We start from the raw sequence: 112,225 nt of genomic DNA, 5'->3' as shown, positions 1-112,225 counted from the left end.
ACCTCCGGCCGCGCGACCGTCGAGGCGGTCAGGATGGCGGTCGCCGACTACCGGGCGAAGTACGGCGGCAAGGCGGTGGCCGAGAAGATCGAGGTCGAGGCCGCCGACCACCAGAACAAGCCGGAGATCGCCAACTCCAAGGCGCAGGAGCTCTACGACCGCAAGAAGGCCGACCTCATCGTGGACGTCCCGACCTCGTCCGCGGCCTTCGCCGTCGCCACCATCGCGAAGAACAAGAAGAAGGTGTTCATCGACGTCGGCGCCGCCAGCACCGAGCTGGAGGGCAAGCAGTGCAACAAGTACACCTTCCACTACGGCTACAACAGCTACATGCTCGCCAACGGGACGGGCTCCGAGGTCACCAAGGACGGCCTGAAGAACTGGTACATGGTCTACCCCGACTACGCGTTCGGGCAGGACATGCAGAAGACGTTCGGCACGGCCATCAAGGGCGCCGGCGGGACGGTGGTCAAGAGCGATCCGACGCCGTTCCCGAACGACAACTTCTCCACGTTCCTGCTGAAGGCGCCCAACCTCGACCCCAAGCCGCAGGTCATCGGCACCATGCACGCGGGCGGTGACCTGGTCAACCTGGTGAAGCAGTACAACGAGTACAAGCTGCGCGACAAGGGCGTCCGCCTCGCGGTCGGGCTGCTGTCCCTCAGCGACATCCACTCGCTCGGACCGGACGCGCTGGCCGGGGTCCAGCACACCGACATGTGGTACTGGAACCTCGACGAGAGGTCCCGCGCGTGGGCCGACAAGTTCCAGGCCAAGACCGGTAAGCGCCCCACGTCCAACATGGGCGCCAACTACTCGGCCGCCCTGCAGTACCTGGAGGCCGTGCAGCGCGCCGGCACCGACAAGCCGGACGAGGTGGTCGCGCAGCTGGAGGGCGCCAAGATCGACGACATGTTCGCGCGCAACGCCACCATCCGCGCCGCGGACCACCTGCTGCTGCACGACGCATACCTGTCGCAGGTCAAGCCGGCGAGCGAGGTCAAGGAGCCCTGGGACTACGAGAAGGTCCTCAAGACCGTCCCGGCGGCGGAGGCGTTCCAGCCGCAGCCGGACCCGGCCTGCAAGCTGTGAGGCGGGTCTGACGTGCTGCAACAGGCGTTCAACGGCCTGGTGGGCGGGGCGTTCTACGCCCTGCTCGCCCTCGGCCTGGCCGTCATCTTCGGAATGCTCGGCGTCGTCAACCTCGCCCATGGCGCGTTCTACATGCTCGGCGCGTTCGGGGCGTTCATCGCGCTGGACTCGCTCGGCCTGAACTTCTGGCTGGCGCTCGTGGTGGTGCCGCTGGCGCTGGGCGCGGCGGGAATCGTCCTGGAGCGGGCGTTCATCCGGCGGCTGACCCCGCTGGATCCGCTCTACAACTTCCTGTTCACGTTCGGGCTGGCGCTCATCTTGCAGGACCTGGTGAAACGGCAGTACGGGGTCAACTCCCAGCCGTACCCCAGGCCGTCCCAACTCGGCGGCACGGTGAACCTGGGGTTGTTCACCTATCCGGCGTATCAGGTGTTCGTTCTAGGTGCGTCCGTGCTGGTGTGCGGTGGAGTGTGGGTGGTGCTGACCCGTACCCGGGTGGGGATGATCGTGCGTGCGGCGACCGAGAAGCCGGAGTTGTCGCGGGCGCTGGGCATCGATGTGGGCCGGTGGGTGACGCCGGTGTTCGGGTTCGGGATCGCGCTGGCCGGGTTCGCCGGGGTGCTGGCCGCGCCGATGCGGGCGGTGAACCCGCTGATGGGGTCCGATCTGATCATCACCGTGTTCGCGGTGGTGGTGATCGGCGGGCTGGGGTCGGTGTTCGGGTCGGTCGCGGCCGGGTTCGCGGTCGGGCTGGTGTCGGCGCTGGGCAACTACTACGTGCCGTCGCTGTCGCAGACGCTGGTGTTCATCCTGATGGCCGCCGTGCTGCTGTGGCGCCCGGCCGGCCTGTTCGGACGCGAGGAGGCGCTGTGATCCTCTCCAAGCTCGCCGGACGGCCCGTCCTGCTCGCGGCCGGGCTGCTGGCGGCGCTCGCGCTGCCCTGGTTCATCTACCCGCCGGTCGCGCTCGACATCGCCTGCTGGGCGCTGTTCGCCGCCGCCGTCGACCTCCTGCTCGGCTTCACCGGCCTGCTCTCGTTCGGCCACGCCGCCTTCTGGGGCGGCTCCGCCTACGCGACCGGCCTGATCGCCCTGCACTCCGGACTGCCGTTCCCCGTCGCGATCATCGGCGGCGCGGTGTTCGCGGCGCTGCTGGCCGTCCCGATCGGTTTCCTGTCGGTGCGCCTGACCGGCATCTACTTCGCGATGGTCACGCTCGCCTTCGCGCAGATGGTCTACTTCATCGCCAACCAGTGGCGGGACGCGACGGGCGGCGAGAACGGCCTGCAAGGCATCCCCAGGGAGCTGTTCGGTCTCGACCTGTCCGAGCCGTTCTACTTCTACTACGCGGGCCTGCCGTTCGTCCTGGCGGGGATGTTCGCCGCCTGGCGGATCGTCAGGTCGCCGTTCGGGCGCGTGCTGGTGTCCATCCGCGACAACCCGAACCGGGCACGCGCCCTCGGTTATCCCGTGGACCGCTACCGGCTGCTGGCCTTCGTCCTGTCAGCCGGGCTCTCCGGCCTGGCCGGGGGCGTGTTCGCCATCGGCCACGGGTTCGCGTCCCTCGAAGGGGTGTACTGGACGACGTCCGGGCAGGCCGTGATGATGGTCGTCCTCGGCGGCATCGGCACGCTGTGGGGCGGCGCGATCGGCGCGGCGCTGGTCGTCCAGCTCCAGGACTACCTGGCCACCGCCGGGTTCCAGGAGACGGGGATCGTCACCGGACTGATCTTCATCGTGATCGTGCTGCTGTTCCGCCGCGGCATCTGGGGGACGGCCCGGCACCTGCGGGCGGTCCGGCGGGGCCGGCGTCAGCGGGCGACCATCCGCAGGGCCAGGCCGGCGTAGAACTCGCCGAGCCGCTCCGGGGTGTCGGGGCCGTCGAGCCGGTACCAGCGGACGAGGTCGATGCTGAGCGACAGCATCGCGCGCGTGACCCGCTTGACGTCGACCGGCGCGAACGACCCGTCGGCGACACCGCGCGCGACGGCGTCGCGGAAGAACGCGTTGGTCCGGTGGCGCAGCTCCAGCACCTCGTCGTAGTGCTCGGCGGTGAGGCCGGTGAGTTCGAACTGGCACACGCGGGCGGCCACGTGGTGGCGCGCGTGCCAGGCCGTGTACGCGGAGACGACGGCGCCGAGCCGGTCCGCCGCGTCGTCGGCTCCGCTGACCGACGGGTCCTGGACGCGGGCCAGCACCCGCTCGTGGCCGGCCCTGATGATCTCGTAGAGGACCAGTTCCTTCGACGGGAAGTGGACGTACAGCGCGGCCGGGCTGAGCCCGACGCCCTCGGCGATGTCGCGGGTGGTCGTGGCGTGGTAGCCGTTGGCGGCGAAGCACCGCACCGCCGCGGTCAGCAGGCCGCGCGGCACCGCGCCGAGGCCGGCCCGCCACAGCTCGGGCGAGTGGTCGCGCAGGCGGGGATCGTCCGCCAGGTCCCGGGCGGTGAAGCGGGCCTGCCGTCTGGCCATCGCGTCCCCCGCCTCCTCCCGGCGCGGCCGGGCGCTCTTGACAGCGGCATCCTACTCGGTGACTATGCGCTTACTCATTTCCCGAGCATCAGCAAGCGGAAGCGAGGGGTCGTGGCAGGGCGCAGTTTTCTCCGGCTTCTCGTGGACGGCGCACCGCTGCCCCGGTACGACGACGTCCTGCGCGGCGCGGTGGCCGCCGCCGCCTCGCCCGAGGAGATCGAGCATCTGCAGGCCGAGCACACGCTCGCGCTCCGGCTGCGCGACACGCTGGAGAAGCAGCGCGCCCGCCAGGAGCAGCAGCGGGCGCTGGTGGAGTGCGCGACGGAGCTGGCGCAGGACCGCGGCGACCCCGACGCGATCCTCACCCTGATCGTGAGCCGGGCGCAGCGGCTGCTCGGCTGCGACATGGCCTACCTCAGCCTGAACGACGACGCGGACCGGTCGACCCGGATGCGGGTGATGGTCGGTGCGACGTCCTCGGCGTGGAAGGACGTCCGGATCCCGTTCGGGGTCGGGGTCGGCGGCCGGGTCGCCGCCACCGGCACGCCGTTCTCGACGTCCGACTACTTCAGCGACGAGCGGCTGGCGCACGACGCCGCCGTGGACGCCTCGGTCCGCGCGGAGCGGCAGGTGTCGATCGTGGGGGTGCCGCTGCGCGCCGGCGCCGTCCTCGGCGTGCTCTTCGCCTCCAACCGCAGCCCGGGGCCGTTCCCGCACGACGCGATCGCGCTGCTCGGCTCGTACGCCGTCCTCGCCGCGACCGCGATCGAGCAGGCCCGGTCGCGGCACGGCAAGGACCAGGAGCTGGCGGCGCTGCGGCTGGCGAACGCGGCGCTGCGCCGGCGGACGGTCGCCGAGGAGCGGGCGTTCGCGGCGCACGACCGGACCATGGACATCGTGCTGCGCGGCGGCGGCGTGCAGGAGGTCGTGACCGCGGCGGGCGACCAGCTCGGCGGCGTGCTCGCCGTGTTCGACGAGTTCGAGCAGCCCGTCGCCTGGACGCCGGGCGCGTCCGACGAGGCGCTGAAGGAGATGTCGGGCGCGGCGGGCGGCGGCTTCGGCGGGCCTGCCGGCGGCGTCCACGACGGGACGTACTGGGCGACGGGCCTGGAGGCGGGCACCGAGCGGCTCGGCGCGCTGGTCTGGGCGCCGCCGGACGCCGCCGCCGGGATCGGCGACCTGGACGGGCGGCTGCTCGGCCGCGCGGCCGTCGTCGCGTCCCTGCTCCTGCTGTTCGGCCGCAACCTCGCCGCCGCCGAGGCCAGGGTGCGCGGCGAGCTGCTCGACGACCTGCTCACGCCGAACCCCCGCACCTACTCCTCGCTCGCCGAGCGCGCGCTGCGGATCGGCTTCCAGCCGCAGAAGCGGCACGCGGTCGTCGTCGCGCACATCCGGGCGGAGAACCGGCGCGGCCTGGCCTCCGCGGCGTCCGACCTCGCCGCCGCCCGCGACGGCCTGAGCACCGTGCGGGACGGGCGGGCCGTGCTGGTCGTCCCGTCCGACGACCCGTCGCTGACGGGCCGCCGGATCGCGCGCTCGATGGCGGCGCGCCTCGGGTCGCCGGTCACCGTCGGCGCCGCCGGACCGGTGGACGACCCGGCCGACCTGCCCGCCGCCTACGCCGAGGCGCTGGCCTGCGCGCACGCCCTGCTCCGGCTCGACCGGGCGGGCACCGCCGCCACGGCCGGCGACCTCGGCTACGCCGGCCTGCTGCTCGGCGACGGCGCGTCCGCGACCGGGTTCGTGGAGCGGACGCTCGGCCCGGTCATCCGGCACGACGCGCAGCGCGGGGCGATGCTGGTGGAGACCCTCGGCACCTACTTCGCCACCGGGCAGAGCCTCGTCGCCAGCGCGAAGCGGCTGCACATCCACCCGAACACCGTCACCCAGCGCCTCGACCGGGTCAAACGCCTGCTGGGCGTCGACTGGAACAGCCCGGACCACACCCTCGAAGTGCAGCTCGCGCTGCGGCTGCACCGGCTCGGCCGCGCCCTCGACGCCTGACCCGGCCCGGGGCTCCGCTCAGTAGCGGTTGGTCTCGGCGTCGACGGCGAGGTCCGCGTCGATCTGCTCGGCGGAGACGCCCTTGAGGTCGATCTGGTCCTTCATGATGCGGCCGAGCGTCGGCAGCTCCGCGCGGTCGGGCCAGGTCTCGGGCCGCCACAGGGACGAGCGCAGGAACGCCTTCGCGCAGTGCATGTAGAGCTCGTCGACCTCGACGAGGAGGGCGAGGCGCGGGCGCCGGCCCTTGACGGCCAGGTCGTCGAAGAACGGGGCGTCCGAGACGAGCGTCGCGCGGCCGTTCACGCGCAGCGTCTCGTTCATCCCCGGCACGAGGAACAGCAGCCCGACGTGCGGGTTGCGCAGCACGTTGCGGAAGCCGTCGACGCGGTGGTTGCCGGGGCGGTCGGCGATCGCGAGGCGGTGGTCGTCCAGCACCAGGACCGACCCGGCCGGGTCGCCCTTGGGGGAGACGTCGCAGGTGCCCTCCGCGTCCGACGTCGCCAGCAGGACGAGCGGCGAATGGGCGATCAGCGTGCGCGCGTGCTCGTCGATGCGGCCGATGTCCTTGTCCCAGATGACCTGCGACGGCTCCCGCACGATCTCCCGGAGCTCGGCCTCGCTCCGCACCGCGCGAATCTCAGAGGGCTGCATCCGACGAACTATAAGGTAAGGCTAACCAAAAGGGAGGGGCGAGGCCGTGGAGGAGACCCGCACGCTGCCCGCCCTCGCCGCCGGGCCGGTCGAGATGCCGTTCGCCATCATGTGCTGGAGCGAGGACTTCGACCGCGACGTCACCTGGAACGAGCACTCCCACCCCTTCCACGAGCTGCTGTGGAACGAGCGGGGCGCGTCCACGGCCGAGGTCGCCTCCCGGGTCTGGACGGTCACCCCGGCGCTCGGCCTGTGGATGCCCGCCGGCACGCTGCACTCGGGCGCCGCGGCGGCCGGCACCCGCTGCCGGGCGACGTTCTTCGGCTTCGACGCCGTGTCCCCGATCGCCGCGACGCCCGTCTCGGTGGAGATCACCCCGCTGCTGCGGCTGCTGCTGGAGCGGCTCGCCGAGCCGGGCCTGCCGGCCGGGTCGCGGGCGGTGACCGAGGCGATGGTGCTCGACGTGCTCACCCCGTCCGAGCACGAGCTGCTGCTGCGGATGCCGGTGTCGGAGCTGCTGCGCCCGATCGCCGACGCGGTCCGCGCCGACCCGGGCGACCGGCGGACGCTGGCGGACTGGGCGTCCCGCCTCGGCGTGAGCCGCCGCACGATCACCCGCGCGTTCAACGCCGAGACCGGCACCAGCTTCGGGCGGTGGGTGGCGATCGCGCGGGCCCGGCACGCGGTCGCGCTGCTCAGCCGGGGCTGGGAGATCGAGGCCGTGGCGGAGGAGGTCGGCTACCGCTCGGTCAGCGCGTTCGGCGTGGCGTTCCGGCGGGCGACCGGGCTGACCCCGGGGACGTTCCGGGGGCGGTGAGCCGCGGCTCCGTCCGCGCTCCCGTGTCCCGATCGCGATAACGGGTGTCCCAAACGGGTGATTGCGACATTCCGCCCATCCACTCTAAGGTTCGGGCCAAGGCAAGGCTTACCTAACTAATTCCCGGCCTGCCGCTTTCCCGACATGGAGCACGGAGTGAAACGTCTGCACAGCCTTCGCATCGCCGCCGCGGTGGCCGTCCTGGTGGGCGGCCTTGTGGCCTGCGGTGACTCGTCCGAGACGGCCAAGGAGGCGGGCGCGGACGGCGGGTCGGGCAGCGCCTTCCCGATGACGATCAAGCACGCGCTCGGCACGGCCACCATCAAGGAGAAGCCGAAGCGGGTCGCCACGGTCAACTGGGCCAACCACGAGGTGCCGCTGGCCCTCGGCGTCGTCCCGGTCGGCATGGCCGCCGCGAACTTCGGCGACGACAACGGCGACGGCGTCCTGCCGTGGGTGGAGAAGCGCCTCAAGGAGCTGAACGCCAAGACGCCCGTCCTGTTCGACGAGACCGACGGCGTCGACTTCGAGGCCGTCGCCGACACCAAGCCGGACGTCATCCTCGCCGGCTACTCGGGCCTGACCAAGCAGGACTACGACACCCTCAGCCAGATCGCCCCCGTCGTCGCCTACCCGGACGCGCCGTGGGCGACGCCGTGGCGCGAGGTCGTCCGCATGAACGCCAAGCCGCTCGGGCTCGCCGCCGAGGGCGAGAAGCTCATCACCGGCATCGAGGGCGACATCACGACGGCCGTCGCGAAGTACCCGCAGCTCAAGGGCAAGTCGGCGATGTTCATGACGCACCTCGACCCGAACGACGTCAGCCAGATCGGCTTCTACACGACGCACGACACCCGCACGCTGTTCTTCGAGGACCTCGGGATGACGTTCCCGAAGAGCATCGTGGACGCGTCCAAGGGCACCGACAAGTTCGCGCTGACGCGCAGCTCCGAGCAGATCGACATCTTCGACGACGTGGACATCATCGTCGGGTACGGCGATGCCAAGCTGGCCGCGAAGGTGACCAAGGACCCGCTCCTGTCGAAGATCCCCGCGGTGAAGCGCGGCTCGATGTACCTGATGTCGGGCACGACGCCGGCGGGCACCGCCGCCAACCCGACCCCGCTCGCGATCTCGTGGGTCCTGGAGGACTACGTGAAGGCCCTGGCCGCGGCAGCGGACAAGGTCAAGTGACGACGGTCGCAACCGAACGTCCGCCGGACGCCGCGCTCGTGCGGCGTCCGGCGCGCGTGCGCGTGCTGTGGCTGGTCGCCGCGGGCGCGGTCCTGGCCGCCGTGATGGCGGCCTCCGTCGTGCTCGGCTCGCGCGACGTCTCGCTCTCGGACGTCTGGGCCGCGCTCGGCGGCGCGGACGACACCATCGAACGGGCCGCCGTCGCGAAGCGGATCCCGCGCACGCTCCTCGCGGTGCTGCTCGGCGCCGCGCTCGCCCTGTCCGGCGCCGTCATGCAGGGCGTGACCCGCAATCCGCTGGCCGACCCCGGCATCCTCGGCGTCAACATGGGCGCGTCGCTCGCCGTCGTCATCGGCGCCGCCTATTTCGGGCTCACCTCGCCAGTCGGGTACATCTGGGTCGCGATGGCGGGCGCCGCGGTCACGGCGGGGTTCGTCTACGGGGTCGGGTCGCTCGGGCGCGGCGGCGCCACGCCCCTGAAGGTCGCGCTCGCCGGCGCCGCGACGTCGGCGGCGTTCGCGTCGCTGGTCAGCGCCGTCGTGCTGCCCCGCAACGACATCGCCGGGGGCTTCCGGCTGTGGCAGGTCGGCGGGGTCGGCGGCGCCTCCTACGAGCGGATCGGGCAGGTGCTGCCGTTCCTGCTCGCCGGTCTCGCGGTGTGCCTGCTGTCGGCGCGGTCGCTGAACTCGCTCGCGCTCGGCGACGAGGTCGCGGCCGGGCTCGGCGAGCGCGTCACCCTGATCCGCGCCACGGCCTCGCTCGGCGCCGTCGTGCTGTGCGGTGCGGCGACCGCCGTCGCCGGGCCGATCGCCTTCGTCGGCCTCATCGTCCCGCACGCCTGCCGGCTGCTCGTCGGCGTCGACCACCGCTGGCTGCTGCCGGCGTCCGTGCTCGCCGGCGCGGCGCTGCTCACCGCCTCCGACGTGGTCGGGCGCGTGGTGGCGCGGCCCCAGGACATCGAGGTCGGCATCGTCACGGCGGTCATCGGCGCGCCGTTCTTCATCCACATCGTCCGCAGCCGGAAGGTGCGTGAGCTGTGACCGCCCTCGCTCCCGCCCCCGCCGCCGTCCGGGCCGTCGCGAGCGGCCGCCGCAGGCGCGCGGCCCGGCGCCGCGCCCTCGTCGGGACGCTGGCGGCGCTGGTCGTCGCGGGGTTCGCCGTCACGCTGATGGTCGGGCAGACGTTCTACCCGCCCGGCGACGTGCTCCGCGTGGTCTTCGGCGAGCAGGTGCCCGGGGCGTCGTTCACGGTCGGGCGGCTCCGGCTGCCGCGCGTCGTCCTCGCCGTCGCCGCCGGGTTCGCGTTCGGGCTCGGCGGCGTCACGTTCCAGACGCTGCTCCGCAACCCGCTGGCGAGCCCCGACATCATCGGGATCAGCGCCGGGGCGAGCGCCGCCGCGTCCATCGCGATCGTCGTGTTCTCCCTGGGCGGGACGCAGGTGTCGGTGTTCGCGATCGTCTCCGCGCTGGGCGTCGCGCTGCTGATGTACGTGCTGGCGTTCCGGGACGGCGTGGTCGGCACGCGGCTCATCCTGATCGGCATCGGGGTCGCCGCGATGGGCGAGGCCGTCACCTCCTACGTGCTGTCGCGGGCGGGGGAGTGGGACCTCCAGGAGGCCACGCGCTGGCTGACCGGCAGCCTCAACGGCACGACGTGGGAGCAGGTCGTGCCGACCGTCGCGGCGCTGGCCGTCCTCACGCCGGCCCTGCTGTTCCTGGCGCGGGACCTGTCGGCGCTGCGGCTCGGCGACGACACCGCGTCCGCGCTCGGGGTCCGCGTCGAGCGCACCCGCATCGCGGTGATCGTCGCCGCCACCGGTCTGATCGCGTTCGCCACGGCGGCCGCCGGGCCGATCGCGTTCGTGGCGTTCCTGTCCGGCCCCATCGCGGCCCGCCTGATCGGGACGGGCGGCTCCCCGCTGCTGCCCGCCGGGCTCGTCGGCGCCCTGCTGGTGCTGACCGGCGACTTCATCGGCCAGTTCGCGTTCGACACCCGCTACCCGGTCGGCGTCGTCACCGGCGTCCTCGGCGCGCCGTACCTCGTCTACCTGATCGTCCGCACCCACCGTGCCGGAGGCTCGCTGTGACCACGTCCCACTCCCTGGCGGCCGAGGGCCTCAGCCTCGGCTACGGCGACCGCGCCGTCATCGACTCCCTCGACCTGGCCGTGCCGCCCGGCGAGATGACGGTCATCGTCGGCGCGAACGCCTGCGGGAAGTCGACGCTGCTGCGCTCCCTGTCCCGGCTGCTCGCGCCCCGCACGGGCCGGGTCGTGCTGGACGGCCGGGAGGTGCACCGCATGCCCGCCAAGGAACTCGCCCGCACGCTCGGGCTGCTGCCGCAGTCGCCGGTCGCCCCCGAGGGCATCACGGTGCTCGACCTCGTCAGCCGGGGCCGCCACCCCCACCAGGGCGTCTTCTCCCGGTGGAAGACCGAGGACGACGCCGCCGTCGCCGCCGCCCTGGCGGCCACGCGGACCGCCGACCTCGCCGACCGCGCCGTCGACGAGCTGTCCGGCGGGCAGCGGCAGCGGGTGTGGATCGCGATGGCGCTGGCCCAGCAGACCGACCTGCTGCTGCTGGACGAGCCCACCACCTTCCTCGACGCCAGCCACCAGATCGAGGTCCTGGACCTGCTCACCGACCTGAACCGCGACCGCGGCACCACGATCGTGATGGTCCTGCACGACCTCAACCTCGCCGCCCGCTACGGCGACCACCTCATCGCCCTCGCCGGCGGCCGGCTGCACGCCTGCGGCGCCCCGGCCGACGTCCTCACCGAGGAGGTCGTGCGCACCGTCTTCGACCTGGACAGCCGCATCATCGAGGATCCGGTCTCCGGGCGCCCCCTGATGCTCCCCATCGGCCGCCACCACACCCACCCCACCGCAGCACGGGCGGAGCGCTAGCCGGCGAAGGCCGCCGGGGGCCCGGCTACTCCACGAGCTTGCCGTCGGACGAGACGTCCCGCATCAGCGCGGCGATCTCCGCCGGGATCGGCGCGATCTCCTCGCGCTCCAGCTTGCCGGGCCCCGACCAGACCAGGTTGACCTGGAGCGACTCGTCCAGCGCCGGGTAGTCGGAGCGGTTGTGGCAGCCCCGGGTCTCGCGCCGCTCCAGCGCCGCCTCCATCGTCGCCCGCGCCGCGAGGACGGTGGACTTCAGGCCGAAGGCGTGCGCGAGGTCCTGGTAGCCCGCGTTGTCGGGGTGGACGCCGATGCCGCCGCTGCGCGCTTCGAGGGCGTCCAGCTCCGCCAGCCCGGTGCGCAGGCCCATCTCGTCGCGGACGACGCCGCAGTGCTCGGTCATGATGTCGCGGGCCGCGCGCTGCAGGGACCGGACGTTCTCCGGGCCGTCGCAGGCCGGCAACTCGTCGACCTCGTGCCGCGCGGCGGCGAGCGCGTCCGCGGACCGGCGCTGCGCCCGGAGCCCGGCCGAGTGCGCGGCCGCCGCCGTCAGCCGCCGCTCAGAACCGTCCATGCCCGTTCATCCCCTCGTCAGCCGCCGGCCCCGGGTGGCGCGGATGCGGCGCCGCTCGCTCGGCGTCGTCCCCGCCCAGATGCCGTGCGGCTCTCCCGTGGCCAGCGCCCATTCCAGGCAGGGGCCCGCGACGGGGCAGGCGGCGCAGAGCCGGCGGATCGGTGCGATCTGCGTCGTGTACACCGCCTCGCGGGACACCGGGAAGAACAGTTCGGGGTCGAGCGACCGGCACGACGCCGACTCGGACCAGTGGTTCGTCATCGTTGCTCCAGGGCCGTTCACGTCTCTGCGCCATCCACGGTCGCCGGGACGGGGGCGCGCGGTACCCGGGTGCGTGCCTGGGAGGGACCCTGGGCGGCGCCCGGCCCGGGGGCCGGTGATCGACGCGGATGTGTCACGGGTGCCCGGCCTATCCGGTCGTTGTGTCGTGATGCCCCGTCCAGACGGGGTGGCCGGAGTGGGGATGGCGGAGGTGCAGCCTTGTGGACAGCATGAGCCTGATGACGGTGGACGAACGGCCTGACGCCGAGTCGCCACTGGAGCCGCGGACGGGACGGCGGGGGCTCGTCCGCGTGCGGGCGGACCTCCCCGCGGTCGCCTCGGACGTGCAGGTCAGCTGGGGTGACGGCGGTTCCCGCCAGGTGCTGCAGGGGCGCCGGGAGGAGCGCGCGAGGCTCGCCGAGGTGCTCGATGCCGCCCGCGGCGGCGAGAGCCGGGCCCTGGTGCTGACCGGCGAGCCGGGCGTCGGCAAGACGGCGCTGCTGAACCACCTGGCCGCCGGGGCCCGCGGGTTCGAGGTCTCGCGCGTCGCCGGCGTCCAGGCGGAGATGAAGCTGGCGTTCGCCGGGCTGCACCGGCTGTGCGCGCCGATGGCCGACCGGCTCGCCGGCCTGCCCGCGCCGCAGCGCGACGCGCTCCGGACCGCGTTCGGCATGAGCGCGGGCCCCGAGCCCGACCACTTCCTCGTCGGGCTGGCCGTGCTCGGGCTGCTGGCGGAGACATCGCGGGAACGGCCGCTGCTGTGCCTCGTGGACGACGCCCAATGGCTCGACTCCGCGTCGCTGGAGGTCCTGGCGTTCGCCGCCCGCAGGCTGCGCAACGACGCGGTGGCGATCGTCCTGGCGAACCGCGTGCCCGGCTCGGCGCCCGCGCTGACGGGGCTGCCGGAGCTGGTCGTCGCGGGGCTGGCCGTCCAGGACGCGCGGGCGCTGCTGACGGCGGCCGTGCCGGGCCCCTGGGACGCGCAGGTGCTGGAGCGGATCGCCGACGAGACGGGCGGCAACCCGCTGGCGCTGCTGGAGATGGCCGGTGAGGCGTCGGCGGCGGAGTTCGCGGGCGGGTTCGGCCCGCCCGGCCCCGGCGCCACCGACGGCCGGATCCAGGACATCTACCGGCGGCGGGTGGCGCGGCTCGCGCCCGGCACGCGGATGCTGCTGCTGGTGGCGGCGGCGGAGCCGGGCGGCGACCCGGTGCCGCTGTGGCGCGCCGCGGACCGGCTCGGCATCGCCATCGAGGCGGTGACCCCGGCGGTGTCGGCCGGGCTGTGCCGCATCGGCGACCGGGTCCGGTTCCGGCATCCGCTGGTGCGCTCGGCCGCCTACTGGACGGCGTCGCCGCAGGAGCGCGGCCGCGCGCACGGCGTGCTGGCCGAGGTCACCGACCCCGGTGCCGACCCGGACCGGCGCGCCTGGCACGCCGCGCAGGCCGCCGCCACCCCCGCCGAGGACCTCGCGGCCGGGCTGGAGGACGCGGTCGGCCGGGCCCGCGCGCGCGGCGGCGCGGCCGCGGCGGCGGCGTTCCTGGCCCGCGCCGTCGAGCTGACCCCGGACCCGGCCCGGCGCCGGGACCGCGCCCTGGCCGCGGCGCAGGCGGCGCACCAGGCCGGGGCGGCGCGCGCCGCGTCGCGGATGCTGTCCATCGCCGAGGCGGGCACGCTCGACCGGGGCCGGCGCGGCCGGGCCGAGCTGCTGCGCGCCCGGATCGCGGTCACCGCCGACCCCGGCGCCGCGGCCCCGCTGCTGCTCGGCGCCGCCCTGCGGCTCCGGCCGCAGGACGCGCCGCTCGCCCGCGACGCCCACCTGGAGGCGATCGGCGCGGCGATCCTCGCCGGCGGGCCGGCGGGCGAGGCTCCGGCGGCGGCGGCAGCGGCGGCGCGGTCGGCGCCGCCCCCGCCGGCCCCGCCGCGCCCCGGCGACCTGCTCCTGGACGGGATGGCGCGCTGCCTCACCGACGGCCTCGCCGCGGGGGCGGCCGCGCTGCGGACGGCGGCCGACGCCTTCCGCGCCCCGAACCTGCCGGACGAGGACGGCCTCCAGTGGGGCTGGCTCGCCGGCGTGGCCGCCGCGACGCTGTGGGACTACGGCACGTGGGACGCGCTCACCGACCGGTACGTCCGGCTCGTCCGGGGAGCGGGCCGGGCCGGGGAGCTGCCGCTGGCGCTGACCGCGCGGATCGCCGCGAAGGTCCTCGGCGGCGACCTGGCCGCCGCGGCGGCGCTGGTCGCCGAGGCGGAGACGGTGTCCGAGGCGACCGGGAACGCGCGGTCGCCCTACGGCGCGCTGATGCTGGCCGCCTGGCAGGGCCGGGAGGCGGGGACGGCGGCGCTGGCCAAGGCCGTCGCCGCCGAGGCCGCCTCCCGCGGCGACGGGCACGGGCCCGTCCTCGGCGCCTGGGCCACCGCCGTGCTCTGCAACGGGCTCGGCCGGTACCAGGACGCGCTGGCCGCCGCGGCCGGGTGCGCGGGGGACGGCCCGGCGGACGTGGCCACCGAGACGTGGGTGCTGCCCGAGTGCGTCGAGGCCGCCGTGCGGGGCGGCGCGCCGCAGCGGGCCGCCGCCCCGCTGCGCCGGCTGGAGGTCCTCGCGCGGACCGCCGGCACCGACTGGGCGCTCGGGCTCCACGCGCGCTCGCGGGCGCTCACCGGCACCGGCGCCACCGCCGAGGAGGACTACCGGGAGGCGATCGACCGGCTCGGCCGGACCCGGCTGCGCGGCGAGCTGGCCCGCGCCCACCTGCTCTACGGCGAATGGCTGCGCCGCGGGCGGCACCGGCGGCCGGCCCGCGAGCAGCTGCGGACCGCGCACGAGGCGTTCACCGAGATGGGCATGGGCGCCTTCGCCGAGCGGGCCGCCCGGGAGCTGTCGGCCACCGGGGAGCACGTCCGCAGGCGCGCCGCCGACACCGGCCGCGAGCTCACCGCGCAGGAGGCGCAGATCGTCCGGCTGGTCCGGGAGGGGCTGACCAACCCCGAGATCGGCGCGCGGATGTTCATCAGCCCCCGCACCGTCGAGTGGCACCTGCGCAAGATCTTCGCCAAGCTCGACGTGACCTCGCGCAAGCAGCTGCAGCCGCACGCGTCCGGAGCGTAGCGGACGTTTCCGGGCACTCTGGGCGCGTCTCGGCGGGTCCCGGCGAGTCTCCCCGAGTCCCACTGACCGAGACGATCCGGCGGACCCCGGCGCAAAGATCGTTTGGGTGTCATAGTGTCACCGCGTGCGTACTCTGGCGGATCACGCGAACGCGGCCGGCGCCCGGCGGACCCGGCGGCGGATCGCCGTGCGGCACGCCCGCGCCGTGCTGGACGCGCTCGAGCAGCTCGTCTGGGGGCTGGCCACGGCCCTGCTGTCGTTCGCGGCCCTGCTGGCGTTCCTGCTGGCCGCGCCGCTGTACGCGGTGGGCGCCGGTCGGCCGCTGGCGCCGGTCTGGCCGCGGATCGTCCGGGCCGTCGCCGAGCGGGAGCGGGCGCGGCTGTCGCGGTCGGGCCCCGAGCTGATCCCGATGGGGCCCGCGCCGAGCCGGCCGGGGGCGGTCCGCACCGATCCGGTGCTGCGGCGCGACCTGGGCTGGCTCGCGGTGCACGGCACGGCGGGCCTGTTCCTCGGCATGGTCGGGACGACCCTGGCGGTCAACGCCCTGCAGAACGTGACGTACCCGCTGTGGTGGCGGCTGCTGCCGGCGGACAACGCGGCCCCGACGCTGGTCTTCTGGACGGTGCACCGCGAGCGCGACGCCCTCGCGGTCGCCGCGTTCGGCGTCCTGCTGGCCGTCGCGTTCGTGATCGTCGGGCCGGGCACGGCCCGGCTGCAGGCGTGGCCGGGCCGGCGCCTGCTGGCGCCGCCGCCCGACGCCGACCTGTCGCTGCGCGTCGCCGAGCTGTCGGTCACCCGCGCCGCCGCGCTCGACGCCCACGCGACCGAGCTGCGCCGCATCGAGCGCTCGCTGCACGACGGGGCGCAGAGCCGGCTGGTCGCCGTGTCCATGCTGATCGGCGCGACCCGCCGCGCGGTGGCCCGCGACCCGGCCGAGGCGGACGTCCTGCTGGAACGCGCGCAGGACGCCGCCGAGCAGGCGCTGGCCGAGCTCCGCGCGGTCGTGCGCGGCATCCTGCCGCCCGTCCTCGCCGACCGCGGGCTCGCGCGCGCCCTGGACGGCCTCGCCGCCGACTGCGGCGTCCCCTGCCGGGTGGACGTGGACATCCCCGGCCGCTGCGCCGTGTCCGTCGAGGCGACCGCCTACTTCGTGACGGCCGAGGCGCTCACCAACATCTCCCGGCACAGCGGCGCCCGGCAGGCCGCCGTGGTCGTCCGCCGCAGCGGCGGCCGGCTGCTGCTGCGCGTCGAGGACGACGGCGCCGGCGGCGCGGACGAGCGCGCCGGCTCCGGCCTCGCCGGCATCCGCAGCCGGATCGAGGCGCACGACGGCACCCTCGCCCTGACCAGCCCGCCCGGCGGGCCGACCGTTCTCCGGATGGAGCTGCCGTGCGGATCGTGATCGCCGAGGACGACCCGCTGCTGCGCGAGGGCATGGCGGCGCTGCTGCGCGCCGAGTCCCTGGACGTGGTGGCCGCCGCCGACGGCCCGGACGCCTTCCTCGACGCGGTCGAGCGGGGCCGCCCGGACGTCGCCATCGTCGACGTCCGGATGCCGCCGACCCACACCGACGAGGGGATCCGGGCGGCGGTCGAGGCGCGGCGCCGGCGGCCCGGGCTCGCCGTCCTCGTCCTGTCCGCCCATGTCGAGCAGGCGTTCGCGAGCGAGCTGCTCGCCGGGGGCGCCGACCGGCTCGGGTACCTGCTCAAGGAGCGGATCGGCCGGGTCGAGCAGTTCCTGGTCGCGCTGCGCCGGGTCGCCGAGGGCGGCACGGCCATCGACCCCGAGGTCGTCACGCAGCTCATCACGCGCGGCCGCGCCGACACCGGGCTGGAGCGGCTGACCGGCCGGGAGCGCGACGTGCTCGCGCTGATGGCGGAGGGGCTCGGCAACACCGCCATCGCCGAGCGGCTCGTCGTCACCGACGGCGCCGTCCACAAGCACATCCGCAACATCTTCGCCAAGCTCGACCTCGCCCCGACCGACCGCGTCTCCCGCCGCGTCGCCGCCGTCCTGCGCTACCTGGAGGACACCAGGCGGCGCGGCTAGGAGGCCGAGCGGGCGGAACCCGCGTCCCGGCGGCGCGCGGCCGGGACGCGGGGGCTCTGCCTACTCGCGGATGCCGATGCCCTCGACGGGCGGTGTCCGCATCAGCCGCACGATCGGCAGGACGGTCGCGACCAGCGCGAGCAGGACGGTCCCGCCGACGATGGTGATCCACCCGGCGGCCGGGACGTACGGGACGCGCTGCCCGGCGAGCGCGTTGACGACCGAGGACAGCGTGACCGCCGCGATCCCCACGCCGATCGCGAGCGCCACCCCGAGCAGGACGGACTGCTCGGCGTAGGCCATCCGCCGCACCTGGCCGCGGGTCAGCCCGACCAGCCGCAGCAGCGACAGCTCCCGGGCCCGCGACAGCCCCGCCATGATCAGCGTGTTGGCGGCGGCGAGCACCGCGTAGCCGACCAGGACGGCGATCAGCATCTTGTTCAGCCACGCGCTGATCGCGAGGTCCTTGGCCAGCTCGCCGTTGAGCTCGCTCGTGCCGGTCACGGCGCTCGCCGGGTACTTCGCCGCGAGCCCCTTCAGCGCGGCCCCCGAGTCGACGCCCCGCGCGGTGCGGATCAGCACGTGGTCGTTCAGCCCGGTCGCGGTGTGCCCGGCGAGCGTCTCGTTGGCCAGCGTGACGTCCCCGAACCCGAAGTTGCGGTCGTAGGTCGCCACGACCCGCAGCGTGACCGGCGTGCCGTCGCCGAGCCACAGCTTCACGTCCTTGCCGACCCGCAGGTCGTTCTGGCCGGCGAGGGAGGTCGACACGGCGACGGCGCCGGCGCGCAGGTCGCCCAGGCGTCCCGACTTGACGCCGAGGTCCAGGGTCTTCTCCACGCCCTGCGGGTCGACGCCCTGCGCGACGAACGTCATGGGCTCGATGTCCGTCGGCGCGATGACCGACGTGCGGCGCACGCCGGTCGCGGCGAGCACGCCCGGGACGCGGCGCGCGTCCTCGGCGGCCGACGCGGGCAGCCCGGCGGCGCCGGCCAGCACGTGCTGCGCGATCGTGCCGTCCCGGCTCTGCGCGACCGTCTGCCGGTCGAGGTTGTCCTGCAGGAACCAGACGGTGCCGCCCAGCCCCACCGACAGGACGAGCCCGGTCAGCACCGCCACCATGCTGCGCGCGTTGCCGTGCAGGTTCGCGGCGGCCAGGTACCCGCTGTCGCCCCAGACGGTCCGCAGGACCGGGCCGAGGACCTGCGCGGCGGCCCGGTTGATCCACGGCGCGAGCAGCGCGACCGCCACCACGAACGCGATCAGCATGCCGAACGCGACGCCCATGGCGGTCTGCCCGGTCGCGGTGCCGGTGAGCCCGATCATCGCCACCGCGCCGACGAGGCACACCGCGCCGGACACGATCCGGAACCTGCCGCCGAGGGACGTCTCGACGGCGGCCTCGCCGAGCGCCTCGGTGGGCCGGATGGCGGTGGTGCGGCGCGCCGCGACCAGTGCCGAGAGCAGCGCCACGACGGCCACGGCCGCGATCGACGCGAGCGCGGCGAGCGCGCCGCCGCGCACCTCGAACGACTCCGGCACGAAGCCCCGGTCGACGAGCTGGTCGCGGATCCAGAGGGTGGCGGCGAAGCCGGCCGGGACGCCCACGACCGCGGCGAGCGCGGCCAGCATCCCCACCTCGCCGAGGATGAGCCTGCGCACCTGCGCCGGGGTCGCCGCGATCGCCCGCAGCAGCGCGATGTCGCGGCGGCGGTGCCGCACCGACAGGCCGACCGTGGCCGCGACGACGAACACGATGATCATCACGGCGTAGCCGGCGAACGCGGCGCCGGCCTGCATGGTCATCTCCTTGGCGGCGGCGGCCTCGGGCTCCTCGGCGAGCCCCCGCTCGTCGCCGGTGTAGGCCTTGGCCTGGGCGGCGCCCGCGATGCGCTCGACCTTCGCGGTCACCGCCTCCCGGTCGGCGCCCGGCGCGGCGAGCACCCCGACCGCGTCGACGCGGCCCGGGTGCGGGTCGAGCGCGGCGGCCCGCGCGTCGGTGAAGAACAGCGCCGCGCTCGTCCCCTTCGCGTCGCCGGTGTCGACGACGCCGCTCACCCGGACCGGGTGGGCGGCCCCGCCGGCGAGGAGTTGCACGGCGGCGCCGGGCTTCAGCTTCCCGGCCGCGGCGAGACGGGCGTCTACCGCGATCTCGTCGTCGGCGCGCGGCGGTGCGCCCGACACCATGCGGTGCGGGCCCAGCGCGGCGCTGGCCCAGCCGTGGCCCAGCGTGGGGACGGACGCCGCCGCCGGCAGCGCGACCGTGACCGACCGGTCGGCCACGGCCTGCTTCACGCCGGGGACCGCGGCGATCCGCGCGACCAGCGACTCGGGCACTCCGCCGCGTTCGGGCAGCACGAGCTTCGTGGTCTCGCGCTCCCCGAACTTCTCGGGACCGGCCACCGTGAGGTCGCGCTTGGCGACGACGGCGAGCGCGTCCGAATACCGCTGCGGCAGCCCGTTGTAGCGCAGCCCCGACTCGGTGAGGACGCCGCACACGGTGAGGACCAGCACGCCGGCGCACAGCGCGATGAACGTCGCGACGAAGGTGCCCTTCCGGTACCGCAGCATCTGCAGGGCGAGGAGCAGCACCGCTCAGCCCTCCTGGACCGCGACGGGCTTGCGGCGGCCGAGCATCGCCAGCTCCTCGGCGATGCGCGGGGCGCCGGGCTGCGGCATGTCCCGCACGATCTTGCCGTCCGCCAGCACGATGACCCGGTTGGCGTAGGACGCGGCGACCGGGTCGTGCGTCACCATGATGATCGTCTGCCCGGACTGCTCGACGGCCGCGCTCAGCAGCGCGAGCACCTCCGCCGCGGTCGTCGTGTCGAGCGCGCCGGTCGGCTCGTCGCAGAAGATCACCTCAGGCCGGGTGACGAGCGCGCGGGCGATCGCGACCCGCTGCTGCTGGCCGCCGGACAGCTCCGCCGGACGGTGCCCGAGCCGGTGCGCCAGCCCCACCCGCTCGATCACCTCGGTGACCCACGCCGGATCCGGGCGGACGCCCGCCAGCCGCGACGGCAGCAGGACGTTCTGCTCCACGGTCAGCGCGCCGATCAGGTTGAACGCCTGGAAGACGAAGCCGATCCTGCTGCGCCGCAGCATGGTCAGCTCCTTCTCCGACATCGTCGACAGGTCGGTGTCGCCGATCACGACCCGTCCCGATGACGGCCGGTCCAGCCCCGCCGCGCAGTGCAGCAGCGTGCTCTTCCCGGAGCCGGACGGCCCCATCACCGCGGTCATCGTCCCCCGGCGGAACCGGGCGTCGACGCCGGCGAGCGCGGCGACGGGATTCTCGTCGCCGTACGTCTTGCTGACGCGTTCGATGTGGACTACGTCGTCCACGGGGGGCATTGACATCGGGAGCAGTCCTCCGGGGGGAATCGGTCTCGTTCGAGTGCCCCACGACGCTAGGAACGCCGCCTCACCCGCGGCAATGCAGCCAGTTGCCCATGCGGCGGTAGTGCAGGCGCTACCGGCCCCAGGGGAGCCGCCTGCCCGGTCGTGCCCGCTGTACCGGGATGGTGGTGCTGGCTACACCCTGTTTCTTCCTGTGCGCGTTATGGAATCGGGCACCTGCGGATCGCCATTCTTGAGGCTTCCCTGAGAAACGTCCCCCGCTCCCACCGACCAGGTGGTTTTGAGGAGAACAGGTGTCCGAGTACTTCCCGCCCGCCCGTCCCGGCGTCCCGTCCGCACGCCGCCGCAGGCCGGTGCGGTTCGCCGCCGTGGCGGCGGCCGCCGCGCTCGCCCTCGCGGGCTGCGCCACCGGCGACAAGGCCGACGCCGAGGCGGAGATCGGCACGGCCAAGAACGAAGTCGCGGTGCTGGCGGCGATGCAGAAGGTGGTGAAGGCCGGCTTCCCCGGCGTGCTGGTCTCCGTCAAGGGCGCGGACGGCGAGGTCCGCGACTACTCGGCCGGCGTCGGCGACCGCGAGTCCGGCGACGCGCCCCCGAAGAACGGCTACGTGCGCGTCGGCAGCAACACCAAGAGCTTCGTCGCCGCGACCGTCCTGCAACTGGTCGGCGAGGGGAAGGCGAAGCTGGACGAGCCGATCGACACCTACCTGCCGGGAATCGCGAAGGGCCCGGACTGGGACGGCAAGAAGATCACCATCCGGCACCTGCTCGGGCACACCAGCGGGATCCCCGACTACACGCAGGCCCTCGTCCCGACGACCGACACGCTCCCGAACAAGACCTACACGGCGCAGGACCTGCTCCGGCCCGCGCTGAAGATGAAGGCGTTGTTCCCCGTCGGGAAGAAGCGCGAGTACAGCAACACCAACTACGTCCTCGCCGGGATGCTCGTCGAGAAGCTCACCGGCAAGCCGGTCGGCGAGGCGGTCACCGAGCGGGTCATCGACCGGATCGGCCTCAAGCAGACCTACTGGCCGAAGCCCGGCGACACCGACGTCCGCAAGCCCCGGATGGAGGGGTACATCGCGCCGCCCGGCGGCAAGCTGACGAAGGCGACCGAGATGGACCCGTCGATCTCCGGCGCCGCCGGCATGGTGATCTCCACCCCGCGCGACCTCAACCGCTTCTTCGGCGCCCTGGTCGGCGGCAAGCTGATGCCCGCCGCGCAGCTCGCGGAGATGCAGAAGACGATGGAGTCGCCGGGCGACATGCCGGACACCGTGTTCGGGCTCGGCCTCGACCAGACCACGCTGTCCTGCACCAAGATCTGGGGCCACGGCGGCGACATCCACGGCTACGAGTCCCGCGGCGGCGTGACGACCGACGGCCGCGAGGTCACGGTCATCGTCAACGCGCTGCCGAGCGCGATCATCGCCAAGCAGGACTCGATGGAGGCCATGCAGAAGGACGCGCTGGCCAAGATGACGCAGATCTCGAAGCTGGTCGACACGGCCATCTGCAAGTAGCGGCCATCCGCAAGTGACCGCACCGCCCGCGCCGGTGGCGTCCCTCGGGGGGACGCCACCGGCGCGTCCGTGTGCGCGGGGCGGCATGGGTCACGCCGCCGTCGCGGCCTGCGCGGTGACGCGCTGGATCGCCTTGACGGCGAGGTCGGGCCGGTCGACGTAGATGTAGTGCTCGCTGCCGGTGGCGGTGCTCAGCTTGGCGCGCTTGGAGACGCCGAGCCACTTGCGCTGGCCGGCCGTCCACCCGCGCTCCAGGGCCGGCCCGTACTGGGGGACGGCCGCGAGGTACTGCTTCCCGTGCCGGATCACCTCGGCCGGGATGTTCCCGGCGGAGCGGACCTTCCCGTCGGTGATGACGAGCTTCTCGGCATTCTTGCCCCCGTTCACCGCGAGGGTCTCCGCGCGCACCTGCGCCCCCGGGCCGGTGGCGGACTCGGGGATCACGTTCTCGATGTCGGCGACCGGTGTCGGCGAGGTGGCGTCCATCAGGACGAGGCCCTTGACCCGGTCCTTGTGGTCGGGGGCGTACCTGGCGGCGATCATCCCGCCCAGCGAGTGCCCGGCCAGGACCACCCGGCCGTCGCCGGCGACCCGGTCGAGGACGCCGCTCAGCACCTTCCCCGTGTCGGCGAAGCTCTGCGGGCCCTTCGGCGCCTCGCTCGCGCCCTCGCCGAGCCGGTCGTAGGAGCAGACCCGGTTCTCCTCGCTCAGGGTCTTCTGGAGGGCGGCCATCTTGCCGAGCCCGTCGCCGAGCCCCGCCATCAGGACGATCACCGGCTCGTCCTTGGCCGGGCCGCCCGCGCAGGACACGTTCACCGACCGGCCGGCGACCTTGATCTTCTTGGTGCCGGTGAACGCGTCGGCGGTCTTGCGCGGTTCGGGGGAGTCGAACGGGAACGCGCCCGAGTCGTCGTCGCAGCCGGTGAGCCCGGCGGCGGCCACGGCGCAGCAGGCCGCGATCGCGGCGGTCTTCGTGAGCGTGCGGATCATGACGTCCTCCAAGGGGAAAATCGAATGCCGAGGAATGGTTCGCCGACTGAACTCCTCCGCGAAGGGAATTTCGCGGCGCCGGTGTCGCTTCCGACATTGAGAACGCTATGGATTCGGCCCCTGCTAGATCATCACCGCGTGGTTGACAATCGCCTGTAGCTCGCATGGGGGACAGCCCCGCCGCCGTGACCGCCACCGCAGGGAGCGGGCCCGGACCGGCTTCGACCGCGCTCTTCGTCGAACTGCCGCACCGGTTCGGCGCGGCCGAGCAGCGGGAGCAGTTCGTGGAGCCGTCCGCCCGGGGCGAGTTCAACACGCTCGGCGCGGCGACGACCCGCGACGGCGTCTTCGCCCGCACGTCCGGCCGCCGGGTGGCGGGCCGCCCATTCGGTTACCTGTAACATCGCCCGGCCGGGCGGCGCGCGCCTTTCCCCGCCGGATCATCGAGGGCCCGAATCGGCTACGGTCAGGGGGCACCAGGAAAACGACAAGACGGGGAACGCACGTGGCGCAGAAGGTTCGCATCATCATGACGGACGACCTCGACGGCGGCGAGGCCGCCGAGACGGTGTCGTTCGCCATCGACGGCAGGACGTACGAGATCGACCTCAGCGAGGACAACGCCCGCAAGCTCCGCAGCACGCTGCACAGCTACATGGAGAGCGGCCGCCGGCTCAAGGGCACCCGCGGCGCGGTTCCGGCCCGCGCCGCCCACGGCCGCGAGCGCGGTGCCGAGATCCGCCAGTGGGCGAAGGACCAGGGCATCGAGATCAACGAGCGCGGCCGCATCCCCGCCACGGTCATCGCCCAGTACGAGGCCGCGCACTGACGACCGCCCGCGAATGGTCGGCGCTCCGGCGGGCGCCGGCTTGTGCGGCGATGTTCCACAGGGGCCGAGTCCTCCCTGCGGGAGCTGGGCGGCGTCGACCCGGCTGAGCGGCTCGGACGGCCGGTGCGGGCCGTTCGGCCGCGGGGCGGTCCAGTTGAATAGCCAGGCTCACTTTTTTGGACGATGTGATCATCTGCTCGTCCGGGGAATGGTGATCTGGTGATCAGCTGCGCGGTACATGATCACGATCAGGTTGCGGGTTATCGTGCCATTCTTGTTGTGGGTGAGGCTTTTTCATAGGTTCGCCCGAACGGGGGTGGAAGTCCGTGTCGTGCCGCGTCTGTCCGGTTTCGCGATCCGAACCGGGCGGGGACGGCGCCCCGAGCTCCCTGAGGAGACGCCATGTCCGAGGTCAAACGCCGTGATCTGCTGGCCGGAGCCGCGGCCTTCACCGGGTTCGCGACGGCCGGCCTGCTGCCCGGCACCGCCGCCGCCGCGACCCGGCAGCGGCCCGGTGCCGTCCGGCCGCCCTCCCTCACCGCCGGCGACCGGGCCGTGGTCGCCCGCGTCGACGCGCGCCGGGCGCTGCGGCACCTGCGGGTGCTCAGCGATGAGATCGGCTGGCGCGTCGCCGGCACCGGCGCCGAGCACCGCGCCGCCCACTACATCGCCGGGCAGCTGCGCGACCTGGGGTACAAGGTCGAGCTGCAGCCCTTCCCGGTCGCCGACAGGTACCTGGCGGAGATCCGCGCCAAGGGCGAGCGGCGCTGGCAGTGCAGCGCGTCCCCGCAGGGCGCCGTCGCCTCCGCTCGCGGGGCGGTCGTGGACGTCGGCCCGGTCACCGAGGTCACCGGCGACGTGCGCGGCAAGCTCGTGCTGTTCGACCGCGTCACCGGCCAGGAGACCGAGCAGGCCGAGGCGGCGGCCGGCGCGGGCGCCGCGGCGGCCCTCATCGTCAACGCGCGCTCGACCACCTACCCGGAGCGCAAGCCCGGCTCTTTCGTCCCGAACCTGAAGGAGCCGGTCGCGATCCCCGTGCTGGGCCTGGCCGAGTACCACGGCGAGCGGATCCGGGCCGGTGCCCGGCGCCTGTCGTTCGAGGTCACCCATCACACCGGGCTGACCTCGTACAACGTCCTGGCCGAGCGGAGGGCCACGCTGCCCGACCCCGGGGGCAAGGCCGTGATCGTCAGCGCGCACTACGACAGCGTCCCCGGCTCGCCCGGCGCCAACGACGACGGCAGCGGCACCGTGCTGTGCCTGGAGCTGGCGCGCGTCCTGAGGCGGCTGCCCACCCAGCAGGCCGTGCGCGTCTGCCTGTGGGGCGCGGAGGAGAGCGGCCTGGTCGGCGCTCGGCACTACGTGAAGGGGCTCGACGAGGCGGAGGTCGCGCGGATCACCGGCTGCTTCCAGAACGACATGGTCGCCACCAGCCATCCGCCCGCGGGGACGTACTGGCTCCTGTCGGTGGACGGCGCCGACAACACCACCACGGCCGCGGTGAACGCCGCCGCGCGCCGCCTCGGGTACGTCGACCAGACCGAGGGGCCGACCGCTCGCGGCTCCAGCGACCACGAGGCGTTCCACGAGCGCGGTATCCCGGCGGGCAACTTCAGCTGGCGCGGCGGCGAGGCGCCCAGCCGGTTGGAGCCGATCTACCACACCCCGCAGGACACGATCGCCGAGAACATCAGCCTGGAGCGGCTCCAGGTCTCCCTCGAACTGATCGGCTGCGCCGCCTACGACGTGGCGCGCCGCAAGTAGGCGCGGTAAGGAGCACGACCGCACGTGCCCGCCGCCCGCGTCCGGGCGGCGGGCACCTTTGGCAGGACGCCCGGTCGTGTGCGACCATCGGTTCTTCGATTTTCGAAGATTTCGCGTCGCGAGGGGATGTGACGGCCATGACCAGCGCGTCCGACCGGGCGGTGGAGCTCCGCCCCCTGGACTTCCTGGACATCGACGGCCTGCTGTCGGACGAGGAGCGCGACATCCGCGACACCGTCCGCGGCTTCGTCGAGGACCGGGTCGTCCCGCACGCCGGCGACTGGTTCGAGGAGGCGGCCGTCCCGCGCGACCTGCCGCGCGAGCTGGGCGCGCTGGGCGTCCTCGGCATGCACCTGGAGGGGTACGGCTGCGCGGGCACCAGCGCGACCGCGTACGGCCTGGCCTGCATGGAGCTGGAGGCGGGCGACAGTGGGGTGCGCAGCATGGTGTCCGTCCAGGGGTCGCTCGCGATGTTCGCGATCTGGCGGTGGGGCTCGCAGGAGCAGAAGCGGCGCTGGCTGCCCGGGATGGCGACCGGGGAGACCGTCGGCTGCTTCGGGCTGACCGAGCCCGACGCGGGCTCCGACCCGGGCGCGATGCGCACCCGCGCGCGCCGCGACGGCGGCGACTGGATCCTCGACGGCCGCAAGATGTGGATCACCAACGGCTCGATCGCGGACGTGGCCGTGGTGTGGGCCCGCACGGACGAGGGCGTCCGCGGCTTCCTCGTCCCGGCCGGCACGCCGGGGTTCACCGCGCCGGAGATCCGCAGGAAGCTGTCGCTGCGGGCCTCGATCACCTCCGAGCTGGTGCTGGACGGCGTCCGGCTGCCGGCGGACGCCGTCCTGCCCGAGGTGTCGTCCCTGCGGGGCCCGCTGTCGTGCCTGAACGAGGCCCGCTACGGCATCGTGTGGGGCGCGGCCGGGGCGGCGCGGGCCTGCTTCGAGGCCGCGCTGAAGTACGCGGGGGAGCGCACCGCGTTCGGCAAGCCGATCGCGGGCACCCAGATCCAGCAGCAGAAGCTCGCCCACATGGCGCTGGAGGTCAACCGCGCGACGCTGCTCGCCCTGCACCTCGGCCGGCTCAAGGACGCCGGGCGGCTGCGTCCCGAACAGGTCAGCATGGGCAAGCTCGGCAACGTCAACGCCGCGCTGGACGTCGCCCGCAGCGCCCGGCAGGTGCTCGGCGCCAACGGGATCTCGCTGGAGTATCCGGTGATCCGGCACATGAACAACCTGGAGTCGGTCGTCACCTACGAGGGGACGGCGGACGTCCACGCCCTGGTGATCGGCGGCGCCCTCACCGGCGTCCAGGCGTTCCGGTGACCGGCGCGCCCGCGGCCAGGCCAGGCTCGGCCCGGTGAAAGATCCCCGCGCCACGGTGCCCACGGCCCAGCAGCACGCCGTCGACGCGCTGCGCCGCCGCATCGCGTCCGGGGACGTCCGGCCCGGTCAGCGGGTCAATCAGGAGGACATCGCCGCGCAGGTCGGGCTGAGCGTCGCGCCGGTGCGGGAGGCGCTGCGCGTCCTGGCGGAGGAGGGGCAGCTCACCTACCGGCCCCGGCGCGGGTACGTCGTCACCGAACTCCAGTACGCGGACCTCAGCGAGATCTACGCGCTGCGCAAGATCCTGGAGGAGCGCGCGGCCCGGCACGCGCTCCCGCTGCTGGACGGCGCCGCGCTGCGGCGCATCGGCGAGGCCGCCCGCGCCTGCGCCGAGGCCGCCGCGGCCGGGGACGTCGCCGCCGAACTGGCCGCCAACCGCGCGTTCCACTTCGCCGTCCTGGAGACGCCCGGCCAGCCGCACGTCCTGCGGCTGATCCGGCTGCTCTGGGACTCCACCGAGGTGTACCGGGCCATGTACTACAACGACCCCGAGGAGCGCGCGGCCTCGGTGGACGCGCATGACCGGATCATCGAGGCGGTCCGCGCCGGGGACGCCGACCGGCTCGTCCGCGAACTCGACGCGCACCGGGAGCGCGCCCTGGACGTCCTGCGCGCCGTCCTGGCCCCGCCGGACGGCTGACCGGCGCGCGAGTCCTGGACTATTGGACGGCGACTCATTACGTTCCTCACTGCTACCCCGGCCCCCGACGGTCTCCAGTCGTCGGGCAGGTTCCCAGCAGGAGGATCCGGCGATGGCGGATTCGTTCGAAAGCGCGCTGCGGACGGCGATCCAGACGCGCGGACTCGGGCTGGAACGGCTCCATGCCAGGCTCGCCGAACGCGGGATCCAGGTCAGCGTCGCGAGCCTCAGCAACTGGCAGCGGGGCAGGTGCCGCCCGGAGCGGGTGTCGGCCGTCCGGGCGCTGGAGGAGATCCTCGAAGTGCCGCCGGAGTCCCTGACCGCGCTGCTCGGGCCGCGCCGCCCGCGCGGCCGGTGGGCCCACAACGTGCCGGGCGCGCTGGCGTACCGCGACGTCAGCGAGGTGCACGCCAGCGTCGACCTGCTGCTCGGCCAGATCCGCAACCCGGTGGACGGCCAGCTGCGCTGGCTGAGCTGCGACGAGACGGTCCGCGTCGGCGCCGGCCGGGACGAGCGGTCGGTGCGCACGCGGGCGGTGTTCCAGGCGCGCACCGACGGCGTCGACCGGCACGTGGCCGTGTACCACTGCGAGAAGGAGATGCTGCCCGACATCCGCCGGGCGTCCCACTGCCGGCTCGGCCAGGTCCGCACCGACGCGGCGGCCGGGGTCACCGCCGTGGAGCTGCTGTTCGAGCGCCCGCTGCGGCGCGACGAGACCTGCATGGTCGACTACGAGTTCGGGTACAGCGGCGGCGGGCCCGAGGCCACGTTCTACCACCGGTGGTTCCGCCACCCCATGCACATGTACCTGCTGCACGTCCATTTCGAGCCGGACGCCCTCCCGGCCCGCTGCCACCGCGTCTGGCAGCCGAACACCGTGACGCCCCCGACCGACGTGCGGGAGCTGCCGCTGTCGGACTGGCGGGCCGTCCACATGGCCGAGGCCGATGTGCGGCCCGGCGTGCACGGCATCCGCTGGGAATGGGACTGAGGCGCCCTCTCGGCCGCCGTTTCCAATTTATAGCCGCGTATACGTTGAAATGCCTCCGGGATGGTAAGGGTTGTTTCCCATCCGCTGCAGGACGACCATTCATTTGACGTTCTCCGGACGTCCGAAGAACCCCCACCCCGTCCCCGGAGGAGTGCGTTTCCATGCATCTTCGCTCCGGCCTGCGCGCCGCCGTGTGCGCGCTGGCCCTCACCGCCGCGGCCGTGCCCGGCACCGCCGACGCGGCCGCCCTGCGCCTGGACATCTCGATGCAGGCGCAGCAGATGTCCAACTGGTGCTGGGCCGCGTCCGGCAACACCGTGGCCGCCTTCATGGGCCGGAACTACACCCAGAACCAGTTCTGCAACCTCGCCTTCAACCGGTCGATGAACTCGTCCTGCCCCAACAGCCAGGCAACGCTCGCCGACGACCAGACGGCGTTCCGCAAGATCGGGATCAGCCCCGGCAACTACGTGTACGCCCATCTCTACTACTGGGCGATCGTCCGCGAGATCGACGCGCGGCGGCCCGTGATAGCCCGCATCCAATGGACGAGCGGCGGCGGGCACATGGAGGTCCTGTACGGCTACGACGACAGTTCGAACATGGTCTATTGGGGCAATCCCTGGCCGTCGGACTACCGCTACAACTGGTCGTCCTACGACTACTACGTCAGCAACGGCACCTTCTTCTGGACCCATTCCCTCGACTACATCGGCGCATGAGGAGGCGTGAGATGAAACTGTTCACCGGTCTCGCGCTCGGCGGCGCGATCGCGGTCTGCACGGCGGCGCCGGCGATGGCCGCGTCCCCCGTCCCCGCCCCGCCGCCGGCGGCCGACCTGGCCGCCGCCCGGCAGGTCGCCGCCGAGGCGTCCCCGACCGTCGCGCGCTTCTTCGCCGGACGGGGCAGGACGGACAAGGCCGGCGCCGCCGCGGCGAAGCGGATGGCGCCCGAACTGACCGGCCCCACCGTGCCCGTGTACGACCTGAACCCGGGCTTCGTCACCGGCGCCTCCGGCACCGTCGCGCGGCTGTCGTTCCTCGCCACCGAGGCGGTCTCGACGGACGGTCAGCACGCGTCGGTGTGGGCCGTCCGCAAGAACGGCACGTGGCGGCTGGCCAACATCGCCTCCGGCGCGGACGAGGAGACCTACGCCCGCAACAGCGGCACGGTCTTCCGCGAACCGCAGGTCAACGCCTGGTACGCGCTGCGGAACGGCCGGATCCACCCCCTCAACACCGAGGCGCGGCAGATGACGGGCGCGGCGTCCGTCTCGCTGGCGGACTACCAGCGGGCGGTCGGCGAGCGCTATGGCGACCGCATGCCGGGCTCGTCCTACGACCGGCAGGGCATGGCGGGCGGCTACGGCCCCGCGGAGGACGGCGGCTCCGGTGGGAGCCAGGTGCCCGCCGTCCTCGGCGGACTGCTGCTCGCCACCGCCGCCGGCGGCCTGGCCGTCCGCCGGTACGCGGTCGGGGTCAGGCCGACGAGTTCGCGGAAGCGCCGCGCGAAGTAGGTCGGATCGTCCCAGCCCACGGCCGCGCCGACGCGCGCGGCCGGGAGGTCGGAGTGGGCGAGCAGGTCGGCGGCCCGCTCCGCCCTGATCCGGGCCAGGTGGCCGAGCGGCGACGCCCCCACGTGCCGGACGAACAGCCGCCCCAGGTAGTCGGGGTCGAGGTTGACGGCGCGTGCGAGGCCGTCCAGCCGCCACGCCTCGGCGGGCGCCGCCTCCATCCGCGCGATGGCGGCGGCGACCGCCGGGTGCATGCCGGGCCCGGCGGCGCCGGGGGCGCCCGCGTCGGCGAGGACGCCGAGGACGGTGACGAGCCGGCCGAGCGCGCGGCCGGTGCGGGGCCGGGCCCCCGACAGGTCGGCTTCGAGCAGCCGGATCTGGTCGATGGCCTCGTCGGCGGCGTCCGGCCCGAGGGCGGTGACCGCCACGCCCCGGGAGCCGGAGGCGACGGGCTCGGTCCACAGCAGCCGCCGCAGCGCCGGGACGCGCATCATCCCCTCCAGGTCGGAGCGCAGCGCCTTGGCCGACACGCAGCAGTTGGCGACGACGAGACCGGCGCAGCCCTCGAAGCCGTGCCACGCGCCCGGCCGGAGCACGACGGCCTGGCCGTGCCGCAGCCGGTGCCCGCCCCGGGCGGTCACGTGCGTGCCCCGGCCGGGCCCGATGACGGCGATCTCGACGAAGTCGTGCGCGTGGGCCTCGACGTCCGAGGAGAGCCGCTGCACGCCTCCCCAGATCGGCCCGTCCGCGAACAGCGCCCGCTCGTGCAGCACCGTGGTCATGTCGGAATCGTACGACTGCAGGACGACATCGGCCTAGCCGGTCCCGCCCGCCGTTGCGAGGCTTTCCACATGAGCGAACAGACGGACATCGGCCCGGACGGGCGCCTCTCCGACGACCTCGTCAGCAGCTACCGCGAGAACGGATTCGTCCGAGTCCGGGGCATGCTCGGCCGCGAGCGGGTCGAGCGCTTCAGAGCCGGCGCGGAGGCGTTCCTCGACACCCATCGCGGGGAGAGCCTGGAGAAGGGCGGCGCCTTCAGCCAGCTCGTCAACGTGTGGCGGCGCGACGAGACCATGCGGGACCTCACGTTCGACCGGCGGCTCGGCCGGGTCGCCGAGCAGCTCGCCGGGTTCCCGCTGCGGCTGTGGCATGACCAGATGCTGGTGAAGGAGCCGCACAGCAACACCGCCACCGAGTTCCACCAGGACCGGCCGTACTGGCCGCACACCGATGACCGGCTCCCGCTCTCGGCGTGGATCGCGCTGGTGGACGTCCCGCCCGAGCGCGGCTGCATGACGTTCCTGCCCGGCACCCAGACCCGCAGCGGCCTGCGCGCCCAGGACCTCCACGAGGAGGGAGACCTGTTCGAGGCGGACCCGGAACTGCGATGGATCCCGCGCGTGACCATCCCTCTCCGGGCCGGGGACTGCACCTTCCACAGCGGCTACACCGGCCATATGGCCCTGCCCAACACGACCGATCTGGCGAGGCTCGCGCACGTCGTCATCTACATGGACGACAAGACCGTCTTCAGCGGCGCCCCGCACCCCGTGACCGACCACCTGGGGCTGACTGAGGGCGCCCGGCTGGACGGTGACGACTTCCCGAGGCCGTGGGGGTGACGCAGATCGCCGCCGCCCGGACCGGAGTCCATGATCCCGTTTAGGTTAGGCTCTCCTTAATCGGTTCTGATTTCGGAGGAAAGTGGTGCTAGCCGGACTCGGCCTGCGCGGATGAGCGCGGTCATGGAGCGGCGGCCCGCGTCCGGCCGCGCGTCCGGGGCCGCCATCGCGCGCCGGCGGCGGATCGCGGGGCTGGCCGCGCTCGCCGTGCTGCTCGCGGCCGCCGCGGTGGGGTCGCTGGCCGTCGGCGCGCGGGCGCTGAGCCCCGGCGAGGTCTGGGACGGCCTGCTCGCCTCCCCCGGCTCCTCCGACCAGCGGCTCACCGAGATCAGGCTCATCGTGCAGACCGTGCGGGTGCCCCGGACGGTGCTCGCGATCGTGGCGGGCGCGGCGCTCGGGGTCGCGGGGGCGCTGATCCAGGGCGCCACCCGCAACCCGATCGCCGACACCGGACTGCTGGGCGTGAACTCCGGTGCCTCCTTCGCCGTGGTGTCGGCGATCTCGCTGTTCGGGCTCGCCAGCCCGTTCCAGTACGTGTGGTTCGGCTTCCTGGGCGCGGCGGCCGCCGGGGCCGTGGTGTTCGGGCTGGCGAGCATCGGGCGCGGGGCCGGCAACCCGCTGACGCTCGCCCTGGCCGGGCAGGGCGTCACGGTCTTCCTGGCCGCGATGACCACGGCGATCGCCCTGTCGGACCAGCAGTCGCTCAACGCGCTGCGGTTCTGGAACGCGGGCACCGTCGCGGGTGTCGGGTTCCGCGTGATCTGGCCGGTGACGGCGTTCATCGCGGTCGGCCTGGTGCTGGCGCTGGCCACGCTCCCCGCCGTCAACCTGCTCAACCTGGGCGACGACGTGGCGCGGGCGATGGGAGTGAACACGGCGGTGAGCCGGACGGTCGGCATCGTCGCCATCACCCTGCTGGCGGGCGCGGCGACGGCCGCGTGCGGCCCCATCGCGTTCATCGGGCTGATGGTGGCCCACGTGGCGCGCCATCTGACCGGGCCGGACTACCGATGGCTGGTGCCCTGCGCGGGGCTGCTTGGCGCCGTCGTCCTGCTGGTCTGCGACATCGTCGGACGCGTGGTCGTCCGGCCCGGCGAGCTGGACGCGGGCATCGTCGTCTCCCTGGTCGGCGCCCCGTTCTTCGCGGCGCTGGTGTGGCGCGGAAAGCTGAAGAGCGCATGACCGGGACGGACGTCAAGCGGCCGGTGGCGCCCGGCGTGCGGCTCGGCCGGATGTCGTTCGTGTGGCGCCCCTGGCCCCTCCTCGTGACGGCGCTGCTGGCGGCGGGAACGTTCCTTGTCCTCTGCCTGTCGGTCGGCGCGGGCGACTTCCCGATCGCGCTGCCCCGGGTGATCGGCACGATCTTCGGCGGCGGCGAGCGGTACGACCGCTTCGTGATCATGGATCTGCGGCTGCCCCGCGCGCTGGCCGGCCTCGTCGTGGGGATCGCGCTCGGCGTCTCCGGGGCGATCACGCAGTCCATCGCGCGCAACCCGCTGGCCAGCCCCGACGTCCTCGGCATCACCCAGGGCGCCGGCGCGGTCGCCGTGCTGCTGCTGACGGTGTCGGGCGGCACCACCGCGGCGATCGCCGGCTCGGTGGGTCTGCCCGCGGCGGCGCTCGCGGGCGGCCTCGGCACCGGCCTGCTGGTGTACCTGCTGGCGTGGCGGCGCGGGATCGACGGCTTCCGGCTCGTCCTCATCGGCATCTCGGTGAGCGCCCTCATGCAGGCGGTCACGACATGGCTCCTGGTCACCGCCGACATCACCGACGTGGCACGCGCGCAGGCGTGGCTGATCGGCTCGCTGGACGGCCGCGGGTGGGACGAGGTCAGGGTGGCGCTCGTCGGCACGCTCGTCCTCGCGGTCGTCGTGGCCGCCGTGGCGTTCCAGTTCCGGCCGATGCACTTCGGCGACGACGTCGCGGCGGGCCTCGGCGTCCGGTACTCGCTGGTGCGGGCGGTCATGCTGCTGTGCGCGGTGCTGCTGGCGGGGGTGGCGGTGAGCGCGGCGGGCCCGGTCCCGTTCGTCGCGCTGGTGGCGCCGCAGGCGGCGATGCGGCTGGCGCGGTGCGCGACGCCGCCGCTGGCCGCCTCCGGCCTGGTGGGCGCGCTGCTGCTGATCGGCTCGGACCTGGTGGCGCGGACGGCGCTGCCGGTGTCCCTCCCGGTCGGCGTGGTCACCGCCGCGATCGGCGGGCCCTTCCTCGTCTATCTGCTGGTGCGAGCGAACCTGAGGCGGGTGGCATGACAGTGCGGAGCGGGAATCGTGAACCGGCCGCGAGACTCGCGGCCCGGGGGGTGGCGGTCGGGTACGGCGGCCGGACGGTCATCGACGGGCTCGACGTGGAGATCCCCACCGGCGTGATCACCACGATCATCGGCCCCAACGGCTGCGGGAAGTCGACGCTGCTGCGCACCCTGTCGCGGCTGCTCCGGCCGGCCGCGGGCTCGGTCGTGCTGGACGGCGCCGACATCGGCAAGCTGAGGACGAAGGACGTGGCGAAGAAGCTCGGCCTGCTGCCGCAGGGGCCGGTCGCACCGGAGGGGCTGACGGTGTCCGACCTGGTCGCGCGGGGAAGGCACCCGCACCAGGGCTGGCTGCGGCAGTGGTCGTCCGACGACGCCGACGTGGTGGAGCGCGCGCTGGCCATGACCGGGGTGTCCGACCTGGCGGACCGTCCGGTGGACGCGCTGTCCGGCGGGCAGCGGCAGCGCGTCTGGATCTCGATGATCCTCGCCCAGGGCACCGACCTGCTGCTGCTGGACGAGCCGACCACCTACCTCGACCTGGCGTACGCGATCGAGGTCCTCGACCTGGTGGACGACCTGCACGAGGCGGGGCGCACCGTCGTCATGGTGCTGCACGACCTCAACCTGGCCGTGCGCTACAGCGACAACCTCGTGGTGATGCGGGACGGGTCGATCCTCGCGCAGGGGCACCCGCGCGACGTGATCACCGCCGAGCTGCTGCACGAGGCGTTCGGGCTGCGCGCCGAGGTGATCGACGACCCGGTGGGGGACCGGCCGCTCATCGTGCCGATCGGCCGCAACCACGTCGTCCTGGACGCCCTGCCGGACGCCCTGCCGGACGCCCGGCCCGGACTCTCTGATTAGGTTAGCCTAACCTTATTTGATCGTGCTAGGGTAAGGCCGCCCTTATCGGGCCATAGCGGACAGCACAAAAAGCGAGGATGTCGCATGCCCCTCCCCACCACGACACTGACGAGATCCTTGCGGCGGTGGGCGGCGGTACTGTCCGCCGCGATCCTGAGCGCCGGACTCCTCGCGGGCTGCGGCTCCAGCTCCGACGACGCGTCGGACGGCGGCGCCAAGGGCGGTGCCGGCGGCGTGTTCCCGGTCACCGTGGAGCACGCGTTCGGCTCGACGGAGATCACCAAGGCGCCGGAGCGGGTCGTCACCGTCGGCTACACCGACGACCAGGCCGTGCTGGCGCTCGGCATCAAGCCGGTCGGCATGGTCGACCAGTACCCGAACCCGCCCGGCACCACCCCGGACATCAACACCCAGTGGCCCTGGGTGAAGGACAAGTGGGGCGACGCCCGTCCCGAGGTCGTGATGAGCAACGGCGACTCCGGCCCGAACTTCGAGAAGATCGCCGCGCTCCGGCCGGACCTGATCATCGCGGTCTACTCCGAGATCGACAAGGCCGCCTACGACAAGCTCTCCAAGCTCGCCCCGACCGTCGCCCGGACCAAGGCCGAGAAGGAGCCCTTCAGCGCGCCGTGGCAGGACAACGCGGTGCACATCGCCAAGGCCCTGGGCAAGGAGGCCGAGGGCAAGAAGATGGTCGCCGACATCCAGGGCAAGCTCGACGCCGCCCGCAAGGCGCACCCCGAGTTCGCCGGCCAGACCGCCGTCGTCCTGTCCTGGTACAAGAACTCCGTGGCGCCGTTCACCACCACCGACGTGCGCGGCCGGATCGTGTCCGGCATCGGCTTCAAGGGCGCCACGGAGATCGACAAGATCGCCGGCGGCAAGTTCTTCACCGTGCTGTCGCCTGAGCGCATCGACCTCATCGACGTCGACCGCATCTTCGTCATCAACGACAAGGCCGACCAGGAGGCGCTGAAGAAGTTCGAGCTGTTCACCAACCTGCCCGCGGTCAAGGAGGGCAAGGTCTCCTACCTGCTGGACAGCGAGGGCCCGGCGGTCGGCGCGGCCGTGTCGCAGGGCACCCTGCTGTCGCTGCCGTACGCGATCGACGAGATCGTCAAGTCGGTCGGCCAGCAGGAGTGACCACCGCCGCCCCGCGCCTCGCCCCGGCCGCCCTGCGCACGGCGTCCGGGCGCGAGGCGTCCCGCTGGGTCGCGGCGCACTGCCGCGAGACGCCGTGGCTGACGGGCACCGCGGTGCTCGCCACGGTGGCGGGCGCGGCGCTCCAGGTACTGCCGGTGCTCCTGCTCGGCCGGGTGGTCGACGGGGTGACCGGGGGCGGCTCGCCCGCCATCCTGATCACGATCGGGGCCCTGCTGCTGGCCGCCGCGCCGCTCGGCGCCGCGGCCACCGCCGCGTCGACGTACCTGATCGGGCGGCTCGGCGCGCAACTGCTCGCGCGGCTGCGGGAGGGCGCCGTCCGGTCGGTGCTCGGCATGCCGAGCGCGCGGATCGAGCAGGTCGGCCGGGGGGACGTGCTCTCCCGCGTCGGCGACGACGTCGCCGTCCTGTCCAAGGGCATCCGGACGGCCGTCCCCACGGTCTTCTCCGCCGGCGTGCTGGTCGCGATCGCCACCGCCGGCATGTTCGGCCTCGACTGGCGGCTCGGCCTGGCGGGCGCGGGCGCGCTGCCCGCCTACGCGCTCGCCCTGCGCTGGTACCTGCCGAGGTCGGCGCCGCTCTACCAGCGGCAGCGCGCGGCGCAGGCCGACCGGGCGCAGGAGCTGATCAGCGGGCTGGACGGGATCGGCACCGTCCGCGCGTACCGGCTGGAGGACGCGTTCCGCGCCAAGGTGACCCGCGAATCGTGGCGGGTGCGCGACCTCGGCATCGAGGTGTTCCACCTCTTCGGCCGCTTCGTCGGCCGGGAGAACCGCGCCGAGTTCATCGGCCTCACTCTCATCATCACGGTCGGGTACGCCCTGCTGGAGGCGGACGCCGCCAGCCTGGGCGAGGTCGCGGCGGCCCCGCTGCTGTTCCACCGCCTGTTCAACCCGCTGGGCTCCATCATGTTCACCTTCGACGAGGCCCAGAAGTCGGGCGCGAGCCTGACCCGGCTCGTCGGCGTGCTGGGAGAGCCGGCCGAGGAGCGCCTGGTGGGCGGCACGCCCGCCGCGCCGGACGCCGCGTCCCACCCGGTCACGGTCGAAGGGCTGACGTTCACCTATCCCGGTTCCGAGGAGCCCGTCCTGCGGGACGTCGACCTGGCGATCCCGGCGGGCGGCTCGCTCGCGCTGGTCGGCGCGACGGGCGCGGGCAAGTCCACCCTGGCCGCGCTGATCGCGGGCATCGGGACCCCGCAGGCCGGGTCGGTGCGCATCGGCCCGTTCGACCTCGCCGACCTGGACGAGGCGGGCGCGCGGGCCCTGGTGAGCATCCTGACGCAGGAGACGCACGTCTTCTCCGGCCCGCTCGCCGACGACCTGCGGCTGGCCGCGCCGGACGCGTCCGGCGACGAACTGCGGGACGCCCTGCGCACGGTCGGCGCGGACGGCTGGGTCGACGCCCTGCCGGACGGCCTGGACACCCCGGTCGGTGAGGGCGGCGAGCGCCTCGACGCCACCCGCGCCTCCCAGCTCGCGCTGGCCCGGCTGGTGCTGAACCGGTCGCCGGTCGTGGTGCTGGACGAGTCGACCGCGGAGGCGGGCAGCCAGGGCGCCGCCGCGCTGGAGCGGGCCGTCCTCGACGCGTGCCGGGGACGCACGACGCTGTTCGTCGCGCACCGGCTCACCCAGGCCATGGCGGCCGACCGGATCGCCGTGCTCGACGCCGGGCGCGTCGTGGAGCAGGGCACCCACGACGAACTGGTGGCGCTCGGCGGCCGGTACGCGCGGCTGTGGCGCGCCTGGCGGGCGGGGGGCTGAGCCGGCGATGACGACCGCCGAGGAGATGGCGACTTCCGAGGAGACGGCGGCCCCCGACGAGCCGGGCCCGCGCACGGGTTCGGCGATCCTGCGGACCGCGCTGCGCCGCAACGCCGGCGCGATGGCCTCCGGCACCGTCCTCATGGGCATGTACCAGGCGGGCGAGACCGCCTTCCCCATCGCGCTCGGCCTGATCGTCGAGCACACCATGCGGGACCGCGGCCTCGGCGCGCTCGGCCTGTCCATCGCCGCGCTCGCCGTGATCATCACGACCGTGTCGTTCTCGTGGCGGTTCGGGATGCGCATCCTGCAGAAGGCCAACACGACCGAGGCGCACCGCTGGCGGGTGCGGGTCGCGGCCTGCGGGCTCCAGCCGGTGGCGCGGGACGCCGACCTGAAGTCCGGCGAGGTGCTGACCATCGCCACCGAGGACGCCGACCAGACCGCCGACATCATCGAGGTGGTGCCGCTGCTGGTCAGCTCGCTGGTCGCGGTGCTGATCGCGGCGGTCGCGCTGGGGCTGGCCAATGCCGGGCTCGGCCTGCTGGTGATCGCGGGGACCGTCGCGGTGCTGTCGGTGCTGAGCGTGCTGTCCAAGCGGATCGGCACCGGCACCCGCGAGCAGCAGGCCCGGGTGGCGCGGGCGGGCGCGAAGGTCGCCGACCTGATCACCGGCCTGCGCCCGCTGCACGGGTTCGGCGGCAACCACGCCGCGTTCGCGTCCTACCGCCGGGTCAGCGGGGAGGCGCGGGACCAGGCCGTCACCGTCGCCAAGGCCAACGGCGCCTACGCGGGCGCCGCGCTGGCCCTCAACGCGCTCCTCGCCACCGCCGTGACGCTGCTGGCGGGCTGGCTCGCGTTCGAGGACCGGATCACCACCGGGGAGCTCGTCATGGCCGTCGGGCTGGCGCAGTTCATCATGGAACCGCTCAAGCTGTTCTCGGAGATGCCGAAGTACATCATGGTCGCGCGGGCGTCCGCCGAGCGGATGGCGCTGGTGCTGGCCGCGCCGCCGGTGGCGGTGCCGGGCACCGAGCGCCCGGACGCGGACGGCGGCCTGGCGGTCGACCGCGTCCGGTACGGGTCGCTGCGCGAGCTGAAGTTCGACGTGCCCGCCGGGGAGTTCACGGCGATCGCCGCCTACGAGCAGCGCGCCGCCGCCGACCTCATGGCGCTGCTGTCCGGCGACGTCCCGCCCGGCGCGTACGAGGGCGCGGTGCGGGTCGGCGGCCGCGACACCGCCGACCTGTCGACCGCCGGGCTCCGCGCGCACATGCTGGTGAACCCGTCCCACGGGGAGATCTTCGCGGGCACGCTCCGCACGAACATCGACCCGTCGGGCACCGCGCGGGAGGTCGCGGCGGCCGTCGAGGCGTCCATGCTGACCGACGTCGTCGCCCTGCACCGCGACGGGCTCGACCACGCCGTCCGCGACCGCGGCGCGAACCTGTCCGGCGGGCAGCGCCAGCGCCTGTCGCTGGCCCGCGCGCTCGCCGCCGACGCGCCCGTCCTCGTCCTGCACGACCCGACGACCGCCGTCGACGCGGTCACCGAGCAGCTCATCGCGCGGGGCATCGCCGAGATGCGGCGCGGCCGGACGACCGTCGTGATCACCAGCAGCCCGGCCTTGCTGGACGCCGCCGACCGCGTCCTCGTCCTGGACGGCGGCGCCATCACCGCCGAGGACGCGCACCGCGCCCTCCTGCGCACCGACGAGCGCTACCGCCAGACCGTGGCCCGCTGACCCCGGGGTCGCCGAGGAGGTGGGCGGCGGGCCGGTGCTCGACGAGGCGGCCGTCGTCGACGACGGCGACGGTGTCGGCGATCCGGGCGACCACGCCGAGGTCGTGGCTGATGAAGACCAGCGCGAGGTCCAGGCCGGCGAGCAGGTCCAGGATGGCGGCCTGCGTGAGGGTGTCGAGCCCGGAGGTGATCTCGTCGCAGATGAGCACGCGGGGCCGGGCGAGGAGCGCGCGGGCGAGGGCGGCCCGCTGGAGTTCGCCGCCGGACAGCCGGTCGGGGCGGTGCCGGACGACCGGCGCGTCCAGGCCCATGCGCTCCAGGGTGTCGAGCGCCTCCGCGCGGGCCCGGGCGGCGGGCACGTCCCGCAGCCGGACGGCGGTGCACGCCACCTGCTCGTCGACGGGACGCCACGGGTCGAACGAGGCGCGCGCGTCCTGGAACACGTACTGCACCAGCCGCCGATCGGCGCGGGTGCGCCGCCGGGGCCGCGCGGGCAGCGGGACGCCGCCGACGGTGACGCCGCCGGCCGTCCACGGGTGGAGGCCGGCGACGCAGCGGGCCAGCGTCGTCTTGCCGCCGCCGGACCGTCCGACGATCCCCAGCCGCTCCCCGTCGGCCACGTCGAGGCTGACCCGGTCCACGGCGGGACGGCCCCGGCGGCCCGCGTGGACGGCGGTCAGGTCGCGGACGCGCAGCAGCGGGACGTCCGGCAGCGGACGGGCGGCGGCGGGTGCCGCGGGGTCGGGCTGCGCGGCGACCAGGGCCTTGGCGTAGCCGCCGCGCGGCGCGTCCAGGACGTCCGGTCCCGCCTCGGCGACCTTGCCGTCGCGCAGCACGACGACGTCGTCGGCGAGCGCCCGGACGACGTCCAGGTCATGGCTGAGCAGGACGAGCGTCACCCCGAGGCCGCGCAGCACGGCGACCAGCTCGGCGCGGGTGGCGGCGTCCTGGCCCGTGGTCGGCTCATCGGCGACGATCACCTTGGGCGCGGTGAGCAGGGCCTGGGCGATGACGAGCCGCTGCTGCTGCCCGCCCGACAGCTGGTGCGGGAACCGGCGCAGGAACGCCGCGCCGGAGGGCAGCCGCGCGGCGCCGAGCGCGCCGGCCACGTCGGTGCCGTGCAGCCGGGCGATGCCCCGGAGCACCGGCCCGATCCGCCGGGCGGGGTTCAGCACGGACGACGGATGCTGCGGGATGTAGCCGACGTCGCCGGCCGGGGCGGGCCACCGCCCGTCGATCCGCACCGTGCCGGTCGCCTCGGTGCCCGGCGGGTGCTCGCCGAGCAGCGCCAGCCCGGTCGTCGTCTTGCCGCTGCCGGACGCCCCGACCAGCGCGAGGGCACGCCCCTCGGGGACGGTGAAGCTCACCCCGTCCACCAGCGTCCGGGCGGCGGAACGGACCCGCAGGCCCACCACTTCGATCACCGTTCCTCCAAGGCCCGGTCGAAGGCGAGGTTGAGCCCGACCGTGAGCATGACGATCAGCAGCGCGGGCGCGAGGACGGACCAGGGGTTGAGGAACAGGCCCGCCCGGTTGCGGTCGATCATCACGGCCCAGTCGGCGGTGTCGGGGGACACCCCGATGCCGAGGAACGCGGCGGCGGCGACCAGGTAGAGCGTGCCGGTCAGGCGGGTGCCCGCGTCGGTGACCAGCGTCCGCAGCGCGGAGCGTCCGACGAACAGGACGCCGGTGCGCCACCGGTGCTCGCCCTGCAGCCGCATGGCCTCGATCGCCGTCCCGTGCGCGGCCTCCAGTGCCGCCGCGCGGGTGACCCGGGCGATGTCGGGCAGGTGGACGAGGGCGAGCGCCCACACCAGCGCGCCGCCGGACCCGATGGCGGCGAGCAGGATCAGCAGGAGCAGCGACGGCACGGCCAGCAGCAGGTCCAGCGGGCGCATCAGCGCCTCGTCCACGGCGCGCCGCGGCGCGGTCGCGGCGGCCAGCCCCCACGGGACGCCCAGCAGGTACGCGCCGGTGGTGGCGGCCAGCGCCACCAGGACCAGGGTCCGGCCGCCGAGCAGGACCTGGCCCCACACGTCCCGTCCGGCGAAGTCGGTGCCGAGCGGGCCGTCCGCGGCGAACGCCGCCGCGCGTCCGGACGTCCCGGACGACCCCGGCGCCAGCCACGGCCCCGCCAGCGCGATCAGCACGGGCACCGCCACCAGCAGCAGCGGGACGATCGGCGGCCGCCTCATGCGCGCGGCACCAGGCGGAACGCCGCCAGGTCGGCGGCCAGGTTGACCAGGACGGTCGTCGTCGCGAACAGCACCGCCAGGCCCTGGACGACGGGCAGGTCCCGGTCGGCGACCGCGTCCACCAGCACCGTGCCGAGCCCCGGGACCACGAAGACCGCCTCGACGACGATGACCCCGCCGAGCAGCCAGTCCACGGTCCGGGCGAGCTGCTGCGCGGCGGGCGCCAGCGCGTTCGGCAGCGCGTGCGCGTACCGGACGCGCCGCACCGGGACGCCCAGCCGCAGCGCGTGCCGGGTGTAGCCGGCGTGCAGCGCGTCGATCATCCCGGCGCGGACGAGCCGCCCGGTCGACGACAGCGGCCGGGCCAGCAGCACCAGCAGCGGCAGCACCAGCACGGCGGGGCCGAGCCCGTCGATCGCGGTTGCGGGCAGCCAGCCGAGCCATCCGCAGAACACCGCGATGAGCAGCATGGCCAGGGCGAACTCGGGGACCGAGTACAGCGCGACGCCGGTCGAGGTCAGCGCCCGGTCCAGCGGGCCGCCCTCCCGGACCGCCGCGCCCACCCCGGCCGCGACGGCCAGCGGCACCAGCAGCGCCAGCGTCAGCCCGGCCAGCAGGGCGGTCGGCGCGAGCGCGGCCAGGACGATCTCCGCCACCGGCCGTCCGGACACGATCGAGCTGCCGAGGTCCAGGCGCGCGAGGCCGGCCGCCCACTCGGCGAACCGCTCGGGCAGCGGACGGTCCAGGCCGAGGCCCGCGCGGATCTGCGCGACCCGGGCCGGGTCGGGGGAGTCGCCGGCCAGCACCACCGCGGCGTCGCCCGGCAGCAGCTCCGTCAGCAGGAAGATCACGGTGGTGACGGCGGCGACCTGCGCGAACGCCGGCGGCAGCCGCCGCGCGGCGTAGCGGGGGAGGCTCATCCCAGGCGGACCTTGTCGAAGCGCGCCCAGTCCAGGGTGTTCATCGGGGCGCCGCGCACGCCGGTCACGTCGCGGGCCGTCGCGACGATGCCGTCGGCGAATCCCCAGACCAGCAGGCCGCCCTCGGCGTGCAGCATCCGCTGCATCCGGTCGAAGGCGTCCTTGCGGTCCTGCTCGCGCGGTGCGGAGACGGCCCGGTCGTAGAGCGCGTCGAAGCCGGGCCTGGCCCACCGGGTGGCGTTGGTGGTCGAGTGCGAGAGCAGCCGCTGGGAGATGTGCGTCTCGATCGGCATCGCCCCGGAGCGGAAGCTGACCAGCGTGCCCCGCTTGAGGATGTCGGACCAGTAGGTGTCCTTGTCGCCGGTCACGACCTTGGCCTTGAGCCCGGCGGCGCGGATCTGGTCGGCGAACACCGTGGCCGCCTCCACGAAGCCGGACGCGGCCTGGGACGTGGTCAGCTCGATCGTCGTCCCGTCCGCCCCGGCCCTCCTGATGAGCGCCTTGGCGCGGTCCAGGTCGGGTTCGCGCTGCGGGATGCCGGCGGCGTAGTGCAGGTAGCCCTTGCCGAACAGGTCGTTGCCGATCTGCCCGGCGCCCGGCATCGTCGTGTCCACCAGCCGCCGCCGGTCGGCGAGCAGGAACAGCGCCTCGCGCAGGTCGCGGTCGTCGAACGGCGGCCGGTCGACCTTCATCGCGAACGCCTGCATGTTGCTGTTGGGGGAGTGCACGAACCGGGCGCGGGAGCCGTGCCGGCGCGCGGTCGCCGGCGAGATGTCGTGCGCGTACTCGACCTGGCCGCCGAGCAGCGCGTTCATCCGGGCCGACTCCTCGTTGGCGATCAGGAACTCCAGTTCGCCGATGTGCGGAGCGCCGTCCCAGTAGTCCGGGTTGCGGGTGAGCAGCACCGACCGGCCCGGCTGCCACGAGCCGAACCGGAACGGCCCCGACCCGACCGGCTTGGAGAAGTCGCGCAGGCCCGCCGGGACGATGTACGCGCCGAAGGCCGCGAGCGCGTTGGGGAACTCAGCGAACGGCCGCTGGAGCGCGAACTCGACGGTGCGCTCGTCCACCGCCCTGCTGTCGCGCAGGTCGATCAGCGCCAGGCTGGACCTGGCCCGGTAGGCGCCCTTCGGGTCGAGGATGCGCGCGTAGCTGGCCAGGACGTCCTGCGCCCGCACGGGCTTGCCGTCGTGGAAGACCGCTTGGCGCAGGGTGACGCGCCACGTCCGCAGGTCGGCGCTCGCCTCCCACCGCTCGGCCAGCCGCGGCCGCGGGGCGACGTCGTCGCCGAGGTCGGCGAGCTTGTCGAACATGGCCTTCGCCCGCGCCGCCTCGACGAACAGGTTCGCCAGGTGCGGGTCGAGCACCTCGGTCGCGCCGCCGCCCGCGAACGCCGCGCGCAGCCGCCCGCCGCCGCCGGAGGAGGAGGGGCCCGTCCCGCACCCGGCGAGGACGGCGGCTCCGGCGGCGGCGCCCAGGAACGCGCGGCGGGTCAACTGGTCGTGCATGGCTCTCCCTCGGAACGGCGACGCGGGATGCCGTACACTAACGAAAATGAAAACGGTTATCAAAGTCGTCAGTCGAGCGAGCGGCGGTCCTCCCGCAGGCCGCGCCACAGGAACGCGGCGGCCGCGACGGCGGCCCCGGCGGCGAGGACCACCAGGAGCCGGCCGTTGGGCACGGCCTCACCGATGCGGGCGACCGTCTCCTCCAGGGCGAACTCGGTGTCGGGGTCCACGAGGCCGGGCAGCGCCGACGTGCCGTCGAAGAGCAGGAACACCGCCCCCAGGACGATGAAGAACAGCCCGCCCACCAGGGACGTCGAATGCACCCGCAGCGGCCCGAGCCTGACCGGCCGGCCGCGCAGCACGCGGCGGCGGCCGAGGTCGTAGCGGTCCCACAGCAGGGCCAGGACGAACAGCGGGACGGCCATGCCCAGCGCGTACACCGCCAGCAGCGACGCCCCGTACAGCGGGCTGCCGCCGACCGCCGAGACGGTGAGGATGCCGCCGAGCAGGGGCCCGGCGCAGAAGCCCGACAGCCCGTAGACGGCGCCGAGCAGGCCGACCGACAGCGCGGACCCGGCCTTGCCGCGCCGGGCGGCGAGCCCCTGCAGGCGGCTGGAGCCGAACCCGAGCCCGGCGATCTGGACGACGCCGAGCGCGATGATCGTCCAGCCGCCGATGGCGATCAGCAGCTCGCGGTGCCCGTAGAACAGCCGCCCGGCCAGCGCCCCGGCGGCGCCGAGCGGGACCAGCGTCGTGCAGAGCCCGAGATAGAACACCGCCGTCCGGGCGACGAGCCGCGTCCGCTCGGTGAAGGAGTAGGCGAAGAACGCCGGGAGCAGCAGCGCGCTGCACGGGCTGAACAGGGTCAGGACGCCGCCCAGGAGGGCGGCCGCGTAGCCGACGCTCACTGCCCCCGCGCCTCCTCGATGGCCTTGACGAACACATCGAACGGCTGCGCGCCGAGGAGCGGCCGGCCGTTGATCAGGAAGGTCGGGGTGCTGGCGGCGCCGATCCGGTAGCCCTCGACCTGGTCGGCGATCATGGCGTCCTCGGCCTCGCCGCTCTTCATGTCGGCGCGGAAGCGGCCGAGGTCGGGCACGCCCGCCTCCCGCGCCCAGGCGATCAGGTGCTTGTCGGCGAAGTCGCCGGAGTTGCGGCGCCGGGGCTCGGCGTACAGCCGGTCGTGGAACGCCCAGAAGCGGTTCTGCCGCGCGGCGGCGTAGCCCGCCTGCGCCGCGGCCTTCGACTCCTCCCCGAAGATCGGGAAGTTGCGCCACTCGATCCGCAGCACGCCGGCGTCCACGTACTTCTTGATCAGCCGGGGCTTGGTCTCGCGGGCGAACCGGCCGCAGAACGGGCACTGGAAGTCGCTGTACTCGACCATGACGACCGGGGCGTCGGTGCGGCCGAGCGCGAAGGGGTCACCGTCCTTGCGCCGGGCCAGATCGGGCGGACCGGAAGCGGAGCGCGACGGCGACGCGGACGGCGAAGGCGACGTGGCGGCGCCCGGTTTCTCGCCGCCCCCGGTGCTGAAGGCGGCGGCCAGGCCGAGGGCCAGGGCGGCGGCGAGCAGCACGGCCGCGATGGTCAGGGAACGGGTCTTGCGAGGTGAAGCCGACATGGCGGAAAAGCCTTTCCAGGAGAGCGCGCGGCGCGGACGGGGCGTGTGTGAACACGGCCCGTGGTCAGCGCGGACGGGCCGACCACGCGGCGCGGCGCGCGCGGTGCGAAGGAAGCGTCAGGAAGAGCCGGGCGCGCCGACCGGGCAGTCGATCTCACCGGCCAGGCGCCGCACGGCGGCCACGGCCAGCAGCGCGATCGACAGCACGGCCACGGCCGGCTGCAGCGGCGCCCAGATCGTCAGCGCGCCGGAGGTGCCCAGCAGCAGGAGCACCGCCTTGTTGCACACCGGGCACCCGATCGCGAAGAACGACAGCAGGCCGCCGAGCGGGCCGAGGCGCCGGCCCGTACCGGACGGCCGTCCGGCATAGGTGGCCAGGACCAGCCCGGACAGGGCGGCGGTGACGGCGAGCACGGGGTAGTTCCACCACTGCACCGGCACGGAACGGCCGAACAGCGGATTCGGGATCACGTCGGTGGGCGTTCCCACCAGGAGCGCGGCCCCGGCGGCCCCGGCGGCGGCGAGCGCCCAGCGGCGGCGCGGCCAGAGGGCAAGCGCGCGGCCCGCCTTGGCGAGCATGCCGGTGGACGCCCGCGCGGACGGGCGAGAAGAGATCATCGGTCGGACTCCGTTCGGTCGGATCTGGCGGCCCGGGTGAACGGGGCCTCTAGATCCGCAGAACGCAGAGTCCGGCGAGGTCGGGCGGGGGCGGGGCGGGGCCCTGGCGGGCCGCCGGGGCGACCGCGCCCGGCGGCGGCGCCGCGCCCTCGGCGAGCGCGGCCGGGAGCGCGACCGCCGGGACCGGCAGCGGCTGGGCGGCGGGCGCGACCGAGGGCGCCTCGGCCACCGTCTTCTTGCCGCACTGCCCGGTGCCCGGTTCCGTCCCGGACTCCGGCGGCAGATCGTCCGCCGCAGCGGCGGACACGGCGGCGACGGGGCTCGCGCCGGCCGACTGGAAGACGGCGGCGCCCTTGCCGAGCTGCATGAGGCAGCCGACCGTCAGCAGGACGATCAGCAGCGCCAGCACCAGGCACGGCCGGGACCACGCGGGTCTCGTGCGCACCGGGGACGGCATGCCGGTCGTCCTTCCTGCCAGCGATACGGATGTTCGGCTCACTATAGGAGACGGGGCGAATGGTGGCGTCCACCCCGTTCGCGCGGGTCGGCGGAGGTCAGGCCAGCCTGGTGTGCGCCGCGGAGAACAGGGTCGAGCAGACGCCGACGAGGGTCTCCGGGGGAGTCGCCCGTTCGCTCAGCAGCCAATCGACGAGCAGGTGGTTGACGGCGCCGACCAGGCCGACCGCCGTGAGCCGCCGCGCCTCCCCGGGCGGGCCCGTGCCCGACCAGACGGTCGTGATGAGCTCCGCGAACTCGCGCAGGACGCCGTGCCGGCGCGCCTCCAGCTCCGCGGACACGCCGACCACCTCGATCAGCACCACCCGGGCGCGGCGCGGGTCGCGGGTGAGGAAGCCGACGAACGCGGCGAGCCCGGCGTCGGCGGCGGCGTCGAGGTCGCCGGGGGGCGCCTGCTCGATCGCGGCGAGGGTCACCGCCCGCAGGCCGGCCGTGAGGTCGGTGTAGAGCTGCACCAGGCAGTCGTGGCGGTCCTTGAACGAGGCGTAGAAGTACCGCTCGGTGAGCCCGGCCTCCTTGCAGATCCTCTTGACCGTCGTCGGCGGGTAGCCGTCGGTGCCGAACAGCTCCAGCGCGGCGGCGAGGAAGGACTCGTGCCGCCTCCTCGCGCGCTCGGCCGGGGCGAGGCCCGAGTAGTGCCGTCCCTGGTCTCGCGTCCGCACCATTGCGCCGCCCCCTCCCGACCTGGCAGTCTAGGGAACAATCTGACATATGAGCGTGTCAGAATTGGGGAGGGCAGCGATGACGGGGCCGGGACGGCTCGCGGGGCGCGTGGTCGCCGTGACCGGGGGCGGGCACGGCATCGGGCTCGAGACCGCCCGCCGGCTGGCCCGGGCGGGCGCGCGCGTGGCCATCGGCGATCTGGACGGCGCGGCGGCGCGAACGGCCGCCGCCGAGCTCCCGGGCGACGTGGCGGGGCTCGCGCTCGACGTCACCGACACCGCGTCGTTCGCCGCGTTCATCGACGCGGTGGAGGAGCGCTGGGGGCCCGTCGACGTGCTCGTCAACAACGCGGGCGTGATGTGGGCCGGCGGGTTCGCCGACGAGCCCGAGTCCGCCGCCGCGCGCCAGCTCGACGTCAACCTGCACGGCGTGATCAGGGGCGTGAAGCTCGCCGCGCCCCGGATGTGGGCGCGGGGGCGGGGCCACATCGTCACGATCGCGTCCGCCGCCTCGAAGCTCTCCCCGCCCGGCGAGGCGACCTACGCCGCGACCAAGCACGGCGTCTACGGCTACCTCAAGGGCGTCCGGGCGGAGCTGCGCGGCACCGGGGTCCGGCTCTCGGTCATCATGCCGGGCGTCGTGGACACCGAGCTGGCCGCGGGCACCGCGACCGGCGCCGTCCGGCTGCTCGCACCCGCCGACGTGGCGCGCGCCGTCCACGCGGTGATCGTCCGGCCGCGGTTCGAGGTGTCGCTGCCCGGCCGCATCGGACCGCTGGCCGACTGGGCGAACGTCCTGCCGCAGCGCGTCCGCGACCTGCTGTTCCGCGCGCTCGTACCGGACCAGGTCCGTGCGGTGGCGGGCACGTCCGCCCGCACGGCCTACCAGGCGCGCCGTCTGACCGGAGGAGACGATGACTGAAACCCTGCCGTCCCGGCAGGCCGTCCGGCCCATCCCGGAGTTCGCCGGCGTGCACGACGTCTGGCCGCGGGGCGAGCGGCTCAAGGCGATCCGCGCGGCCGCCGAGCGCTACCGCGAGCGGTTCGCCGGGCAGGGCCGGGTCCGGGCGGTGAAGAGCGTCGACATCGCCGCCGCCCCCTACCCCGCGCGGTTCGCCTTCCAGGGGTACTCGATCAACGCGAACCCGCTGATCACCATCATCAACCGGATGTTCGTCATCCAGTTCGACGGGTTCGACGGCCGCCTGAAGACCCTGGTGTGGGAGCCGACCGTGGCCGCCGGGTCGGCGGAGGCGCCGTTCTACCGCAAGCTGCAGGCGCTCTCCCGGCGGATGCGCGCCGAGCGCCTGTTCGTCAGGTACTACAACGACCCCGACCGGGTCCTGCCGTCCCTCGGGCTGCGCAACGACGGCATCGACTACGTCAGCTTCGACCACCTGCACGTCCAGGACGTGCGCATGATCATGGGCAGCGAGAAGCCCATCGAGGGCGAGCGGGCGCCGCGCGAGCCGCTCTTCCCCAACGCGAAGCTCCTGGTGCACCGCAGGGAGCTCGGGACGTTCGAGTCCATGCACCCCATGCAGTGGGCCTGGTACGTCGACGGCGGCATGGACGGCGTCCCCGCCGAGCGGCTGGAGGTCTTCGACGGCGACGTGGAGCTCGGCGTCGGCGTCAGCCTGCTGTGGACGCCCGGCCACACCGACGGCAACCACTCCCTCGTCCTCAACACCCCGGACGGGATCTGGGTGTCGTCGGAGAACGGCATGGCCGCCGACAACTGGCAGCCCGAGCTGTCGAAGATCCCGGGGGTGCGGCGGCAGGCGGCCTTCTACGGCCGCGAGGTCGTGCTGAACGCCAACACGCTGGAGGACTCCCTGGACCAGTACGACTCGATGGTCAAGGAGAAGACCCTGGCCTCGCCGTCGCCCCGCGACCCCCGCTGGCTGCAGATCATCCCGTCCTCGGAGTGCGCGGACTGGAAGCGGCAGTGGCCGCTCGTCCCGACCCACAGCCACGGCGGCCTCGACTACGGCACCATCACCGGGCCCGGTCGCGGGGTCATTTGACGGCGATGCCGCCGTGGACCCAGGCGCCGCCGGACGTCGCGACAACTGTAGAAGGTGAGATATCGGAAAAGTAGTGATGTGCGGAGTTCGCTGTGCCACGATGTCGCTGATCAGCCCCCTGCGCATGGAGCGCGAATGGAATTCAGCCTCAACGGCGAGTCCGTCGGCGTCGGTGCCGGGGCGGGGGCCGCGGAGACCGTGGCGGACGTGCTGCGGGAGCGGATGGGGCTGACCGGGACCAAGGTCGCCTGCGGCACGGGCGTGTGCGGCACCTGCACCGTCCTGGTGGACGGGCGCACGGCGGCGAGCTGCCTGCTGCCCGCCGAGGCGGTGGCGGACCGCGAGGTCACGACCGTCGAGGGCCTCGGCGGCGACCATCCGGTGCAGCGGGCCTTCGCCGAGCACGACGCGCTCCAGTGCGGCTACTGCACGCCGGGCTTCGTGGTGGAGGCGGCGGCCTTCATGGACCGGTGGCGCGCCGAGCACGGCACGTCCGAGCCGTCCCGCGCGCAGATCGCCGAGGCCCTGGCCGGGCACCTGTGCCGCTGCGGCGCCTACGTCGGCATCTACGAGGCGGTCGCGGCGGCGTGCGCGGGCGAGCACGACGACGGCGCGGTGACGCCGGCCCGCGTGGAGGCGCTCAGCAAGATCACGGGTGCCGCGCGGTACACGGCGGACGTCGTCCTGGACGGGCAGCTCGAAGGCGTGATCGTGCGGTCGCCGCACCCGCACGCGAGGGTGGGGGAGATCCGGTTCGACGGCCCGCTGACCGAGCTGCTGCCCGCCGACCGCGTCGTCCGCTACGTGGGCCAGCCGGTGGCCGCGGTCGCCGCGCCCACCAAGGCCGAGGCACTGGAGGCCGCCGCGCGGGTCGAGGTCGCGTACACGGCGCTGCCCGCCGTGCTCTCGCCGGAGGACGAGACCGCCGTCTATCCGACCGCGGAGTCGCGCAAGGAGGCCCCGCGCGCCAGCGAGGGCCCGCTCGCGTCCGCCAAGTGGAACGGCAACGTGCGCGGACCCGCCGGCATGAGCTGGCGCGGCGGCACGGCGGTGAAGCGCATCGAGAAGGCCAGGAGCGACGGCGGCCAGACCCTGGTGGAGGCCACCTTCACCACCGGCGTCCAGGCCCACACCTGCATGGAGCCGCACGGCTGCGTGGCGCGCTGGGAGGACGGTGAGCTGCATCTCCACCTGTCCACCCAGGCCATCACCCGCGTCGCCGACCAGGCGGCCAAGCGGTGGAAGCTCCGCCGGGAGCAGGTCCACATCGTCGCCGAGCACGTGGGCGGCGGTTTCGGCTCCAAGGTCAACGTCACGCCCGACGTGGTCGCCGCCGTGGAGCTGTCCCGCCTGCACGGCGCGCCGGTCCGGGTCGTGCTCAGCAGGCCGGAGGAGCTCGTCGACGGCGGCACCCGTCCCGGAGTGCGCGTCGAGCTGGCCCTCCTCGCGGACGCCGACGGCGGCCTGTCCGCCTTCACCATGGACGCCCACGGCGACTCCGGCGTGTCCATCGGGTCGAACGCGGCCTGGCACTCGCGGTTCTTCTACGGCAACGCGCCCCGCCGGATCCGCGACTACGACCACGTCACCAACCGCGCCCCCGGCATCCCCTTCCGCGGCCCCGGCCTGCCGCCGATGCTGTGGGCGCTGGAGCAGGGCGTGGACGAGATGGCGCTGCGCCGCGGCGAGGACCCGATCGACCTGCGCCGCCGCTGGGACGGCAACGCCAAGCGCCACGCGCTGTACGACCGGGCCGCGGAGCTGCCCATGTGGCGCGACCGTGCCGACCCCGGCGACGGCCGCCTCCGCCGAGGCGTCGGCGTCGCCGCCGCCAACTACATGTACTTCCTCGACCCGGGCACCAAGGTGGCGCTGGCCGTCGAGCAGGGCGCCGTGGTCGCCCGTATCGCCGTCCAGGACATCGGGACCGGCACCCGCTCAGTGATCGCCGAGGTCGTGCGGTCCGCGCTCGGGCTGCGGCCCGGGCAGGTGCGCGTCGAGCTCGGCGACAGCGGCCACGCCTACGGGCCGACGTCCGCCAGCAGCTGCGCCACCGCGTCCGTCGCCCCGGCGGCCGAGGACGCGGCCCGGCGGCTCCGCAAGGCCCTCGGCGGGCGCTCCCTCGACGAGGCCGAAGGGCTCAAGGCCGTCGGCAGGCGCCCCCGGGACCGGCGCGGGTACGTGACGCCCTTCCCTCTCGACCACTTCGCCATCGGACGCGGCTTCTCCGGAGCCGTCGTCGTGACCGAGGTCGAGGTGGACACCCTGCTCGGACGCGTCCGCCCGGCCCGCGTCTGGTGCGGGGTGACCTCCGGCCGCGTCTACGCGCCCCGGCTCGCCCGCAACCAGTGCGAGGGCGGCGTCATCCAGGGCATCGGCTACGCGCTGTTCGAGCAGCGCCACGAGGACCCGGCCACCGGCACCGTCCTCACCGCGAACCTGGAGGACTACCGCATCCCCGGCATCGCCGACACCCCGGAGATCGACGTGCACTTCCACACGGAGGGCTGGGACCACGTCCCCGGCCGCGGCATCGGCCTGGGCGAGGTCTGCACCGTGGCCGTCGCCGCCTCGGTCGGCAACGCCGTCCGGCACGCCACCGGGTGGCGCCCGCACGACCTGCCCGTCCGGCCCGACCTGCTCCTTGAGGGGATCGGCACGTGACCACCATCGAGGCCGCCGCCGCGGCCGTCCGCGACACCGGCGGCGAGCCCCGCGCCGGCGGTACCGACGTCATGACCCGGGCGGCCCGCCCCGCGGTCGACCTGCGCGGCGTCCCCGGCCTGCGCGGCATCGACTGGCGGCCGGACGGCTCCGCCCGCGTCGGCGCCCTCACGACCATCGCCGACCTGCTCGACGACGACCGCCTGACCGCCGCCTACCCGGCGCTCGCCGCCACGGCCGCCGCCGTCGCCACCCCGCAGATCCGCAACGTCGCGACCGTCGGCGGCAACCTCCTCCAGCGCAACCGCTGCTGGTACCTGCGCAACCCGGCCTTCACCTGCCACCAGACGGGCGGCGACACCTGCCACGCCCGCGAGGGCGCCCACCTCTACTCGGCCGTCATCGACCAGGGCCCCTGCGTCGCGCCGCACCCGTCCTCGCTCGCCGTGGCCCTCCTCACCTACGGCGCCACCGCCGACGTCCACGGCCGCTCCACGCCGGGCATCGCCGACCTGTACGGGGACGGCGCCGATCCGACGCGCGACCACCTCCTGGAGCCCGGAGAGATCCTCCAGGCCGTCCTCATGCCCTCTCCGACGCCGGACGAGCGAGCCGCCTACCGCCGCGCCACCGCCCGCGAGCTGGCCGAATGGCCCATGGTCGAAGCCGCCGCCCGCCTCACCTGCGACGGCGACACCATCGCCACCGCGTCCGTGGCCGTGGGCGGAGTGGCCCGCACACCGCTCCTGCTCCCCGAAGTGGCCGAAGCCCTCCTCGGTAAACCGGCCACCGACGAGACGCTGGCGGCGGCCGCGGACCTGGCGACCGCCCGTTGCGCACCCCTGCCTCAGAACGCCTACAAGGTGGCCCTCCTCCGCGCCACCCTGACCGACACCCTCAAAGCCGCCGTTCGTCGCGGACCATGACGGGCGCGACGCGGGTCATCGCACGTCGGAGAGCTCGAAGAGCAGCGTGGTCACGCTGACGTGCACGCTGCCCTCCGACCGGGGCGGCAGCGCGCCCCGGTGCACCAGGTCGACCGCCTCCGCCACCAGGGCGCGGGCCCGCTCCCAGTCCTCGGGGGAGATCCAGACCTCGGCGTCCGCGCTCAGCCGCTGCACGGTCATCGCCTCCAGCCGGCGGCGCAGGTCGGTGAACATCGCGCTCTGCAGCAGCCGTCCGGACGAGCGGTCCAGCCGGTCGGCGCTGGTGGGGTCGTAGCGGTAGCGCTTGGGAGCGCGGCCCCGGCCGGGGGTCGCGGCGGACGGCTCGTCCCCGACCTGCTCCAGGAACCCGGCGGCGGCGAGCTGCCGCAGGTGGTAGCTCGCCGAACCGTGGGCCAGCCCGAGCTCCTCGGCCACCTCCGTCGCCGACATGGCGGTCCCCGTCAGCAGCGACACGATGCGGACGCGCAGGGGGTTGGCCAGCGCGCGGAGCGGAACGAGCGGCTCTTTTTCCCAAGACATCTGGGGATGATAGGCGGAAGGGCCCCCGTCCATCGCGCTCAGCTCCGCCGGCGCAGCCGGTACCACTGGGGGGACGACCTGTTCATCGGCCAGCCCAGCCCCGCGGTCTCGGCGGGCCGGACGTCGAGCATCTCCCAGTCCGGGAACGCGGCCTCGACCTCCGCCTGGGACACCCCGCCGATGCGGGAGCGGAGCCGCGTGACGCCGAAGGCGAGCATCAGCAGCGTCGCGCCGGGATCGGCCAGCGCGGTGACGCCGCGCCCCTCGGCGCGCTGCCGCTCGGGCGGGAAGCCCTGGAAGCAGCCGATGTCCATGAAGAAGCCGAACGTCCCGAGACCGGCCGCCTCCAGGTCCGTCACGTCGCCCACCACGTAGGTGACCCCGTCGGGCGCCGTGCGCCGGGCCGCCTCGATCGCGGCCGGGACGTAGTCGACCCCGACGGCCTCCCAGCCGCGCCGCGCCAGCTCGGGGGTGAACTGGCCGCGCCCGCACCCGAGGTCGAGGGCGCGGCCGAGCGGCCGGGACCGGTCGGCCTCCTCCCGGTCGAGGAGCGCCGCGATGCCGGCCCCCGAGACCTTGCCGTAGCGCTCCCAGGGCGTGACGCCGAACCGGTACATGCGGGCGTAGTTCGTCATATGGTCCGATCCACTCGGGGGATGAGGAAGCTCAGGCCGCCGCCGCAGTGCTCACCTTCCGCATGCTATCGGCGATCTTGATCATGGCCCTCCGGGGTGGGGTGCGGGGCGCTCCGGCCGGACGACCTCGCCGGCCGCCGGTCACCGCTCGGCCTCCGCCGAGGAGGCGGTCAGCCGGGTCAGCTCGGCGAGCACCTCGGAGGCGGTCACCGGGTCGAGGCCGTCCGGGACGCCTGCGGCAGGCTGGTCGTTGCGGAAGCGGTCGGTGTACACGGCGAACCGGACGTCCGCCAGGGTCTGGTCGCCCATCTCGTCGGGCGCCCCCACGGGGAAGCCGTAGTCGTAGGTGAGGACCACATGCCGGTCGGCGGCGACGCGGCGGGAGATGTACCACTCGATGCCGGCCTCCATCGCCGGCCCGCGCACCCAGCCGCGCCGGACGAGGCCGAGCAGGTCGCCGATCGGGGCCACCAGCCCCTCGAACCGGGCCAGCCGGCCGGTCTCGCGCTCCTCGCCGGTGAGCGCGTGGACGGGCCGCGCCAGCTGCTCGAACGGCTGCAGGATCTCGTAGTCGAGGAACACCTCCGACCACGCCTTCACCTCCCCGCCCAGGTGGACGGGGTGCGCGATGCCGACCCGCGCCGTCTCCGGCAGGGCGACGGTGTCGTCGGCGGAGTCGGCGAACGTCCCGTCCTCGGCGACGCGGAACGCCGGGCCGTCCTCGGCCAGCCAGACCAGGCGCCGGACCAGATGCCCGGCGAGGGGATGCGCGACGAGGAAGTCGCGGAACTCCGCCACCGGCCAGCGGCGGCTCGTCACCATGGCCTTCTCGTACCGGGCGAGCAGGTCGGTCGCGACCGTCCGGACGTCCTTCTTCAGGCCCCCGAACCGCTTGTAGGCGTCCGGAGCGAGCCCCGGATCGTCGGACGCCCCCGGCCTGGGCAGGGACTTGCGCCGCGCGCCGGCCTCGTCGGCGACCGTCGGCCGGAGCGCCTCGTCGAAGCCGATGACGAACCGGCGCGGGCCGTAGTCGAGGGTGAGCGTCCCGGACGCGTCGAGCCCGAAGTCCGGGACGAGCCGGTCCGCGAGCTGCTCGGCGGACAGTTCGAGCTCGGCCGCGAGCTCCTGGATCTTCTCCTGCGCCCGGGCCTTGAGGCCCTTGAACTTCACCCGCTGCGAGATCGAGTGCAGGTGCATCAGGGCGGTGTCGGTGCCGACGGCCGCGAGGACGTCCAGGCCCGCCACGGCCTTGGCGTGCCCGCCCTCCCCAGGCCACGCCCGGATGACCGGGGTGAGGCGGCGGACCGTCTCGTCGTCACCGGTCAGCGCCAGCTGGGTGAACGCCCAGTTGTCGGCGGACGGCGCGCCGCACACCTCCCACCAGCGGAACAGCGCCCAGCCGAACGCGGCGACGGACGCCGGGTCGCACAGCTCGCGGACGACCTGGACGCCCGCGTACGCGTCCCCGGGCTTCGACATCGCCAGCATCGTGAGCACATGCCCGGCCGCCTCGTCCGGGAGGGCGCGCTCGCGGTCGCGCAGCAGCAACTGCGGGAGCATGCGCGGCTCGGCCCAGTCGACGACCGGGATCTTCTTGGGCAGATCGTCCAGCGGGTCACTGGCCAGCAGCGCCTCGATCGCGGCGGCGGCCTTGCCGCCATGGACCCGGGCGGCCTCCACGATCGGCTCCGGGCCGTGCCTGCCGGCGATGAAGCGCAGCGCGGCCTCGGCGCCACGCCGCGCGGGGCCCGCCTTGCCCAGCGCGTCCGGGATCAGGGAGGGCGCGGCGGCGGTCCCGTGGCGCCGCAGCCAGGCGCGGGCCGTCCTGCCCCCGGCCTTGAGCCGGACGAGCCAGTCGGCCATCGTCACCGCGACCTCGTCGGTCAGCAGCGGCAGCAGGTACTGCCCGAACGCGCCCGGATCGCGCCCGGCGACCGCGAGCGCCGGGCCGCACGCATGCGTCCCGTGGCGCGCGACGAGCGGCGGCAGCCACTCGTGCACCTCCCACATCTCGTTGTTGCTCGGCTCCCACCGGGGCAGCAGCGGCCGTACCAGATCCAAGGGCCCCCGAAGGAACAGGGTCGGGCGATCGGTCATGTAGAAGCCGCGCCCCTCCTCGACGTCCACGGCCCGCTGGGCGAAGTCGGTGCCCTCGGCCCGCCGGTCCCATAGATCGGACTCCCGCGCCGCCCAGACATCGCGCTCACCGGGACCCCAGACGACGGCATCAGAGCCGGGCGCGGGCAGATCCTTGATCACAACGGACTTGGCCGCCTTCCGCGGACGGGTCCACGGCGGCTCGCTCAGCAGCGGCGGCACGTCCGGCGTCTGCGGGACGCGCGTGTTCGCGTCGAGGATCTCCCGGATCCGCTCCCGCCGCCTGGCCGAGAGGCCGGTAGCGACCTCGGCCGCGATCCCGGGGTTGGCGCGGACATGCGCGGACAGCAGCTCAGCGGCCCGCGGCTTCCGCGACTCCGGCAGCAGCCGCATCGCCCGGACGGGGTAGCGCCGTGCGGTGGTCAGCAGGACGGGCACGACCTCGGGCCGCTCGACCCGGTTGATGAGGGCCCGCAGCGCCTCGTCCCGGGGAAGCGGCGGAAAGAACCCCAGCAGTGTCCGGGTCCGGTCGGTGCCGGTCATGTAAGGGCCGTCCAGGGCCTCGATCAGCAGCTCCACCACGGCATCGACGCCGACCCCGTCGAGCAGCGTCGCGACGACGTCGCGCCTGCACTCGAAACCGAGCGGCAGCCCCAGCCGAGCGGGCTGGTACGGCCGGCCGAGGGCGCACAGCGGCAGCCAGCCCGGCAGGTAATCGAGCCGGATCTCCCCGGGGCGCGCCCACAGGTCCTCGACCCACTCCTCCTCGGTCGGCACCAGATAGGCGGCGACCGCCTTCTGCAGCGGGTGATCGCGCACGCCCCCGATGAGTTCGACGGCCTCGGCGTAGACGTCCTCGGGCGCCGCGGCCAGCCGGCCGCGCAGCGACCTGCCGCTCTCCCGGGTCAGCCACCAGTCGCCGTGGATCTCATCGTCGCGGTGCCGCCGCAGCGTCATCGCCCGCAGTTCCGCGCGCCGCTCCTCGGTCCCCATCCGCACCGGCAGCCCGGTGGCGTTGATGTTCGCGGGGTTGTCGGCATAGATCCCGGCCCACTCCGTCCAGGCCCGCGCGGCGAACGCGACACCGTGCTCGGCGACCAGCGCGTCGATGAACAGCCGGTCGGGCGGCGGCTCGGACCACTCCGACATCTGGTTCAGCGGAGCGGTGACATACGCGATCGCGGCCGCACCGAGCGGATTCGCCTCCCCACCCAGATGAGCACGCGCGGCCTCGGCGATCCCGGCCTCAGTACCCGGAAGCCCGAGCACCACGTCAAGGTCGTCGCGCACGGCCTCAACGAGCGCCCGCGCCCCCTCAACGGCGTCCGCGACAAGCGCCGGCGCACCCGGCACGTCCCCCCGGTCCCGCCGCGCATGCCGCGCCCGCCGCCAACTCTCCGGCATGACGAACGCGTCCTCACCGACCCCCGCATCGATCATGACCAAAACCGTAGAGCAGCCCAACGACAAACCCATCCAAAATCCACCACCTGCTGCCCGCGGAACGGACGTCGGCCGCTGCGCACCGGGAGCGCGGGGGTTGTCAGTGGGTGGTGCGTGGGTGGTCAGTGGGCGCGGACAGGGTGTTGTTCATCGAGGCAGACACCTGATGGAGGTTCGAGCATGAGCGGCACTGGGACGCGCGGGGAGTTGTCCGTCGGCGGGCGGCGGTTGTCCTACCTGGACTTCGGTGGGGCTGGGCGGCCGCTGCTGGCGCTGCACGGCCATCTCTACGAGGGGCGGACGTGGGAGGGGTTGGCCGAGGCGCTGGCCCCGCAGTGGCGGGTCATCGCGCCTGATCAGCGGGGACACGGTGACTCCGACCGGGCCGCCTCCTACACGCGCGGCGACTACGTCGAGGATGCGATCGCCCTGCTGGATCACCTGGGGATCGAGCAGGCCGTGACGCTCGGTCACTCCGGCGGCGGCATCACCGCCTACCAGGTCGCCGCCCGTCATCCCCGGCGCGTGGCCGGGATCGTCAACGTCGAGGGTCCGGTCTGCGACCTCGACGACGGGCCCAGCGCACTGTCGTTCGTGCTGTCGATGCCCTACAACGCGTCCAACCGGGAGGCGCTTCTGGACGCCATCGGCCCGCTGGCCCCGATGCTCGGTGACAAGCTCCGGCCCACCGGGGACGGCGGCTGGCGCCTGCCGTTCCATCCGCAGGACACCATCGACTCGGAGCAGGCAAGCCGCGGAGACCACTGGGCCGACTGGATTGCCACCGAATGCCCCGCCTTGTTCGTGATGGCCCGCAGCAGCCAGGTCATCACGGCCGAGGAAGGCCGCGAGATCGTTGAGCGGCGGGCCAACACGCGTCTCGCCGAACTCGACGGCGACCACTTCGTCCACACCACCGACCCCCAGGGATTCGCCGCCGCCGTCAGGAGTTTTCTGGACACTCTCGGCTGAAAGCGGCCAAAGGGGATCGGCAGGCGCCTGCCGATCCCCGTGAGGCGTGATTCTGCGGTCGGCGGAACGGCTAGGGGGCGGCAGTGCCGCCGACCTACGATGTGCGCATGGCCGAGACCGTCCGACCGCTCATGCCCGCCGACGAGACGCCGACCGAGAGCCGCCCGCCGGCGGAGCCGCTGTGGCGCGACGCGCTCGGCGGCCGCCTGAGGGAGTTGCGCCGGGAGCGCGGCGAGACGCTGGTCGAGACCGCCCGCCGCGCCGGGGTCTCGCCGCAGTACCTCTCCGAGATGGAGCGCGGTGTCAAGGAGCCGTCGAGCGAGATGATCGCCGCGGTCGCCGGCGCCCTGGACATGACGCTCGGCGACCTGACGCTCGCGGTCGCGACGAGCCTGCTGGCCGCGCCGGCCGGACGGGCTCCGGCCGGCCCGACGTGCCGGGCCGCCTACGCGCTGGCCGCGTAAGGCGTCACATGGGGAGCGGCTGCCGCTCCTCGATCACCAGGTCGATGAGGCCGTAGTCCAGCGCGCCCTTCGCGGTGAAGACGCGGTCGCGGTCGGTGTCGGTGCGCAGCGTCGCGGTGTCCTGACCGGTGTGCCGGGCGAGGATCTGCTCGATGTCCGAGCGCACGCGGACGACCTCGTCCGCCTGGAGGATGAGGTCGGGGATGGCCCCGCGGCTCTGCCCCATCGGCTGGTGCAGGACGACGCGGGTGTGCGGCAGCGCGGCACGCTTGCCCGGGGCGCCCGCGGCCAGGAGCACGGCGCCGACCGCCACGGCCTGCCCCACGCAGGTCGTCGCCACTTGCGCACGGATGTAGCGCAGCGTGTCGTACACCGCCAGCATCGCGCTCGGGTCCCCGCCCTCGCAGTTGATGTACAGCTGGATGTCGCGCTCGGGGCTGTCGGCCTCCAGGTGCAGCAGCTGCGCGACGAGGGCGTTCGCGACCCCCGCGTCGATGGCGGTGCCGAGGTAGATGATCCGCTCCGTCAGCAGGTGCGAGTAGACGTCCATGATCCGCTCACCGCGCGGGTGCTGCGCGATGACGTTCGGGATCGTGTAGGTGCTCATCGGGCGGCTCCTTCGGAGTGGACGCGGAGTCCGACGGGACGGGGAGTGGGCGGCGCGATCTCGTCGAAGGTGCTGACGATCGAGTCGATGAACCCGTACTCGAGCGCTTCCCGAGCCGTGTACCAGCGGTCGTGGAGGGAGTCCTCGAAGACCCGGTCGAGGGGCTGGCCGGTGTCCTCGGCGATGAGCCCGAGCACCGTGTCGCGGGTGTGGCGCAGGTCGCCCGCCTGCAGTTCGATGTCGACGGCGGCGCCGGCGATCCCGGCGGAGCCCTGGTGCATCAGCACGCGCGCGTGCGGCATGGCGCGGCGCTTGCCGCGGGTGCCGGACGACAGCAGGAACTGGCCGGCGCTGTAGGCGATGCCGAGCACCGTCGTGGACACGTCGCACGGGACGAGCCGCATGACGTCGCGGATCGCCAGCATCGACGGCACCGACCCGCCGGGGGAGTGGATCCACAGCGCGATGTCGGCGGACGCGTCCTCCCGCGCCAGGGTGATCATCTGGGTCGCCAGCAGCGTGCCGTTGTCGTCGTCGAGCGCGCCGTCCAGCACCAGGACGCGCTGGTGGTAGAGCTCGCTCCGCACTCGTTCGTTGAACAACGGGATTCTCTGTTCCTCGCTCATGCCTTCACTCTGCGCCGCCCCCGGCACCGCCGACAGCCACATCTGCCCACGGCAGATCCGCTCAGAGCAGCGTGAGCGCTACAGGCGTCCGCCGGGCGGGGTCCAGTTGACGACGGGGTCTGCCTGGCGGAGGACGAGATTCCGCCCCAGGCGGCCGGCGGCCCACATGCCCGTGTCGCGGAGGGCCACCGCCAGCGGGTTCCGCATCCGGGTGAGGCGGGAGATCTGCTGGGACCTCGCCATGATCGCCGCCGTGCGGTCCCGCCGGGCGGCGGTGTACCCGGCGAGCCCGGCGCCTTCCGCGACCTCGTGCGCGAGCGTGACGCCGTCCTCGATCGCCTGGCAGGCGCCCTGGCCGAGGTTGGGCGTCATCGGATGGGCGGCGTCCCCCAGCAGGACGATCCGGTCGCGGTGGAGGACGGGGAGCGGGCGCGGCATGAAGAAGATGTCGTTGCGCAGGATGCGCGCGGGGTCGGCCCAGCGCAGCAGTTCGGGGATCGGGTCGTGCCATGCGCCGAAGAGGCGCAGCAGTTCGCGCCTCTCGTCCGGAGACGTCGTCCCCGCGGCGGCGGGCGCCGTGGCGTAGCAGTAGACCCGGCCGCCGGCGATCGGGTTGACCCCGAAGACCAGGCCGCGGCCCCACGTCTCGGAGAAGGCGCCGCTTCCCCGCGGGTCGGGGGCGAGCAGCCGCCAGGCCGTCAGGCCCGTGTACCGCGGCCCGGGGTGGGCGGGGAACAGGGCGGACCGCACGCCGGAGCCGATGCCGTCGGCGGCGACGACCAGGTCAGCGCTCTCCGCGCCCTCCGAGGTGGCCACCGTTCCGTCGGGGGCGGCCGACTCGACGGTGACGCCGAGGCGGATCTCCGCCGGGTCGAGCAGCCCCCGCAGCAGGTCGACCAGGGTGGCGCGCAGCAGGACGACGGTCGGGTCGCCGAACCGTTCGGCGGCGGCCTCGGCGCTGGTGCGGCTCAGCCAGCCGCCGCCCGGCCGCCGTATCCCGCCGTCGCCGGCGAACGTCGCGAGCTCCCGGACCCGGTCCCCGATGCCGAGGGTGTCGAGGGCGCGCAGCGCGTTGGGCGTCATGGCCAGGCCGGACCCGACCGGCTCCAGCGCCGGGGCCCGCTCCAGGACGCCGACCGTCCAACCGCGGCCCTTGAGCGCCGCGGCGGCCGTCAGCCCGCCGATGCCGCCACCGATCACGATCGCCTTCACCGCACACCTCCACACTACGTCTGTAGTGAGACTACGGATGTAGTGAGCGGGCGGCAAGTTAGGGTGTCCCACCATGGGATCGACGCGCGCCGAGCTGGTCGCAGAGACCGCCATCGCGCTGCTGGCCGAGCGCGGGATGCGCGGGCTGACCCACCGGGCCGTGGACGCCGCCGCCGGACTGCCCCCGGGCGCCGCCTCCAACGTCGCGCGCACCCGCGCGGCCCTGCTGGAACTGGCCCTGGCGCGCCTCAACGAACTCGAAGAGCAGCAGTTCGCCGCGCTGGGGCTCGCGTCCCTCCCGGACCGGCCGGAGCCCGCGATCGAGCTGCTCGCGCGGCTGCTGCACGGGCAGCTCACCCAGGGCGGGCGGCGCACCCTCGCCCGCTACGAGCTGGCGCTGGAGGCCACCCGCCGCCCGGAACTGCGGTCGCTGTACGACGCGAGCGGCCGCCGGTTCCTGGAACCGGCCGTCGCGCTGATGGCGGCACTGGGCTCCGCCGACCCGCAGGCCGACGGGCGCCGCCTCGTGGCCTACGCCGAGGGCGTGATGTTCTACGCGCTCGCCGGTGCCGGAAACGCCCCGACGCTGGACGAACTGCGCCGCGACGTGGCCGGTTTCCTCACCGGCCTCCTGCGCTGATCCGCGCCGGGCGAAACGGTCCCGGCCGTGGCCGGTCCGATCGATGCCGCGGCAACAATAAATGATTTGTCATCGGCGCCGCGGCCGGCTGATTTCCACGCCGCGAAGACCCGGAATTCGGGTTTCCGGTCGAACAGAACTCTGCCGACGACCTACGGTCCCTTGGTGGTTCTGCCCCTGCTCGGGCTGTTTCACTGAAGGAAAGACGCGAGGAGAGGAGATGCCATGTCGGCCCCACCGTTCCAGCCTCCGCTGATGAAATATCCACCGATCACGAGCGGCGCGACCGTCCAGATGTGGCAGCAGCAGATGAAGAACCGCGGCTGGAACATCGTCCCGGACGGGAAGTACGGCCAGGGCAGCCAGCGGATCTGCCGGAACTTCCAGCAGGAGCACCGGCTGAACGCCGACGGGATCGTCGGGCCGATCACCTGGCGGGCGGCCTGGGAGGCCCCGAGCACGCAGCCGCCGCCCCCGCCGGCCGACATCCTGCGGGTCGGCTCCTACGGGGACGCCGTCGTCGCCTGGGAGCGGCAGGCGGACAGCCGCGGGTGGCGGATCAAGAACGTCGACGGCTCCTTCGACGAGGAGACCGCCGCCGCGTGCCGGGCGTTGCAGACCGCCCTCGGCCTCCCCGTGACGGGGCAGGTCGACTACGAGACCTGGAACGCCGCCTGGCGGGAGCGGGTCGCGATCGCCGTCTGACGGCGGCCCGGATCCGGGGGTGCGGATGAGCCGAGTGACCGGCCGGGCGCCCGGCGCCTCGCGGTTCCGGGAGTGGCGCCACGAGCGCGGCTCCTGGGTGCTCTGCGAGGAGGTGCGCGCGGGCGTCCACGAACTGGGCGCGCTTCTGGCCGCCCGCCGGGACCACGGCGAGATGTCCGCCCGGGACGCCCAGCTGCTGCACGGTGCTCAGGAGGCCCTGGAGCGGGCGGAGAACGCCGTGGACGCCGTCGCGCACAGCAGGTGCTTGTCCGGGTCCCATGTGACGACCGCCCAACTCCATTTGAATTCGGGGCGGTCCCTATGGATGCGGACGCTCTCGCCGTTGGAGTTGCAGTCCTACCTGCCCGCCATGTACGCCACGGTCAAGCAGCATCTGCCGCCGACCGACGAGAACCGGGTGTTCGTGGAGCGAATCGCCCGGGAGACCTGCGACGCGCAGGAGGCCGGACGGTCCGCGTCACTCACCGACGAGCAGCTGATCAGCCTCGTCGCGGCCGTGGACGCGGCCCGGCAGGCCGCGCTGCGCGAGAAGCTGCGCGCCGAGAGCTTCGTGCGGATCGTCCAGTGGATCACCGTGTTCCTGTGCGCGATCGTCGTCCTCATCGGGGTGCTGTCGGCGCTCTGGACGACGGCCGTCCCGCTGTGCTTCACCCCGTCGCCGAGTCCCGGCGCGCAGGGCGAGTTCGGCGTCGTCTGCCCGACGAACGCGGCGGCGTCCGTGCCCGCCGGGGAGCTGGCGGCGCGGACCCGCGCGACGGCCGGCTGGGGCGACTACATCGTGGTCGAGTTCGTCGGCCTCGTCGCGGCCGGGATCGCGGCGGCGTCGGCGCTGCGGAAGATCCGCGGCACGTCCACCGCGTTCGGCATCCCGGTCGCGCTGGCGACGCTCAAGCTGCCGACCGGGGCCATCACCGCGGTGCTCGGGCTGCTGCTGATGCGCGGCGCGTTCATCCCGGGGCTCAGCGCGCTGGACTCCTCGGCGCAGATCATCGCCTGGGCCGTCGTCCTCGGGTACTCGCAGGAGCTGTTCACCAAGTTCGTCGACCGGCAGGGGCAGGCCGTCCTCGACAGCGTCCGGGACCCGGCGCACACCGCGCTGACGCCGGCGCCTCCGCGCGGCCCGGCAGGCCCGGCGGACCGGCCGTCCCCACCGCAGCAGTGAGGTCGCCCAGCCGTCCAGGACGACCCGTCCGGGCGAGGCGTTCAGCAGCGTCGGGGTGGCCGGGTGGTGTTCGCGGTCCTCCTCATTTCGCGATCAGGAGCCGGTCGCCGGACCGGGAGAGGACGGTGATGCCGAACGGCGCGCCGCCGCGTCCGTCCGGGAAGGTGACGGCGATGCGGTTCGCTCCCCGCCGCGCCCAACGGCCCCGCACCGGGCGCGGACGGTCGTCGGGCCCGGCGCGGTGCTCGATGAACGTGCCGTCCTCGCGGAACTCGATCCGGCGCCGCGGCCGCCGCGCGGGACGGAACGGATGGTCTGCGGGCCGGTACACCGCCGCCTCCCCGGTGTCCTCCTCGAAGGCGTGGATCCAGGCGCCGGTCACGTCCGGCGGCGGACCGTTCATGCAGCCCCCTCTCCCCGACCGGTCACTTGCCGGACTCGTGCCCGACGAGCCCCAGCATGTTCTGGATGTCGGCGAGGACCTCCTTGGTCAGCCGCTCGGAGTCGTGCAGGAGCCGCTCCACATCGCCGTCGCCGGGCTCCGCCTGGGCGGGCGCGACGGCCGCCGCGGGCTGTTCGGCGGGCGCCGCCTGCCGCGCGACCAGGAACGATGCCCGAGCGCCCTCCAGGCAGGCGTTGATCCGCTCGCGCTGCCCCTGGGTGAACATGAACATGCTGTCGTCGTCGACGTAGTCCATGTAGTTCATGAACATGTCGCCGTTCGGCCCGTTGTCGCACGTGACGTGCGGGAAGGCCGGCTTGCCGACGTTGCAGTCCGCCTGGTTCGGCGTGTCGGCCACCCGGTCGTCGTTGCTGCACGCGCCGTCGTCGTCGCCCCAGATGTGGAAGAGATCGAGCCAGTGGCCGATCTCGTGGGTGGCGGTGCGGCCCCCGTCGTACGGGGCGGTGGCGGTGCCGGTCGTCCCGAAGGCCGTGTGCAGGATGACCACGCCGTCGGTCGGCGGCGGGCCGCCGGGGAACTGCGCGTAGCCGAGCAGGCCGCCGCCCAGCCGGCACACCCAGACGTTGAGGTACTGGTCGGTCGGCCACGGGTCGGAGCCGCCGGTCGCGGCCGCCTTCACCCCGTCGTCGACGTCGAAGGAGGTCCGGTCGGTGCCCACCCGGACGATGCCGTCGGTGGGGTCGCCCCGCGGGTCCACGGTGGCCAGGGCGAACTCCACCTCGGTGTCGGCGATCAGCGTCCGCCACACCTCCGGCACCCGTGACACGTCGGGGTTGCCGGCCCGGAAATCGCGGTTGAGGACGTCGATCTGCGTGTGGATCTGCGCGTCGTCGAGGTTCTGCTCCGGCGTGTTGTAGACGACGTGGACGACGACCGGCAGGGTGACCACTCCGCGGCGCACCGAACTGCGCCGCCCGGTCTCGTACTGGAGTGCCCGGCTCTCGATCCGTGCGCGCTGCGCGCGGTAGGTCATGCTCTCGTTCAGCAGCCGGCGGTGCACATGCATGGCGCCGCACAGATCGCGTCTCGGTGCCGGGAAGTTCTCGGTCATGGCGAAGTCCTTTCGCGTTCTGCCGGCCCGCGTGGGGCCTGCCTTGCCGCTAGACCTACCTGTCCCCGTACGAGTTTTAAATCGCGAAAACCCAAAAACATCCAAAATCAGGCAACTATTGCAGTTTCAATTCTTTGGTGAGTTAGGCAAAGCGTATGCCGCTCGAATGCCCGTCCCGTGCGGTGAGCTGCCCGGGCCGCGTCTGACCGTCGTTCACGGGAGTGGTTCGTAGAACGAGTCGACGGCGGGTTGGCCGGTGTAGTTGGGGCCGGCGTGGTCGTCGGCTCCGAGGTAGCGGTACGGGAACCGCACCTCTCCGTGTCCGCGGCGGGAGACGCGGCGGCGAGCCGAGTCGTAGGCGAACCCCTGGGCGCGCAACTGGGCGGTGAGCCGGAGACCGGTGGACGCGCCGTCCGCAGGACGCACCGAGCGGGCGTCGAAGTTGGCGACGAAGAGCCCGTCGGCGGTGAGCCATGACGCGATGCGGCTCAGGGCGCCGAGCTTGTCGCCCACGTAGTGCAGCCCGTGCACGCACGTGATCAGGTCGAAGCGGGCGTCGGGGACCCAGTCGACCACCGAGCCGCTGACCAGCCGCAGAAACGGAGGGAAGGGGCCCGGCACGAAGTGGTCCACGAGGTCCAGCCCGGTGATCTCGGCCTGGGCGGCCAGGCTGCGTCCGGCCAAGAGCCCGGCCGCCTCGGCCGGCGCCCGCCCGCTCCCGCAGCACACGTCGAGCCACCGCACGGGCGTCGACGCCTTGGCGCGGCCGTCCAGCTCGGCCATCACGTCGATCCCGAGTTCCCGGCCGTAACCGTTGGAACCGCTGAGGGACCGCTCGCGATTCATCATGCAGTTAGCCACGACCGACGAATCCGCCAGCGCACCATCATCGAGCAAACGCCTCACCGCCATATTGTGGCCTATCCCCCCGTGTTAAGACGGGCAGAGAGCGGCCTCGGCGACGCGCATGACGCGCCGGAAGTCGTCCATGTCCGCCGGCTCCGTCGTGATGGACAGGGCGAAGGCGGGGCCGGGACGGCCGCCGCGGTCGACGAGCACGCCGGCCAGCATCGAGTAGCCGTGCATCTGTCCCGAGTGGCCGACCAGGTCCCCGCAGGACAGGTGGTTCGTCTCCAGTCCGAGCCCGTACTCGTCCACCGCGCCCTCGGCCGGCACCATGCGGCGCATCTCGGCCAGTTCGGCGGGACGCAGCAGCCGGCCGCGCAGCAGCGCCCCGAAGAACCGGTCGATCTCCGCGGGGGTGGAGACCATGTCACCGGCCGCGTCCATGTGGCCGGTGTCCTGCTCGGTCACGTCGATGAAGCCGGGCGCCTCGATGTAGCCGCGGGGGTGGGCGCCCCGGATGCGGTACTCGCGGGGGCCGGGGGAGTAGGTGTGCCGCAGCCCGAGCGGCCGGACGATCCGGCGCCGGACCTCGTCCCGCCAACTCGGCGCTCCGGTGACCTGCTCGATCAGCTTCCCGAGCAGCAGGTACCCGGTGTTGGTGTACGACCAGGGGCCGGAGGCGGGCTCCAGCGTCAGCGCGTACCGGATCAGCTCGTCCCGGTCGTGGTGCCGGAACCGCTGGTCGGCCCACTCCCTGCCCTGGGGAAGGAGCGTCCCCGGATCCGGTAGCCCGCTGGTGTGCTGGAGCAGCTGCCGGACGGTGATCGCGCGGCCGTCGCCGCCTCGCCCGCGCACGACGCCCGGCAGGTACCGCTCCACGGGCGCGTCCAGCCGTATCCGGCCCTCGCCGACCAGCTGCAGAGCGACCGTCGCGACGAACGCCTTGGTGGTCGAGCCGACGCGCACCAGTCCGTTCGGCGGGACGGGACGGCCGGTCCGCACATCCCCGGTCCCGCTGCGCAATGTGACGGTCGTGCGGCCGGCCACGGTCATCAGGGCGCCCGGAACACCGACGTCCCGCACCATCCCGTCCAGTTCCTGCTGAAGGCGCCCGGTCGGCGCCGCAGCGGCGACGGGGGACGGCACCACGATGCCGCTGAGCACGGTCAGAAGTGCGGCACTGAGCCGGAGAAGCATGGAAACACCACTTTCGTCTCGATTGAGACCCAGGCTTTCCTCTCCGGCGCCGCGACCGCAGTGACACGCGCCCCCCAATTCTTGGTGTCGCGGGCTACACCACGGCCCGACGCGTCATCGGTGGATCGAGGCTAAAGAACCGTGCACGCAGATGAAAGAAATGATCCCGGCCATGGCCACATCATTTCGGAGGAAGCAAAAAGAGAAAGGGGAGGCCATGAAGACCAGCCGTATGGTGGGGCTCGCCACGTCCGCCGTGGCAGCGTTCGTCCTGTCCACGGCCGGCGCCGCGCAGGCCGCGCCCGCCGGAACGGCCGACGTGAACGGGCCGTCCGGCTGCAACTGGAACGTGTGCGTCTACACCGCGTACACCGGCTCGGGCTACCAGGTCTGGGCGGAGTTCGACCACACCGCCGTCCAGGACGGGCACCTCGACGTCTGGGGGCCGGGCCTTTCACGCAGGTCCTCGCCGAACGGTTACTGGCCCGCCGGCCACGACACGAGTCGGTGGTCCGGACGGGGAAGCGGGCAGGTGTGCGCCGAGGGCTGGTCCCGCTACGCCGGGAAATGGCACTCGGTGGGCCTGCCCTGCGTGACCATCTGACCCGGAACCGGCGCGCTCCACCACCGAGCGGTGCGGATCTGAACGGGGGCGAGACGGCCCCGGACGATGTCCTCGCACGTCCGGGGCCTGCTCACGCATGCCGTCGCCGCGGCTCGGCGGCGGCGGTTGCACCGGTGCGGCCTTCCGGGTGATGCTGCTGGTCCAACCCCGCGGCGCCAACAGCTTTGGTGGGTCATGGACGTGGTCAGTTTCGCCGCCATTCCGGCGAAAGAGCGGTTCGCCTTCTGGCGCGAGATGAGCTCGAAGATGTGGATGCCGCTCGACGCGCACAGCGAGCCGCATCTGCAGGACACCTTCCAAGCCCATGTCGCACTCGGCGGGCTCGGCTCCGTCCAGGCGACCTTGCTGACCGCGACGTCGCTGACGATCCAGCGCACGTCCAGGCTCATCCGCCAGTCAGACCCGGAGACCTTCTTCATCACCTGCGCCGTGCGCGGCAACGCCACGGCGGAACAAGCCGACCGGGACGCCGAATTGCGCACCGGCGACCTGATGCTCCGTGACAGCTCGCGCCCCTACCTGACCAGATTCGGTTCGACGGACCCTGCGGGCGGCCAACTGCTCTCGCTGCAGTTCCCGCGCTCGGTGCTGCCCTTACCCGAGCGCGGTCTGCGGGACCTCAGCGCGGTCCGCATCCGAGGCGATCGGGGCATCGGTGCGCTGGCCTCGCAGTACCTGCTGGAACTGGCTCGACGCCTCGAACAGTTCAGCGCGGCCGAAGCCCTGCGCGTATCCACCCTGACCCTTGACGTCCTGACCGCCGCGTTGGCCGGCGCCCTGGACGCCAACGGCGACGTACCGCCGGACAGCCGCCGAAGCGCGCGCCTCGCCCAGATCCACGCGTTCATCCGAACGAATCTGGGAGATGCGCACCTGACCCCGAGTGCGATCGCCGCCGCCCACCACATCTCGTTGAGCTACCTGCATCAGCTGTTCCGGGCCGAAGAGCGCACCGTCGCCGGCTGGATCCGCGAACGCCGCCTGGAGCAGTGCCGGCGCGACCTGAGCGACCCGCTCCTCACCGCCACCCCGATCGGCGCCATCGCGGCCCGCTGGGGCTTTACCAGCCCGGCCCATTTCAGCCAGGCCTTCCGCGCCGCCTACGGCCTCTCACCCCGCCAATTCCGCCGAACAGCGGTGACGAACTCCCCATAAGACCCGCGGCCCCGCGCCGCCTTCGTCGCATGTGCACGCTCGCTAAACAAGTGTGCACTCTGCCGTAAGGACAAGATCTTCTGCGTCCCGCACCCTCGAACAGAGAAACCGACACGTTCCGAGAGGGCAGAAGGACGATGAAGTACGGGAAAAGACTGACGGTGCTGCTCCTGGGAGTGGCCGCGACGCTCCCGCTGAGCGTCACCGCGAACGCCGCACCCGCCGGATCTCCCTCAACCGCAAGGGCGTGCTCGCCCGGTACCAGTTACATCAGCAACCAGGGCGACATCGGCCTCGGCGTCATGTTCGACTGGCGGGGCTACGGAAAGATCTACGCCGCGGGCTACTACGACAAGACCCTGCCGGTCGGCCAGCGCACGGACTGCGCCGCGGGCTTCGGCTGGCCCTACGCCGACGGCTACTACGTCGCCTCCGGCTACTGCGCCGAGATCAGGACCACCGACTCCAGCGGCAGATGGGTGCGCTACAGCACCGTCCAGGCCGGCCAGTCGTGGCGCCCCGACCTCGGCCGCTCCTTCGAAAGGTGGGAGGTCAACCAGTACCGCTGCTGACGGCAAGCGCGGTGGACGCCGGCCATCCCGGGCCGGGGCCCGGGATGGCGGCTGCGCGCCTCCGTTGCGGCGCGAGCGATGGCCGGGCTCAGCCGTGGCGGACGGCGGTCCCGGGACGCCGGCCGAGCGTCCGCGAGATGCCCAGCCCGCTCGCCGGAACGGACGGCAGCGCGGCCTGGTGCTTGACCGACCCCTTCCGCAGGACGACCGACAGCACTCCGCCGGTGTGCGAGGGTTCGAGCGGGGATCATCGCGTTGCCGGGTTCGCCGAGGAGGGTGGGAGCGTGAGCAGATGATCGGCGTGGACGGCCCGCGTGTCGCCATCGTGGGAGGTGGCATCGGGGGGCTGGCGGCCAGCGCGTTCCTGCGTCGCGAAGGGATCCCGGCCACCGTCTACGAGCAGGCGTCGCAGCTCAGGGAGGTGGGGGCGGGCCTGGTCGTGGCCCCGAACACCGCCCGGCTGCTGCGGCGGCTCGGTGTGCTGGACGCCTTCGCCGCCCGTGCCGTCCGGCTCGACGTCGGCTGGGAGTTCCGGCGGTGGCGGGACGGCACCGTGCTGTCCGCCGAGGACCTGGCCTCGGCGTGCGAGCGGCTGTACGGGGAGCACACCTACACCGCGCACCGCGCCGACCTGCTGGACGTCCTGCGATCGCTCGTTCCCGGAGGCGGCCTCAGACTCGGCGAGCAGTGCGTCGAGGTGACCGTCCGCGCTGACGGGCGTCCGGTGCTGCGCTTCGCCGGCGGAGAGAGCGTCCAGCCCGACGTCGTGATCGGGGCGGACGGGATCCACTCGGTCGTGCGGGGCGCGATCACCGCGTCCGCGCCCGCGACCTACTCGGGCATCTGCGCCTTCCGCGCGCTCGTCCCGTCCGGGCGCGCCCCGGCCTTCGCGCGGCGCAGCGCCCAGACCCTGTGGATCGGGCCCGACCACCATCTGGTGCATTACCCCGTTTCCGCCGGACGTTCCGTGAACCTCGTCGCGTTCGCCCCCGCGCGGGACGATGCCGTCGAGTCCTGGACCGCGACGGCGACGGTGGAGGAGTTCCTCCACGAGTTCGAAGGCTGGGACCCGAGGCTCACCGCGCTCATCCGCGCCGCCGGAACCCCCGGGCGCTGGGCCCTCCTCGACCGCGCGCCCCTGCGGAGTTGGAGCGAGGGCGCCGTGACGCTCCTGGGCGACGCGGCCCACCCGATGTTCCCCTTCTTCGCGCAGGGAGCCGCCCAGGCCATCGAGGACGCCGCCGTCCTCGCCCGCTGCCTGGCCGACGACCCCGCCGACCCGCCCCGCGCTCTGCGCCGCTACGAGCGGCTGCGGATCCCCCGGACCACCCGCCTGCAGGAGGTCAGCCACGCCCGGTCCCACGTGAACCACCTGCCGGACGGCCCGGAGCAGCAGGCCCGGGACGACTCCTTCGCCGACGCCGACCCGCTGGTGGCCAACGCCTGGATCTACGACTACGACCCCGACGACGCCTTGGCGAGGACGTCGGACACGTGATTCGGACACATGATGACGAAGGAGCCGAGCCCCGATGACCCACGACCACACCGCGCCCGACGCCGCCGCGGAGCAGGCACGCCGCGAAGAGGAACTCCTCGTACGGGTGCTGCGCTCGTTCGACGACTGCGCCGACCCCCGGCTCAAGGAGTTGATGCAGGCGCTGGTGCGGCATCTGCACGCCTTTCTCCGCGACGTCCGGCTCACCGAAGAGGAATGGCGGAAGGGCATCGAGTTCCTCACCCGGGCCGGTCACATCACCGACGACGTCCGGCAGGAGTTCATCTTGCTCTCCGACGTGCTCGGCGCGTCCATGCAGATGATCACGATGAACAACCGGGCCCACGGCGACGCCACCGAGGCGACCGTGCTCGGGCCGTTCTTCGTCGACGACGCACCCCGGATCGAACTCGGCGGCGACATCACCGGGGGCGCGCCCGGCGAACCGTGCTGGGTGGAGGGGACCGTCCGCGACACCGAGGGCGCCCCCGTCCCCGGCGCCAGGATCGAGGTCTGGGAAGCCGACGCCGACGGCCTCTACGACGTGCAGCGCGACGGCGACCGCACCATGGGACGAGCCCACCTGTTCACCGGCCCGGACGGGGAGTACCGGTTCTGGGCGAACACGCCGACCCCGTACCCGATCCCGGACGACGGCCCGGTGGGCGGGCTGCTCGCCGCCGTAGGCCGCTCTCCGATGCGCGCCTCCCACCTGCACTTCCTGGTGAAGGCGGACGGATACCGGACCTTGGTCACCCACATCTTCGTGCGAGGCGACGCCCTCCTGGAATCCGACACCGTCTTCGGCGTACGCGGCTCACTGGTCAAGGAGTTCGAAGGACACCCGGCCGGCGCACCGACCCCCGACGGCCGCGCGATCGACGGCACCTGGTCGAGGACGCGTTTCGACATCGTCCTGGCCCCCACCGCCTGACGTCCCGACCGCGACCGCCCCTCCCGTCACCGAAGTCTGCGGATTGAAAGACCTTCCGTGACGGGACGGGCCTGTAGCGAGAAGCGCGATCAGGGCGCAGGGCGTGACGCGTCAGCTCTGAGCGGGAAGCTTGCGCAGGGCGATCGCCTGACTCGTGGCGAAGAGCGCGACGTCGACGGCCACGGTCACGACCGCCGCGACGATGAGCACCGTCGCGGCGGCGGCCGAGGCGAATCCCACGGCCGTGGCCGCGAGCACGTTGGCGACCATCACCAGCCGAAGCGCGAGCCGCAGCGGTAGCCGGGCGAGCATCCACACGATGCCTCCGGCCCACACCACTACGGCGATACCGGCGGCCGCGATCAGAAGCGGAGAGAACGCGATCCCCTGAGCGATCTGCCCCGAGAACAGCGCCACCGCAGTGCCGACCACCGCGCAGTAAGCGGCATCGAGGCGAAGACTCCACCGTCCGAACTTTTCACCGTAGTTCCGTTGCATAGCCATCTCTCTACCATGCTGTGGCGCGGTAGGCGCTGGTGCAGCGGCCGATGGCCGGGGCGTCCTCGGCCATGGCAGCGGTACTTTCGCGCGACGGGTCACCATTGGGTGATGAGCGGTGTGTCCGGTTCGTGCTGCCGCCAGGCTCGGGTGATGCGCGCGAGGCGGGTGGGGGCGGCGATGCCGTGCACGGCTGCGATCCTGCCGCCGGTGATGTCGAACGCCACGACGCCGACGACCTGGCCGCCGAGCACGAAGAGGATGGCGGAGCCGCCGTTGACGAGCGCGTAGTGGACGGTGGGCGTGCCGCCCGCGAACCGCCGTTTCGCGGGTGTGGGATTGAAGCCGGCTCGTGCGATGGCGGCGATGCGCTGCGGAGTGTCGTATCGCAGCAGCGTCCCGGTCAGGCCGGCGCCGTCGGAGATCGCGGTGGCGTCGTCGGTGAGCAGCGCCACCAGCCGTTCGGTGCGGCCCGAGGAGGCGGCGGCGAAGAACTCCTCGACGACTTTGCGGGCCGATGCCGCGTCGACTTCGCCGCGGCCGCCGCGGTGCGCGGCGGTGATGCGGCGCCGGGCCCGGTGGAGGTGCTGATGGCTCGCGGACTCGGTGATGTCGAGGATCTCCGCGATCTCGGTGTGGCTGTAGGAGAACGCCTCGCGCAGGACGTAGACGGCCCGCGCGACGGGCGACAGGCGCTCCATGAGCGTCAGCACGGCCAGGGAGACCGCCTCGCGCTGCTCGAACGAGTCGGCCGGGCCGAGCATCGGGTCGCCGTCGAGGAGCGGTTCGGGCAGCCAGGCGCCCGCGGTGCGTTCGCGGCGGACGTGTGCCGAGCGGAGCCGGTCGAGGCACAGGTTGGTGACGACCTTGGTCAGCCATGCCTGCGGCACCTCGATCCGCCGCCGGTCGGCCGCCTGCCAGTGCAGCCACGCGTCCTGCACGATGTCCTCGGCGTCGGCGGCCGAGCCCAGCAGCCGGTAGGCCAGCGAGGCCAGCCGGTTCCGGCCGGCCTCGAAGCGGTCGGTGGCGGTGCTGTCCACGCGGACCAACCTATGCGGCGGCTAAAGGGCCGACTTCTCAGCGGACGCGGACGCCTGCTCGGCGATCGCCTCCGGTGCGGCGGCCAGGCGGCGCCTGCGCCTGGGGCGGCCGAAGGTCGGGTGAGCGGTGCCCCACAGCGCCCCCCGCTGGATGCCCGCCTTGATCCGCACGGCCTTCCGGCCGCCCACGTACCTCGGCTTCGCCTGCCCGGCACCGTCGATCAGTTGCAGGATCCCGTCCCACCGCCCGAGGCTGATCGCGTTGTACCAGTAGACCAGCCTGACGTTCGGGATCTTGCGGCCGGTCAGCCGTCCCACGATCGCCTCGATGGCCTGCCGGCCGGTGTAGCCGGCCGAACCGCAGTTCATCGGCAGTCGCAGGCCGTTGTCGCCGAGGGTGTGGACGCTGTCGCCGATGGCGTAGACGTTCGGGTGCGAGACCGACCGCATGGTGCGGTCGACGATGATCTGACCGTCACCGGCGACCTCCAGGCCGGCGCCGGCGGCGATGGGGCTGACCGCGAACCCGGCCGTCCACACCGTTGCGTCGGACGCCAGGACGGTGCCGTCGGCGCACCGCACCCGCGCGGCCTCCACGGCTTCGACGCCGGTGTGCTCCAGGACGGTGATGCCCAGCCGGTCGCAGGCCCGGCGCAGGTGGCCGCGAGCTCCGGCGGACAGCCGGGCGCCCAGTTCGCCGCGGGCCAGGAGCGCCACCGACAGGCCGGGCCGGGATTCGGCGATCTCGGTGGCGGTCTCGATGCCCGTCAGCCCGTCGCCGACGACCAGCACTTTTCCGCCTTCGCCTCGCACGTCCAGGACGTCCAGCCGCTCGCGCAGGCGCAGCGCCGAGGGCCGTCCGGCGACGTTGAAGGCGTGCTCGGCCACGCCGGGGACGCCTTGATCGGCGGCATGGCTGCCGAGGGCGTACACGAGCGTGTCGTAGCCGACCTCGCCACCGCCGTCGGCGTCGGCAACGGCGACCACCCGGCGTTCAGGGTCGACGGCGGTGACACGGGCCACGCGCAGCCGGATCCCCGTGCCCGCGAAGACGTCGGTGAGCTGCGGAGCCTCGATCTCCCGGCCGGCCGCGAGCTGGTTCAACCGCTGCCGCTGGACGAAGTCCGGCACGGCGTTGACCACGGTGATCTCGGCGTCCGCCGGGGACAGCCGGCGGGCCAGGTTCCCGGCCACGTAGGCCCCGGCATACCCGGCGCCCAGGACGACGATGCGGTGCTTCATGTGCTGCTCCTGTCGGTCGCTCTGCTCCTTCGTGGAGTTGAGCGGGACAGCGCCGCGATTACTGACAGGGGTCGTGTATGGCATGGGTCACACGACGGCCGAGGCGTAACCGGCCAAAGACCAGCCGGCGGGAACAGGTGCCCAGCAGCGGCCTGTACAGCACCGTCTGCGGGTGGTGTCAGTGGGTGGTCTCAGCGGGTCACGCGTCGCGACGGCTCGTGTCACGACGGTCGGCGTGTCCGGTTTGTCCGGCGGCTTGGGCGGCCTGGACGAACTCGCGGACGCGTTGGGTGGTGTTGGTGTTCAGCCACATCGGGCCCCAGCGGATCGGCGGGGCGTCGCTGAAGGGGAGATAGGCGATGTCGGGGCGGGGGTAGAGCCGGGCGACGTTCGCGCCGACGGGGAAGACGCCGCGGCCCGCCGCGACCAGGGTGAGGGTCTCGCTGAAGCTGGCCGCGCGCGGCCCGCGCGGGACCGGTGCGCCCGACGGCGTGGAGGCCGGGTTGCGATCGTGCCGGAACGCCTCGGGCATGTCGGCCGGCACCCCGATCACGGGGTGCGCGGCCAGTGCCTCGACCGACACCTCCCGTTCTCCCGCCAGGGGATTTCCGGTCGCGACCGCGAGCATCCGCGGCTCGCGGAGCAGGACCGGTCCGGCCACCACGTCGGGCTGGGCGGCGATGAGGATGTCGGTGATCAGGACGTCGATGTCACCGTCCCGCAGCCGGGTGACCGCGTCATGCCCCTGTGTCTCGTGGATGTGCACCTCGCAGTCGGGGTGCCGCAGGCTGAACTGCGCGACCGCCTTGAGCAGCAGTTGGCCGGCGATGGCGCTGAGGAAGCCGACCCGCAGTTCACCGGTGATGCCGCGGCCGGCGTCGATCGCCCGCTGCACCGCGTCGTTCATCCCGGCGGCCAGCGGGGCCAGGTCGTCGGCCAGCCGGCGGCCGATCGCCGTGAGCCGCACCTGGCGGCTGGTGCGTTCGAACAGCGGCGCGCCGATCATCCGTTCCAGCTTCCTGACGGTCTGGCTGACCCGGCTGGAGGTGACGCCCACCCGCTCGGCGGTGCGTCCGAAGTGCAGTTCCTCGGCCAGCGTCAGGAGCACCTCGAGTTCGTGCCGCTCCAGCACCGCAGCCCCCGATCGCGTAGTTCAGCTAACCGATCGTAGCGCGATCAGGCGTTGATGGGGGGCCGCACCGGACGGCATCGTTGATCACACCGGCCCCTGATGACCAGCAGGAACATCGGCGGCGGGGAACCGTGCCCTGATGGTGAGGAGGCATCGATGGACGCTGAGCGAAAGATCGTGGCCGGGCTGTTCACATCGCTGGACGGTGTGGTGGAGGCGCCGGAGGCCTGGCACTTCCCGTACCTGGACGAGCAGATGGGCGCCGCGGTCGGTCAGATGCACGCCGAGGCCGACACACTGCTGATGGGGCGGGTGACCTATGAGGCGTTCGCGTCGGTCTGGCCGCACCAGACCGGTCCGCTGGCCGATGCGATCAACGGCATCCGCAAGCTGGTCGCCTCCACCACCCTGCGCGACGCCGGCTGGAACAACGCCGCCGTGATCGACGGTGACGTGATCGCCGCGGTCAAGGAGCTCAAGCGGCAGCCGGGCAAGAACGTCAACCTGTCCGGCAGCATCAGCCTGACCCGCGCCCTGCTGGAGGCCGGGCTGCTGGACGAACTGCGGCTGCTGGTGCACCCGATCGTGCTGGGCAGCGGTCAGCGGCTGTTCCCCGAGGGCACCGTCCGTACTCCGCTGACCCTGGTCGGCTCTGCCACCTACGCCTCCGGCGTGATGGACCTGATCTACCGACCGGCCTGACCCGTCCCCCCAGGTGCGAGCGGTGCCGCCGATCAGCCGGCCGGACCGCGGACACCGGACCTTGAACACGAGAGCGAGAACCACATGTCCTTCCAGGCCTACCTCGACACCATCGAAGACAAGACCGGGCTGACGCCGCGCGAGTTCATCGCACTGGCCCAGCAGCGCGGCTTCGACGATCCCGCCGTCAAGGCCACCCCCATCATCGAGTGGCTCAAGCAGGACTACGACCTCGGCCGCGGGCACGCGATGGCCCTGGTGCACGTCATCAAGAAGGGCGCGAAGATCGACGCCAAGCACGTCGGAACCTCGGGCTCGCACCGCGACGAGTCCGACACGCTCTGGCTCGACGGGAAGCACAACCGCCCCGCCTGAGGGGCACCACCGGGCAGGCCGGGCTGTCGGCGCCGCGCGGCGCCGCGTGGGCCACAGCCCGGCGTCCACGACAGCCCGGCGTCCACTCCGGCCGGCCGGACGCCTGTGTCCGGTCGGCCGGAGACGGCTCGCCGCCGGGCAGCGGCTGATCGTCGATCGGCGGGCTTGCGCGGCTCAGCTGCGGGCGGCGGCGAGGGCGAGAAGGTTCTGGTTGCCGTCGGCCCAGGTGGCGGTCATGACGACGCCGGTGATCCGCCATCCGCCGGCGGTGTGAGCGAGGTCGAAGCGGTAGTTGCCGCCGAGCGTCCACAGCGGGGAGCCGTGCGGGGTGGCCAGCCGGTGGGTGGCCTGGAACGCGGCGGTGCAGACGGCGCGGTCGCCGTCGATGTCGACGAGGTGGTTGGTGATCAGGTGCTGGGTGGCGTCGAAGCCGCCGAGCGTGGCCGACCACGCGTCGACGATCTGGCGCGGCGTCAGCACGGCGGGCTCACCGCCGTTCAGGCTGGTGTAGTCGAGCGTGACCTTGTCGGCGAACACGGTCTCGAGCCGGTCCCACTCGCGCTGGTCGGCGTGCCATGCCATGCGCGTGCACGTCTCGATGATCTCCAAGGTGGACATGGGGGCCTTTCGTCGTTCGGATGTACGGTGTGCGGTCTACTTGATCTTGCGGGTGTAGACGACGCGGTCGATGAGGCGCTCGGTCTGTCCGGGCGGAGTGAAATAGAGATCGAACGTGGGCTTGCCGCGGAGGTCGATGACGGTGCGCATCGGTATGGTCCTGCCCCGGTACTCGGGGCCGAGGATGCCCGGGTCGGTGAACTCGCCGGGGATCGACAGCACCGACGGCGACCCGGTGACGGGTGCGCCGCGGTAGGTCATGGCAGTGGGGGTGACGCTGTCGAAGGTCGTCCACTCGTAGCGCCGGTCGATGGTGGAGAAGCCGAGGACCCCGACGCGGAAGTAGCGGTCACCGGCGAGGGTGCCGGAGGTCCTCTCCTGCAGGAAGCGCCCGCCGGTCTTCCTGATCCAGTTCACCTTGACGACGATGTCGCGGGAGACGACCGGTGCACCGCCGGCGCCGAGGACGTAGTTGGTCTTGACCGCCCTCCAGGTGCCGGCCAGCGGGTCGAGCGCGCGGTGATACGGGCCGGGCGCCAGGTCGCCGCCCGGTGAGGGCGCGGCCGTCGTGGACGCGGCGGGTTTCGGCGCGACCGTCGCGGTGGAGGCGCCGGCCGCGCCGGTCAGCCCGAGGACGGCGACGGCCGCGGCGGCCGGCAGCGCGAGCCTTCTGATCAAGGTCGGTCCCTTCACGGAGGATGCCCCGCGGGTCAGAGGGTGGCGGTGAAGTGGGCGGCCGCGGCGTCCGCGGCGAAGGTGACCTGGGGCTCCTGGTCGTAGAAGTCGAACTGGACGCCGTCCGTCCACACGAGGTCCTTGGGGCCGGCGAGGCCGTCGTGGAAGCGGCGGGCGCCGTCGGGGATGGCGGCGTCCTCGCTGTGCACGAGGACGGTGGGGGCGGTGATCCGCGGGGCCAGGGCGATGGAGTCGAACGTCAGCCAGCCCTTCCAGGCCATGACGGCGAACCGGTTGGGCCAGGCGGGGACGCCGCCGCGGTCGGGGTTGAGGTAGAAGTCGACGTCCATGGGCAGCGCGGCGCGCGGGTCGGTGCCGCTGACCATCGGCACGTACTCGACCTCGCCGGTCTCGCGGTACCGGGCGTGCGCCTTCTCCGCGGCGCTGATCTTGTTGGCGACGCCGTCGTCACCGCCGTAGTTCTCGGCGCAGAGCCGCGCGTCGTGCAGCCAGGGAGCCACCAGTGCCAGGGACCGGACGCGGGGATCGTCGGCGGCGTTGGCGCTCATGTACATCGCGGCCGCGCACACTCCGAGCGCGCCGAGGCGCGTGCCGTCCACGCCCGGATGCCCCGCAAGGAACGTCACGGCGTCGCGGATGTCGCGGATCTTCAGTTCCGGTGATTCGACGTCGCGGGGCTCGCCGCCGGACTCTCCGAAGCCGGTGAAGTCGAACGACAGCGCCGCGTATCCGCGGTCGGCGAGGCGTTCGGCGTACCGGTCGGCCATCTGCTCCTTGACGCTGGTCCAGGTCCCGGCGACCACGATGCCGGGTGCCGGGGCGGCGGCGTCGGGCAGGAACAGATGCCCGGTCAGGGTCGCGCCTTCGCTGGAGAAGGTGACCTTCTGGCGGGAGGTCATGAGGCATTCCCTTTCATCGGCCTAGTCGGCGTAGGTGAGTTCGGCCCTGGTGATGACCGGGCCGGAAACGGTGAAGGCGTAGTGGGCCGCGAAGCCGCCGGTGCCTCCGGGCGCGAAGCGCACCAGCAGGCGCTGATGGCCGGGCCGGTTCTCGACGATCTCGCTCACCGTGAGGGTCCCGCCGATGACCTCTGCGTCCGCCCAGGCGCGGATGGCGTCGCGGCCGTTGAAGCGGCGGCCGACGTCGATCAGGACGGCGTCCCGGGCGAACGCTCCGGCGAGCGCGTCGAGATCCTTGCCCGCGACGGCGTCGACATAGGCGCGTACCGGCCGCAGCAGCCCCGGCACCGCTCCCTCGCGCGGGGGCGGCGCAGATGTCGAGGACGGGCCCGCCGCCGCCGGCGCGTCGGCGTCGCCGCAGCCCGCCGCGGGAGCGAGAGCGAAGGCGACGGTGACGGACGCGACGAGCAGACGCCGCAGCCGCGGGGGCATGGGCTTGATCGCCGTGGTCACCGGCGAAAGCCGTCGGCGTGCGCGTTCGCCCACTGCTCGAAGGTCCGGGGTGCGCGTCCGGTGACCTCCTGGACGGTCGGGCGGACGATCGACTCGTCGAGCGAGCCGTCGACGTAGAAGTCGAAGAACGCGTCGACGTACTCCGCGGGCATGGCGGCGGACATCTCGGCGCGGGCCTCCTCGTCCGACAGGCCGACGGCGCGCAGGTCGCGTCCGAGCACCCTGGCGAGGACGGCGACCTGGTCGGCGGGCAGCAGCGCCTCCGGTCCGGTCGGCCAGAGGATCTCGCCCCGGTACCCGTCGCCGAGCAGTGCCCGCGCCGCGACCGCACCGAGGTCGAACGGGTCCACGCAGGCCACCGCCACGGTCGGGAACGGGACCCGGATCTGGTCGCCCGCCTGGATCTGCGGCAGCCACCGCAGCGCGTTGGACATGAAGCCGCTCGGCCGCAGGAACGTCCACGGCACCCCCGACTCCCGGACGGCCGCCTCGGACTGTGCCATGTAGCGCGTGACCGCGTTGGTCATGTCGCCGCTCCCGGCCGAGCCGCCTGACAGCAGGACGACGTGTTCCACGCCGGCCCGGCGGACCTCGGTCAGCAGTCCGGGCATGTCGGCGTGGCCGGGCAGCAGGAACGCGGCGTGCACGCCTTTCAACGCGCCCGTCAGGGTGCCGGGCCGGTCGAGGTCTCCCGACACCGCCTCGGCCCCGTCCGGCAGCCGGGCCCGCTCGGGGTCGCGCACCAGTGCCCGGACCGGCGCGCCGGCCGCCGCCAGCGCGCGCACGACCTCCGAGCCCACGTTGCCGGTGGCGCCCGCAACAAAGATCATTTCGTGCTCCCCTCTCGGGAGGACCATCGCCCCCGATGGCCACTGAACTATACGGATCAGTACACATGAACACAACGGTACAGTTCAGTTGGTCCTATGCTGGCAGCCGTGACCGAAGGACGACGGACCCCCACCGGCGAGCGCGCGGAACGCAAACGGGCCGCGATCATCGACGCCGCCCGCCAGGTGTTCCTCCAGCACGGCTTCGAAGCCGGCATGGACACCATCGCCGCACGGGCCGGCGTGTCCAAGGTGACCATCTACAACCACTTCACCGGCAAGGAAGAACTGTTCGCCGCCGTGATCGGCGACGCCCTCAAAAGCGCCCTGGGCGAATCACTGGCCTACGCCGAGGAATGCCTGCGCCGCGACGACGACGTCCGCGACATGTTCACCGCCACCGCCCGCGCCTGGTACCACAACATGACCAGACCAGAGGTCCTCAGACTCCGCGCCCTCGTCACCTACGAGCAGCGCCGCTTCCCCGAACTCGGCCGCGCCTGGCAGGAAAGCGGCCCCGGCCACTTCAACTCCCTGTTCGCCGCCGCCCTGCGCCGCCAGATCGACCAGGGCGTCCTCACCATCCCCGACATCGACCTGGCGATCATCCAGTTCTACTCCCTGACCCTCTACCCCCACCTCGTCCACGCCACCTACGGCACCCCCATCGACGAAAAGACCGCCGACCACCTCATCACCAGCGGCGTCGCGATGTTCCTCGACCACTACCGCGCGTAGTCCCTGGCCCAGAAGCCCATGCCGTCCGGGCGGCGTTAGGGATCCGATACGGCCGAGCCGTGCACCATGGTGTCGACGATGGTTTTGACAAAGGGCCGGGTGACGGCGCCTGGTGGTGCGCTGACCAGGGTGAACAGGGCGCTGCCGTAGAGCGCGATGAGTGCCGGGACCTTCTCGTGTGCGATCTTCAGCCCCAGCTGGTCATGGTGCCCGGCGGTGAAACGCACCGCGGCCTCCTGTAGCCCCGCCAGCGCCGCGGCCAGTGCCGGGCGGCGCACCGCCTCCAGCTGCAGCTCGAAGATCGCAAGATAGCGGTCGCGCAGCGCGGTCGCCGCCGTGAACAACGACTCGGTCAGCATCTCCACCAGGTCGGCGCCGCCCGCGGGCTGGTGCCCGGCCGCCTGCTCCATGTCGGCCAGGTGCAGCTCGACCACCCGTTCGGCCGCGGCCACCAGCAGGGCCTCGCGGCTGCGGAAGTAGTTCGACGCCGTGCCGGCCGGCAACCCCGCCTGCTTCTCCACCGCCCGGTGGGTCACACCGTGCACTCCCGAGGCCGCCAGCAGGGCGATGGCGGCGTCGGTCAGGGCTCGGCGGCGGGCGAGGTTGGTGGGCGGCACGACACCATGCTACCAATATTCGTAGTAGTACGATCGTAGTGAATGGAGGACGGCATGCGCGTCATCGTGGTCGGTGCGGGGCTGGGCGGGGTGACGGCGGCGGTGGGGCTGCACCGTCAGGGGCACCAGGTCGTCCTCTACGAGCGGGGCGCCGAGCTCCGCGAGGCGGGCACCGGCGTGGTGATCATGCCCAACGGGCTGCGGGCCCTGGCGGAACTCGGCTACGACACCCATGACATCGGCGGAGCGCGCCCCGCCCCCGCCCGCACCGGAGGGCTGCGCGACTGGCGCGGACGGCCGCTGCTGATCACCGACGCCGCGCAGGCGCAACGCCAGGTCGGGTCGATGGTCGTGGCCGACCGGACACGGCTGCACCGCGCCCTGCGCGCCCCGCTGCCCGCCGGCGCGGTGCGGACCGCGACACCGATCTCGCGGCTGGAGGCCGGCGCGGACGCGGTGGCGGTGTTCGGCGACGGCGACCGCGTCGACGAGGCGGACGTGGTGATCGCGGCCGACGGGATCGGCAGCGAACTGCGCGGCCGGCTGTTCCCCGGCCACCCCGGCCTGCGCAGGATCGGCCGCATGGACCTGCGCGGCACCCTGCCCCGCCCCGCGGAGCCGGACGTGGAGGAACTGCTGGCCGGCATCCTGATCGACCGGCGCACCGGTGCGATGTTCGGGCTGTTCCCCCTCGGCGCCGACGGGCTGTACTGGTTCACCGACTCTCCGCTGCCCGAAACCCTCCCGGAGCCGGAGCAGGCCCGTGAGCTGATGCTGGCGCTGACGGCCGACTGGCACCCGGCCGTCCCCGCACTGCTGGCGGCCACCGCGGCCGACGACGTCTACGTCGACCCGATCGCCTGCCTGGCCGAACCACTGCCCACGTTCGCCACCGGCAGGATCGCGCTGCTCGGCGACGCCGCACACGCCATGACGCCCGACCTCGGGCAGGGCGCCAGCCAGGCCTTCGAGGACGCCGCCTCACTCACCCGCCACCTCACGGAAGCCGAGCCCGCGCAAGCGGCCGAGCGGCTGCTGCGCTACGACGCCCAGCGCCGCCCACGCGCCAACCGCCTGATGCGAGCCGCTGAACGGCAGTCCCGGCTGACCTCCCAGACCGGAGCCGCCGCCTGGATGCGCGACACCCTCCTCCGTGCGATCCCAGCCCGCCTGGCCACCCGGCAGCTCGCCGCCATCTGGCACGCCTAGCACCTCTCGCGCCTTTCGGGGCAGTCCCGCCCGCCTCGCGGCGGTGCACAACTCCGAAGCAGTGCCGCTCCGCCGATGAGTTTGCGGCTCCGGGCAGGTCCAAGCTCGTGACGCCTAGGAAAGGACACCGCCATGTCGGAGCTTCTCGTCGACTTCATCACCTCCCTCGACGGCTATGCATCGGGAGAGGGGTGGCCCGGGTTCTGGGGCCTCGAGGGCCCGGAGTACCTCGCATGGCTGGGCGAGCAGCCCGCGGTCACCTACCTGATGGGCGCGAACACCTACCGCCTGATGTCGGGCTTCGCCGCAGGCGACGTCCCGAGTGGCCAGGACGAGTTCAGGCCCGAGGAGGAGGCGTCCGTCGACGAGCTCACGCAAGCTTCCAAGGTGGTGTTCTCCTCCTCACTCGAGGACCCGCTGACGTGGGCCAACTCCACGCTCGTCCGCGACGACGCCGTCGAGGCGGTCCGCACCCTGAAGTCGAGCGGCTCGGGGCTCCTCAGCACGATCGGCAGCCTCAGCCTGTGCCGGTCCCTGCTACGAGCCGGACTCGTCGACCGCTTCCGGGTCGTGATGTTCCCGGTGATCACCGGGGCCACGGGCGAAGAACGCATCTACGACGGCTACCCGGACGTCGCCCTCGAGATGACCGACCACCGCACCTTCGACGGCCGCATCCAACTGGTCGAGTACAAGCCCCGCGTCCTCGACCACCCACCCCTCGCCACCCTCGCCTGACATCCCCCCGGACGCCCACACCACCAGGCCCGGAGCAAGACCTTGATCGGCTGAGCGCGAGGGGCATGCAGCCGGCGTGCGACGTCGAGCAGGTCGACCCGCAACGCTCCCCGACCGCCGACCGACGCGACATCGGCAAGTAGAGGAGCAGCGGCAGTCCGCCGGCCGGGCCGACCCAGATGAGCATTACGCAACCGGTCATGCCTCAACTGTTCCGAAGGCGCACTCGCCGACGTTCTTAAAACAGCCGTTGGGCGCTTGCGGCGACGTCGGTGGGCGGCCTGTGGATCGCCGGGGCTTCAGGGGAGCTTGCGTTCGCGTTCCAGCATTTCTTCCACTGAGGGATCGGGTGCCGAGAGACGCCGCCCGGGTCTTGCGGCCGTGCTTCTCCTTTTTGGAGTTGGGGCCGCCGCGGGGCCCAGGTCGTCTCGTGCGTGCCCCCGGGCCGCTTGAGTGATCGGAGGGCGGTGGGGGCGGCCCCTCCCACACCTCCACCCGGAGTTGCACGTCCATCCCATCCTGGCCCGTGGCGACGAGGATCCCATTGGGGCCGACCCCAAGGAAACCCTCTCCGGGCACGGTGGACTCCCGGGCCCTCTCAGCGACCGCGTCAGCGATTCCGACCATCCGGTGATCGGGGCGGACTCGCCGGGTCACCGCGTCCATCAATGCGCTCATTTGGAGCTACTCCCCAAGAGGATGGCGCTCGTCGTTCCCCATCATGGCACCGCGGTACAGGGCCGCCTGGGCCCATCGCAGGGCCGGTAACGCTCTTGGTTCCCGCCTCCCTTGCCGGAAGTGAGGCGGTGAAGGAGAGACTCGGTCCGGATCGAGCGGCTCGTTCCGGATTTTGGCCTCTGACCTGGTGTCGAGCGCCTTGGGGTGTGGCCGAATCCTTATCGGTTCGCCCATAGCCTGTTCGTTGAGGGTATGTTCCGATCGTGGGTTGGGATAGCGAGGGTGTGCTGGCGGGCCGGTACCGGAAACTGGGGCGGATCGGGCAGGGCGGGATGGGCGCGGTATGGCGCGCGTATGACACCGGCTTGGAACGTGAGGTGGCCATCAAGGAACTGTGGGTTCCCGAGCAGGTCAGCGAGCAGGAACGGCGCGTGTGGTATGCGCGGATGGGGCGGGAAGCCCGAACCGTCGCCCGGCTGAGGCACCCGGGAATCGTCACCGTCTACGACCGGGTGATGGGCGAGGACGGCCGTCCGTGGATCGTCATGGAGTTGATCCAAGGGCAGTCCTTGGATCACCTGCTGACCGAACGGCAAGCCCTCCCCGAGCAGCAGGTCGCCGCCATCGGGTTGGCGGTGTTGGAGGCGCTGTCGGCCGCACACGCGCACGGGATCGTGCACCGCGACGTCAAACCGGCCAACCTGCTGCTGGAGGGCGATCGGATCGTCCTCACCGACTTCGGCATCGCGGCCTTGGAGGGTGATGCCACCCTCACCCGCACTGGCGGCGTGCTGGGCACGCCCGCCTACATGTCCCCTGAGCAGATAGCCGGCCAGACCGTCACTCCCGCCTCGGACCTGTGGTCACTCGCCGCCACGTTGTACGCGGCGGTGGAAGGCCGCCGGCCGTTCACCGCCCCGACGCATGGGGCATTGTTCGTCGCCATCGCCACCCAGGACCCCGCACCACCCACATGCGGCGGGCCACTCGCCCAAGTCCTCAGCGGACTGCTGCGCAAAGACCCCGCCGATCGGCTGTCCGTCCCGCAGATCCGTGACCTGCTCACCACCGTGACCGGTCCCGACACCAAGCTCAACGCCCAGGCCCGCCGATCCGCCGACCAGCAATCCGCGACCTGCGCCGACACCCTCAACTTCACCGACGACCTGACCCTCCTGCACGGCACCGGACCCCTCCCAGATGACCGGGGGCGGACCCAGTCGTCCCGTGCTGCCGCGCCTCTTCCCGAGCAGGAGGCGGTCGCCCTCTACCGGCGGTTGGCTGAGACCGATCCTGACCGGTACCGTCCGGATCTCGCCCGGGCGCTGAACGATCTCGGTCATACGCTTTATGGGCTGGAGCGTTTTGCTGAGATTTTGCCTTTGAGGCAGGAGGCGGTCGCTATCTGCCGGGAGTTGGTCGAGGTCGATCCGGATCGCTACCGTCCTGATCTCGCGTACTCGCTGAGCCATCTCAGTCACACGTTGTATAGGTTGGATCGTTTCGCTGAGGAATTGCCTGTAGAGCAGGAGGCGGTCGCCGTCTATCGGCGGTTGGCCGAGGCCGATCCTGACCGCTACCGGCCTGATCTTGCCCAATTGCTGAGCAACCTCGGCCACACCTTGAATAGGCTGGACCGCCATGCCGAGGCGGCACCCGTGCGACAGGAGGCGGTCGCCGTCTATCGGCGGTTGGCCGAGGCCGATCCTGACCGGTACCGTCCGGATCTCGTCCAGGCGCTGAACGATCTCGGTCATACGCTTTATGGGCTGGAGCGTTTTGCTGAGATTTTGCCTTTGAGGCAGGAGGCGGTCGCTATCTGCCGGGAGTTGGTTGAGGTCGATCCGGATCGCTACCGTCCTGATCTCGCGTACTCGCTGAGCCATCTCAGTCACACGTTGTATAGGTTGGATCGTTTCGCTGAGGAATTGCCTGTAGAGCAGGAGGCGGTCGCCGTCTATCGGCGGTTGGCCGAGGCCGATCCTGACCGCTACCGGCCTGATCTTGCCCAATTGCTGAGCAACCTCGGCCACACCTTGAATAGGCTGGACCGCCATGCCGAGGCGGCACCCGTGCGACAAGAAGCGGACACCATCCGCCAGTAGAGGCGCCAAAGCTGACCCCGACCGCTACCGCCCGCTCGTGGGCCGACCCGGACCGCAGGCTGGCTACGGCCTAGGACGGAAACGGCGCGGCAGCGATCGCCCCGCCTGCAACTCGCACTGGTGATCGTGAGGCTGAGTTGGGAGCGGTTCATCGCCGACCGGTCCGGGGTGCTCGTCCGCGCGAACGGCGCGCAGCACCGCCACTCAGCGATCTTCGGTGCCCCCTTCCGCAGGGAGCTCTCAGGCACCCGCAGCCACACGAGGGCGAGGACCGGCCAGCCCGCCACGGCCCGCGCCAGGTCGCAGCGGATGTCGAGGAGGCGGGCTCCGACCAGCCGGTCCAGGCGGCGTTTTCGCCCAGCGGCCACTGAATCGATCCGTACAGGCGGCCCGCAGATCTCCGTGCGGGATGCCGCGATCAACGCGTCGATGATCGCGAGGTCGAGCTCATCCACGGCAGTCTCCCGACCCGTGGGCCAAACCATCCCTCGGAGGCGAGCCTAACGACTGCGACTGTCGTCCTGGCCTGGCGATACGCTGGTGTTCAGCCTTTCCCAGTAGTGCTTACGCCACTTCGGTGACTGCTGGAAGCCGCATCCCCGACGGCTACGGCTTCAGGGATGCGGTGACTGGTCGTTGGTGGCCTTTGCGAGGAGCGATGTGAGGATCGGCTCGGCGTGCGTCCACAGCAGCGCGCCACCGATTCCCGGCACCACGCTGCGCTGAGCGGTGGTCATGCGGGTGGCGAGGAATGCTCCGTTGTCGGGTGAATGGCTGGTGTCATGCTCGCCGTACCAGATGTCGACTGGAACACTGATCTTGTCGAAGACGAAGGGCCAGCGCCCCATGGCCAGGACCGTGTCGCGCGCGTAACCGGCGGCGCCCTGAGCGAAACCCTCGTCCAAGGCCCTGCGGTAAGCGGCCGCGAAGTCCGGATCCCGATAGACGGCAAGGTCGCACTCCGGGCTTGCGGCCATGACCATGTTCCACATGGCCTCGGCGGTGAAGCCGGCGAAGAACTCCTCGGCGCCGTCCGGGTCGGACGTGGCCCGTTCGACGAGGCCACGCAGGTCCGCCGGCAGGACGGACGCGAACTGCGGTGCGGCGACCTCGTCCGCGCCGGAGACCAGGGCCATCGCCGACGCGACGCCCGCCTCAGCACAGGCGATGGCGAACGGCGCGCCCTGTGAGTTGGCGACCACGGCCGGGTTCTCCAGCCCCCGCAGCACGCAGAGCTGCCGCATGTCACCGGCGAAGTCGGAGAAGGTTCGCCCCGGTGCAGGTGTGGAGACACCGAGCCCGGGGCGGTCCACGGAGACCAGACGCACACCGAGCGTCTCGACGACACCTCCGCCGAAGCCGAGCCACCGGCTTGTAGCCGCGCCCGCACACAGCAGAACGGGTATCCCGTCCGGCGATCCCCACTCCGCCCAGCCGAGTGACCGTCCATCAGACAGCCGAACCTCGCCCAGCCGGACGGGATCATCAACGTAAACAGCCATGGCCGACAGCATGGCCACGGCCATACCGTCCACGCATTCGCTTTTCGGAGCATTGAGGCGCGCCAAGCCCGACTGTGCCCGCCTCCATGGGGTAACGGAGGCGGGCACGGGGATGAGAGCCGCCGATCACCTGCGCGGGGCAGCGACGCCTCATGAACGGTATGCACGCCCAGGCGGCGTGCCGGACACGACCTCAAAGCCGTTCAAGAGAGCCTGGGCCTGTCGTCGATCACCGTCGCCTCCGACACTCAGACTGACCACCGGATTCACGCGCGGGTGTCCGCGCCCCAATCGCTCCAGGGGCGCGGACTTCCCTACCGCGCACGGCGACCCTCGGGGACGAAATGGGACAGAATTGTGGATCTTGGCAGCGGTAAGACCGCAGGGCAGACGGTGGCGCGCCCGGCAGGATTCGAACCCGCGACCGTCGGATTGGAAGTCCGATGCTCTACGTCGGCTCCGTGCCCTGCCTCACCTGCGCGGACTCTCCACCAACGTCACCGGGCAAGCAAGATCATTCCGGACGTACTCCGGATCTTGCTCCTGAGGCCGTGCCCGGTCGGGAGTCTCCGCACCCGACGGGGGCCACAGGTAGATTGGACATCATGACCGCTCAGCCCGAGGAACCGACCGCGCCGCGCGATCCCGGCGAGGATCCGGCTGCGATCTTCGATGCGCTCCCGCCGACGCATCGTGACCAGTTCCGGGCCAAGTATGACGAGGCGCTCGACGCGGCTCACGACCTGGCGCGCTTCAAGCAGGTCCAAACCCTGCTGCGTCAGTGGCGCTTGCGGGCCATCGCCTACGGCCGTCCCGGCTACGAAGAGGCGGTGCAGGACGCCCTACAGGGCAGGGAAGACAGCTTCGTCCGCTACACCCCTCCGGGCTGGGAAGGCCGGGTGTGACGTACCGCTGGGACGGCCTCCACGGACGCGCGCTGTACGAGCTGAACGGGCTCCCAACGAAGTCCGTCACGGCCTACTACTTGAGCGCCTCCTCGACCTCTTGGAAACGCCGTGGGACGCGGTGCCTGAACGGCCAGGTCAGACAGCCATCCGACACGCCTTTTTCGGCGCGAACGGCGAGGGCATGCTCACGCTTCTGGTCGACGACGAGGCTGAGACGCTGCGCATCATCGACATCCTGTGGATGGGGTAGCGGCGTAGCCGCTGTTCTTCCCTCACCTTCCTCCCCCCCGCCCGACGAGAGCTGTACCTAGCGGCTGACAGGTTCCTCCGCCGCCATCCTCAAGACATCGGGTCGGGGGGAACCCTGTGCCATTCCACGCCAAGTGGCAACGTCCCTGTGCCGTCGATGGATCTTCCACGTCGACTGGTGCCAGCTCTGCGCGGCGGTGCGTACCCCGTGGCGGCCGGTCGGAGCGGGCCGGCGGACGTGTCGCGATGCGCGGCCCGGCGCGGCCGTCCGGTGACCGGCGCCCACGCCGCATGCTCCGGGCGGCCTGGCGCGGGGCCGCGCAGCGGCCTGAGCGCCGCTGCCCCTCGACCGCGTGAAGTGGCGTCCGCCAAAGCAGAACGGCGCCGTTGATCGCCGAGTCGTCGTCAACCCGGCCCAAGCGCGGGAGCTGCTGACAGCGGTCTCCTACGTCGGCCGGTCGCGCGGTCCTCGGCTGCGGGCGATGTTCGCGTGCATGTACTTCGCCGGCCTGCGTCCGGCTGAGGCTGCGGGCCTGCGGCGGCATGACTGCGAACTTCCGGCAACTGGCTGGGGCCTGATCACGCTCAAGAAGACCCGGCCGCAGACGAACAAGCGATACACCGACTCGGGGGAGACCTTCGATGATCGGGGTCTCAAGCATCGGGACGATGACCTCGTCCGGCCGGTCCCCGTCCCGCCTGAGCTGGTGGCGATTCTCCGGGAGCACCTCGACGCCTTCGGGACGGCCAAGGACGGGCGGTTGTTCGTCACCAATGGCGGCCGGTCGTTCTCCGGCTCGGCCTACGCGCAAGTCTGGAAGCAGGCTCGCGCCCTGGCCCTCACTCCCGATCAGGTCGAGTCCCCGTTGGCCGCGCGGCCGTATGACCTTCGCCATGCGGCGGTGTCGCTCTGGCTCAACGCTGGCGTCCATGCGCCTGAGGCGGCCGAACGCGCTGGCCACGGGGTCGACGTAATGTTGCGCGTTTACGCTAAGTGCATAGACGGGCAACGAGACGTCGCCAACCAGCGCATCGAGGACGCGTTGGCATGATCGGCAACTGCGGTGGAGGGGCTCCGGAGTGTTCCGGGGCCTCTCTTGTCTTGCGTGCTGACCTGGGCAAACGCGGCCCGAGTCATTCCGCGTATATTCCGGGAACAGTGCCGCGCGACTGCCTTCGGCTGCATCCGGCCGAACCGGCGCAAGAGACGTCCTCGCAGGTCAGGGCCTTGATCGGCTGGTCAAGATGGCGCGCCCGGCAGGATTCGAACCCGCGACCGTCGGATTAGAAGTCCGATGCTCTGTCCAGCTGAGCTACGGGCGCCCGGCGCCCGGCGGGACGCCGGGACACAGTGTAAGGGTGCGGGTCCTCCAGCTCCACATCTATAACGCCGCTACCACGCGTGAGCGGAGCGTGGGGGGTGTTCCGGGTTCTATCTTTGGGTGCTGTGGCAGTGGACTTTGAGGTTCCGCTCTCCGGTGGGGACGTGTCGGAGGGCGTGGTGCGGGTCGGGGAGACGGTGCGGAGGCCGCTCGGGGCGCACAGTCCTGCCGTGCACGGGGTCCTGCGGCATCTGGAGGCGGTGGGGTTCGACGGGGGTTGCGTCCACGGAGGTGGTGTATGAGTTTGACCTGGTCAGAGGGCGTGGCGTCGTGACGTGAGACGGCCATCGCGTGATCCTTCGAATCGACCAAGATCAGAAGGAGAGGAACGCGATGGCCGTGGACAACAGTGTGGACCCTGCGGGGTGGCTGGCCGAGCAGATCGGGGTGTGTGAGCCCGATGTGTTGCGGTCGATGGTCAAGACGATGGCCGAGGCCCTCATGTCGGCGGAGGCGGACGCGGTCTGCGGCGCCGACTACGGGACCCGCTCAGAGGACCGGGTGAACCGCCGCAACGGCTACCGGGTCCGGGACTGGGACACCCGCGCCGGCACCGTGGAGTTGGCGATCCCGAAGCTGCGGTCGGGGTCCTACTTCCCCGAGTGGCTGCTGGAGCGGCGTCGCCGGGCCGAGCAGGCCCTGGTCTCGGTGGTGGCCACCTCCTATCTCCTGGGGGTGTCGACGCGCAGGGTGGACAAGCTGGTGGAGCAAATGGGCATCAAGGGCATCTCCAAAAGCCAGGTGTCGGAGATGTCCAAGGTGCTGGACGCGCAGGTGGCGGCGTTCCGGAACCGGCCGTTGGAGAGCGGCCCGTATGCGTTCGTGTGGGTGGACGCCCTGACTCAGAAGGTCCGTGAGGGCGGCCGGATCGTGAACGTGCATGTGCTGGTGGCCACCGGGGTCAACGCCGACGGGCACCGCGAGATCCTCGGGGTCGAGGTCACTTCGGCCGAGGACGGAGCCGGCTGGCTCGCCTTCCTGCGCGGGCTCGTCGCGCGCGGCCTGTCGGGCGTCCAGATGGTGATCTCCGATGCGCATCGGGGCCTGGTCGAGGCGATCGGGTCGACGCTGCCGGGCGCGGGCTGGCAGCGGTGCCGGACGCACTACCTGCGCAACCTGCTGACCAGGGTGCCCAAGTCGGCGCAGCCGTGGGTGGCGACGCTGGTGCGGACCATCTTCGACCAGCCCGCCGCCGAGGAGGTCCATGCCCAGCACGCACGGGTCGTCGCCTCGCTGGAGGCCAAGCACCCCGACGCGGCCGAGCACCTGGACCAGGCCAGACCCGATCTGCTGGCCTTCACCGGCTTCCCGCGCCAGCTCTGGCGGCAGATCTGGTCCAACAACCCGCAGGAGCGCCTGAACAAGGAGATCCGCAGGCGCACCGACGTGGTCGGGATCTTCCCCGACCGGGCCGCGATCGTCCGCCTGGTCGGCGCGGTGCTGATGGAGCAGACCGACGAATGGACCGAGGCCCGCCGCTACATGGGCCCGGAATGCCTCGCCAAAGCCCGGCTGCGCGTCATCGACGGCACCACACCCGACCCCGCTACCGAGCAGCAGGAACTCACCGCTTAACCTGCAGAAACAGGATCACGCGAAGATCAACTCTTACACCACTCCAGTGGACGTCACCTCGACGGGGCGCCGCGGGTGCTGGGGGTCGATGAGCGGGGGCGGGAGGTGCTCAGCTGGGTGCCCGGTGACGTGCCGCACCGGCCGCTTGCGGCCGCTGTCGTTTCGGAGGACGCGCTGCGGGGTGTCGGGCGGCTGCTGCGGCGCTACCACGACGCGGTGGCCTCCTACGGTGTGCCGGACGCCGGGTGGGACGCGGACCTCTCCAATCTGGACGGGCAGCCCGAGATCGTCGGGCATTGCGATGTCACGCCGGAGAACGTGGTCTTCCGGGGCGGGGCGCCGGCGGCTCTGATCGATTTCGATCTGGCGCGGCCCACTACGCGGTTGTTCGATGTCGTCACGGCATTGCGGCATTGGGGGCCGATCGAGGATCCGGCCGATCGGGACGCCCTGCTGTACGGGGCCGACGTCGGGCGGCGGATCAAGGTCTTCTGCGACGCCTACGGATTGGCGCGGGAGTCGCGGCGGGACGTGCTGCCCACGGCGCGGGTGAGGTTCGAGCGCTCCTACCGGGCCATGCGGGCCAGGGCGCAGCGCGGTGGGGGATGGGCGCGGATCTGGGACGGTGGTGCCGGGCCGCGCATCAGGCGCGCGCAGGACTGGCTGGAGAGGCACTGGGATGAACTTGATGCGCGGCTCTGCTGAGGGGCTTGTGGGCGGTGTCGTGCTGGACGCCTTTCTCGGGGATCCGAGGCGGTGGCATCCGGTTGCGGGGTTCGGGCGTGTGGCTTCGGCCGTTGAGGGTTCTTTCTATGCGGATTCCCGGTGGCGTGGAGTTGTCTACACCGGGGTTCTCGTGGGCGGTGCGGGGGCCGTCGGGGTTGTGCTGGAGCGGGTGAGCCGGCGGTTCGGGGTGCATGGGCTCGCGACCGCGGCGGTCACTTGGGCCGTACTCGGCGGGACGTCACTGGGACGTGAAGGGCTCGTCATGGCCCGTGTTCTGGAGCGGGGCGATGTGGAGGCGGCCAGGGCGCGGCTTTCTCATTTGTGCGCGCGGGATCCCGAGGGGATGGACGCGCAGGGGTTGAGCAGGGCGGTCGTGGAGTCGGTCGCCGAGAACACCTCGGACGCGTCGGTGGCTCCGCTGGTCTGGGGAGCAGTCGGGGGCATTCCGGGGCTGCTGATGTACCGGGCCGTCAACACGCTGGACGCGATGGTCGGGTACCGGAGTCCGAGGTACGAGCGGTTCGGGTGGGCGTCGGCGAGATTGGACGATGCCGCCAACTGGGTGCCGGCTCGGGTGACCGCGGGATTGGTCGTGGCGTGCGGCGGGCCGAGGGCCTGGCGGGTGCTCAGGAGGGACGGGAAGAAGCACCCGAGTCCCAATGCCGGACGGGTCGAAGCGGCTTTCGCGGGCGCGCTCGATGTGCGGCTCGGCGGTGTCAACGCCTATGGGGGCCGGGTCGAACGGCGGCCCGAGATGGGGGGCGGCGGGGTGCCCGAAGTGAAGGACATCAGGAAGGCCGTCCGGCTTTCGGCGGCGGTGACGTTCGCCGCGGCGGTGGCCATCGGGGTGCTGCGGTGAGCGCGATCCTGGTGGCGGGGACGACGTCCGACGCGGGGAAGAGCGTGGTCACGGCGGGGCTGTGCCGGTGGCTGGCGCGGCAGGGCGTGAAGGTCGCGCCGTTCAAGGCCCAGAACATGTCGCTGAATTCGATGGTGACGAGCGATGGCGCGGAGATCGGGCGGGCGCAGTACATGCAGGCCCAGGCGGCGGGGGTCGAGCCGCGGGCGGTGATGAATCCGGTACTGCTGAAGCCCGGGACCGATCGGCGTAGCCAAGTGGTCGTTCTGGGGCGGCCTGTCGCGGAGGTCGACGCGCTGCAATACGGGCAGCACAAGGAATGGCTCAAAGGTGTGGTGCTGGAGAGCCTTGATGAGTTGCGGTCCGAATACGACGTGGTGGTGTGCGAAGGGGCGGGGAGCCCGGCCGAGATCAATCTGCGGGCCGGGGACATCGTCAACATGGGGCTGGCGCGGGCGGCCGAGGTGCCGGTCGTGATTGTCGGCGATATCGACCGGGGCGGTGTCTTCGCGTCCTTGTACGGGACGGTCGCGCTGATGGAGCCCGAAGACCAGGCTCTTGTCGCCGGGTTCGTCATCAACAAGTTCCGCGGTGCGTACGAGTTGCTGAAGCCGGGGCTGGAGCAGTTGAAGGCCCTCACCGGGCGGCCGACACTGGGTGTACTGCCGTGGAAGCTGGGCCTGTATCTCGATTCCGAGGACACGCTGGCGCTGGACGCGCCGAGGCCCGATGCCAGGGGCCCGTACGGGAAAGAGACGCTGCGGGTCGCCGTTGTCAGGTTCCCGCGCATCTCGAATTTCACCGACCTGGACGCGCTGGCGTGCGAGCCGGGCGTCATCGTCCGGTACGCGGCGAGCGTCGGTGATCTGGTCGAGGCCGATCTCGTCATCCTGCCGGGTACCAGGGCCACGGTGAGCGATCTCGAATGGCTGCGCGACCGGGGAATGGCCGACGAGGTTCGCAGGCGGGCCGCGGAAGGGCGGCCTGTGCTCGGCATCTGCGGTGGCTACCAGATGCTCGCCGAGGAGATCGTCGACCACGTGGAGTCGCAGAGGGGAACGGCGCGGGGGCTCGGTCTGCTGCCGGCGAAGGTCGAGTTCGGGGAAGAGAAGATCCTCGGGCGGCCCACTGGCCAAGCCTACGGTGAGGACGTCCACGCCTATGAAATCCACCATGGTGTTGTGACGGCGCAGGGCGAGCCGTTTCTGGACGGTTGCCGAAACGGCGCGGTCTGGGGGACGACCTGGCACGGCGCCATGGAGAACGACGGGTTCAGAAGGGCGTTCCTCCAGGACGTGGCCCGCCATGCGGAAAGGGATTTCATCCCGGCCCCGGATGTGTCGTTCGCGGCCTTGAGAGAGGCGACCCTGGACGCGCTCGGCGACCTCGTCGAAGAGCACCTGGACACCGATGCCGTCTGGCGGATCATCGAGAAGGGCGCCCCGGCGGGGCTGCCCGTCGTCCCGCCCGGCGGGGCGCCGCCCGCGGGCCGGCCGAGCTGACCGCGGGCGGTCCCGGAGCGGCGGTAGGGTGATCCACTCAGGCCGCAACAGGTACCAGGAGGATCGTCCCGTGTCCGACCCGCGGTCCAGTCTGATCGTCCCGCTCATGAAGGCGCGGGTGCCGGCCGAGGTCCAGTTGGAGTTCCCGCTGCCCGCGGACGAGGAGCCGGTCCGCGACCCGTTCGCCGGTGACCTGTACGTCACGTACGCGCTGGAGATCGCCGACGAGGGCGCCCCCACCGGCCGCCGCTACGAGCACGTGGCGCGCCGGCACTGCGCCGAGCTCGGGGTGGGGCCGGACGAGCTGCGCCGCCGCGCGGTGATCAACCTGCGCGACCTGCGCCCGGAGCTGAGCCTCAGCTGGTACCCCGACGTGCGCGCGGTGACGGTGTCGCTCGGCGGGACGGCCGGGCGCGGCACCCTGGAGGCCGGCCTGCTGCTGGACGACGGGTTCCTGGAGAAGCTGGCGCAGGACGTGGAGGGCGACCTGGTCGTGGCGGTCCCCGCGCGGGACGTGTTCGTGGCGTCCGGTACCGGCCATCCCGACGGCGTCGACAAGCTGCGCTGGGCGGTCGCGCAGGTCTGGGCGGAAGACCGCGACAACGCCGACCCGAGCTGGGACGTGCCCGCCGGGAGCCTGCTCACCCACAACCTGATGGTGCGGCGCGGCGGCGTCTGGGACGTCCTGTCCGGCTGACGCCCGTCACGACAGCTGCTTGAACTCCGGCCACAGCTGCGGCCACGGGGCGCGCTGCCCGCGGCAGACCCAGATCGGCTTGTCCTGTTCCTGGTTGTCGAGCCCGACGCCGTTGTCGACGCGCCCCACGGGACGGACGTCCGACCAGAACCGCCGCAGCCCGGCGCCCTCGGCGACGTTGTCCGGCCCCACGACGATGGTGGGGCCGCCGGTCTCCGGTGGACGCCCGAAGTACCAGTAGCCGTTGTGCCCGCTGTAGGCGCGGGGCAGGCCGAGGCCGGGCCCGTACATGTCGAGTGCCCCGGCTTCGCCGTAGTTGCTGACGACGATCGTGGCCGCGGACCGCTCGGTCGGCGGCAGCGACCGGTAGACGTCCGCGACCTGCGCGGCGAACCGGGGCCAGCCGACCGTCTCGGCCGAGTCGGCGTTGACGGCGGGCTGCGGCGTGTCGGCCAGCCACTTCACCGGGTAGACGGGCAGCGTCAGCAGCACGGTCGTGATCGCGGTGACCGCGTACATGGGGGCGGACGCGAGCCGGCCGAAGCCGCGCGGGGCGCCGTTCCGCTCGATCTCCACGGCGCCGGCCGCCCAGAGCGCGGCCCACAGCCCGCTCAGGTAGTACGGCTTGCCGGCGGTGATCAGGAACACGACGTTCAGCAGCAGGTAAGCGTGCCCGAGGAACCGGTAGGGCCGCAGGTCGGCGGACCGGTACGTCCGCCACAGCCCGTAGATCCACAGCCAGGACGGGAACACGCCGGTCAGCAGGATCTGGAACGGGATGAACCCGGGCCGCCCGCCGAAGTCGCCCTTGTCGGCGATGGCGTCCGCCATCTCCAGTTGCGGCCAGCCGTGCCGCGCCTGCCACACCAGCCCGGGGACGGCCGCGAGGACGGCGACGAGGGCCCCGGCGGCGAGCATCGGGCGCCGCAGGAACTCGCGCGGCCCCGACAGCAGCAGCCCGGCGACGAGCGCGGCGAGCAGGAACACGACCAGGTACTTGACGTTCAGCGCCAGCGCCGTCACGGCGCCGGCGGCGAGCAGCAGCCGCTGGTCGCGGGTCCGCACCCAGCGGACGGTCAGCCACACGACCGTCGTGGACAGCAGCAGGTCGAGCGTCGCCGTGGAGAACAGGTGCCCGGCCGCGACCGCGAACGGGCACACCGCGTAGGACGCGGCCGTCAGCAGTTGCGCGCGCCGTCCGCCGCCCATCTCCCGCGCGGTGAGCGCGGCGACCACCACGCCCGCCGCGGCGAACAGGGCGGACGGGGCCCGCAGCGCGACGAGCGAGTCGCCGAACACCGCCGTGATCGCCCGGGCGAGCAGCGGCAGCAGCGCCGGCTGGTCGGGATAGCCCCAGGCCAGATGCCGTCCGGCGACCCGGAAGTACAGTTCGTCGCGGTGGTGGCCGTACCGCGTGCTGAGGACGAGGAGGAGCACCCCGAGCGCCCCGGCGATCAGCAGGACCGGCCGCCAGGCCGGTGCCGGCGCGGCGGGCGTGAGCCTGGTGGGCCGCGGCGCCGCGGCGGCAGGGGCGGTCATGATCCAAACCTATGTCGCGAATATGACATAAGTCACGATCTTCGTTCCGGCCGACCCCGGACACCGCCGCCCGCACGTCACCGGGGCATGCGCTGCCCACGGGTCCTGGGTCCCGGAGCCCTCGGAGGTGCCGAGGCGGGGAGCGGAAAATCGGTGGGAGATGTCGGGAGTGCTCCGTAATGTGCGCTCCATGGTCTCGTTGCATCAACTGCTGGCGTTCTCCGCCATGGCGCTGGCGATCATCGTGATCCCCGGGCCGTCCGTGCTGTTCGTCGTCGGCCGGGCGCTGGCGCACGGGCGCCGCACCGCGCTCGCGGGCGTCGTCGGCGGGGTGCTCGCGGCGCTCGCGCTGACCGCCGCCGTCGCGGTCGGCGTCGGGTCGATCGTGGAGCGTTCCGCGGTGGTGTTCACCGCGCTGAAGATCGTGGGCGCGGTCTACATCGTCTACCTGGGGGTGCAGGCCATCCGGCACCGGCGCTCGCTGCAGGAGACGATCGGCGCGGACGAGTCGGGCCGGACGGGCGGCCGGGCCCTGCTGCAGGGCTTCATCGTCGGCATCACGAACCCGAAGACGACGGTGTTCTTCGCCGCCGTCCTGCCGCAGTTCGTCGTGCGCGAGCACGGCCACGCCACCCTGCAGATGCTGGTCTTCGGCGCGGTGTTCGCGGTCATCGCGCTGCTCTGCGACAGCGTGTGGGGCATCGCCGCCGGGACGGCCCGCGAGTGGTTCGCCAGCTCCCCGCGCCGCCTCGCCGCGATCGGCGGCACCGGCGGGCTGATGATGATCGGCCTCGGCGTGACCGTCGCCGCCACCGGCCGCAAGGACTGACCCCGGCGCTCCCGCCCCGGCTCAGACCGAGCAGAGGGAGAAGTCGTCGAAGACCGCCTCGGGCCATCCCGTCGCCTTCTCGGGACGGTAGAGGAGGAGGCCGCTCGGGGTCTGCGGATCGCCCGCGCCGGGAGTGGCGATGGACGACGCCACCGACCGGCCGTTCACCCACATCCCGAGGTGGACGGTGTCGCCGTCGCCCTCGACGCAGGCGGCCTGGACGCGGTTCGTGCCGTCGCGCAGGTCGACCTTGTTGATCGCCAGCGTCCGCATCCGCTCGGTGCCGAGCCGGGCGATCCGGGCCACGCCGTTCTCCGGGTGGATCAGGAACGCGAAGCCCTCGGCCTGGCCGCGGCAGTACACCCCCGCCTCGCCGCCGGCCTCGACGGACTCGACCTTGACCTCGATGAGCTGCGACTTGGGCACGTCCCGCACCGGCGCGTCGACGGCCGTCGACATCGTCGTGGGGAGGACGTGCAGCTCGTACCTGCGGTCGCGGTAGGACGCGTCCCAGGTGGGGGTGGCGGCCGTCTTCCAGCCGGAGTCCTCTTCGCTGAAGTTGTCGTCGAAGACCTTGTCATCGTCGTCGGGCGGCCCGTTGCGGAAGTTCGCGGCGACCGCGCTGGATCCCGTGCCGTCGCCGCTGCCCGGCTCGCCGTTCTCGTCGGCCAGGCCGCGCAGGCCCAGGAAGCCGGAGACGCCGACCAGGCCGGCGATGGCGATGGCGGCCGTCAGGCCGACGGCGCGCCGGTGCCCGCCGCGACGGGACGGGCGCGGCGCCCCCGGCGGGACCGGCATCGCGGACGGGCCCGTCGGCGGGGCCTGGAACGGCGGCACGGTGGTCGGCGCCGCGGCCGGGGTCGGGGCCGGACGCGTGGGCGGGTCGGCGGCGACCGCGGTCGGCCGCGGAGCCGGAGCCGGAGGCAGCGGCACCGTGACCGGCGCCTCCTCAGCCGGCGGCTCCTCAGGCAACGCAGCTTCGACCGGCGCCGCCTCGACCGGCGCGTCCTCGCCGGTCAGTGACCGGATGAGCTGCTTGACCGTCGGACGCTCGGACGGGTCCTTCGCCAGCGCGCGCGCCACGAGGTCGTGCACCGCCGGGTCGAGCCCGTCCAGGTCGGGGTCGGCGGACGTCACCCGGTTGATGATCTCCGGGAGCGTCTCGCCGGCGAACGGGACGCGTCCCGTCCCCGCGTAGGCGACGACGCAGCCCCAGGAGAACACGTCGGCGGCCTGGGTGATCTCCTGCCCGTGCATCAACTCCGGCGCGATGTAGGCGGGAGTGCCGATGAACTGGCCGGTTCTGGTCGGCCCGTCGCCCGCGTCCAGCGCCCGCGCGATGCCGAAGTCGATCACGCGCGGCCCGGTCGGGGACAGCAGCACGTTGGACGGCTTGAGGTCGCGGTGCACGATCCCGGCGCCGTGGATCGCGCTCAGCGCGGTCGCGATGTTGACCGCGAGCGCCTCCAGGTCGCCGCCGCGCAGCGGCCCGCCCGCCCGGACGGCCTCGTCGAGCGACGGCCCGGCGACGTACTCGGTCACCACGTACAGCGGGTCGCCGTCGAGCCGGGCGTCCAGCACCGCGGCGGTGCAGAACCGCCTGACCTGCCGCGCGGCCGTCACCTCGCGGCGGAACCGGTCGTGGAACGCCTCGTCGTCGGCCAGTTCCGGGTTGATGACCTTGACCGCGACGCGCCGGCCGACGGCGTCCTCGCCGAGGAAGACGGTGCCCATGCCGCCCCGGCCGAGCCGTGCGGTCAGCCGGTACGGGCCGAGCCGGCGCGGGTCGCGGTCGCGAAGGGGGGCCTGCATGGACGTCTCCCGGAAGCCGATGGCGTGTGCGCACTCAGTCTTTCGGACGTTGGCGGGGGGTGCATCCGTTCCCGCCCGCGGGCCGCGGGCCGCGACCGCCCGTACGCTGAGACCCTGCGGAAGGGTCTTGGGAGGAAAGCGTGGACGTGACGGACGACGTGCTCGGCCCCGGCTACGAGGCGATCGAGCTGCCGATGGGCCGGGACGCCGAGGGCGAGGTGGTCGCGACGCTGGTGCGGCGGCGCGGCACCGACCCGTCCCGCCGGGCGGTGCTGTACCTGCACGGGTTCGTCGACTACTTCTTCCAGAAGCACCTGGCCGACTTCTACCTGGACCTCGGCTTCGACTTCTACGCGCTCGACCTGCGCAAGTACGGGCGCTCGCTGCGCCCGCACCAGACGCCGAACTACATCGAGAGCCTCTCGGACTACTTCCCGGAGATCGGCGAGGCCGTCCGGATCATCCGGGACGTGGACGGCCACGACGCGCTGCTGCTGAACGGCCACTCCACCGGCGGGCTGATCGCCGCGCTGTGGGCCGACCGGGTGGCGGGGAAGGGCCTGGTGGACGGCCTGTTCCTCAACAGCCCGTTCTTCGACCTCGCCGAGCCGCTGGTGCTGCGCAAGGCCGGTGCGGGGCTGGCGCGGGCGCTGCGGTCCCGGTTCCCGAAGGCGAAGCTGCCGGCGGGCGTGTCCGACCGGTACCCGCGCAGCATCCACCGCGAGCACGACGGCGAGTGGGAGTTCGACCTCGCCTGGAAGCCGCTGGTCGGGTTCCCGGTGCGGGCGGCGTGGCTGGCGGCCGTCCGGCGCGGGCAGTTGCGCCTGCACCGGGGCCTGGACGTGGACGTGCCGGTGCTGGTCATGGCCTCGACGCGGAGCGTCCGCCCGTCCCGCAGGGTGCTGGACGTGACGGCCGCCGACGCCGTGCTGGACGTCGAGCACATGGCCCGGTACGCGCCCCGGATCGGGCGGCACGTCACGCTCGTCCGGATCGACGGCGGCCTGCACGACCTGGTGCTGTCCGCCGAGCCCGCCCGGACCCGGGTGTTCGAGGAGCTGGCCCGCTGGACGAACGGCTACCTGCCCGCCCGCTGACCTCCGCCCGCCCGGGGACCTAGCCGAGGATCTTCGACATGTCGAAGTCGTCGAAGTCGGCGACGATCTGCTCGGCCGGGTTGCCGCCCCGCTCGACCTGGAGCCCCACCCAGCCGTTGGCGAGCGGCTGGTCGGTGTCGACCTCGTCGAGCACCTTCTCGCCGTTCACCCAGAGCCGCAGCCGGACCGACGGGCCGTCCTCCTCCTTGCCCTCGCAGGCGGCCTGCACCTTGTTGGGCTTCCCGGCCTCGTAGCCGGGGACGGAGTCGGGCGTCGCGAGGTCCTTCGTGCCGAGGTCCCCGTTGACCTTGCGGAGCACCGCGCCCTTGCCGTCGTTGCGGACGAGGAACATGTACTGCGTCTTGCCGTCCTGGTTCGCGCGGCAGAGGAGGCCGAACATGCCGTCCGCGGGGCCCTGCCCGACCGACACCGTGACGGTCGCGAGCATCGGGTCGGGGAAGTCCTCCACCTTGTCCTTCGGCACCCAGCGCGCGACGACTCCGGTGGTGTTCTTGGTCTGCATCCGGTACTTGCCGTCGGCGTAGCCGTAGGTCTTGTCGTAGGTGTCGCCCCAGCCGGACGCGGAGTCGGCGAACGCGTCGCCGAACGCGGTGGCCAGGTTCTCGGGCGGGCCGTCCGACCGGAAGACGGTGAACGCGAGGACGGCGAGCAGCACCACCGCGGCGACGGCCGCGCCGCCGATGAGCAGCGGGCGCCGGGGCGGCCCGCCGCCCGGCGGCGGGCCGGGCCGGGCGTCGCGGCGAGTGGTGTCGGCGCCGTGCACGGCGTGGGGCTGCTGCTGGAACACCGTCGGCGCGGTGGCCGTGGCGGACGGCGGCCGGGGCGCCCCGGCGGCTCCCGTCCCCGCCGCCCCCGCGGCGGCTCCGGCGGGGGCGTGCCAGCCCGCCTGGACGGTCTCGGCGAGCGTCGCCGGGTCGGTCGTGCCGTTGCCGACGAGGCGCGCGAGGACGTCCTGGACGGACGGCCGGCGGCGCGGGTCCTTGTCGAGCGCGGCGGCGACGACGTCGCGCAGGGCGGGGTCGAGCCCGTCCAGCTTCGGCTCCTCGTGCACGACCCGGTAGAGGATCTCCGGGACGGTGTTGCCCGTGAACGGCGCGGACCCCGTCCCGGCGTAGGCGACGACGCAGCCCCACGAGAACACGTCGGACGCGGGGCTGACCGGTTCGCCGCGCAGCAGCTCGGGCGGCAGGTAGTTCGGCGTCCCGACGAACTGGCCGGTGCGGGTGGGCCCGTCGGCGGCGTCGAGGGCGCGGGCGATGCCGAAGTCGATGACGCGGGGGCCGGTGGAGGACAGCAGCACGTTGGCGGGCTTGAGGTCGCGGTGCACGATGCCGGCGCCGTGGATGGCGGCGAGGGCGGTGGCGACGCCGACCGCGATGCCCTCCAGGTCGGAGCCGGGCAGCCTACCGCGCTCGGCGACGGCGCGCTCCAGGCTCGGGCCCTCGATGTACTCGGTGACGACGTACAGGGGGTCGCGGTCGAGCTCGGCGTCGATGACGGGCGCGGTGCAGAACCGGCGGACCTGCCGCGCCGCCGTCACCTCGCGCCGGAACCGCTCCCGGAACGAGCCCTCCCCGGCCAGCTCCCGGTTGATCACCTTCACCGCGACGCGGCGCCCGCCGGCGTCCTCGCCGAGGTAGACCGTGCCCATGCCGCCGCGGCCGAGCCGCCCGATCAGCCGGTAGGGGCCGAGTTCCGCGGGGTCCTCGGGGCGCAGGGCCTCACCGTTCTCTCCTGCGTGCGTGGTCATCGTGATCCTGAAGGGGGAATCGAGGGGAGTGTCTCGTAGCACCCTAGTGTGCGGGAGGGCACCGAGAGGCGCGGACTCAGCGGGCCCGGCGGGCGCGCGGGAGGGTGCGGAACGGCGGGAGCGCCTCTCCGGTGAGCCCGAACGCGTACGCGATGACGCGGCTCGACCAGCGCTGGCAGCCGACGACCAGCCCGTACAGCGGGCGCGGGTAGCGGCCGGTGAACGGGATCACCAGCCAGCTGAGCGGCATCACGACGACGAGCAGCGCGTACATGACCAGCATGACGATCAGGTGGGGGAGGACGAGCAGGCCCCTGAGCAGGGTGAACCAGCGCCTCGGGCCCTTCCACTGGGCGGGGAACGGCAGGTCGACCGTGACGGTCTGCTCGCCCGCCGCCGAGCCGGCCTCCGAGCCCGTCTGCGGTTCCGCCTTCTCCGCCGCGACGGGCGCGGGGACGGGGCGCGGCTGCTCGGCGTCCCGGACGGCCTCGGCGGCGGGCGGCGGCCCCGCGGCCGGGGCAGGCTCGGCGGCAGGCTCCGCCGGATGCGTGCCCCGCCACGACATCGAGATCGTCTCGGCGGTGCGCTCCGGGTCGGCCTGCTCCTGCCCGACGAGGCGGGTGAGGAGCTGCCGGGCGGTCGGCCGGGCGGCCGGGTCCTTGCCGAGCGCGGCGGCGACGACCTCGCGCAGCCGCGGGTCGAGGCCGGCGAGGTCGGGGTCCTCGTGGCCGATGCGGTGGAACGTCTCCGCGACCGTCTTGCCCTGGAACGGGGGACGTCCCGTCCCGGCGTAGGCGACGACGCAGCCCCACGAGAACACGTCCGACGCCTGCTCGACCGGTTCGCCGCGCAGCACCTCGGGCGCGATGTAGGACGGGGTCCCGACGAACTGGCCGGTGCGGGTCGGGCCGTCGGGGGCGTCGAGGGCGCGGGCGATGCCGAAGTCGATGACGCGGGGGCCGGTGGAGGACAGCAGGACGTTGGCGGGTTTGAGGTCGCGGTGCACGATGCCGGCGCCGTGGATGGCGGCGAGCGCGGTGGCGACGCCGACCGCGATGCCCTCCAGGTCGGAGCCGGGCAGCGCCCCCTTCTCCCGGACGGCCTTCTCCAGGCTCGGCCCGTCGATGTACTCGGTGACGATGTAGGGCGGGTCCTGGTCGAGCTCGGCGTCCAGGACGGGCGCGGTGCAGAACCGGTGGACGCGCCGCGCGGCGGTCACCTCGCGGCGGAACCGGGCGAGGAACGCCGGCTCGCCGGCGAGGTCGCGGTTGACGACCTTCACCGCGACCCGCCGGCCGTCGGGCTCGGCGCCGAGGTAGACGGTGCCCATGCCGCCGCGGCCGAGCCGCCCGAGCAGGCGGTAGGGGCCGAGGACGCGGGGTTCGTCCTGCTCCAGCGGGCCGGCGGCGGTCGTCGTCATGGGGGGCGGGCTCCTCAGATGATCGTCTTTGGGCCCAGCCTAAGGGAGCCCGGGAGGCCCGGCGCGCCGGTCAGGGAATCAGCAGGAGCTTGCCGGTGGTGCGCCGCGCCTGCAGATCGGCGTGCGCCGCGCCCGCGTCGGCGAGGTCGTAGCGGTGCCCGACGTGCACGTTCACGGCGCCGGACGCGATCCAGCCGTAGACGTCGGCGGCGCGCTCCAGCAGCTCCTCGCGCTTGTCCACATAGTGGGCGAGCGTCGGCCGTGTCAGGAACAGTGACCCCGCCTTGTTGAGGCGCTGCGGGTCGAACGGCGGCACCGGGCCGCCGGCCGCCCCGTACAGCGCGAGGGTGCCGCGCCGCCGCAGGCTCTCCAGGCTCCCGTCGAACGTGGGCGCGCCGACACCGTCGTACACGGCGGCGACGCCCTCTCCATCGGTCAGCTCCCGCACCCGGCCGGCGAAACCGTCGTAGGGCATCGTGACGTCCGCGCCCGCGTCCTTGGCGAGCCGCTCCTTCTCCGGGGTGGACGCCGTGCCGATCACGCGGGCGCCGAGGGCCTTGGCGGTCTGGGTGAGCAGCAGGCCCATGCCGCCCGCCGCCGCGTGGACGAGCACGGTGTCGCCCGGCCGGATCGGATACGTCGACCGGGTCAGGTAGTGCGCGGTCATGCCCTGCAGCAGCGACGCCGCCGCGTCCTCCAGCCCGACGCCGTCCGGGACGGGGACGGCCCGGTCCGCCGGGACGACGGCCTGCGCCGCGTAGGCGCCCTGCACGTCGGCCCAGGCGACGCGGTCGCCCACCGAGAACTCGCCGACGCCGTCGCCGACGGCCGTGACCGTCCCGGCCGCCTCCATGCCCGGCGTGTACGGGAGGCCGTGCGGGTAGGCGCCCGTCCGGAAGTACACGTCGATGAAGTTGACGCCGGCCGCCGCCACGTCGACCAGGACCTCGCCGGGGCCGGGCTCGGGAGCGGGACGCTCCACCGGCTCCAGGACCTCGGGTCCGCCGTTGCGGGTGATGACGATCGCGCGCATGCGCCCTCCTGCTGCTCGATGGCCGGCGATCAGGGAGAACCCGGAGCCGCCGCCGGTTGTTCCGCGGTCAGGCCGGTTCCGCGGTCAGACCCAGTCGCGCATCGTGCGGCCCGCGAGGGTGACGGCCTGCTCGACCCGGGCCGCGACCGTCCCGGGGTCCCAGATCTCGCGGCGGGCGCACTCCTCGAACGCGATTTTCACCGCCGCCAGGTAGAACGCGACGAGGATCCGCGGCCGCAGGTCGTCGGCCAGGTCCACGCCCTCGCGCCGGGCGATCTCGGCGGCGAGCGCCTCCGCCGAGGCCGAGTAGCGCGCCATCTGCGCGGCCATCAGCGACGGCGTCGACTCGATCACCTGCCGGACGCGGCGGAACCGGCCGCTCTCCGCCGGCTCGCCCTCCGCGATCGTCTCCAGCACGATGCGCAGCGACTCGAACAGCGCGGTGAAGGGCCGCTCCTCGGGCGGGCGGGCGGCGAGCGCCTCGCCGAGCAGCTGGTCGTGCTCGGCCAGGAAGCCGGTGACGACGTCCTCCTTGGTGGCGAAGTAACGGAAGAACGTCCGCTGCGACACCTCCACCGCCGCCACGATCTCGTCGATCGTCGTGGCCTCGTAGCCCTTGGCGAGGAACAGCTCCAGGGCGGCGTCGACGAGCGCGAGGCGGGTCCGCTGCTTCTTGCGCTCGCGGAGGCCGGCCAGCGCGCGCTCCTGCGCCGACGAGGTGCCGTGCGTGGGGCCGGACGGGTCGCCGGCGGGGACGGCGCTCATCGGCTCGCTCCTTCTATCTGCCTGGCATGGGCATGGCATGCCCGTCTCACAGAGGCTTCTATCACGGACGGACCCTCCGGATGCGCGGCGGGTTCCGCCCGCTGGAAGGTCCCTCGCGCGATCGGCGCGCACGCGCTCGCGGGGGACCATCTTCGCCGGAGCGGGAAACACCCGGCCCACTCTCCGGATTCCCCCACCGCGACCGCGGCCGACCGGTCATGCTGAAGGCCGGTCACCATTCGTCGCCGGATGATCGCCCAAGGTCATGCGGGACGCGAACCGTGGTGAGGCGGCTGATGTGTCTGTAGTGGGTGGGCGGGAGACCGCCGAGGCGCGGCGGCGTCACCTCGCGGCGCTCGCCCGCGAGGTCGAGGCCCGGGGGCTCGCGTGGCGGTTCGCCGGCCCGGACGAGTCGCTGCTGGCGGTCTACGGCCCGCGGACGCGGCGCCGGGTCATGGTCGTCGCGACCCCCGCCGGCGAGGGCTGGTCCTACCTGTGGCCGGGCGGCGGGATCGCCGACGTGGCCGACGCGGAGGGCGCCGCCGACGAACTGACCCGGCTCCTGACCTGATCCCGCCTTGCTCCCGGGGCGGCGGCTTCCCTAGACTCCGAGGCGAACGTTTGTTCGAACGTCCGCATGTTCTTCCCCCGTGCGGTGTGCGCGAGGGGGAGGCAGATGACACGCGTGTTCGGCGATCCGGTCGAGGTCTGGGTGAGCGACGGCCGTCCGGTCCGGTTCGTCTGGCGCGGCAGGCTCTACGCCGTGCGGCGGGTGCTGGAGCACTGGGTCACGACCCGTGACTGGTGGCGGGAGCAGCAGCCCGCCGGCGAGGCCACCGGGGAGCGGGAGTTCTGGCGGGTCGAGGCGACCCCGGACAGGGAGATCGGCGTCTACGAGCTGCGTTATGACGCGGCCGCCGACAGCTGGCTGCTCTCCCGGGTATGGGACTGACGTGCACATTCATGTCGCTTCGTGCTATTCGCTCCGCTACGGCGTCGCCCCGCCGGCGGCGCTGGCGGAGCGCGCGGCCGGCCTCGGCATGGAGACGCTCGCGCTGACCGACCGCGACGGGCTGTACGGCGCCGTCCGCCACGTCATGGCGTGCGCGGACGCGGGCATCGGGGCGGTCGTCGGGGCCGATCTGCGGGTCGTCTCCACCGGCGAGGAACGCGTCGTGGTGCTCGCCGAGGGCCGGGCCGGGTGGCGGTCGCTGTGCCGGCTGGTGTCGGCGGCGCACGCGGCGGGCGGGCGCGGGAACCCGGTGGTGACGCGGGAGATGGTCGGCGCGCACGCCGCGGGGCTGATCGTGCTGCTCGGCCCGGCGTCCGACGTGGGGCGGGCGGTCGCCGGGCGGCGTCCGGGCGTCGCGGCCGCGCGGCTGGACGCCTGGCGCGCCACCGCCGAGACCGCGGTGGAGATCGTGAACCACCACGGCCGGGGCGAGGGGCCGCGGGCCGCCCGGATGCTGGCGCTCGCCCGCGCGGCCGGGGTGCCCGCGGTGCTCGGCAACGCCGTCCGCTACCTGGAGCCCGCCGACCACCCGGTCGCGCAGGTGCTGGACGTCACCCGCAAGCTCGTCCCGCTGGACCGGCGGCACCTGGACGACCAGACCGGGCACGCGTATTTGAAGTCGGTCCCGCAGATGTACCGGGCGGCCGAGCTGGCCTGCGGCCCCGACGAGGCGGCGGCGCTGCTCGCGGCGACGCGGCGGCTGTCCGAGCGCTGCGTCCTGGACCCGGGCCGCGACCTCGGCATGGACGACGTCCACCTGCCCGCCGCCGGCGACGACCCGTACGCGCGGCTCGTCGCCCGGTGCGCGGACGGGATGGCCCGGCGCGGGCTCGGCGGCTCGGCGCGGGCCGCCGGGCGGCTGGACGCCGAGCTCGGCGTCATCGCCCGCAAGGGCCTGGCCTCCTACTTCCTCACCGTCGCCGACGCCGCCGCGCTGATCAGGGAGCGCGGCATCCGCTGCGCGATCCGCGGCTCCGGCGCGGGCAGCCTGGTCAACTACCTGATCGGCATCGGCGACCTCGACCCGCTGCGGCACGACCTGCTCATGGAGCGGTTCCTCGCCGACAGCCGGGAGGGGCTGCCCGACATCGACCTGGACGTGGAGTCGGCGCGGCGGCTGGAGGCGTACCAGGCCCTGTTCGACCGGTTCGGCGCGGAGAGCACGGCGTGCGTGTCGATGATGGAGACCTACCGGGCGCGCAGCGCGCTCCGCGACGTCGGCAACGCCCTCGGGCTCCCGCCCGCCGAGATCGACGCGATCGCCAAGGCGTTCCCGCGGATCCGGGCGAGCCAGATCCGCACGGCGCTGGACGACCTGCCCGAGCTGCGGCAGAGCAACCTCGCGGCGGGCCGGCTGGAGGTGCTGTTCCGGATCGCCGAGCGGCTGGACGGCCTGCCCCGCCACATCGCGATGCACCCGTGCGGCGTGCTGCTGTCGAACCCGACCCTGCGGGACCGGACGCCGATCGAGCAGGCCGCCGTCGGGTTCCCGATGAGCCAGTTCGACAAGGACGACGTCGAGGCGATGGGGCTGCTGAAGCTCGACGTCCTCGGCGTCCGGATGCAGTCGGCGATGGCGCACGCGGTCGCGGAGGCCGCGCGGGTGTCGGGGGAGCGGATCGTGTTGGAGGACGTCCCGCGCGACGACCCGGCGACGTTCGCGCTGATCCGCACGTCCCGCACGCTCGGCTGCTTCCAGATCGAGTCGCCCGGCCAGCGCGACCTGATCGGTCGGCTCCAGCCCCGCGACCTGGACGACCTCGTCATCGACATCTCGCTGTTCCGTCCCGGCCCGGTCAACTCCGACATGGTGTCGCCGTTCCTGGAGGCGCGCGCCGGCACCCGCGAGCCCGCCTACCCGCACCCCGACCTCGAACCGGCGCTGCGGGAGAGCCTCGGCGTGGTCGTGTTCCACGAGCAGGTGCTCCGCGTCATCGACGTGATGACCGGGTGCGGGCTGTCGCGGGCGGAGGCGGCGCGGCGGAGCCTCGGCGGCGAGCGGGGCCAGGCCGTCGTCGGCGCCTGGTTCCGGGAGCGGGCGCTGGCGCGCGGCTACGACACGGCGACCGTCGACGGCGTCTGGCGGATGCTGACCGCGTTCGGCGCGTTCGGCTTCTGCAAGGCGCACGCGGCGTCGTTCGCGCTGCCCACCTACCAGTCGGCCTGGCTGAAGCGGCACCATCCGGCCGCCTTCTACGCGGGCGTCCTCACCCATGACCCCGGCATGTACCCCAAGCGGGTCATCCTCGACGACGCGCGGCATTTCGGCGTGCCGATCCTGCCGCTGGACGTCAACCGGTCGGCCGCCGACTGGCACGCCGAGCCCGTCTCGGCGGGCGGTCCGGCCGGGATCCGGGTGTCGCTGAGCGAGGTCAAGGGCATCTCCGAGACCGAGGTCGGGAAGATCGTCGAGGCGCGGCCGTACGCGTCGCTGGGCGACTTCTGGCGGCGCGCCCGCGTCTCCCGCCCGACCGCCGAGCGGCTCGTGCTCGCCGGGGCGTTCGACGCCGTCCACGACCGGGTCCCGCGCCGCGACCTGCTCTGCCGCGTCGGCGCCCTCGACCGCGCCACCGCCCGCACGGCCCCCGTCGAGGGGCAGCTCGCCCTCGCCGACGACGCCGGGCTGGAACTCGACCTCGCCGAGGAGATCCCGGCCGGGGAGCTGCCGCCGATGACGCCGGCCGAGGTCGTCGAGGCGGAGCTGGACATCCTCGGCATGGACGTCAGCCGGCACGTGCTGACCTTCTACGCCGGGCTGCTCGCCGCGCTCGGCGTCGTCCGCGCCGCCGACCTGCCGGGACGTCCCGCCGGGAGCGAGGTCCTGGTCGCCGGGGTGAAGGTCGCCACGCAGACCCCGGCGGTGCGGTCCGGGCAGCGGGTCATCTTCGCCACGCTGGACGACGCGACCGGCCCCGTCGACCTCACGTTCTTCGAGTCGGTGCAGGACCGGTGCGCCGCGACGGTGTTCGGCTCCTGGCTGCTGGTCGCCCGGGGCCGCGTCCGCCATGCCGGGGACTCCGCCGTCTCGATCACCGCGAACGCCTGCTGGGACCTGAACGTCCTGCACGAGGAGTGGCGCCGCGGCGGGCCGGACGCCCTCCGCGTCGCGCTGCGGGGCGCCGCGCCGCGGGGCCGGCCGGTGGGGCGCCGGATCATCCAGCCGACGGGCTTCGCGATGTCGCCGTACTCCGACATCGGCCACGCGGGACCGGCCGTCAAGCGTCCGCCGCGGGCCGCGCTCTGGCACGCCAGCCCCGGCTCCTCGGGCTCCTGACCGGGGCGGGGCCGGGGCCGCCGGGGCCGTTCGGGGCTAGGTGTCGCGGGTGAGCTGGAGGCGGGTGATCTGGAAGACGGTGGCCATGCACAGGGCGGCGGCCAGCGCCTGGAACGCGGCGGCGGCGACGCCGACGTGGACGTCGAAGCGCGCCTCGGCGAGGGTGTTGACGCTGCCGTGCGTGAACGCGCGGCCGAGGAGCAGCCCGAGCAGCGCGCAGCACCACCAGGCCGCCACGACGAGTCCGGCGGCCTGGCGCTCGGCCGTCCGGTAGCGGCCGCTGTTCACCCACACCTCGTAGACCATCCGGGGCGGCAGCCACAGGTTGACGACCGGCAGGAACCAGCCGAGCAGCACCCAGGAGCGGTGGTGGCGGTGCGGCCCCGGCGACTGCCGGAACGCCCGCCACAGCCAGGTCAGGTACAGCAGCCCGGTCACCCCGGCCATGATCGCGCCGATCGTGAACACGTCCGCGTAGGGCGCGAGGGCCTTGCCGGTGGCCGCCGGGTCGTAGCTGTCGTGCGTGGCCCCGCGCAGCGGGTGCGCGAGCCGCAGCAGGCTGATCCCCGAGCCGAGCGCGACGAACGCGTTGAACCCGAGCAGCATGAACACGGCCACGCCGACCGCGCGGAAGTCCCGGCGGCGGGCCCACGCGCCGCAGCCGGGGCACCGGTCGACCTCCGTCGGGATGATGTCGCCGCACAGCGCGCACGGCATGGTCCACCTCCCTGGTCTCATGGCTCGCTCGTCGTCACCCGGTTTCGCCCACCGGCCCTCGCGGGTCGCCGGCCTTTGCGGTTCGCTGCTTCGGATACTACGTACGTTTGACTCGCGCGACCCAACGCGGGTTCGCGGTCTCACCGGATCGTCACATCTGGAACACGAACCGTGTGGCGCCGTAGGCCAGGGCCGCGGTGACGGCGGCCCAGGCGGCGAGCCGCCCGAGGCCACCTGTGGACAGCAGCCGCTCCGGCCGGAACCGCGTCACGGCCAGCAG

General features: G+C 73.1%; 107 protein-coding genes and 1 tRNA gene (2 of these 108 only partly in view). 60 read left to right on the top strand and 48 right to left on the bottom strand.

The window, feature by feature from the left end; genetic code table 11:
• The 3 genes in view from HUT06_RS33115 to HUT06_RS33105 are tightly spaced (at most 12 nt apart) and all read left to right on the top strand, a layout consistent with a single transcriptional unit that may run on beyond the window.
• Positions 1-1,092 carry the 3' portion of an ABC transporter substrate-binding protein gene (locus tag HUT06_RS33115; RefSeq protein ID WP_176199293.1) on the top strand. The gene continues 150 nt to the left of window position 1, outside the view, so the window shows 1,092 of its 1,242 coding nt (coding positions 151-1,242); its start codon lies off the left edge, out of view; its stop codon occupies positions 1,090-1,092.
• Positions 1,093-1,104: 12 nt separating this feature from the next.
• Positions 1,105-1,965 carry a branched-chain amino acid ABC transporter permease gene (locus tag HUT06_RS33110; protein WP_176199292.1) on the top strand — a complete coding sequence of 287 codons (861 nt, stop codon included), beginning with the start codon at positions 1,105-1,107 and terminating at the stop codon, positions 1,963-1,965.
• The gene (locus HUT06_RS33105) at positions 1,962-2,939 is read left to right on the top strand and encodes a branched-chain amino acid ABC transporter permease (RefSeq protein ID WP_217711563.1); all 978 of its coding nucleotides are present in this window, start codon (positions 1,962-1,964) and stop codon (positions 2,937-2,939) included. Before HUT06_RS33110 ends, HUT06_RS33105 begins: the two co-directional genes overlap by 4 nt.
• Here HUT06_RS33105 and HUT06_RS33100 read toward each other — a convergent pair.
• Complete coding sequence (locus tag HUT06_RS33100; RefSeq protein ID WP_176199290.1) at positions 2,903-3,562, bottom strand: TetR/AcrR family transcriptional regulator; 660 nt, start codon at positions 3,560-3,562, stop codon at positions 2,903-2,905. The two genes, HUT06_RS33105 and HUT06_RS33100, sit on opposite strands and share 37 nt — an antisense overlap.
• Positions 3,563-3,703: 141 nt before the next feature.
• Here HUT06_RS33100 and HUT06_RS33095 point away from each other — a divergent pair, with 141 nt between their 5' ends.
• The gene (locus tag HUT06_RS33095; RefSeq protein WP_176199289.1) at positions 3,704-5,566 is read left to right on the top strand and encodes a helix-turn-helix domain-containing protein; all 1,863 of its coding nucleotides are present in this window, start codon (positions 3,704-3,706) and stop codon (positions 5,564-5,566) included.
• A gap of 18 nt (positions 5,567-5,584) precedes the next feature.
• Here HUT06_RS33095 and HUT06_RS33090 read toward each other — a convergent pair whose 3' ends face one another.
• Positions 5,585-6,217, bottom strand: coding sequence for a pyridoxamine 5'-phosphate oxidase family protein (locus tag HUT06_RS33090; RefSeq protein ID WP_176199288.1), 633 nt, complete (start codon positions 6,215-6,217; stop codon positions 5,585-5,587).
• A gap of 46 nt (positions 6,218-6,263) precedes the next feature.
• Here HUT06_RS33090 and HUT06_RS33085 point away from each other — a divergent pair, with 46 nt between their 5' ends.
• The 5 genes from HUT06_RS33085 to HUT06_RS33065 all read left to right on the top strand — a co-directional run bounded on the left by HUT06_RS33085 (position 6,264) and on the right by HUT06_RS33065 (position 11,135).
• Positions 6,264-7,034, top strand: a complete 771-nt coding sequence (locus tag HUT06_RS33085; protein WP_254715511.1) for an AraC family transcriptional regulator — start codon at positions 6,264-6,266, stop codon at positions 7,032-7,034.
• A gap of 156 nt (positions 7,035-7,190) precedes the next feature.
• A complete protein-coding gene (locus HUT06_RS33080) occupies positions 7,191-8,228 on the top strand; it encodes an iron-siderophore ABC transporter substrate-binding protein (RefSeq protein ID WP_254715510.1) in 1,038 nt (345 codons plus the stop codon).
• Positions 8,225-9,268 (top strand): iron ABC transporter permease, encoded by a 1,044-nt coding sequence (locus HUT06_RS33075; RefSeq protein WP_176199286.1) that lies wholly within the window; start codon positions 8,225-8,227, stop codon positions 9,266-9,268. The genes HUT06_RS33080 and HUT06_RS33075 overlap by 4 nt, the downstream gene beginning before the upstream one ends.
• The gene (locus HUT06_RS33070; RefSeq protein ID WP_176199285.1) at positions 9,265-10,314 is read left to right on the top strand and encodes an iron chelate uptake ABC transporter family permease subunit; all 1,050 of its coding nucleotides are present in this window, start codon (positions 9,265-9,267) and stop codon (positions 10,312-10,314) included. Before HUT06_RS33075 ends, HUT06_RS33070 begins: the two co-directional genes overlap by 4 nt.
• Positions 10,311-11,135 carry an ABC transporter ATP-binding protein gene (locus tag HUT06_RS33065; protein ID WP_176199284.1) on the top strand — a complete coding sequence of 275 codons (825 nt, stop codon included), beginning with the start codon at positions 10,311-10,313 and terminating at the stop codon, positions 11,133-11,135. The genes HUT06_RS33070 and HUT06_RS33065 overlap by 4 nt, the downstream gene beginning before the upstream one ends.
• Before the next feature lie 25 nt (positions 11,136-11,160).
• Here the strand turns inward: HUT06_RS33065 and HUT06_RS33060 are convergent, their stop codons facing one another.
• Entirely contained in the window at positions 11,161-11,706 is a 546-nt protein-coding gene (locus tag HUT06_RS33060) for a hypothetical protein (protein ID WP_176199283.1), read from the bottom strand.
• Between the two features lie 6 nt (positions 11,707-11,712).
• Positions 11,713-11,967, bottom strand: coding sequence for a WhiB family transcriptional regulator (locus tag HUT06_RS33055; protein WP_176199282.1), 255 nt, complete (start codon positions 11,965-11,967; stop codon positions 11,713-11,715).
• A gap of 239 nt (positions 11,968-12,206) precedes the next feature.
• On the opposite strand from HUT06_RS33055, the gene HUT06_RS33050 reads away from it, so the two are divergent.
• The 3 genes from HUT06_RS33050 (at position 12,207) to HUT06_RS33040 (ending at position 17,123) form a co-directional block, all read left to right on the top strand.
• Entirely contained in the window at positions 12,207-15,074 is a 2,868-nt protein-coding gene (locus tag HUT06_RS33050; protein WP_176199281.1) for a LuxR family transcriptional regulator, read from the top strand.
• Between the two features lie 124 nt (positions 15,075-15,198).
• Positions 15,199-16,476: a sensor histidine kinase gene (locus HUT06_RS33045; protein WP_254715509.1), complete on the top strand. Its 1,278-nt coding sequence runs from the start codon at positions 15,199-15,201 to the stop codon at positions 16,474-16,476.
• Complete coding sequence (locus HUT06_RS33040) at positions 16,464-17,123, top strand: response regulator transcription factor (RefSeq protein WP_176199280.1); 660 nt, start codon at positions 16,464-16,466, stop codon at positions 17,121-17,123. The genes HUT06_RS33045 and HUT06_RS33040 overlap by 13 nt, the downstream gene beginning before the upstream one ends.
• A gap of 60 nt (positions 17,124-17,183) precedes the next feature.
• Here the strand turns inward: HUT06_RS33040 and HUT06_RS33035 are convergent, their stop codons facing one another.
• Together HUT06_RS33035 and HUT06_RS33030 are read right to left on the bottom strand one after the other, a co-directional pair.
• Positions 17,184-19,712, bottom strand: a complete 2,529-nt coding sequence (locus HUT06_RS33035) for an FtsX-like permease family protein (protein ID WP_176199279.1) — start codon at positions 19,710-19,712, stop codon at positions 17,184-17,186.
• A 3-nt stretch (positions 19,713-19,715) separates the two neighbouring features.
• Positions 19,716-20,465 carry an ABC transporter ATP-binding protein gene (locus tag HUT06_RS33030; RefSeq protein ID WP_254715508.1) on the bottom strand — a complete coding sequence of 250 codons (750 nt, stop codon included), beginning with the start codon at positions 20,463-20,465 and terminating at the stop codon, positions 19,716-19,718.
• 308 nt (positions 20,466-20,773) lie between these two features.
• Here HUT06_RS33030 and HUT06_RS33025 point away from each other — a divergent pair, with 308 nt between their 5' ends.
• Positions 20,774-22,006 carry a serine hydrolase gene (locus tag HUT06_RS33025; protein WP_176199278.1) on the top strand — a complete coding sequence of 411 codons (1,233 nt, stop codon included), beginning with the start codon at positions 20,774-20,776 and terminating at the stop codon, positions 22,004-22,006.
• A gap of 90 nt (positions 22,007-22,096) precedes the next feature.
• Here HUT06_RS33025 and HUT06_RS33020 read toward each other — a convergent pair whose 3' ends face one another.
• Complete coding sequence (locus tag HUT06_RS33020; protein WP_176199277.1) at positions 22,097-22,996, bottom strand: alpha/beta fold hydrolase; 900 nt, start codon at positions 22,994-22,996, stop codon at positions 22,097-22,099.
• A 164-nt stretch (positions 22,997-23,160) separates the two neighbouring features.
• On the opposite strand from HUT06_RS33020, the gene HUT06_RS33015 reads away from it, so the two are divergent.
• The 7 genes from HUT06_RS33015 (at position 23,161) to HUT06_RS32985 (ending at position 29,327) form a co-directional block, all read left to right on the top strand.
• On the top strand, positions 23,161-23,397 hold the full coding sequence (locus HUT06_RS33015; protein ID WP_176199276.1) for a hypothetical protein: 237 nt from the start codon (positions 23,161-23,163) through the stop codon (positions 23,395-23,397).
• Between the two features lie 104 nt (positions 23,398-23,501).
• On the top strand, positions 23,502-23,825 hold the full coding sequence (locus HUT06_RS33010) for an Lsr2 family protein (RefSeq protein ID WP_176199275.1): 324 nt from the start codon (positions 23,502-23,504) through the stop codon (positions 23,823-23,825).
• Between the two features lie 402 nt (positions 23,826-24,227).
• On the top strand, positions 24,228-25,589 hold the full coding sequence (locus HUT06_RS33005) for a M20/M25/M40 family metallo-hydrolase (RefSeq protein ID WP_176199274.1): 1,362 nt from the start codon (positions 24,228-24,230) through the stop codon (positions 25,587-25,589).
• Positions 25,590-25,726: 137 nt separating this feature from the next.
• Positions 25,727-26,914, top strand: coding sequence for an acyl-CoA dehydrogenase family protein (locus tag HUT06_RS33000; protein ID WP_176199273.1), 1,188 nt, complete (start codon positions 25,727-25,729; stop codon positions 26,912-26,914).
• A 34-nt stretch (positions 26,915-26,948) separates the two neighbouring features.
• Complete coding sequence (locus tag HUT06_RS32995; protein ID WP_176199272.1) at positions 26,949-27,614, top strand: GntR family transcriptional regulator; 666 nt, start codon at positions 26,949-26,951, stop codon at positions 27,612-27,614.
• Between the two features lie 112 nt (positions 27,615-27,726).
• Positions 27,727-28,605 (top strand): helix-turn-helix transcriptional regulator, encoded by an 879-nt coding sequence (locus HUT06_RS32990; protein ID WP_176199271.1) that lies wholly within the window; start codon positions 27,727-27,729, stop codon positions 28,603-28,605.
• Between the two features lie 161 nt (positions 28,606-28,766).
• The gene (locus HUT06_RS32985) at positions 28,767-29,327 is read left to right on the top strand and encodes a papain-like cysteine protease family protein (RefSeq protein ID WP_176199270.1); all 561 of its coding nucleotides are present in this window, start codon (positions 28,767-28,769) and stop codon (positions 29,325-29,327) included.
• 640 nt (positions 29,328-29,967) lie between these two features.
• On the opposite strand, the gene HUT06_RS32980 is transcribed toward HUT06_RS32985, so the two are convergent.
• Positions 29,968-30,900 (bottom strand): helix-turn-helix domain-containing protein, encoded by a 933-nt coding sequence (locus HUT06_RS32980; RefSeq protein ID WP_176199269.1) that lies wholly within the window; start codon positions 30,898-30,900, stop codon positions 29,968-29,970.
• Positions 30,901-30,969: 69 nt separating this feature from the next.
• On the opposite strand from HUT06_RS32980, the gene HUT06_RS32975 reads away from it, so the two are divergent.
• The 7 genes from HUT06_RS32975 (at position 30,970) to HUT06_RS32945 (ending at position 39,526) form a co-directional block, all read left to right on the top strand.
• A complete protein-coding gene (locus HUT06_RS32975; protein WP_176199268.1) occupies positions 30,970-31,743 on the top strand; it encodes a phytanoyl-CoA dioxygenase family protein in 774 nt (257 codons plus the stop codon).
• 111 nt (positions 31,744-31,854) lie between these two features.
• A complete protein-coding gene (locus tag HUT06_RS32970) occupies positions 31,855-32,925 on the top strand; it encodes an iron ABC transporter permease (protein ID WP_176199267.1) in 1,071 nt (356 codons plus the stop codon).
• Positions 32,922-33,992: an iron chelate uptake ABC transporter family permease subunit gene (locus HUT06_RS32965; RefSeq protein ID WP_176199266.1), complete on the top strand. Its 1,071-nt coding sequence runs from the start codon at positions 32,922-32,924 to the stop codon at positions 33,990-33,992. Before HUT06_RS32970 ends, HUT06_RS32965 begins: the two co-directional genes overlap by 4 nt.
• On the top strand, positions 33,989-34,858 hold the full coding sequence (locus HUT06_RS32960; RefSeq protein WP_176199265.1) for an ABC transporter ATP-binding protein: 870 nt from the start codon (positions 33,989-33,991) through the stop codon (positions 34,856-34,858). The genes HUT06_RS32965 and HUT06_RS32960 overlap by 4 nt, the downstream gene beginning before the upstream one ends.
• An 84-nt stretch (positions 34,859-34,942) precedes the next feature.
• Positions 34,943-36,001, top strand: coding sequence for an iron-siderophore ABC transporter substrate-binding protein (locus HUT06_RS32955; protein ID WP_176199264.1), 1,059 nt, complete (start codon positions 34,943-34,945; stop codon positions 35,999-36,001).
• Positions 35,998-37,782 carry an ABC transporter ATP-binding protein gene (locus tag HUT06_RS32950; RefSeq protein ID WP_176199263.1) on the top strand — a complete coding sequence of 595 codons (1,785 nt, stop codon included), beginning with the start codon at positions 35,998-36,000 and terminating at the stop codon, positions 37,780-37,782. Before HUT06_RS32955 ends, HUT06_RS32950 begins: the two co-directional genes overlap by 4 nt.
• Positions 37,783-37,807: 25 nt before the next feature.
• The gene (locus HUT06_RS32945; protein WP_176199262.1) at positions 37,808-39,526 is read left to right on the top strand and encodes an ABC transporter ATP-binding protein; all 1,719 of its coding nucleotides are present in this window, start codon (positions 37,808-37,810) and stop codon (positions 39,524-39,526) included.
• Here HUT06_RS32945 and HUT06_RS32940 read toward each other — a convergent pair.
• The 9 genes from HUT06_RS32940 to HUT06_RS32900 all read right to left on the bottom strand — a co-directional run bounded on the left by HUT06_RS32940 (position 39,456) and on the right by HUT06_RS32900 (position 47,567).
• Positions 39,456-40,949: an ABC transporter ATP-binding protein gene (locus HUT06_RS32940; RefSeq protein WP_176199261.1), complete on the bottom strand. Its 1,494-nt coding sequence runs from the start codon at positions 40,947-40,949 to the stop codon at positions 39,456-39,458. The genes HUT06_RS32945 and HUT06_RS32940 overlap by 71 nt on opposite strands.
• Positions 40,946-41,719: an ABC transporter permease gene (locus HUT06_RS32935; RefSeq protein WP_176199260.1), complete on the bottom strand. Its 774-nt coding sequence runs from the start codon at positions 41,717-41,719 to the stop codon at positions 40,946-40,948. The genes HUT06_RS32940 and HUT06_RS32935 overlap by 4 nt, the downstream gene beginning before the upstream one ends.
• Entirely contained in the window at positions 41,716-42,639 is a 924-nt protein-coding gene (locus HUT06_RS32930) for an ABC transporter permease (RefSeq protein ID WP_176199259.1), read from the bottom strand. The genes HUT06_RS32935 and HUT06_RS32930 overlap by 4 nt, the downstream gene beginning before the upstream one ends.
• Positions 42,636-44,147, bottom strand: coding sequence for an ABC transporter substrate-binding protein (locus HUT06_RS32925; protein ID WP_176199258.1), 1,512 nt, complete (start codon positions 44,145-44,147; stop codon positions 42,636-42,638). The genes HUT06_RS32930 and HUT06_RS32925 overlap by 4 nt, the downstream gene beginning before the upstream one ends.
• A gap of 68 nt (positions 44,148-44,215) precedes the next feature.
• Complete coding sequence (locus HUT06_RS32920) at positions 44,216-45,055, bottom strand: cytochrome c biogenesis CcdA family protein (RefSeq protein ID WP_176199257.1); 840 nt, start codon at positions 45,053-45,055, stop codon at positions 44,216-44,218.
• Complete coding sequence (locus HUT06_RS32915) at positions 45,052-45,768, bottom strand: thioredoxin domain-containing protein (RefSeq protein WP_176199256.1); 717 nt, start codon at positions 45,766-45,768, stop codon at positions 45,052-45,054. The genes HUT06_RS32920 and HUT06_RS32915 overlap by 4 nt, the downstream gene beginning before the upstream one ends.
• 117 nt (positions 45,769-45,885) lie before the next feature.
• The gene (locus HUT06_RS32910; RefSeq protein WP_254715507.1) at positions 45,886-46,386 is read right to left on the bottom strand and encodes a hypothetical protein; all 501 of its coding nucleotides are present in this window, start codon (positions 46,384-46,386) and stop codon (positions 45,886-45,888) included.
• A 49-nt stretch (positions 46,387-46,435) separates the two neighbouring features.
• Positions 46,436-46,843 carry a hypothetical protein gene (locus HUT06_RS32905; protein WP_176199255.1) on the bottom strand — a complete coding sequence of 136 codons (408 nt, stop codon included), beginning with the start codon at positions 46,841-46,843 and terminating at the stop codon, positions 46,436-46,438.
• A 97-nt stretch (positions 46,844-46,940) separates the two neighbouring features.
• A complete protein-coding gene (locus HUT06_RS32900; RefSeq protein WP_176199254.1) occupies positions 46,941-47,567 on the bottom strand; it encodes a TetR/AcrR family transcriptional regulator in 627 nt (208 codons plus the stop codon).
• Between the two features lie 76 nt (positions 47,568-47,643).
• On the opposite strand from HUT06_RS32900, the gene HUT06_RS32895 reads away from it, so the two are divergent.
• The 4 genes from HUT06_RS32895 (at position 47,644) to HUT06_RS32880 (ending at position 53,181) form a co-directional block, all read left to right on the top strand.
• On the top strand, positions 47,644-48,486 hold the full coding sequence (locus HUT06_RS32895) for an SDR family oxidoreductase (RefSeq protein ID WP_176199253.1): 843 nt from the start codon (positions 47,644-47,646) through the stop codon (positions 48,484-48,486).
• Positions 48,479-49,591, top strand: a complete 1,113-nt coding sequence (locus HUT06_RS32890) for a hypothetical protein (RefSeq protein ID WP_176199252.1) — start codon at positions 48,479-48,481, stop codon at positions 49,589-49,591. Before HUT06_RS32895 ends, HUT06_RS32890 begins: the two co-directional genes overlap by 8 nt.
• 135 nt (positions 49,592-49,726) lie before the next feature.
• A complete protein-coding gene (locus tag HUT06_RS32885; protein WP_176199251.1) occupies positions 49,727-52,255 on the top strand; it encodes a molybdopterin-dependent oxidoreductase in 2,529 nt (842 codons plus the stop codon).
• On the top strand, positions 52,252-53,181 hold the full coding sequence (locus HUT06_RS32880; RefSeq protein ID WP_254715506.1) for a xanthine dehydrogenase family protein subunit M: 930 nt from the start codon (positions 52,252-52,254) through the stop codon (positions 53,179-53,181). Before HUT06_RS32885 ends, HUT06_RS32880 begins: the two co-directional genes overlap by 4 nt.
• Positions 53,182-53,196: 15 nt before the next feature.
• Here the strand turns inward: HUT06_RS32880 and HUT06_RS32875 are convergent, their stop codons facing one another.
• The 3 genes from HUT06_RS32875 to HUT06_RS32865 all read right to left on the bottom strand — a co-directional run bounded on the left by HUT06_RS32875 (position 53,197) and on the right by HUT06_RS32865 (position 57,893).
• Positions 53,197-53,721, bottom strand: coding sequence for a transcriptional regulator (locus HUT06_RS32875; protein ID WP_176199250.1), 525 nt, complete (start codon positions 53,719-53,721; stop codon positions 53,197-53,199).
• Between the two features lie 38 nt (positions 53,722-53,759).
• Positions 53,760-54,356: a class I SAM-dependent methyltransferase gene (locus HUT06_RS32870; protein ID WP_254715505.1), complete on the bottom strand. Its 597-nt coding sequence runs from the start codon at positions 54,354-54,356 to the stop codon at positions 53,760-53,762.
• Between the two features lie 141 nt (positions 54,357-54,497).
• Positions 54,498-57,893 carry a DUF4132 domain-containing protein gene (locus HUT06_RS32865; RefSeq protein ID WP_176199249.1) on the bottom strand — a complete coding sequence of 1,132 codons (3,396 nt, stop codon included), beginning with the start codon at positions 57,891-57,893 and terminating at the stop codon, positions 54,498-54,500.
• A 183-nt stretch (positions 57,894-58,076) separates the two neighbouring features.
• Here HUT06_RS32865 and HUT06_RS32860 point away from each other — a divergent pair, with 183 nt between their 5' ends.
• Both HUT06_RS32860 and HUT06_RS32855 read left to right on the top strand, forming a co-directional pair.
• Entirely contained in the window at positions 58,077-58,868 is a 792-nt protein-coding gene (locus HUT06_RS32860; RefSeq protein ID WP_176199248.1) for an alpha/beta fold hydrolase, read from the top strand.
• Between the two features lie 107 nt (positions 58,869-58,975).
• The gene (locus HUT06_RS32855; RefSeq protein ID WP_176199247.1) at positions 58,976-59,332 is read left to right on the top strand and encodes a helix-turn-helix domain-containing protein; all 357 of its coding nucleotides are present in this window, start codon (positions 58,976-58,978) and stop codon (positions 59,330-59,332) included.
• Positions 59,333-59,336: 4 nt separating this feature from the next.
• On the opposite strand, the gene HUT06_RS32850 is transcribed toward HUT06_RS32855, so the two are convergent.
• The 3 genes from HUT06_RS32850 to HUT06_RS32840 all read right to left on the bottom strand — a co-directional run bounded on the left by HUT06_RS32850 (position 59,337) and on the right by HUT06_RS32840 (position 61,777).
• Positions 59,337-59,939 carry a ClpP family protease gene (locus HUT06_RS32850; protein WP_176199246.1) on the bottom strand — a complete coding sequence of 201 codons (603 nt, stop codon included), beginning with the start codon at positions 59,937-59,939 and terminating at the stop codon, positions 59,337-59,339.
• On the bottom strand, positions 59,936-60,565 hold the full coding sequence (locus HUT06_RS32845; protein WP_176199245.1) for a ClpP family protease: 630 nt from the start codon (positions 60,563-60,565) through the stop codon (positions 59,936-59,938). The genes HUT06_RS32850 and HUT06_RS32845 overlap by 4 nt, the downstream gene beginning before the upstream one ends.
• A 78-nt stretch (positions 60,566-60,643) precedes the next feature.
• Positions 60,644-61,777 (bottom strand): FAD-dependent monooxygenase, encoded by a 1,134-nt coding sequence (locus tag HUT06_RS32840; protein ID WP_254715504.1) that lies wholly within the window; start codon positions 61,775-61,777, stop codon positions 60,644-60,646.
• Positions 61,778-61,850: 73 nt separating this feature from the next.
• Here HUT06_RS32840 and HUT06_RS32835 point away from each other — a divergent pair, with 73 nt between their 5' ends.
• The 3 genes from HUT06_RS32835 to HUT06_RS32825 all read left to right on the top strand — a co-directional run bounded on the left by HUT06_RS32835 (position 61,851) and on the right by HUT06_RS32825 (position 64,305).
• Positions 61,851-62,417 (top strand): TetR/AcrR family transcriptional regulator, encoded by a 567-nt coding sequence (locus HUT06_RS32835; RefSeq protein ID WP_176199243.1) that lies wholly within the window; start codon positions 61,851-61,853, stop codon positions 62,415-62,417.
• Positions 62,418-62,672: 255 nt separating this feature from the next.
• On the top strand, positions 62,673-63,122 hold the full coding sequence (locus HUT06_RS32830) for a peptidoglycan-binding protein (protein WP_217711561.1): 450 nt from the start codon (positions 62,673-62,675) through the stop codon (positions 63,120-63,122).
• Positions 63,123-63,147: 25 nt separating this feature from the next.
• Positions 63,148-64,305: a hypothetical protein gene (locus HUT06_RS32825; RefSeq protein WP_176199241.1), complete on the top strand. Its 1,158-nt coding sequence runs from the start codon at positions 63,148-63,150 to the stop codon at positions 64,303-64,305.
• Between the two features lie 82 nt (positions 64,306-64,387).
• On the opposite strand, the gene HUT06_RS32820 is transcribed toward HUT06_RS32825, so the two are convergent.
• The 4 genes from HUT06_RS32820 to HUT06_RS32805 form a co-directional block, all read right to left on the bottom strand.
• Entirely contained in the window at positions 64,388-64,708 is a 321-nt protein-coding gene (locus tag HUT06_RS32820; protein ID WP_176199240.1) for a hypothetical protein, read from the bottom strand.
• A gap of 22 nt (positions 64,709-64,730) precedes the next feature.
• Positions 64,731-65,819: a zinc metalloprotease gene (locus tag HUT06_RS32815; protein WP_217711560.1), complete on the bottom strand. Its 1,089-nt coding sequence runs from the start codon at positions 65,817-65,819 to the stop codon at positions 64,731-64,733.
• Between the two features lie 213 nt (positions 65,820-66,032).
• Positions 66,033-66,668 carry a trans-aconitate 2-methyltransferase gene (locus HUT06_RS32810; RefSeq protein WP_254715503.1) on the bottom strand — a complete coding sequence of 212 codons (636 nt, stop codon included), beginning with the start codon at positions 66,666-66,668 and terminating at the stop codon, positions 66,033-66,035.
• A gap of 84 nt (positions 66,669-66,752) precedes the next feature.
• Positions 66,753-67,862, bottom strand: a complete 1,110-nt coding sequence (locus HUT06_RS32805) for a serine hydrolase (protein WP_176199238.1) — start codon at positions 67,860-67,862, stop codon at positions 66,753-66,755.
• 217 nt (positions 67,863-68,079) lie between these two features.
• Between HUT06_RS32805 and HUT06_RS32800 the strand changes: the two genes are divergently transcribed.
• The 3 genes from HUT06_RS32800 (at position 68,080) to HUT06_RS32790 (ending at position 70,214) form a co-directional block, all read left to right on the top strand.
• On the top strand, positions 68,080-68,466 hold the full coding sequence (locus HUT06_RS32800; RefSeq protein WP_176199237.1) for a hypothetical protein: 387 nt from the start codon (positions 68,080-68,082) through the stop codon (positions 68,464-68,466).
• A 195-nt stretch (positions 68,467-68,661) separates the two neighbouring features.
• Complete coding sequence (locus HUT06_RS32795; RefSeq protein WP_176199236.1) at positions 68,662-69,642, top strand: helix-turn-helix domain-containing protein; 981 nt, start codon at positions 68,662-68,664, stop codon at positions 69,640-69,642.
• Positions 69,643-69,803: 161 nt separating this feature from the next.
• On the top strand, positions 69,804-70,214 hold the full coding sequence (locus HUT06_RS32790) for a hypothetical protein (RefSeq protein WP_176199235.1): 411 nt from the start codon (positions 69,804-69,806) through the stop codon (positions 70,212-70,214).
• 88 nt (positions 70,215-70,302) lie between these two features.
• Here the strand turns inward: HUT06_RS32790 and HUT06_RS45350 are convergent, their stop codons facing one another.
• Positions 70,303-70,431, bottom strand: a complete 129-nt coding sequence (locus HUT06_RS45350) for a hypothetical protein (RefSeq protein ID WP_302931856.1) — start codon at positions 70,429-70,431, stop codon at positions 70,303-70,305.
• Positions 70,432-70,506: 75 nt separating this feature from the next.
• Between HUT06_RS45350 and HUT06_RS32785 the strand changes: the two genes are divergently transcribed.
• Together HUT06_RS32785 and HUT06_RS32780 are read left to right on the top strand one after the other, a co-directional pair.
• A complete protein-coding gene (locus HUT06_RS32785) occupies positions 70,507-71,712 on the top strand; it encodes an FAD-dependent monooxygenase (RefSeq protein WP_176199234.1) in 1,206 nt (401 codons plus the stop codon).
• A 34-nt stretch (positions 71,713-71,746) separates the two neighbouring features.
• Positions 71,747-72,646 (top strand): dioxygenase, encoded by a 900-nt coding sequence (locus HUT06_RS32780; RefSeq protein ID WP_176199233.1) that lies wholly within the window; start codon positions 71,747-71,749, stop codon positions 72,644-72,646.
• A 111-nt stretch (positions 72,647-72,757) separates the two neighbouring features.
• Here HUT06_RS32780 and HUT06_RS32775 read toward each other — a convergent pair whose 3' ends face one another.
• The 4 genes from HUT06_RS32775 to HUT06_RS32760 all read right to left on the bottom strand — a co-directional run bounded on the left by HUT06_RS32775 (position 72,758) and on the right by HUT06_RS32760 (position 76,558).
• Complete coding sequence (locus HUT06_RS32775) at positions 72,758-73,144, bottom strand: hypothetical protein (protein WP_176199232.1); 387 nt, start codon at positions 73,142-73,144, stop codon at positions 72,758-72,760.
• Between the two features lie 98 nt (positions 73,145-73,242).
• Positions 73,243-74,184: a sigma-70 family RNA polymerase sigma factor gene (locus HUT06_RS32770; protein ID WP_176199231.1), complete on the bottom strand. Its 942-nt coding sequence runs from the start codon at positions 74,182-74,184 to the stop codon at positions 73,243-73,245.
• A gap of 21 nt (positions 74,185-74,205) precedes the next feature.
• Positions 74,206-75,426 (bottom strand): NAD(P)/FAD-dependent oxidoreductase, encoded by a 1,221-nt coding sequence (locus HUT06_RS32765; protein WP_176199230.1) that lies wholly within the window; start codon positions 75,424-75,426, stop codon positions 74,206-74,208.
• Between the two features lie 199 nt (positions 75,427-75,625).
• Positions 75,626-76,558 (bottom strand): LysR family transcriptional regulator, encoded by a 933-nt coding sequence (locus HUT06_RS32760; protein WP_176199229.1) that lies wholly within the window; start codon positions 76,556-76,558, stop codon positions 75,626-75,628.
• A 156-nt stretch (positions 76,559-76,714) separates the two neighbouring features.
• Here HUT06_RS32760 and HUT06_RS32755 point away from each other — a divergent pair, with 156 nt between their 5' ends.
• Together HUT06_RS32755 and HUT06_RS32750 are read left to right on the top strand one after the other, a co-directional pair.
• On the top strand, positions 76,715-77,260 hold the full coding sequence (locus tag HUT06_RS32755; protein ID WP_176199228.1) for a dihydrofolate reductase family protein: 546 nt from the start codon (positions 76,715-76,717) through the stop codon (positions 77,258-77,260).
• A gap of 84 nt (positions 77,261-77,344) precedes the next feature.
• Positions 77,345-77,635: a DUF4287 domain-containing protein gene (locus tag HUT06_RS32750; protein ID WP_176199227.1), complete on the top strand. Its 291-nt coding sequence runs from the start codon at positions 77,345-77,347 to the stop codon at positions 77,633-77,635.
• Positions 77,636-77,809: 174 nt separating this feature from the next.
• On the opposite strand, the gene HUT06_RS32745 is transcribed toward HUT06_RS32750, so the two are convergent.
• The 5 genes from HUT06_RS32745 to HUT06_RS32725 are packed head-to-tail and all read right to left on the bottom strand — an operon-like array spanning position 77,810 to position 81,191.
• Positions 77,810-78,253, bottom strand: a complete 444-nt coding sequence (locus tag HUT06_RS32745) for a nuclear transport factor 2 family protein (RefSeq protein ID WP_176199226.1) — start codon at positions 78,251-78,253, stop codon at positions 77,810-77,812.
• A gap of 36 nt (positions 78,254-78,289) precedes the next feature.
• The gene (locus tag HUT06_RS32740; RefSeq protein WP_176199225.1) at positions 78,290-78,931 is read right to left on the bottom strand and encodes a DUF1579 family protein; all 642 of its coding nucleotides are present in this window, start codon (positions 78,929-78,931) and stop codon (positions 78,290-78,292) included.
• A 32-nt stretch (positions 78,932-78,963) separates the two neighbouring features.
• Positions 78,964-79,848, bottom strand: a complete 885-nt coding sequence (locus HUT06_RS32735; RefSeq protein WP_176199224.1) for an alpha/beta hydrolase — start codon at positions 79,846-79,848, stop codon at positions 78,964-78,966.
• Positions 79,849-79,869: 21 nt separating this feature from the next.
• Entirely contained in the window at positions 79,870-80,361 is a 492-nt protein-coding gene (locus tag HUT06_RS32730) for a nuclear transport factor 2 family protein (RefSeq protein ID WP_176199223.1), read from the bottom strand.
• On the bottom strand, positions 80,358-81,191 hold the full coding sequence (locus HUT06_RS32725; RefSeq protein ID WP_176199222.1) for an NAD(P)H-binding protein: 834 nt from the start codon (positions 81,189-81,191) through the stop codon (positions 80,358-80,360). The genes HUT06_RS32730 and HUT06_RS32725 overlap by 4 nt, the downstream gene beginning before the upstream one ends.
• A 108-nt stretch (positions 81,192-81,299) precedes the next feature.
• Here HUT06_RS32725 and HUT06_RS32720 point away from each other — a divergent pair, with 108 nt between their 5' ends.
• On the top strand, positions 81,300-81,929 hold the full coding sequence (locus HUT06_RS32720; RefSeq protein WP_217711559.1) for a TetR/AcrR family transcriptional regulator: 630 nt from the start codon (positions 81,300-81,302) through the stop codon (positions 81,927-81,929).
• Positions 81,930-81,964: 35 nt separating this feature from the next.
• On the opposite strand, the gene HUT06_RS32715 is transcribed toward HUT06_RS32720, so the two are convergent.
• Positions 81,965-82,546 carry a TetR/AcrR family transcriptional regulator gene (locus HUT06_RS32715; RefSeq protein ID WP_176199220.1) on the bottom strand — a complete coding sequence of 194 codons (582 nt, stop codon included), beginning with the start codon at positions 82,544-82,546 and terminating at the stop codon, positions 81,965-81,967.
• 42 nt (positions 82,547-82,588) lie between these two features.
• On the opposite strand from HUT06_RS32715, the gene HUT06_RS32710 reads away from it, so the two are divergent.
• The 3 genes from HUT06_RS32710 (at position 82,589) to HUT06_RS32700 (ending at position 87,276) form a co-directional block, all read left to right on the top strand.
• The gene (locus tag HUT06_RS32710; RefSeq protein WP_176199219.1) at positions 82,589-83,755 is read left to right on the top strand and encodes an FAD-dependent monooxygenase; all 1,167 of its coding nucleotides are present in this window, start codon (positions 82,589-82,591) and stop codon (positions 83,753-83,755) included.
• Positions 83,756-83,887: 132 nt separating this feature from the next.
• Positions 83,888-84,493, top strand: a complete 606-nt coding sequence (locus HUT06_RS32705; RefSeq protein WP_176199218.1) for a dihydrofolate reductase family protein — start codon at positions 83,888-83,890, stop codon at positions 84,491-84,493.
• Between the two features lie 941 nt (positions 84,494-85,434).
• The gene (locus HUT06_RS32700) at positions 85,435-87,276 is read left to right on the top strand and encodes a serine/threonine-protein kinase (protein ID WP_176199217.1); all 1,842 of its coding nucleotides are present in this window, start codon (positions 85,435-85,437) and stop codon (positions 87,274-87,276) included.
• Between the two features lie 614 nt (positions 87,277-87,890).
• On the opposite strand, the gene HUT06_RS32695 is transcribed toward HUT06_RS32700, so the two are convergent.
• Positions 87,891-88,790, bottom strand: coding sequence for an alpha/beta fold hydrolase (locus tag HUT06_RS32695; protein WP_254715819.1), 900 nt, complete (start codon positions 88,788-88,790; stop codon positions 87,891-87,893).
• 593 nt (positions 88,791-89,383) lie between these two features.
• Here HUT06_RS32695 and HUT06_RS32690 point away from each other — a divergent pair.
• The 3 genes from HUT06_RS32690 (at position 89,384) to HUT06_RS32680 (ending at position 90,987) form a co-directional block, all read left to right on the top strand.
• Entirely contained in the window at positions 89,384-89,683 is a 300-nt protein-coding gene (locus tag HUT06_RS32690; protein ID WP_176199216.1) for a DUF6247 family protein, read from the top strand.
• Between the two features lie 100 nt (positions 89,684-89,783).
• Positions 89,784-89,936, top strand: a complete 153-nt coding sequence (locus HUT06_RS32685; RefSeq protein ID WP_176199215.1) for a hypothetical protein — start codon at positions 89,784-89,786, stop codon at positions 89,934-89,936.
• Positions 89,937-90,288: 352 nt separating this feature from the next.
• Positions 90,289-90,987, top strand: a complete 699-nt coding sequence (locus tag HUT06_RS32680) for a tyrosine-type recombinase/integrase (RefSeq protein ID WP_302931853.1) — start codon at positions 90,289-90,291, stop codon at positions 90,985-90,987.
• Positions 90,988-91,181: 194 nt separating this feature from the next.
• On the opposite strand, the gene HUT06_RS32675 is transcribed toward HUT06_RS32680, so the two are convergent.
• Positions 91,182-91,258: transfer RNA gene (locus tag HUT06_RS32675), tRNA-Arg, on the bottom strand.
• Between the two features lie 392 nt (positions 91,259-91,650).
• Here HUT06_RS32675 and HUT06_RS32670 point away from each other — a divergent pair.
• The 5 genes from HUT06_RS32670 (at position 91,651) to HUT06_RS32650 (ending at position 96,676) form a co-directional block, all read left to right on the top strand.
• Entirely contained in the window at positions 91,651-92,892 is a 1,242-nt protein-coding gene (locus HUT06_RS32670; protein WP_176194839.1) for an IS256 family transposase, read from the top strand.
• Positions 92,893-93,009: 117 nt separating this feature from the next.
• Entirely contained in the window at positions 93,010-93,597 is a 588-nt protein-coding gene (locus tag HUT06_RS32665; protein WP_254715502.1) for a phosphotransferase, read from the top strand.
• The gene (locus HUT06_RS32660; protein WP_176199213.1) at positions 93,572-94,477 is read left to right on the top strand and encodes a cobalamin biosynthesis protein; all 906 of its coding nucleotides are present in this window, start codon (positions 93,572-93,574) and stop codon (positions 94,475-94,477) included. The genes HUT06_RS32665 and HUT06_RS32660 overlap by 26 nt, the downstream gene beginning before the upstream one ends.
• Positions 94,474-95,979 carry a cobyric acid synthase gene (locus HUT06_RS32655; RefSeq protein ID WP_176199212.1) on the top strand — a complete coding sequence of 502 codons (1,506 nt, stop codon included), beginning with the start codon at positions 94,474-94,476 and terminating at the stop codon, positions 95,977-95,979. Before HUT06_RS32660 ends, HUT06_RS32655 begins: the two co-directional genes overlap by 4 nt.
• 70 nt (positions 95,980-96,049) lie before the next feature.
• Complete coding sequence (locus HUT06_RS32650) at positions 96,050-96,676, top strand: DUF1444 family protein (RefSeq protein ID WP_254715501.1); 627 nt, start codon at positions 96,050-96,052, stop codon at positions 96,674-96,676.
• Between the two features lie 6 nt (positions 96,677-96,682).
• Here the strand turns inward: HUT06_RS32650 and HUT06_RS32645 are convergent, their stop codons facing one another.
• Positions 96,683-98,215 (bottom strand): glycosyltransferase family 39 protein, encoded by a 1,533-nt coding sequence (locus tag HUT06_RS32645; protein WP_217711558.1) that lies wholly within the window; start codon positions 98,213-98,215, stop codon positions 96,683-96,685.
• Between the two features lie 190 nt (positions 98,216-98,405).
• Between HUT06_RS32645 and HUT06_RS32640 the strand changes: the two genes are divergently transcribed.
• Complete coding sequence (locus tag HUT06_RS32640) at positions 98,406-99,044, top strand: LysE family translocator (protein ID WP_176199211.1); 639 nt, start codon at positions 98,406-98,408, stop codon at positions 99,042-99,044.
• A gap of 21 nt (positions 99,045-99,065) precedes the next feature.
• Here the strand turns inward: HUT06_RS32640 and HUT06_RS32635 are convergent, their stop codons facing one another.
• On the bottom strand, positions 99,066-100,856 hold the full coding sequence (locus HUT06_RS32635; protein ID WP_176199210.1) for a serine/threonine-protein kinase: 1,791 nt from the start codon (positions 100,854-100,856) through the stop codon (positions 99,066-99,068).
• A gap of 140 nt (positions 100,857-100,996) precedes the next feature.
• On the opposite strand from HUT06_RS32635, the gene HUT06_RS32630 reads away from it, so the two are divergent.
• Positions 100,997-101,953, top strand: coding sequence for an alpha/beta hydrolase (locus HUT06_RS32630; protein ID WP_217711557.1), 957 nt, complete (start codon positions 100,997-100,999; stop codon positions 101,951-101,953).
• A gap of 19 nt (positions 101,954-101,972) precedes the next feature.
• On the opposite strand, the gene HUT06_RS32625 is transcribed toward HUT06_RS32630, so the two are convergent.
• The 4 genes from HUT06_RS32625 to HUT06_RS32610 all read right to left on the bottom strand — a co-directional run bounded on the left by HUT06_RS32625 (position 101,973) and on the right by HUT06_RS32610 (position 106,942).
• Positions 101,973-103,724: a serine/threonine-protein kinase gene (locus HUT06_RS32625; protein ID WP_176199209.1), complete on the bottom strand. Its 1,752-nt coding sequence runs from the start codon at positions 103,722-103,724 to the stop codon at positions 101,973-101,975.
• A gap of 76 nt (positions 103,725-103,800) precedes the next feature.
• A complete protein-coding gene (locus tag HUT06_RS32620) occupies positions 103,801-105,144 on the bottom strand; it encodes a DUF4389 domain-containing protein (RefSeq protein ID WP_176199208.1) in 1,344 nt (447 codons plus the stop codon).
• 70 nt (positions 105,145-105,214) lie between these two features.
• Positions 105,215-106,177: a quinone oxidoreductase gene (locus tag HUT06_RS32615; RefSeq protein WP_176199207.1), complete on the bottom strand. Its 963-nt coding sequence runs from the start codon at positions 106,175-106,177 to the stop codon at positions 105,215-105,217.
• 84 nt (positions 106,178-106,261) lie between these two features.
• Positions 106,262-106,942, bottom strand: a complete 681-nt coding sequence (locus HUT06_RS32610) for a TetR family transcriptional regulator (RefSeq protein ID WP_176199206.1) — start codon at positions 106,940-106,942, stop codon at positions 106,262-106,264.
• Positions 106,943-107,240: 298 nt separating this feature from the next.
• Between HUT06_RS32610 and HUT06_RS32605 the strand changes: the two genes are divergently transcribed.
• From HUT06_RS32605 to HUT06_RS32595, 3 genes are all read left to right on the top strand, one after another.
• Entirely contained in the window at positions 107,241-107,513 is a 273-nt protein-coding gene (locus tag HUT06_RS32605; RefSeq protein ID WP_240807862.1) for a hypothetical protein, read from the top strand.
• Between the two features lie 105 nt (positions 107,514-107,618).
• Complete coding sequence (locus tag HUT06_RS32600; RefSeq protein ID WP_176199205.1) at positions 107,619-107,894, top strand: DUF6504 family protein; 276 nt, start codon at positions 107,619-107,621, stop codon at positions 107,892-107,894.
• 1 nt (position 107,895) lies between these two features.
• Positions 107,896-111,228 carry a DNA polymerase III subunit alpha gene (locus HUT06_RS32595; protein WP_254715500.1) on the top strand — a complete coding sequence of 1,111 codons (3,333 nt, stop codon included), beginning with the start codon at positions 107,896-107,898 and terminating at the stop codon, positions 111,226-111,228.
• A gap of 36 nt (positions 111,229-111,264) precedes the next feature.
• Here the strand turns inward: HUT06_RS32595 and HUT06_RS32590 are convergent, their stop codons facing one another.
• Together HUT06_RS32590 and HUT06_RS32585 are read right to left on the bottom strand one after the other, a co-directional pair.
• A complete protein-coding gene (locus HUT06_RS32590) occupies positions 111,265-111,945 on the bottom strand; it encodes a DUF4328 domain-containing protein (RefSeq protein ID WP_176199203.1) in 681 nt (226 codons plus the stop codon).
• Positions 111,946-112,096: 151 nt separating this feature from the next.
• A protein-coding gene (locus HUT06_RS32585; protein ID WP_254715499.1) for a hypothetical protein crosses the window boundary here: on the bottom strand, positions 112,097-112,225 show its 3' portion. Its footprint extends 204 nt past the window's final position; only the last 129 of its 333 coding nucleotides appear in the window; its start codon lies beyond the right edge, outside the window; it ends in the stop codon at positions 112,097-112,099.

Source organism: Actinomadura sp. NAK00032 (genome assembly GCF_013364275.1).
GTDB lineage: Bacteria > Actinomycetota > Actinomycetes > Streptosporangiales > Streptosporangiaceae > Spirillospora.
The sequence above is the reverse complement of the archived record's forward strand: the minus strand, read 5'-3'. Positions and strand labels throughout refer to the sequence as shown.

What these genes read in the sequence shown, in the direction of transcription:
- HUT06_RS32835 (WP_176199243.1), top strand. Translation starts at nt 61,851, where the DNA reads ATGGGATCGACGCGCGCCGAGCTGGTCGCAGAGACCGCCATCGCGCTG.
- HUT06_RS32935 (WP_176199260.1), bottom strand. Translation starts at nt 41,719, where the DNA reads ATGAGGCGGCCGCCGATCGTCCCGCTGCTGCTGGTGGCGGTGCCCGTG.
- HUT06_RS32965 (WP_176199266.1), top strand. Translation starts at nt 32,922, where the DNA reads ATGACCGGGACGGACGTCAAGCGGCCGGTGGCGCCCGGCGTGCGGCTC.
- HUT06_RS32635 (WP_176199210.1), bottom strand. Translation starts at nt 100,856, where the DNA reads ATGCAGGCCCCCCTTCGCGACCGCGACCCGCGCCGGCTCGGCCCGTAC.
- HUT06_RS32625 (WP_176199209.1), bottom strand. Translation starts at nt 103,724, where the DNA reads ATGACCACGCACGCAGGAGAGAACGGTGAGGCCCTGCGCCCCGAGGAC.
- HUT06_RS32690 (WP_176199216.1), top strand. Translation starts at nt 89,384, where the DNA reads ATGACCGCTCAGCCCGAGGAACCGACCGCGCCGCGCGATCCCGGCGAG.
- HUT06_RS32910 (WP_254715507.1), bottom strand. Translation starts at nt 46,386, where the DNA reads ATGATCTCTTCTCGCCCGTCCGCGCGGGCGTCCACCGGCATGCTCGCC.
- HUT06_RS32845 (WP_176199245.1), bottom strand. Translation starts at nt 60,565, where the DNA reads ATGAGCGAGGAACAGAGAATCCCGTTGTTCAACGAACGAGTGCGGAGC.
- HUT06_RS32830 (WP_217711561.1), top strand. Translation starts at nt 62,673, where the DNA reads ATGAAATATCCACCGATCACGAGCGGCGCGACCGTCCAGATGTGGCAG.
- HUT06_RS32865 (WP_176199249.1), bottom strand. Translation starts at nt 57,893, where the DNA reads ATGATCGATGCGGGGGTCGGTGAGGACGCGTTCGTCATGCCGGAGAGT.
- HUT06_RS32990 (WP_176199271.1), top strand. Translation starts at nt 27,727, where the DNA reads ATGGCGGATTCGTTCGAAAGCGCGCTGCGGACGGCGATCCAGACGCGC.
- HUT06_RS32640 (WP_176199211.1), top strand. Translation starts at nt 98,406, where the DNA reads ATGGTCTCGTTGCATCAACTGCTGGCGTTCTCCGCCATGGCGCTGGCG.
- HUT06_RS32960 (WP_176199265.1), top strand. Translation starts at nt 33,989, where the DNA reads ATGACAGTGCGGAGCGGGAATCGTGAACCGGCCGCGAGACTCGCGGCC.
- HUT06_RS32915 (WP_176199256.1), bottom strand. Translation starts at nt 45,768, where the DNA reads ATGTCGGCTTCACCTCGCAAGACCCGTTCCCTGACCATCGCGGCCGTG.
- HUT06_RS32775 (WP_176199232.1), bottom strand. Translation starts at nt 73,144, where the DNA reads ATGCAACGGAACTACGGTGAAAAGTTCGGACGGTGGAGTCTTCGCCTC.
- HUT06_RS33015 (WP_176199276.1), top strand. Translation starts at nt 23,161, where the DNA reads ATGGGGGACAGCCCCGCCGCCGTGACCGCCACCGCAGGGAGCGGGCCC.
- HUT06_RS32600 (WP_176199205.1), top strand. Translation starts at nt 107,619, where the DNA reads ATGACACGCGTGTTCGGCGATCCGGTCGAGGTCTGGGTGAGCGACGGC.
- HUT06_RS33005 (WP_176199274.1), top strand. Translation starts at nt 24,228, where the DNA reads ATGTCCGAGGTCAAACGCCGTGATCTGCTGGCCGGAGCCGCGGCCTTC.
- HUT06_RS32870 (WP_254715505.1), bottom strand. Translation starts at nt 54,356, where the DNA reads ATGACGAACTACGCCCGCATGTACCGGTTCGGCGTCACGCCCTGGGAG.
- HUT06_RS32750 (WP_176199227.1), top strand. Translation starts at nt 77,345, where the DNA reads ATGTCCTTCCAGGCCTACCTCGACACCATCGAAGACAAGACCGGGCTG.
- HUT06_RS32970 (WP_176199267.1), top strand. Translation starts at nt 31,855, where the DNA reads ATGAGCGCGGTCATGGAGCGGCGGCCCGCGTCCGGCCGCGCGTCCGGG.
- HUT06_RS32620 (WP_176199208.1), bottom strand. Translation starts at nt 105,144, where the DNA reads ATGACGACGACCGCCGCCGGCCCGCTGGAGCAGGACGAACCCCGCGTC.
- HUT06_RS32755 (WP_176199228.1), top strand. Translation starts at nt 76,715, where the DNA reads ATGGACGCTGAGCGAAAGATCGTGGCCGGGCTGTTCACATCGCTGGAC.
- HUT06_RS32850 (WP_176199246.1), bottom strand. Translation starts at nt 59,939, where the DNA reads ATGAGCACCTACACGATCCCGAACGTCATCGCGCAGCACCCGCGCGGT.
- HUT06_RS32705 (WP_176199218.1), top strand. Translation starts at nt 83,888, where the DNA reads ATGTCGGAGCTTCTCGTCGACTTCATCACCTCCCTCGACGGCTATGCA.
- HUT06_RS32800 (WP_176199237.1), top strand. Translation starts at nt 68,080, where the DNA reads ATGAAGACCAGCCGTATGGTGGGGCTCGCCACGTCCGCCGTGGCAGCG.
- HUT06_RS32860 (WP_176199248.1), top strand. Translation starts at nt 58,077, where the DNA reads ATGAGCGGCACTGGGACGCGCGGGGAGTTGTCCGTCGGCGGGCGGCGG.
- HUT06_RS32765 (WP_176199230.1), bottom strand. Translation starts at nt 75,426, where the DNA reads ATGAAGCACCGCATCGTCGTCCTGGGCGCCGGGTATGCCGGGGCCTAC.
- HUT06_RS32725 (WP_176199222.1), bottom strand. Translation starts at nt 81,191, where the DNA reads ATGATCTTTGTTGCGGGCGCCACCGGCAACGTGGGCTCGGAGGTCGTG.
- HUT06_RS32900 (WP_176199254.1), bottom strand. Translation starts at nt 47,567, where the DNA reads ATGGTGCGGACGCGAGACCAGGGACGGCACTACTCGGGCCTCGCCCCG.
- HUT06_RS33060 (WP_176199283.1), bottom strand. Translation starts at nt 11,706, where the DNA reads ATGGACGGTTCTGAGCGGCGGCTGACGGCGGCGGCCGCGCACTCGGCC.
- HUT06_RS32885 (WP_176199251.1), top strand. Translation starts at nt 49,727, where the DNA reads ATGGAATTCAGCCTCAACGGCGAGTCCGTCGGCGTCGGTGCCGGGGCG.
- HUT06_RS32745 (WP_176199226.1), bottom strand. Translation starts at nt 78,253, where the DNA reads ATGTCCACCTTGGAGATCATCGAGACGTGCACGCGCATGGCATGGCAC.
- HUT06_RS32645 (WP_217711558.1), bottom strand. Translation starts at nt 98,215, where the DNA reads ATGACCGCCCCTGCCGCCGCGGCGCCGCGGCCCACCAGGCTCACGCCC.
- HUT06_RS32855 (WP_176199247.1), top strand. Translation starts at nt 58,976, where the DNA reads ATGGCCGAGACCGTCCGACCGCTCATGCCCGCCGACGAGACGCCGACC.
- HUT06_RS32590 (WP_176199203.1), bottom strand. Translation starts at nt 111,945, where the DNA reads ATGCCGTGCGCGCTGTGCGGCGACATCATCCCGACGGAGGTCGACCGG.
- HUT06_RS32805 (WP_176199238.1), bottom strand. Translation starts at nt 67,862, where the DNA reads ATGCTTCTCCGGCTCAGTGCCGCACTTCTGACCGTGCTCAGCGGCATC.
- HUT06_RS32795 (WP_176199236.1), top strand. Translation starts at nt 68,662, where the DNA reads ATGGACGTGGTCAGTTTCGCCGCCATTCCGGCGAAAGAGCGGTTCGCC.
- HUT06_RS32890 (WP_176199252.1), top strand. Translation starts at nt 48,479, where the DNA reads ATGACTGAAACCCTGCCGTCCCGGCAGGCCGTCCGGCCCATCCCGGAG.
- HUT06_RS33055 (WP_176199282.1), bottom strand. Translation starts at nt 11,967, where the DNA reads ATGACGAACCACTGGTCCGAGTCGGCGTCGTGCCGGTCGCTCGACCCC.
- HUT06_RS32660 (WP_176199213.1), top strand. Translation starts at nt 93,572, where the DNA reads ATGAACTTGATGCGCGGCTCTGCTGAGGGGCTTGTGGGCGGTGTCGTG.
- HUT06_RS32810 (WP_254715503.1), bottom strand. Translation starts at nt 66,668, where the DNA reads ATGATGAATCGCGAGCGGTCCCTCAGCGGTTCCAACGGTTACGGCCGG.
- HUT06_RS32710 (WP_176199219.1), top strand. Translation starts at nt 82,589, where the DNA reads ATGGAGGACGGCATGCGCGTCATCGTGGTCGGTGCGGGGCTGGGCGGG.
- HUT06_RS32615 (WP_176199207.1), bottom strand. Translation starts at nt 106,177, where the DNA reads ATGCGCGCGATCGTCATCACCCGCAACGGCGGACCCGAGGTCCTGGAG.
- HUT06_RS32975 (WP_176199268.1), top strand. Translation starts at nt 30,970, where the DNA reads ATGAGCGAACAGACGGACATCGGCCCGGACGGGCGCCTCTCCGACGAC.
- HUT06_RS32695 (WP_254715819.1), bottom strand. Translation starts at nt 88,790, where the DNA reads ATGCTGTCGGCCATGGCTGTTTACGTTGATGATCCCGTCCGGCTGGGC.
- HUT06_RS33020 (WP_176199277.1), bottom strand. Translation starts at nt 22,996, where the DNA reads ATGATCCGCACGCTCACGAAGACCGCCGCGATCGCGGCCTGCTGCGCC.
- HUT06_RS32820 (WP_176199240.1), bottom strand. Translation starts at nt 64,708, where the DNA reads ATGAACGGTCCGCCGCCGGACGTGACCGGCGCCTGGATCCACGCCTTC.
- HUT06_RS32670 (WP_176194839.1), top strand. Translation starts at nt 91,651, where the DNA reads ATGGCCGTGGACAACAGTGTGGACCCTGCGGGGTGGCTGGCCGAGCAG.
- HUT06_RS33100 (WP_176199290.1), bottom strand. Translation starts at nt 3,562, where the DNA reads ATGGCCAGACGGCAGGCCCGCTTCACCGCCCGGGACCTGGCGGACGAT.
- HUT06_RS32875 (WP_176199250.1), bottom strand. Translation starts at nt 53,721, where the DNA reads ATGTCTTGGGAAAAAGAGCCGCTCGTTCCGCTCCGCGCGCTGGCCAAC.
- HUT06_RS32785 (WP_176199234.1), top strand. Translation starts at nt 70,507, where the DNA reads ATGATCGGCGTGGACGGCCCGCGTGTCGCCATCGTGGGAGGTGGCATC.
- HUT06_RS32985 (WP_176199270.1), top strand. Translation starts at nt 28,767, where the DNA reads ATGCATCTTCGCTCCGGCCTGCGCGCCGCCGTGTGCGCGCTGGCCCTC.
- HUT06_RS32945 (WP_176199262.1), top strand. Translation starts at nt 37,808, where the DNA reads ATGGCGACTTCCGAGGAGACGGCGGCCCCCGACGAGCCGGGCCCGCGC.
- HUT06_RS32825 (WP_176199241.1), top strand. Translation starts at nt 63,148, where the DNA reads ATGAGCCGAGTGACCGGCCGGGCGCCCGGCGCCTCGCGGTTCCGGGAG.
- HUT06_RS33000 (WP_176199273.1), top strand. Translation starts at nt 25,727, where the DNA reads ATGACCAGCGCGTCCGACCGGGCGGTGGAGCTCCGCCCCCTGGACTTC.
- HUT06_RS32980 (WP_176199269.1), bottom strand. Translation starts at nt 30,900, where the DNA reads ATGACCACGGTGCTGCACGAGCGGGCGCTGTTCGCGGACGGGCCGATC.
- HUT06_RS32955 (WP_176199264.1), top strand. Translation starts at nt 34,943, where the DNA reads ATGCCCCTCCCCACCACGACACTGACGAGATCCTTGCGGCGGTGGGCG.
- HUT06_RS33050 (WP_176199281.1), top strand. Translation starts at nt 12,207, where the DNA reads ATGACGGTGGACGAACGGCCTGACGCCGAGTCGCCACTGGAGCCGCGG.
- HUT06_RS32895 (WP_176199253.1), top strand. Translation starts at nt 47,644, where the DNA reads ATGACGGGGCCGGGACGGCTCGCGGGGCGCGTGGTCGCCGTGACCGGG.
- HUT06_RS32905 (WP_176199255.1), bottom strand. Translation starts at nt 46,843, where the DNA reads ATGCCGTCCCCGGTGCGCACGAGACCCGCGTGGTCCCGGCCGTGCCTG.
- HUT06_RS32815 (WP_217711560.1), bottom strand. Translation starts at nt 65,819, where the DNA reads ATGACCGAGAACTTCCCGGCACCGAGACGCGATCTGTGCGGCGCCATG.
- HUT06_RS32925 (WP_176199258.1), bottom strand. Translation starts at nt 44,147, where the DNA reads ATGCACGACCAGTTGACCCGCCGCGCGTTCCTGGGCGCCGCCGCCGGA.
- HUT06_RS32610 (WP_176199206.1), bottom strand. Translation starts at nt 106,942, where the DNA reads ATGAGCGCCGTCCCCGCCGGCGACCCGTCCGGCCCCACGCACGGCACC.
- HUT06_RS32780 (WP_176199233.1), top strand. Translation starts at nt 71,747, where the DNA reads ATGACCCACGACCACACCGCGCCCGACGCCGCCGCGGAGCAGGCACGC.
- HUT06_RS32735 (WP_176199224.1), bottom strand. Translation starts at nt 79,848, where the DNA reads ATGACCTCCCGCCAGAAGGTCACCTTCTCCAGCGAAGGCGCGACCCTG.
- HUT06_RS32930 (WP_176199259.1), bottom strand. Translation starts at nt 42,639, where the DNA reads ATGAGCCTCCCCCGCTACGCCGCGCGGCGGCTGCCGCCGGCGTTCGCG.
- HUT06_RS33090 (WP_176199288.1), bottom strand. Translation starts at nt 6,217, where the DNA reads ATGCAGCCCTCTGAGATTCGCGCGGTGCGGAGCGAGGCCGAGCTCCGG.